Source organism: Bartonella sp. A1379B (assembly GCF_002022485.1).
Classification (GTDB): Bacteria; Pseudomonadota; Alphaproteobacteria; order Rhizobiales; family Rhizobiaceae; genus Bartonella; species Bartonella rochalimae.
The window spans coordinates 1,405,071-1,520,413 of record NZ_CP019780.1 but is presented as its reverse complement, the minus strand read 5'-3'; the positions used below and the strand labels follow the sequence as shown (position 1 = coordinate 1,520,413).

Here is a 115,343-nt window from a genome sequence, read left to right as displayed (position 1 = left end):
GTCTTAATACCGCCGGTACTACAACCATTATTGAGCAAACTCTTACACAAGATCATACAGAAAAAATGCTACAAGCATTTGGTGCTGAAATTGATATAAAAATAGATAAAACAGGCACACGTTTCACTTCTCTTAAGGGTCAGCCGCATCTTATTGGACAAATCATTAATGTTCCAGGTGACCTATCCCTAGCAGCTTTTCCAATTATTGCAGCTCTTCTTGTAGAAAATTCTGATATCACACTTAAAAATGTTCTCGTCAACGACGAGAAAATGGAATTCATCCAAACATTATGGGAAATGGGTGCTAAAATTGAACTCTTGAACCAACGCAAAACAGGTATAGAAAATATTGTCGATATACGCGTTAAATCATCAGAGTTAAAAGGTGTAACTGTACCAAAAGAACGAGCCTCATTAATAATTGATGAATATCCTGCTTTAGCAATAGCAGCAGCCTTTGCGAAAGGGAAAACAATTATCTCAGGAATTGAAGGGTTATTTTGTAAAATATCAGATCGACTTTCTACCCTTGCTGAAGGATTAAAAATCAATCATATTCATTGTGAAAATGGTAAAGATTTTCTTATTATCCATGGGAAAAATTCTACCAAAGATTTAGGAGGTGGGCGCGTTACTACACATTTTGATCATCAAATTGCAATGTGTTTTCTTATTTTTGGACTCGTCTCAGAAAAACCTGTTATGATTGATGATAAACAGATGATTATTACCAATTGTCCAGAATTTATTCCTTTAATGCATCAACTTGGAGGTCGAATCTATTGAAACCTTTTATTATTGCAATTGATGGCCTTTCAGCATCTGGAAAAGGAACTTTAGCAAAACAAATTGCTGCCTATTATCATCTTCACCATTTGGATACTGGTCTCACTTACCGCAGTGTTGGCTATTCGCTTTTAAAACGAAATTTACCCCTAGATGATCACATAAATGCTGTTGCATATGCTAAAGAGCTTGATTTTAACACTTTAGATCCAATTCTTCTCGGTTCTCTTGATATTAGCGAAGCCGCATCACAAGTAGCAACTATACCAGCTGTGCGTGAAATTCTTGTTTCCAAACAACGTGATTTTGCCCAAAAATTACCGGGAAGCGTACTTGATGGCCGTGATATCGGTACTGTTGTCTGTCCTCACGCAGATATAAAATTTTATATCCTAGCGAATGCTCAAATACGTGCAAAACGTCGATACCAAGAAATTCTAAAAAAAGGAGGAAAAGCAAACTATCATGAAATTTTGGCCAATCTTGAACGACGTGACAAACGTGATATGACTCGAAAATATCATCCTCTAAAACCAGCTAAGAATGCCTACTTGCTTGACACATCAGAATTGAGTATAAAAGAAGTATTGAAAACTGCTTGCGCCTTTATTGATCCTCTTATAAAAAAGCATGCCGTTAAATAAAATCATCAAGGTGATTTCCAGCCTAGCGCTTATCTTTCTTTTACGAAAAGGGAGAAGGTGTGGAGTTACCTCATATTAACACTAACCTAGCGCTTATACCTTTTGCAACATAAGGTATGTATCAGGAGTTCTCATGTCACAATACAATCCCACAACAGCAGATTTTGAAACCCTTTTAATGGAATCATTTCAAACGAATGACCTTAATGAAGGATCTGTTGTTAAAGGCCGCATCATTGCAATCGAAAAAGATATGGCCATTATTGATGCTGGTCTTAAAGTAGAAGGACGTATTCCACTTAAGGAATTTGGTAGCAAAAGTAAAGATGGTTCTTTACAAATCGGTGATGAAGTTGAAGTTTACATTGAACGTATTGAAAATGCGCTAGGTGAAATTGTCTTATCGCGTGAAAAAGCACGTCGTGAAGAAAGCTGGATTCGTCTTGAAGAAAAATTCAATGCTGGGACACGCGTAGAAGGCATTATCTTTAGTCAAGTTAAAGGCGGTTTTACGGTCGATCTCGACGGTGCTGTTGCTTTCTTGCCTCGTAGTCAAGTCGATATTCGACCTATTCGTGATGTTGCACCTTTAATGCATAATGCACAACTTTTTGAAATTTTAAAAATGGATCGTCGTCGTGGTAATATTGTTGTCTCACGTCGCGCTGTCTTAGAAGAAAGTCGTGCTGAACAGCGCTCAGAAATTGTTCAAAATCTTGAAGAAAACCAAATTGTTGAAGGTATTGTCAAAAATATAACAGATTATGGAGCCTTTGTTGATCTCGGTGGTATTGATGGACTTTTGCATGTTACAGATATAGCATGGCGGCGTATCAACCATCCATCTGAAGTTTTAACAATTGGCCAAACTATTAAAGTTCAGATCATTCGTATCAATCAAGACACGCATCGTATTTCGCTTGGAATGAAACAACTTGAAAACGATCCATGGGATAATATTAACACTAAATATCCAGTCGGTAAAAAAATTACTGGTGCTGTTACAAACATCACTGATTATGGTGGTTTTGTTGAAATCGAACCAGGAATCGAAGGATTAATCCATGTCTCTGAAATGAGTTGGACAAAAAAGAATATACATCCTGGAAAACTCCTTTCTATATCACAAGAAGTAGAAGTTGTTATTCTTGAAATTGATTCTTCTAAACGCCGTATTTCGCTTGGTTTAAAGCAAACATCTGAAAATCCTTGGGTAGCTTTTGCGAATAAATACCCAGTGAATTCACAAATTACAGGCGAAATTAAAAACAAAACAGAATTTGGTCTTTTCATTGGTCTTGAAGGTGATGTCGATGGTATGGTTCATCTTTCTGATCTTGATTGGAATCGTCCTGGTGAACAAGTTATTGATATTTACAATAAAGGTGATACTGTTCAAGCTGTTGTTCTTGATGTTGATGTTGAAAAAGAACGTATTTCTTTAGGAATTAAACAACTATCCAGTGACAAAATGAGAGAAGCAGCAGCGTCTGGAGAATTACGGAAAGGTGCCACTGTTACATGTGAAGTAATAGACATTAATGAAAATGGTGTTGATGTGAAGCTTATTGAACACGATCTTGAAGTCACCATCCGCCGTACTGATTTGGCACGAGATCGTGATGAGCAACGTCCTGAGCGTTTTGCTATTGGACAAAAAGTTGACGCTCAAATCACTGCATTTGACAAAAAAAACCGTAAGCTTTCAGTCTCAATCAAAGCCTTAGAAATCGCAGAAGAAAAAGAAGCTGTAGCTCAGTATGGCTCTACAGATTCAGGAGCTTCTCTTGGTGAGATTCTCGGCGCAGCTTTAAAAAAGCAAGAACAAGATTAATCATGAAATAAAAGGCCACTAATTATATAGTGGCCTTTTATTCTTCATTAGAGAATCTCTTTTAATCCCTTAATTTTTGACAAGAAAATTCAAAGCTTAAAAAATGAAGTGTTCACTTATTGAGAGAAAATACCAATAGTCTATTGAATAAATAACACATCATCGAATAGTAATAGAATATTATGGTCCCCAAATTACATCGCATGAAGTGGTTTTCTTCCCAAAAGACAAAAATTCACTCTCTCGATGAAATTAGTTTGCCTATCCGTTCAACTAACAAATCAGAAGAAGAGCTTTATAAGTTAGGCTACACTATAGCCTCTGACCAAAAAATCTTTCTTCCTGAATATAAAGAAGAAGAAAGTAATTTTCGCAAACGATTAATTGAAAATTCTAAACTTATTCTCCATGTCTTTCACATCAATGACGTTGCTGCACGAAATAACGAAACAATTGCACCATCCGCCCAGTGGCTTATTGATAATCATTACACCATTGACAAAACTATACAGGAATTACGCTGCAATTTTTCTAAATCGTTCATCAAGCAACTCCCCTTTTATGAACAAAAAAAAGAAATTCCACGTATTTTTGTTTTAGCTTGGCTTTATGTTGCCCATACAGATAGCAGATTTTCACAAGAAACACTAACAGCAATGGTTAATGGTTTTCAAAAAATTTGTACTCTAAAAATTAGTGAATTATGGGCTCTTCCTTTTGTTGTTCGTATAATCTTAATTGAAAATGTCCGCCGTCTTTCATTGCGTATTGAACAAGCACGCTATATGCGCTTTCTTGCTAATCAAGCAGCCGATAAAATCGCCCTTACAAAAAATGAAACTCAATTAAATATTCTCACCCTTTATGAAACACTAACCTCTCATTCGATTTTTTCAGCTCATTTATTTTACCGTCTGCGAGGTGCATCTTTTGATGCAACAATAGCGTTAACCTGGCTTGAAAAACAGTTGCATCTTCATGGCAGTAGTCCAGAAATGATAACAGCTGATGAATATACTCGTCAAACAACAGATGGTATCACCATGGGCAATATTATTCGTACTCTCAAAACTATGGATGATATTGATTGGACGGCATGGTTTGAAACAGTAAGTTGTGTAGACTTTATCCTGCGTAAAAATAGTGATTTTTCTGAAATTGATTCTCATTCACGTAATGCGTATCGACAAGTCATCGAAAAAATCGCCCATCGCTCCCCTCTTAGTGAGTTAGAAATTGCATGTAAAGCTGTAGAAATGGCAAAAACTTGTTCTCAAGATGTTGCCTGTAAGAATAATTTCTCTGTTGGGTGGTACCTGGTTGATGACGGACGCCCTATTTTTGAAGAAGCCTGTCAATATAATCCATCATTTCTAACAAAATGGATTCAAACTTATCATCGTTTAAAAATAGGAATTATTGCCATCCCTGTTTCTCTTTTAATGCTGGTTCTTTTGTCCACGATCTATATTTCATTACGAACATCTGGTCTCACACCATTAATGACACTCCTTTTCACTGCACTAGCACTTTTTCCTACTATGGATGCTACTTTTGCTTTTTTTAACACTGTTGTTTCATGGTTTGTTTCACCAAAACGGCTCATTGGTTATGAATATAAAGAAGGTATTCCTGAAGATGCGCGCACTATGGTTGTTGTCCCCACTTTAATCACATCACGTCATGATATTGATGAACAAATAAATAATCTTGAAGTACACTACCTTTCTAATCCCCAGGGAGCCATTCATTTTGCTCTCATCACAGACTGGGCAGATTCTCCATTTGAAGAAACACAAAACGACCTTGATCTATTGCACTATGCAAAAAAGGGTATTGCTCAACTAAACCAGCGCTATCAGCGTAATAACATTCCTTTATTTTTTCTTCTCCACCGTCGACGTCTTTATAACGCTCATGAAAAATGCTGGATGGGATGGGAGCGTAAACGGGGAAAACTTCATGAGCTTAATCTCTTACTCCAAGGAAATAAAAATACGAGTTTTTATGCTCCAGATCCACATCTTCCCATGGATTGTCGTTTTGTTATGACCTTAGACTCAGATACACGTCTAACTCCTGAAAGTGTCACTAAACTCGTTGGTAAGCTCAACCATCCACTTAATTGTCCCGTTTTTTCTGAAAAAAATGGAAGGGTTGTAAAAGGCTACAGCATTTTACAACCCCGTATTACATCTCCTCTCACAGCAGAAGAAGAAACATCAATTTTGCAACAGATTTTCTCTACCAATCGTGGAATTGATCCTTATGTCTTTAGTGTATCTGACATTTATCAAGATCTTTTGGGAGAAGGAACTTTTACCGGAAAAGGTCTTTATAATATCGATGCCTTTGAACAAGCACTGAAGAACAAAATCAAAGAAAACACTGTTCTTAGTCATGATCTTTTAGAAGGAAGTTATGCACGTGCTGCACTTGTCAGTGATGTAGAAATCATTGAAGATTATCCAACAGCCTATAACGTGGATGTCGCTCGTCATCACCGTTGGATCCGTGGTGACTGGCAGTTATTGCCTTATCTTTTAAACCACCATAGCGTGAGTCTCACTACGCGCTGGAAAATGCAGGATAATTTGCGCCGTTCTCTTACACCACTCATGTGGCTTGTTGCAGCAACAGCAGGATGGTCTTTTTTACCGTCAAAGATAGCAATTGTTTGGCAAATATTTCTGCTTTTTAGCCCCTTTATTGCATCAATTTTAGGTTTGCTTCGTACATTCATTTCCTCCAATAGCGATTATTCTTTACGCGGACAGTTACAATTAATTTTAAATAATATTTCCTCCATGGTCTTAGAAATATTGCTTAAAATCACATTTATAGCCCACTCAGCTTATTTTATGACTGATGCAATCATTCGTGCACTCTATCGCATGATGATTTCCAAACAATATCTTCTTGAATGGAAAACTTCAGCCACAATGAAAGCCATTCCCAATAGTTTAAGCTTCTATATCATCACTATGTGGCCAGCAGTATTTATTGGTATTATAGCTATAGGATTACCTCTCTTCTTTCATAATTCAACAATATTGATTGCTTTACCTTTTGGGCTTTTATGGTTTTTCTCACCGCTGATTGCATGGATTGTTAGTAAACCAATAACATTTCAAGATGTTCTTGATATATCTTCTGCAGATAAAAAAATACTGCGGAGCATTGCACGACGGACATGGCTTTATTATGCAACCTTTGTTGATGCAGAAAATAATTATTTGCCACCTGATAATTTTCAAGAAGATCCTGAACCTCTTGTTGCACGACGCACATCACCTACCAATATTGGCGTTTACCTACTTTCTATTATTGCCGCACGTGATTTCGGTTGGATTAGCTTTGAAGATACCATTACGCGAATTAAGTGCACATTAAATACTCTCGAAAAAATGGAAAAATTTCGAGGTCATCTTTATAATTGGTATGAAACAGATACACTTAAACCTCTTCTACCAACTTATGTTTCAACAGTTGATTCAGGTAATCTTGCTGGCCATTTAATAACGCTATCTTCCGCTTTAAACGAATGGGCTGAAGTACCTGATGCTTTTTTACAAAGCGATCTAGATGGCTTATTCGATATTAGTAATATTCTTGAAGAAATCTTAAAAGAAATTCCTGATAACCTTAAGTTTCTTCATCCATTCCCTCAACAGATCAAAGAGCATATTGCTCATTTTCACCACTCTGTTAGTGAACTCAAAGCAAAATCAGCAACTGTTATGAATATCTCTCATCTTTCGATTACTGCTCGTAACATTGTACATTTAATCAATGAACTGGATAAAATAATCCAAACAAAAGAATCTGCTCATATGTTATCCTGGGCTAAATGCCTGGTAGAAAACTGTGAAGCTTATAACCATGATATTACCAATAACTATGATATTAAAGAATTATGCAAAGAATTAAATACTTTATCTGAAAAAGCCCGACAAATAGCTTTAGATATGAAATTTGATTTTTTAGAACAGACTGAACGTCAACTTTTATCTATTGGTTATCGCGTACAGGAAAATAAACTTGATGAAAGCTGCTATGATCTTTTAGCTTCAGAAGCGCGTCTCTCAAGCCTCTTTGCTATCGCTAAGGGCGACATTAAATTTAAACATTGGTTTCGTCTTGGCCGATTACTTATCCCAATTGGTTGGAAAAGTGCTCTATTATCATGGTCAGGATCCATGTTTGAATATCTTATGCCTTCTCTCATTATGCATGAACCCTTAGGGTCCATACTCGATCAAACAAATCGCCTCATTATTCGCCATCAAATACAATATGCGCGCAAACGAGGATTGCCATGGGGTATTTCAGAAGCTGCATTTAATAGCCGTGACCATTTAATGAATTACCAATATTCCAATTTTGGTGTTCCAAGACTAGGGCTTCAACGTGGCTTATCACGCAACGCTGTTATTGCTCCTTATGCTAGTCTTTTAGCCGCACAATATATGCCAACTCAATCTATCGCTAATCTAAAATACCTGCGTAATCTTGGTGCTTTAGGAACATACGGTTATTACGATGCTATTGATTTTACTCCTTCGCGTGTACAAAAAGGAAAAAAATACGCTATCGTACGTAACTATTATGCACATCATCATGGCATGTCAATTCTTGCCATTGATAATGTTGTTTTTGAAGGACGTATGCGCAATCGCTTTCATCGTGATCCAATTATAAAAGCTGTACAACTCTTATTACAGGAAAGAGCCCCACGACAAATTCCTGTTATTCATACTAAAATCAACAATTCTATACATAAAAACTCTAAAGGTTTTGATGATATCCCTGCACGCATTATTACAAGTCCTCTTCTTCAACCTCGAGCAACTTTGCTTCTATCTAATGGTTGTTATTCCATAATGACAACAGCAAATGGTTCTGGTTATAGCCGTTGGCATAACTATGCTATCACGCGTTTTATTCCTGATGCATCCGAAGATCAACAAGGAACTCTGTTCTTTGTCCAAGATACGCATAATAAACGCTGGTGGTCTGTCACTAGTGAACCAACACGTATAGCTGAAGAAGAAGTGGTCAGTATTTTTACAGATGAAAAAGCTGAATATATAAAAACAGTTGATGGACTGAAATCAACACTTGAATGTCTTGTTACTTCTGAAGGTGACGGTGAAGGTCGACGTATACAGTTAATGAATACAACAAACAAAGACCGAATAATTGAAATAACTTCTTATGGTGAATTAGCACTCGCAACAATGAAAGATTACTTTACTCATCCTGTTTTTTCGCGAATGTTCATAGAAACAGAAATTCTTGATTCAGGTGGAACAATTTTAGCTAAAAGACGCAAACGCTCTCCTCATGATCCTAATATTCACGTTGCTCACTTTGTTACTGATCCATCAGGAATTATCCCAGAAGCAGAAGCAGAAACCGATCGTCGCATTTTTATTGGCCGTGGTCGATCTATTCATCACCCAATTATCTTTGACCAAAAGACTCGTTTCAAAGGTAATCAAGGGTGTGTTCTTGATCCGATTATCTCAATCCGTTGTCGTATAAAAGTTCCAGCACATGAAAAAGCAGAACTTATTTTTTGGACTTTTGCTGCCGATTCAAAAGAAACATTACAAAACTATATTGAATCCTATCGACAACCTGATATGTTCCAGCAAGCTTTATCAAAAGCATGGATGCATTCACAAGTTTCACTGTATCAAAAAAATATCAATCCTAGAGAAGCTATTACTTACCAAAAATATATAACGCCACTTATTTACCCTGATCGAACGTGGCGTCTTCCTCCGGAAATATTAGCAAAAACTCTTGGAAAACAATCTGATTTATGGCCAATGTCTATTTCAGGAAACTATCCTATTTGCCTTCTCAGACTTGATAATGAAACAGATATCACTGTACTTCGTGAACTGCTTAAAGCATATGAATATTGGCGTATGCGAGGTCTCATTGTTGATCTAGTCATTTTAAATGAACAGACATTTTCTTATCTACAAAATACACAACGCGCCATTGAATGGGCATGTGAGTCTTACCGTCACCGTACAAAAGAAATGGACGGACAACATCATATTTTTACCCTCCAGCGCGATAAAATGAATGAACAAAATTTTCAAACACTTCTCGCGTCAGCTCGCATTATCCTGCATGCTCAGAATGGATCTTTATCTGAACAATTGAAACGTATAGAAAATATTGATTCCGATTTAATTATTAGCAGTCATAGTCAAGAATCTAATAATAAATTAAACTACAAAAAATCTAATAAAAAAATACAAAAAGCCCCACAAATCAAACAGACCCTATTTTCTTCCATTGCTCTCATTGATCAACAAAACACTTCTTCTTTCCCCGTACCGAGTGAAGATTTGCGCTACTGGAATGGTTATGGTGGTTTTAATCACCATAACCATTACGTAGTCCGTCTGAATGGATGTCAAACAACGCCACATCCATGGATTAACATAATTGCAAACAATAGTTTTGGCTTTCATGTATCCGCCGAAGGATCACTCTTCACATGGGCTCATAATAGCCGTGACTATCAATTAACGCCCTGGAGTAATGATCCCGTTACCAATCGTCCAGGGGAAGCGCTTTATCTTGTCGATCGCCTATCTTTAAAATGCTTTTCTCCAGTTTCTGCCGTCGAATGTGATAATAAAGTCATTTATGAAGCTTGCCATGGTTTTGGGTTTTCAACTTTTAAATCTAAACATTCAGACATTGCATTAGAACTGACCCATACACTTAATGGAGAAAAGCCAATTCGTTTTTCTCGTCTTATCATTAAAAATGAAGGAGAAACACCACGTAGCTTACGCCTTTATAATTATGCCGAATGGGTTTTAGGAAATATCCGTACACAATACGCGCCCTTTATTATTCCCCATTATGATTCTAAACGTGGTGCACATTTTATTCAGAATCCTTATCACATTGAAAAATCTCAACAGGTTACTTTTTTATCAGCATCCGAAATGCCAACCAGTTTTACGACTAATCGTACTGAATTTATCGGTACAACAGGAACAATTCAGCACCCACAAGCTATTCGTAAAGCTGAACCACTTTCAAATATAGTAGAACCCGGTTGTGATCCTTGTTCAGCCCTCGCCTATGATATCGATTTACAACCAGGACAAACAAAAGAAATCATCTTCTATCTTGGCAATACTGAAAGCATACAACAAGCTAAAAAACTGCTTGATCAAGCTCGTAAAGATGATTTTCAAATTGTCTTTGCACAACAAAAACAACAATGGAATGATTTTGTTTCTCCACTACAAGTAAAAACTCCTGATCCCTCTTTTGATATTATGGTCAATCATTGGCTGCCTTATCAAATTTATGCATGCCGCTTAATGGCGCGCTCAGCTTTTTATCAAGCCAGTGGAGCATTCGGTTTCCGTGACCAACTGCAAGACAGTTTATCTTTATTATTGCTTAAACCACAATTAGCGCGTGAGCACTTACTAAATGCAGCAGCACACCAATTTCCTGAAGGAGATGTGCAACATTGGTGGCTTCCTGATACGAATGCTGGCGTCCGGACACTTATTTCTGATGATATCGTTTGGCTTGCTTACGGAACAGCTCTATATGTTCGCACCACTGGTGAGGATGCATTTCTTGATACCCCTGTTCCTTTCATCGAAGGCCCTCCCCTAGCCACAGGGCAACAAGATGCTTATTTCCAGCCTATACAATCCTCCAACATTACAACACTGTATGAACATTGTGCTTTAGCCTTAGATCTCGCTATTAAGCGCTGTGGCCCCAATAATTTACCCCTTATTCTAGGTGGTGATTGGAATGATGGTATGAACTTAGTGGGTATTGAAGGCAAAGGTGAAAGTATCTGGCTGGGATGGTTTCTAGGTACTGCTTTACAAGCATTCATTCCTCTCGCTAAAAATCGTAATGATCATAGCCGCGTACAAGCTTGGAGTGCATATTTAAAACGTCTCACTAAAGCCTTAGAAGAAAAAGGATGGGATGGTGCTTGGTACCGACGTGGTTATTTCGATGATGCAACTCCTTTGGGATCTAAAATAAATGATGAGTGCCAAATTGATGCTCTTGCTCAATCATGGGCTGTAATTTCCAAAATGGCAGATTCTAGCCGTCAAAAACAAGCAATGGCATCCCTGCTTGATCACCTCTATGATGAAAAAACTGGTCTCATACGTCTTTTCTGGCCACCTTTCAACAAAAGTTCCCTCGAGCCAGGTTATATTAAGGGTTATCCTCCTGGCATTCGAGAAAATGGTGGGCAATATACTCATGGTGCTATTTGGAGCATTTTAGCACTTGCTGAAATAGGAGAAGAAAATAAAGCTTACACACTGTTTTCAAAAATAAATCCTATCAATCATGGTCAAAATCCAGAAATCTATCGCGTTGAGCCTTATGTCATGGCCGCAGATATTTACACAGTTGAACCACATTGTGGACAAGGTGGCTGGACATGGTATACAGGCTCAGCAGGATGGCTTTATCATGCAGCAACACAAACGATTCTTGGACTTCATCTGCAAGCTGGAAAATTATTTTTACGCCCACATTTACCCTCCTTCTGGCCTGCATATGAAGCAAAAATGAAATTTCACAGCGCTGTTTATAAAATTACAATTAGACGAGCAAATAAAAACATGCTCAGTATTGACGGAAAAGAATACAACAAAATCGATCAAGGCATAAAATTAAAAAAAACAGGCAACCATGAAATTGTATATACTCTAGAATCATAAATAAAAAAGCTTTTTATATTGCTCAAAGCTCTAAAATTGTTATAGTTTACTCATTCCTTGTAATGATGCAGGATGCAAAACAGTTTTAAATTTTACTTCACGAAAAAGAACAAAATTCATGAATTGTACAGATATTGCTAGACGTGTCTATAACCATACGTGGAAACTTGATCCAATCATCCGTTCTCTTCTTGATACAGATTTTTATAAACTTCTTATGGTGCAGATGATCTGGGGATTGTATCCAGATGTTAATGCTACTTTTTCTCTCATAAACCGCACAAAAACAATTCGTCTTGCCAATGATATTGATGAAAGTGAATTGCGCGCTCAACTTGATCATGCCCTTAGCTTGCGCTTTACTAAGAAAGAAATGATCTGGCTTGCCGGTAATACATTTTATGGACGTAAACGAATTTTTGAACCAGATTTTCTACAGTGGCTTGAAAAATTTCAGCTTCCAGAATATGAACTAACCCGCAAAGATGGTCAATATATTCTTCGTTTTGATGGACCATGGGCTTACAGTTCTATGTGGGAAATTCCTGCTCTCGCTATCATTAGCGAATTACGTTCACGTGCTGCTATGAAAGATCTTGGTCTTTTTGCACTTGATGTACTTTATGCTCGTGCCAAAACAAAAATGTGGAGCAAAATTGAACGACTTAAAAAACTGCCTGACATTAAAATATCTGACTTTGGTACAAGACGTCGACACTCCTTTTTATGGCAACGCTGGTGTGTTGAAGCTTTAAAAGAAGGAATTGGTAATTCTTTTACAGGCACTTCTAATGTCCTTCTCGCCATGGATACAGATGTAGAAGCTCTTGGTACAAATGCCCATGAATTACCAATGGTTATTTCTGCTCTTACCAACAATGACGATGATTTACGTAAAGCATCTTATAAAGTCTTACAAGATTGGAATCGTTATTATGGTGGTAATCTTTTAATTGTATTGCCTGATGCTTTTGGCACAGAAGCTTTTTTACGAAATGCTCCGGAATGGGTAGCAGACTGGACAGGCTTCAGGCCCGACAGCGCTCCCCCGATCGAAGGAGGTGAGCGAATCATCAAATGGTGGCAAGAAAAAGGAAAAAACCCACGTGAAAAATTATTAATTTTTTCCGATGCTCTAGATATAGATACCATTGAGAAAACTTATCACCACTTTCATGGCAAAGTCCGTATGTATTTTGGATGGGGAACTAATCTCACTAATGATTTTGAAAATTGTGCACCTAAAAATGTTCCAAATCTTGAAGCCATCTCTCTTGTCTGTAAAGTCACCCATGCAAATGGCCGACCAGCTGTAAAACTTTCAGATAATCCTGAAAAAGCTATTGGTGATCCACAAGAAATACAGCGTTACTTAAATTTTTTTGGGAATGAACAACGCACTGCTAAACCTGTAAAAATTTAACCATTAATTAATTTGTATAAAAATAACTTCTGAACAATAAATTTAACCGACAAAATATTCCTTTTTAAATATAAAATAAGATTATAATCCAATCTTGCCTCGTTGCAATCGCGCTTCCTAATACCAAGATACAACAATTCTCTTTAATGCATGCAGCAGTCTTATAATATTTTGAAAAATCTTATAAAGTGAAATACCGTTTCGGTATTTATAAATGCTAAACTTTTATAAAATAAATCAAAGTAAAAATACTTCTTTTAGTAAAATTTTCCATTTCGACCATATTTAAGAAGATGGACGCGTTATAATATAAAGAGCTATCATCAATAAAATAACTGCAACCAATAAAATAAGCCATAAAGCTGGATGGATTATCACCAAAAACGATAAAAAACCCCCTAGCATACTTATCACTGCAAAAATCTTGATAGATGGCGGAATAGCTTTCTTTTCCTCCCATTGTTTAATAGGAGAACCAAAAATTCTGTGATTACACAACCAATGATGAAAACGTGGCGATGAACGAGCAAAACACCATGAAGCGACTAATAAAAAGGGTACTGTAGGCATAATAGGTAAAACGATACCGATAAAACCTAATACAATCATTGCCCATCCTAATATAGAATAGCAAATACGGAGAGGGCTAGATATCTTAAAATCTTTCTTCATTATTTATAGCTGTTTTTTCTTACTCAGATACTATTATGCAAAATATTGTTATTACGAAATTTAATAGATCATCATCTCTCTAAATAATACATTAACCTAATGCACTCTCAGGAATAATTGTTTTCCAAAACAAAGAACAATCTATACAATATGATAATAATTTTAAAGTTTTCAAACAATAAAAATTAACTCTTTTAGAGAATTCCCAAAAAAAGGCTGCATGATAAATCAATGCAGCCTTGTAATTACGAATGCAGCGTTGGGAGGAGTAATACTGCATTCATCCACTAGACATTAGGAGGAAAATGACCTAGCTCTCCTTTATTTAGTGAAAACATATGCTAGAAACAACATACAAAAATGCATAGCTGCTATGCGTAATTTCCATTACATTTAAATTTTTTGAACTGTACTCTGACGAAAGGAAGTGGATATAAAAATAACAATAAAAATAATTGTTAAAATCAATACAATTGTAGCAGCAGAATCAGAACCAATAAATAAGCTGAGATAAATTCCTAGAAAACTGGAACACACTGCAATAAATACAGCAATTAAAAGCATAGAAAAAAAATGCTTAGTAAGGAGATAAGCAATAGCACCTGGTGCAATTAATAAAGAAATAACTAAAATAATTCCAACCGCCTGCAACGCAGAAACAATTGTCAGAGAAATCATTGCTAAAAAAGTATAATGAAGCACCGATATTGATAACCCTATTGCACGTCCTTGAACTGAATCAAAAACGTACAACATAAAATCACGCCATTTTATACCTAAAACCATCGTAACAATAACAGAAATTATTGTTGTTTGCGTAATATCAAGCCAATTAACACCTAAAAGATTACCAAATAAAATATGATTTAAATCTAAATCGCTATATATTGCTGTTGTTAAAACAAGCCCTAAACCAAACATGGATGAAAACACAACGCCCATAACAGTGTCCTGTTTAATCCGACTGTTATTCCCTAAGAAACCTGTTACAATGGCACAAATCATACCTGCTAAAAAAGCACCACAAGCAATCAAAGTCATTGTGACATTAGCAGGACGTACATCATGAAACCAAAGAAACGGCATAGAAGACAAAAATGTCATAGCCCATGGCGTTGCCATATATCCAACAACTACTCCAGGAAAGACTGCGTGAGAAATTGCATCTCCTAAAAGAGCCCATCCCTTTAAAATAAGGAAACAAGAAAGTAGAGCCATTGGAATAGCCAAAATAATGGTAATCATCATCCCTTTAATCATAAAAGAGAACTGAAAAGGAAGTAGCAATTGATCAATCATATGTCACCACACCTTTTTGCTGCTCTCACACGTAAGCGTGCAGCAATGTAACCGTGTTTAGGAGCAAAAATAAAGGCGACTATAAATAAAAACGTTTGAAAAAGTACAACAACACCACCAGTTTGCGCATTCAAAAAATAACTCATATAAACACCCAAGATACTTGTAAAGGTTCCAATCATAACTGCAATGATCAAAAGATTTACAAAACGATCACTTAAAAAATAAGCCGTTGCCCCCGGTGTAATTACAAGACAAATCACTAAAAAAGCTCCTACTGTTTGCATAGCCGCAACAGTACAAGCAGCAAGAAGTGTAAAAAAGAGAATTTTTAATAGCGTAACATTTAGTCCAATAGCGCGCGCATGACTCTCATCAAATAAAAAAACCAACAAGTCTTTCCATTTCATACACAATATAAAAAGAGAAAAGAACCCAATACAAGCTAACTGCATAATATCTGATGAACTAACTGCTAAAACATTTCCAAGAACAATTGTATCAATATTAACAGACATTGGTCTTAATGATTTCAGGAACAATCCAAATGCAAAAAAGGAAGAAAAAATTAAACCAATAATTGTATCTTCTTTTAGCTTTGTTCGATAATTTAAAAATAACATTGCCGCAGCAGCAAGCCCACCAGAAAAAAAAGCTCCAAATGAAAAAGGGAGTCCCAAAAGATAAGCACCAGCAACTCCAGGAACAATCGAATGGGAAAGCGCATCACCAATCAATGACCAACCTTTTAACATTAAAAAAGCAGAAAGAAAGGCACAAACACAGCCAACTAACCCTGAAACCCACATTGCATTAATCATATATTGATAGGCAAAAGGTTCAAGCAACCAAGGAATCATAAAATATGCTCCAGCTTTTGATTGCAATCATGAAATAAAGACTTATCATCTGTGGCAATATCATTTTTTTGTGCATTTTGGGAACCAGCATAATGATGACGCAGAGAACCACCAAAAAAATTTTCAAGATTTTTTTGTGTAAAAACCACTTCTGTTATTCCAGAAGCGACAACCGTTCCCTTGATTAAAATCGTTCGATCACAAAATTCAGTAACGGAATCTAAATTGTGAGTCGAGACTAATATAACAGCACCTTCTTTACGCAAATCTTGTAACAAAGTGATAATTTTATCCTCTGTTTTGATATCAACTCCTGTAAAGGGTTCATCGAGTAAAATCGCTTTTGCTTGTTGCGCAAGAGCACGTGCCAAAAAAACGCGTTTCTTTTGTCCACCAGACAGCTCACCAATCTGACGTTTAGCAAATGGCAACATATCGACACGTTCTAACGCAATACGAACAGCTTCATGATCTTGTTTTCGAGCATAGCGAAAAAAATTCATATGACCATATCGTCCCATCAGAACAACATCTTCAACGAGAACAGGAAAGTCCCAATCAATATCCTCACTTTGGGGAACATATGCAATAAGATTTTGTTTCAAAGCCTTTTTAACTGACAAACCTAAAATGCAAATCTTCCCCTTTGAAGGTTTTACAAATCCCATAATAGCTTTAAATAATGTAGACTTCCCTGATCCATTAACCCCAATCAATGCAGAAATAGAACCCATAGGACTTTCAAAACTCACTTCTCGCAAAGCTGTATGCCCGTTACGATAAGTCACAGATACATCTTGGACAGATATTCCAGACTCAGTCATCGGCTTCTTACCTCATCTGACAAAGCCTTAGTAATACGTGCACTCGTAACACGTAATAAATCAATATAAGTAGGAACCTCACCATCCTTACTACTCAGTGAATCAACATAAAGAACACCCCCATACTTAGCCCCTGTTTCCCTTGCCACCTGTTTGGCAGGCGCAGCAGAAACAGTGCTTTCAGAAAAAACAACCGGAATATTATATTTCCGAACTGTGTCAATGACACGCTTAATTTGCTGCGGTGTCCCTTGCTGATCAGCATTAATAGGCCATAAATAGAGTTCTTTCAAACCAAAATCACGAGCCAAATAACTAAACGCACCTTCACTTGTTACAAGCCAACGCTTATCTTCTGGTATTGTTTGCAACTCAGCTTTAATTGGGTCAATGCTCAAGCGAATTTTTTGTTTATAAACTTCAGCATTCTTATTATAAATAGCAGCATGCTTAGGATCATATTTTATAAAAGCATCACGAATATTATCAACATAAATCAAGGCAGAGATTGGTGACATCCACGCATGAGGATTGGGTTTACCGCTAAAAGGCCCATCTCCAATTTTGATAGTCGCAATACCTTCTGAAACAACTACACTTGGAACATCCTTGATATTTTGAAAAAATCTCTCAAACCAAAGTTCTAATTCTAAACCATTCCATAAGATAAGGTTAGCTCCTTGAGCTCGCATAAGATCGCGTGGCGTAGGTTGATATTCATGAATTTCAGCACCTGGTTTGGTAATTGACTCAACATCAGCAACATCACCTGCAACATTACGAGCCATATCGGCAATAATAGTAAAAGTTGTAACAGCTTTAAATTTACCAGCGCTCAAAACTGTACTGGGGGTTAAAAGAATTACACCCCAAAAACATGCGATAAAAAAAGCTTTCAGTTGCATTGATTTTCTTTCTATTGCTAATGATTTGCATTATCATATACAAATAACAGTTAATTTCTAACTTTGCAATAATTTTAAAAATAATGTCTTTTCTAGCTATTTTAAAAAAGAGAATAAAGAGAATAGTGAATTGTTTCATATCCAAGAAAACAAAACTATGTCTGCACAATATAATAATTAATGACGCAAATATGCGCCTGTTGTTTTCGCGACATTCTCAATTATTTTTAAAGTCAATCTTTCAAGATCTTCATCAGTTAAAGTCCGTTCCATAGGCTGAATAGTCACTTCAATTGCAACAGATTTTTTATCATGACCAAGACTTGGATCTTCAAAAAGATCAAAAACCTGTACTGAATGAATAAGTTTTTTATCCGCTCCACTCACAGCACGAATAATAAGAGAGGCTGCAACTTCTTTATCAACAACAAATGCGAAATCACGTCGTACCCTTTGAAAAGGTGATAAACTTAAAGAAGGACGAATTTTAGTAACCTTTTTTTTGGGCTCTGGAATTCGATCAAGGAAAATTTCAAAACCGCATATAGGACCACTTACACCTAACTTTTCCAGAGTAATAGGATGAAAAATACCAAAAAAACCAAGAATAACCTTTGGTCCAAGTTTGATAACACCCGAACAACCAGGGTGATACCAATGAGGTGCTCCAATTTCAATTTGCACTTTATTGCTATCCATACCACATGCTTCTAAAACAGCAAATGCATCCGCTTTAGCATCAAAAACATCCACTGCCTTTGCATTTCCAGTCCAAAAGCGTCCACCTCCTTCAAACTTTTCCGTACCACAACGAATACCACTAGCAACATTCCGTTGCTTATCGGGTGTATCACCTTCATAAATGTTGGAAACTTCAAACAAAGCAAAATCTGAAAAACCACGATCAATATTTCGTTGTGCAGCAACAAGTAAGCCAGGTAAAAGAGAAGGACGCATTACAGACATATCAAAAGCAATAGGATTCACTAATTTAAGCTGTGCCTGACCGCCCCCAAAAGCTAATGCCTGATTTTCAGAAATAAATGACCATGTTATGGCTTCCATCATACCTCGATACGCTAAAATCCGACGAGCAGTATGTGAACAAATCTGCAAAAATGTAAACGTTTTCTGCTTAACTTCAGCTAAACTTTCCAACGGTATAGGCTGTATCTTATCTAATCCATAAATTCGCATGATTTCTTCTACTAAATCAGCCTTACCAACAATATCAAGACGCCAGGTTGGTACTGTAACCGTAACCACATCCCCTTTTCCTTCAAGGCCAAATCCAAGTTGTGTCAAAAGAGTAAAAGCTTGCTCTGGTTCTATCTCTAAATTGGTTAAACGCTTAATTTCAGAAAATGGAAAAACTATCTTTTTAATTTCTGGCTTTTTATACCCAATGACTTGTGTTGTTGATGCTTCACCACCACAAAAACGCAAAACTAATTCCGCAGCAATCTCAAGACCCGATTCCATAAAAGCCGGGTCAACACCCCGTTCAAATCGGTAACGCGCATCACTAATAAGTCCTAATGAACGACCTGTGCGTGCAATATTCTTTGAATCCCAAAGCGCTGATTCAATAATGACACGACGTGTTTTGTCATCACAACCAGTTCTTTCACCACCCATAATACCGGCAATGGCAATAACACCCTCTTCATCCGCAATAACACAATTTTCAAGACCTAAATTGTAAACTTTACCATTTAATGCTTGAAATTGTTCACCCTCACGACCAAGACGGACGCTCAATTTCCCCTTAAGCTTATCCGCATCAAAAACATGAAGGGGACGACCGAAATCAAAACTGATATAATTTGTTATATCAATCAAGGCATTTATTGATCGCAAACCAATAGCATTCAAACGCTGTTGCATCCATTGCGGCGACCTGCCATTTTGTACATTGCGAATCTCACACCAAGAAAAACCTGAGCATAATGATAAGTCCTGCGGATAATTCAAAGATACTTGAACTGATGTTTCAAAAAACGAAGACAGTTGTGGTAAAGATAATTTTTTTAATCTTCCAATTCCAGTTGCAGCCAAATCACGCGCAATTCCTCTAACACCTGTACAATCAGAGCGATTAGGTGTTAAACCAATATCAATCACTGGGTCATCTAATCCTGCATAAGTTACAAATGACATCCCAATAGGTGCATCTTTCGAAAGTTCAATAATCCCACAATCCTCATCGAATAAACCAAGCTCTGCTTGTGAGCACATCATACCAAAACTTTCAACACCACGAATTTTCCCTACAGATAATGTCACATCAAGTCCAGGAACATAAGTGCCTGGCAACGCAAGAACACCAACAAGTCCAGGACGTGCATTTGACGCACCACATACAACTTGGATAGGCGAATCAGACCCTATATCTACTGATAAAACCTGTAATTTATCCGCATCAGGATGTTTAATAGCAGTTAAAACTTTTGCAATTACAAAACCGGCTAAAGAAGAACGATCTTCAATATGATCAACCTCAAGGCCAATTGCTACCAGTTTATCGCAAATTTCATCCAAAGACGCACTTGTCTCTAAGTGATCTTTTAACCAAGATAATGTAAACTTCATTTTCAAACCTCACACGACAACGGCTATAAGATCACACACTATTTAAACCAGAAAATAAAAGAGAGATGTCAAAACAGCGAAAACCATAATGATTTAACCAACGAACATCAGCATCAAAAAAAGCTCGTAAATCAGGCATACCATATTTTAACATAGCAATACGATCAATACCCATTCCCCATGCAAAGCCTTGATATTCATCCGGATCAAAACCAGCATTCCCCAAAACATGAGGATGCACCATTCCACATCCTAAAATTTCTAACCAATCACGACCTTCGCCAAATTTTACTTCCAAACCAGAACGATCACATTGAATGTCCACTTCCATAGAAGGCTCAGTAAAAGGAAAGAAAGAAGGGCGAAAACGCATCTTTACCGCAGGTACTTCAAAAAAGGATTTACAAAAAGTTTCATGAAGCCACATCATATGTGCAATGTTAGAAACTTTATCAATCACTAATCCTTCTACCTGGTGAAACATTGGTGAATGAGTTGCATCAGAATCCATACGATATGTTTTTCCAGGAATAATAATACGTATCGGTGTCTGTTTTTTTTCCATCACACGAATTTGCACCGGTGATGTATGTGTACGCAACAATTTTCGATTTCCCATTTCATCAACATCAAAAAAGAAGGTATCATGCATCTCACGTGCGGGATGACCTTCAGGAAAATTTAACACAGTAAAATTATAATAATCCGTTTCAATATCTGGCCCTTCTGCAATAGAGAAACCCAGATCCGTATAAATGGTTACAATTTCATCAATCACCTGTGAAATAGGATGAATACGGCCCCGCTCTATAGGTGATGAACGAACAGGTAAAGTGACATCAACGGTTTCATTAGAAAGACGTATAGCCATTGCTTGATTTTTGAGAGCATCACGCTTTTGCATCCATAATTCTAACACGCGTTTTTTTAATCCATTAAGTGCCGGGCCTAGTTTATGCCGCTCATCAGCACTCATATTGCCTAATGTCTTTAATTTTTCAGAAATGCTCCCCTTCTTCCCTAAAGCTCTAATACGCACTGCTTCAAGTGTTTGTTCATCATTCGCTGCTTCTAAAGCACAACAAATTTTTTGTTCCAAATGCTCAATATCGTTATCGTTCATAATTTCTGCCTATTTTTTCAATAAAAAAACCGCACCAGTAATAACCAGCGCGGAATCTCGAATAAATGAATGCCTAAAGAGAACGCAGCTGGCTACTTGACAGCGCTTTCAAAAGCATTGGGCGTTGTGTCTTTTAAATACTCTAAAGCTTTCTTTGCAGAATCTACCAAAGCAATAAATACTGTTGGATCATAAATAGCTATATCAGAGAGAATCTTACGATCTATCTCAATACCAGCCTTTGTTAAACCATCAATAAAACGCCCATAAGTCAAGCCCTCTACACGAACAGCAGCATTGATTCTTTGAATCCACAAAGCACGAAAAGTACGTTTTCTGTTTTTACGATCACGATAAGCATATTGCTTTGAACGGTCAACTGCTGCTTTAGCTGCACGAATTGTGTTTTTACGACGACCATAAAAACCTTTAGCCTGTTTGAGAACCTTCTTGTGCTTAGCGTGAGCTACAACACCTCTTTTCACACGTGCCATAAATAATCTCCTACAAAATCAAAGCAAGGCTTAAAGGCCATTTGGTAAATAACACTGAATAACTTTTTTAGCATCTGGTTCAGCCAATACCATCATTCCACGTGCATCACGAATAAACTTATTAGAACGTTTAATCATACCATGCCGTTTACCTGCAGCAGCTGCTTTAACTTTGCCTGTCGCAGTAACTTTAAATCGCTTTTTAGCAGATGATTTTGTTTTCATTTTGGGCATTTCGTTACTCCATACGTTATACGTTTAAATTCGATCAAGCTGATCAAAGCTCGAGTAAACATTTGAACAGCCACGGCATGCCCTGCCGGGAAGTTCTGATTGCATTTTCATAAGCCAGTATACATAAAATAGCAAGTCCGTGTTAAAAAAAAACTGGAGCTCCATTGCCTTTAACTTCAACTAAAGGTGCTGGAACCGCATTCGTTTTAATCGCCGCTTTGCAGAGATCTGCAATGATGCACTGTACACATTCTACTTTACGCGCCTTGCAAATATAACGTCCATGTAAAATGAGCCAATGATGCGCATACTGTAGATAACAATCTGGAATAATTTTTACTAATTTTTCTTCGACCTCTTCCGGTGTTTTTCCTGATGCTAAACCAAGACGATTTCCAAGACGCAAAATATGCGTATCCACTGCCATAGTAGGCTGTCCAAAAGCAATGTTCAAAACAACATTCGCAGTTTTACGTCCTACACCAGGGAGTGTCATAAGTGCTTCACGATTATCAGGAACTTGTCCACCATATTGATCAATCAAACGACAACAAAGTGCATAAACATTATGCGCTTTTGCACGCCAAAGACCAATCGAACGAATATGCTGTGCAATTCCTTCTTTTCCTAATGTAATCATTTTTTCTGGTCGATCAGCAAAGCAAAACAATTTTTTTGTAACTTTGTTAACACTCGCATCCGTAGTTTGAGCAGACAGAACAACCGCAACCAAAAGAGTGAAAACATTGGTATAATTAAGATCACTCCTAGGTGTAGGACGCTGAACAGAAAAACGACGAAATATTTCTGCAATTTCATCCTCTCCATAAATTGTCTTAGTATTTTTGTATACCTCTAATGATTTGATCACTTTTTCAGTCATTACACTCTATTAGATCTTCTTTTCCAACGTTTTTGTTTCATTTTGCTCAATGGCTGCCTTATAAAATTACCACAACGATATATATCTATCGTATTTACTTTTTTAAATTGTAGATAATCAAAAAACATGACAATATATCTGTAAAGTTAATTGTTTTCGTTAAAATAATTATAAAATTATATACATGTCTTTTATCTGTTATTAAATTTAAGATCAGTGATCTTAATAAAAGCACTCAACTGATTATTTAGTGAAGCACAAAAAAACTAAAAATATCAGTATTTATTTTATAATTTGGTCAATCCAATTTCAATGTATCTTTTCTTACTAGGAATAATACATATTACAAATGCTGAGTTGAAAAATTGTCTTTTATCTATTAATCTTTATAATCATAATTAAAATCAAAACCAGTAGCAATCAAAGTAATAGAAGGTAATGCATAAAGGATCAATACAATGAAAGAGTGTAAACAAATTTTACCGTTACAAAATACGATCTTTCCTGATGCGCGACAAATTGCTTACTTAAAAGAAGTTTGTACAGATGATCTAGCCAAAAATTTTCCAGATCTTCCACCAATGATTCCAGGCATTACGATATGGGCTCTCTTCGGAGAAACGGGTCACCCAATTATTTTATCCGATGAGCGTTCCATAGCTCTTGCAGGTGCTAATGAGCATGAACTACAAATTGTAACGCTTCAATAGACTCGTTTTAAAATTCTGGATTATTCCTCAATAACAAACCAGAATTCGATAAAAATTGCTCTATAATAGAAGTAAACACAGCAAAAGAAATATTATTCTAAAACTTAAAAATAGGGATTAGAGACGATTTATATCCATATTCTCAGCAATCACTACAATAGGTATGATAAAAAAATCTCATAGTGCTTTTAGCGCCGTCCACATGCTTTTAATTGCTGATTATAAAGTCTAGAAAGTGATTCCACATATTTTGCTTTTTTTGCAATATTAGCAGATGAAGGACCCCTGTAACGTGCATAAGCACCATGTCCCATATGATAATTTAAATAGAGATTATAGGCATCATTTGGGCTAATGTTATTACGTCGAACACTTTGACGATGATACCAAGCAATAAAATCTGCTGTATCCGCGAAATTAGTACGCCACGCAAAAACTTTTCCTGTAGAACGAACATAATGATCCCATGTTTCATCAAGCGCTTGAGCATAACCGTAAGCGGTTGAAGGGCGCTTCCATGGAATAAAACCGAGAAGTTTTTTACGTGGAGGACGTGCATTATGCCGAAAATTTGATTCTATACGAATAGTTGCAAGAATAATAGGCATAGGAATTCCATGAAGTAACTCCGCATTTTTAGCGGCTTTTCTCCAATTATTAAAAAAACTATCTTTTTGAGCTAAAATAGCGCAAGCGTTGTTAATCTGTACAGGAGGTTTTATAGAACAACTTCCCAACAGAAACAAACACCCGCCTAATAAAAAAAAGCGCCCTATCAACTGTTTTCCTTAATCCTAAAAACTAAATGAAACATTATTAAAAACTTTAATTAAATTTACAAATAAAAAAAATCAATATGATATTTTGATACCTTTCTTTTATTCCTTATCATCTAAGTGTAGGGTTTGTGACTGAGAATGTACTGCTGTTGATTTTGATATAGAATCATTTTCTTTTAATTCAAAAGCTTCAATGCGATTAGCTCGCTTCATAATTTTAGAGGATGATGTTAAAATTGCTTCAATATCTTCACTCGTTTTATAAAAATGTTTCTGTAAAGAGCGAACACGTATATTCATTCGTTCAAAATCTTCCATTAATCTTACTACTTCTGACTGGATTAAATGCGCTTGTTCACGCATCCTTGCATCTTTCATAATAGTTTGTACAACTTGAACAGATAACATTAATAAAGAAGGCGATACAATAATCACATGTGCTCGATTAGCCTTTTGCACTAATGACTCAAAATCCTCATAGATTGTGGCAAAAATCGATTCTGATGGCACAAAAAGAAAGGCTGTATCATGTGTTTCCCCAGGAATTAAATATTTTTTCGTAATATCGCGAATATGAACATCCATATCATTACGAAATTGGCGTTCAGCTTCCTGACGTTCTTGAGATGATGATGCCTCACGCATTGCATTCCAAGCCTCCAAAGGAAATTTAGCATCAATAACAAGAGCTGGTGCCTTATTAGGCATATAAATAAGACAATCTGGTCGTTTTCCATTTGAAAGAGTAGTTTGAAAAACGTAAGCACTAGATGGTAAAGCATCAGAAATAATTGCCTCCATCCGTCCCTGTCCAAAAGCACCTCGTGTTTGCTTATTATTTAAAATAGCTTGTAATTGAACAACCTGTCCAGTAAGCGATTGAATATTATTCTGTGCTGCATCTATCACTGCCAAACGTTCTTGTAAACGAGTCAAGTTCTCATAAGTAGACTTAGTTTGCACCTGAAGAGTCTGCCCTAAATTAGTTCTCATTCCATTAAGTTGTTCACAAATCGATTGATTCAATTCAAACTGCCTTTGACTAAAAATCTCTGCCATTGTTTGCATACGCCCTTGCATTTCAACTTGTGTTCGCAACAGTGCAGCCATCTGTGTTTGCGCCTCACGAGCACGTTCAGCCACGTCACGTTCCCAAATGGTTCTTTTCCGGTTATTATGTATGATAATTAAAAGCACTCCACAAACTAGAACAAAGAAAACGACCAGTTGACTATAGTGCTTACCAAAGGGCATTATTAAAAAAAGCGAATCAAACATAAGAATAATATAGTGGTTTTATCGCAAAAAAATACATGCGCTTATTCAATTTCAATACTTACTTTTAATAAATTAAACATCGATTTGTAAAACTATTTATTATGTCAATAAAGTCTTTAGTTATTTTACCTGATCCTATTTTACGTGAAGTTTCAAAGCCAGTTGAGCGTATTGATCCAATTATTCAAAAATTAGCTGATGATATGCTAGAAACTATGTATAACGCCCAAGGTATCGGACTTGCAGCTGTTCAAGTTGGTGTACCATTACGGATGTTAGTTGTAGATATCCACTCAAAAGATGCTCCTAAAAATCCGCTTGTTATTATTAATCCAGAAATTTTATGGGTATCAGATGAACGGAGCGTTTATAAAGAAGGTTGCCTTTCTATTCCTGACTATTTTGCAGAAGTTGAACGTCCCAAATGCCTCCGCATGTGCTATAGAGATCGTGAAGGAAAACAAGTAGAAATTGAAGCAAATGATCTTTTAGCTACTTGCTTACAACACGAAATTGATCATTTAAATGGGTGTCTTTTTATTGACCACATTTCAAAAACCAAACGTGATATGGTAATACGAAAATTCAAAAAACGTGCAAAAATGCAAAATACATCGAAAGCAGCTTTATAATGGCATTACGATTAAGCTTTATGGGAACACCGAATTTCTCTGTACCCATTCTCCATGCTTTATTAGAAGCTGGTCATGATATTGTAGCAGTTTATAGTCAACCTCCTCGTCCAGCAGGACGGCGTGGTCTCAAATTATTTCCCTCTCCTGTTCAAATTGCAGCACAGGAGAAATCGATTCCTGTTTTTACGCCTCAAACTCTCAAAACAACTGAAGAACAAATCAAATTTGCAGAACTTTCTGTTGATGTTGCTGTTGTTGTCGCTTATGGATTATTATTGCCCAAACCCATTCTTGAAGCACCACGCTTTGGTTGTTTTAATGCTCACGCTTCCCTATTACCCCGCTGGCGTGGCGCTGCACCTATTCAACGTGCAATTATGGCTAACGACCAGGAAACAGGAATGATGATTATGAAAATGGATGAAGGATTAGATACAGGACCTATTGCTTTATCGCATTCAATTGCTATCACTGATAACATGACAGCTTATGAACTTTCAGAGAAACTATCACATATAGGAGCAAAACTTATCATAGACACTTTATCAGCTCTCGAAAAAAATCAACTGAAACTTACTCCACAATCATCAAAAGGAGTAACCTATGCTGTTAAAATCAAAAAAGAAGAAACTCAAATTGATTGGACGCAGTCTGCCAAATTCATTCATAAACACATCTGCGCTCTTTCTCCCACTCCTGGTTGTTGGTGCAACATGAATATCAATGGAAAACAAGAACGAGTGAAAATTCTCGGAAGTCGCTTAATAGAGAAAAGATCTATCGAAATTGGAAAAATAGAACCAGAGCAATTGATTATTCACTGTGGACAAGGATGTATAGAAATAACTCATCTACAAAGATCCGGTGGAAAACTTCTTGATCGCGCAACATTTTTGCGAGGAGCTAATATTTCTGCAGTTTTCTAATATGGTACGCTTTAAACTCACTCTTGAATATGATGGCTCCAATTATGCTGGCTGGCAACGCCAGAAGAATCTTCGTACTATACAAGGTTCCATTGAAAACGCTATTTTTCACTTTAGCGGACAAAAACTAACTATCACTACAGCTGGAAGAACCGATGCTGGAGTCCACGCTATGGGACAAGTTGCTCACATTGATTTTGAGAAAAATTGGAATACGAATACTGTACGTGATGCTCTCAATGCTCATTTGCAGAAACAAGGCGAAGATATTGCTGTTCTCAATGTTCAGAATGTTCCTGATAACTTTGACGCGCGATTTTGTGCGACTAAACGCCACTATCTTTTTAAAATTCTCAATCGCCGCTCACCACCAGCTCTCAATACTAAACGTGTTTGGTGGTTACCAAAACCACTAGATGCCGATGCTATGCATAAAGCAGCTCAAAAACTTGTAGGGCAGCATGATTTTACCACTTTCCGATCAGCTTATTGCCAAGCAAAAAGTCCTGTCCGTACTCTTGAACGCTTAGACATTCAAAGAGAAGGAGATGAAATTTTCCTTTATGCACAGGCTCGTTCTTTTCTTCATCATCAAATTCGTTCATTTGCAGGAAGCTTGATGGAAGTTGGTATTGGACGTTGGACAGCTGAAGATCTCGAAGCAGCTCTTCACGCGAGAAATCGGGCCCGCTGTGGTGTCGTAGCTCCTCCCTCAGGACTTTATCTGATGAAAGTTGACTATTAACTGCTTTATTAAAATTGTTTTCACGAGCTATTAATAATAGCCAAGAACTTTATAAAAAAATTTAGAGATTGTCATCAATGAAGATCAAGTATCGAATTGAGAAACCACTATATTACAATAGAAAGAAAATTCACACTTTTAAAAACTAACATTTTTCTCCAGTCACATTTTTATTGATCTTTTTAAAAGGTTTTTGAAAGTCTGTAATTGGTCTTTGCGTTTTGTATTATTCTTTGCTAAATCGCCTTGTATGACAATAGATCGCAATTATATTCGTAATTTCTCCATTGTAGCTCATATCGACCACGGAAAGTCGACTTTGGCTGATCGTTTAATTCAAATGACAGGCGGTCTTGAAACAAGGGAAATGAAAGAGCAAGTGCTCGATTCTATGGATATTGAGCGCGAACGCGGAATCACTATTAAAGCTCAAACAGTACGTCTAAACTATAAAGCAAAAAATGGTGAAACTTATATCTTAAATCTTATTGATACACCTGGCCATGTTGATTTTGCTTACGAAGTATCGCGCTCATTGGCAGCTTGTGAAGGATCACTCTTAGTAGTGGATGCAAGTCAAGGAGTAGAAGCACAAACATTAGCGAATGTTTACCAAGCTATTGATAATTCTCATGAATTAGTTGTAGTGCTTAATAAAATAGACCTTCCAGCTGCAGAACCAGAGCGTGTGAAAGAGCAAATTGAAGATGTAATCGGTATTGATACGTCTAGGGCAATAGAAATATCAGCGAAAACGGGTTTAGGTATTTCTGATGTTTTGGAAGAAATTATTACACAATTGCCACCTCCACATACTGGCAATACTACAGATCCTTTAAAGGTGATGCTGGTTGACAGTTGGTACGATGCTTATCTCGGTGTTATCGTTCTGGTCCGAGTGATTGATGGTGTTTTAAAAAAAGGTCAGACCATTCGTATGATGGGGACAGGAGCAAAATATCCTGTTGAACGAGTTGGAGTGTTCACTCCCAAAATGATCTCAGTTGATGAATTAGGCCCAGGGGAGATTGGCTTTATAACAGCCTCTATAAAAGAGGTTGCTGACACACGAGTAGGGGATACTATTACTGAAGATCGCCGCCCTTGTGAAGACGTATTGCCTGGTTTTAAGCCTGCTCAACCCGTTGTTTTTTGTGGTATTTTTCCAGTTGATGCAGCCGATTTTGAAAATTTACGTACAGCTATGGGTAAATTACGTTTAAATGACGCAAGCTTTTCTTTTGAGATGGAAACATCAGCTGCTTTAGGTTTCGGCTTTCGTTGTGGCTTCTTAGGTCTTTTACATCTTGAAATTATTCAAGAACGGCTAGAACGCGAATTTAATTTAGATTTAATTGCAACTGCACCTTCTGTTATTTATCGCATGAATATGAATGACGGTTCTGTTAAGGAATTACATAATCCAGCGGATATGCCTGATATTGTTAAAGTTATTTCTATTGAAGAACCATGGATTCGGGCAACGATTATGACGCCTGATAATTATCTCGGAGCTATTTTAGAACTTTGTCAAGAACGGCGTGGGTTACAAACGGGTTTATCCTATGTTGGTACACGGTCTATGGTGACCTATGATTTACCTTTGAATGAAGTAATTTTTGATTTTTATGATCGTTTAAAGTCCATCTCAAAAGGATATGCTTCTTTTGATTATCAAGTAACTGATTATTCTGAAGGCGATTTGGTTAAAATGTCCATTTTGGTCAATGGAGAATCTATTGACGCATTATCAATGCTTGTGCACCGTAGCATAGCCGAAAAACGTGGCCGTTCTATGTGTGAAAAACTTAAAGATCTTATTCCTCAACACATGTTTCAGATCCCAATTCAAGCAGCAATTGGTGGTAAAATTATTGCTCGTGAGACAATTCGCGCTTTACGAAAAGACGTCACAGCGAAGTGTTATGGTGGTGATATTACCCGTAAACGTAAACTGCTTGAAAAGCAAAAAGCAGGTAAAAAACGGATGCGCCAATTTGGGAAAGTAGAAATTCCCCAATCGGCTTTTATTGAAGCACTTAAGATGAGTAAATAACTCTGTTTTTTTCTTTTTTCAATTTTATTATCAATGAATAATTTTTAGGAAATGCTTTTAATCACGCAATAAATCATTAATTGATGTTTTTTCTCGTGTTTTTTTATCAACGCGCTTAACAATAACAGCACAATAAAGATTTGGACCCATTTCACCATTTGGCAGTGGTTTCCCACAGCACGAACCTGGAACAACAACTGAGTAAGCAGGAACTTCACCGAGAAAAACTTCACCTGTTGTACGATCAATAATTTTAGTGGACTTTCCAATAAAAACTCCCATGCCTAAAACAGCACCTTCACGAATAATACAGCCCTCAACAATTTCAGAGCGTGCACCAATAAAACAATGATCTTCAATAATTGTTGGACCTTCCTGTAGCGGTTCTAAAACACCTCCAATACCTACACCACCAGACAAATGAACATACTGACCAATTTGTGCGCATGAACCAACAGATGCCCATGTATCAACCATCGTCCCTTCTCCAACATAGGCACCAACATTAACAAAAGAAGGCATTAATATCACATGAGGAGCAATATAAGCGGAATGACGTACAATTGCTCCTGGAACTGAACGAAAATTGGCTTTTTTAAAATCAACTTCTCGCCAACCAGAGAATTTTGAAGGTATTTTATCCCACCAATATGATTCATTTGCACCACCAGCAATGATACACATAGAATGAAGTCGAAAGGACAAAAGAACAGCCTTTTTTAACCATTGATGAACGCGCCATTGACCATTATCTTGACGTTGAGCTACACGAATCTCACCTTTATCGAGAAGATTCAATATGTGCTCAACACTCTCACGAATTTCGCCTTTTGTAGCAGAATTGATAGAATCTCTATTATTAAAAGCTCTTTCAATAATTTCTTCAAGTTGTATGAGACTAGTCATTACCAAAAACCCATTAAACAGTCAAAAATACCAAGATTTATTCTTGACGATTTATGTTACATGAAGAAATACATGCAGTCAATAAAAAGAGTACAAGATAGCTCTCTAAGAGAAAAACACTAAATTTTTTATACTCACATTATTTTTCTAGGTCTCAATATTTTGAATTCTGTATTACTTCAATCTGTAACGATGAAAATAAATCACCTTAGTTTCTTGATGTACATATTTTTCAAACTGCAACCAATAATACCAAACATCGAATTTATTACATAAGCCAATGCTTATAATTTAAATGATCTTTTTGCTAAATTTAAATGATCTTTTTGCTAATTGTGTTCCAAATTGATATCAATTATACTTTTGCTCTTTAATATCTGAAAAATGTTTAAAGCAATTTTATCTTTATTGTGATCAATATTTCATAATACAGAACAGATAATGTAGACAATAATAATTAATTTAAATCGCATTTGCTCAATCCTTATTGTTTCTATATCCTATAATTTTTTATGCATCTCTGCTTTTTTCCTAGATCTTAAAGAAAGCATCTCAACAGCATTTGTTGCAAATTAAACACATTTTGCAAAGAAAAACATTATCTTGCACTCTTGATATTGTCGTTTTGATAAAAAAGCATAACTTAAAATTGTCTATATTAAATAATAGAATGAAAAATATCCTATTTCTTAGGTATTTTGAGAGGGAAGAAAATTTAATATCAAAATTTTTTAACAGAATGAAGACCATTCATTAAGAGTTAAGCTGTGAATCTAAGACAGTAGAAATTTCTAAACTTAGAGGCAATATGATGTCAGTTTGTAATCAATATTCTTTCTGAAGAGGAGATTAAATGCCAAACATTATATCTAAGCATATTTATTATATCGCTTTTGCGCTACTTTTATCAATGTTTGCAGTGTTAACCCCTGCGTATGCTAATTCTGCTGCTGCCGGTATGGGAAATCTTGATACGGTTTTGCGGAATATTGTTACAATGATGACAGGGACAACAGCGAAGCTCATTGCAACGATCTGTGTTGCCGCTGTGGGTATTGGTTGGATGTATGGTGTTATTGATTTACGCAAAGCAGCATATTGTGTTCTTGGTATTGGTATTGTTTTTGGTGCTTCGGCTCTTGTTACGTTATTAATGGGGAGTTCATCATAAATGAATGAAGATACTCTTTTTCTTGCTTGCACACGACCAGCGATGTTTGCAGGTGTTACCGTAGAAGCAATGGCCTTAAATGTCATGGCAACATCTACTCTTTTTATCATAACAAGCAGCTTTTCAATGATCGGTCTTGGAGTTGGTTTGCATTTTATTTTACGCGAAATCACAAAACGCGATCATAACCAATTTCGTGTTTTATTCGCGTGGCTCAATACTCGAGGGAAACAAAAAAACCTGACAAGATGGGGTGGAGGATCTACGTCTCCTCTCCGTCTTGTCCGTACATACAAGGAGCTAAAATAAGTGAGACAACTGTCAGTGATGAAACGGGAATCTCTACCTGAGGAATTTATTCCTTATGTTCGTCATGTCAATCAGCATGTGATTGCATTAGACTCCCGTTGCTTGATGACAGTGATTTCTATCGAAGGAATCAATTTTGATACTGCAGATATCAGCCAATTAAATTCTTTACATACCCAATTAAATACGCTTTTGAAAAATATAGCAGATGAACGTGTCGCTTTATATTCTCACATCATTCGCCGACGCGAAAAAATTTACCCAGAGAGTCAATTTTCTTCATCTTTTGCAACAGCTTTAGATCGGCAATACAAACAAAAAATGATTTTGCAAGATCTTTATCGAAATGATCTATTCCTTTCGGTTATCTGGAATCCTGCAGCAGATAAAACTGAACAGTTAGCTTCTTTTTTTCACCGCTTAACGCAAGCAAAGAAGATGCAATCGGAACCAGATTCTGAAGCTATTCGGAAAATTGAAGAGTTAAGTCAAGATCTTATACAAGGTCTGGAGTGTTATGGAGCACGGCTTTTATCTACTTACGAATACAATGACATTGTATTTTCTGAGCAAAGTGAATTTCTTCATCAATTGGTGGGAGGAAGACGTGAGCGCATACCCCTTACATTTGGTACTATTGCCTCAACGATTTATTCAGATCGTGTTATTTTCGGCAAAGAAATTATTGAAATTCGTCATGAAAGCAATGAACGCTTTGTTGGTATGTTTGGATGGAAAGAATATCCTTCTAAAACACGTCCTGGTATGACAGATGGCTTATTGACGGCGCCCTTTGAATTCATCTTAACGCAATCCTTTGTTTTTAAAAGTAAAGCAGTTGCAAGCGCTATTATGAGCCGTAAACAAAATCAAATGATTAATGTAGCTGATCGTGCCAGCTCACAAATTGATGGCCTTGATGAGGCCCTTGATGATTTAGAATCGAATCGTTTTGTTTTGGGAGAACATCATCTCTCTTTAGCTGTTTTTTCTGATCGTCTACAAGAATTGACAGAATATCTGTCGAAAGCCCGTTCATATCTTACTAATGGTGGGGCCGTTATAGCCAGAGAAGATTTAGGGTTAGAAGCAGCATGGTGGGCACAACTTCCTGGGAACTTTAACTATCGAGCACGTTCTGGAGCTATTAGCAGCAGGAATTTTGCAGCATTATCCCCCTTCCATTCCTTTCCTATTGGCAAACTCAAAGGTAATGTTTGGGGTTCTGCCGTCGCCTTATTACAAACACAGGCTGGCTCTCCTTATTATTTTAATTTTCATTTTGGTGATGTTGGTAATACCTTTGTATGTGGTCCATCAGGGTCTGGAAAAACAGTCATTGTTAATTTTCTTCTTGCACAATTGCAAAAACACAACCCAACAATAGTCTTTTTTGATAAAGATCAAGGAGCAGAGATCTTTGTTCGTGCTGGAGGAGGCAAATATAAGCCTCTGAAAAATGGTCAACCTACTGGTATTGCTCCATTAAAAGGGATGGAATACACTGAAAAAAACAAACTCTTTCTTCAGCACTGGGTCTTAAAATTAGTTACCGCGGATGGCCAAACAGTAACAGAACAAGAGCGGCAGGATATTGCTAGAGCGATTAATTCCTTAGAAAGTCTTCCTCTATCACAACGCTCCTTCAGTGCGCTTCAACTGTTTTTTGATAATACTTCCACAGAAGGTATTGCCATACGTTTACAACGTTGGATCAAAGGTAATGCTTTAGGGTGGGTCTTTGATAATGATCACGATGATCTCAATTTAGATGCTCAATTTATAGGTTATGACATGACGGATTTCTTAGATAATGAAGAAATTCGTCGCCCTTTGATGATGTATTTGTTTAACCGCATTCTCGATCTTATTGATGGTCGACGTATCATTATTGTTATCGATGAATTCTGGAAAGCCCTTGAAGATGATTCATTTAAAGCTTTTACTCAAGATCGTCTCAAAACGATTCGTAAACAAAATGGCATGATGCTCTTTGCCACACAAAGCCCTAGAGATGCTTTGAATTCAACAATCGCTCACACAATCATTGAGCAATGTCCTACCCAACTGTTTTTTCCAAATCAAAAAGCCAATTACAATGATTATGTTGAAAACTTTAAACTCACTGAACGTGAATTTGAGCTAATCCAATCAGAATTAAGCAGGGAATCTCGTCGTTTTCTCATTAAACAAGGCCAAAGTTCTATTGTTGCAGAACTTAATTTACGTGGAATGGATAACGAAATTGCTGTCTTAAGCGGAACAAGTAGAAATGTTGAACTCGTCAACCAAATTATAAGTGAATATGGGGAAAATCCGGATATATGGCTACCTATATTTTACAAAAGGAAACAATCCCAATGAAAAAATATCTGATTATGTTTTTATCATTATGCTTTATCTCTCATGCAATATCGCAATCGGGAAACACAGAAGTTGATTCATATTATCAAAGTGTCACACAACAAGGAACATCCCTATCAGAAGGTAGTCGGCCCACATCAGAAATAGCTGAATCTATTTATACTTCAGCAGTTGAAAATCAGAAAAAGATTCAAGAAATCAATAACAAATTTTCATCACAGACTCTTAAACCAGAAGAAAAAGAAGCTCTTCAAAGGGAGTTGGCTATTCTTCAAGCTAATCTTCAAGTAGATACTCTAAAACTTCAGGCTTCTTCTATTATGAAATCGGAAAATGCTCAATCAAAAGAACAAGAACGTGAAAAAGAAGAACAGAAAAATCAGGAAGCTCTTCAAAAAACACTGCAAGACAAATTGGATCAAGCTAAAGCTAAGGTCAAGTATTAAATTGACTCCAGTTAGTCAAAAAGAAGAAAAGGAAGCTCTTCAAATGTAGTTGGCTAATTTTCAAATGAATACTCTCATTCAAGCTCTTTCTATTATTAAATGGAAATCATCAATCACAGAAAGAGCATGGAGAAAATGCAACAAAAGATCATAAATTCATATTTATCAAACATTAAAAATAAAATTGGAATGAGATAAAACTGATGAAATTGATGAATGCGACAACTCAGGAGTCAGATTTTAAATTTACTCCATTCGAAACTGTTTCTTCGTATATTTTGACACCACTCAATGATGTCGTAGATACAACAGTCAGTAGCTTATCTTCTGCTATTGCAGCACCATTAAATCTTGCAGCCATTATTTTTATCTTTTTATATGGTTACAATGTTATGACTGGCCACGTCGCCCTTTCGATGCATAGTCTTCTTAATAATGTTATTAAAATCGTTGTTGTGACAACAATGGCAACTAATGCAGACGTATTTAATATTTATATCAAAGATATATTTTTCGGTAATTTAGCCAATGCTATTGGGAATGCGTTTAATAGCAGTCCGGTTGACTCTGATGTTTTTGATTATCTCTTATTAGTTACAAATATGCGTTATCAAGAGTTTCTAAATAATGCTTCATTTTTCAATAAAATTACGGTTGCACTGATTGGTGGTTTAATGTTTTTGGCAGTTATCTTTTTTTGTACAGTCGGTTTTATTATTCAAATGTTTGCAAAAATTACATTAATCATGGTGATAGGTCTTGGACCTCTTTTTATTAGTTTATATTTGTTCAATGTAACCCGCAGATATTCTGATGCATGGATTACAACATTAGTTAATTTTACAATTTTGCAAGTTCTCGTAATGATGCTTGGAACAATGATGTGCAAAATTATGCTTTATGTTTTCGATAGTTCATATACTTCAATCTATTTCTTGCTCCCCCCTGTTCTTGTCGTCTCAATAGTGGGCGTAGATCTCTTCCAATCACTTCCCACCATTGCTTCTGCACTTTCTAGTGGAGGACCATATCATCATGCTGGAGTATCAACAGGATCACAAATGATCTCAATGGCTTCTAATACTTTGGGTTTTGTTGGAAGAAGCTTTGGTGCCGGTAGAAGTGCAGCAAGTGCAGCAGCAGCAACGAGAGGTTCTACGGCTGCACAACACGCTGCACAAGCTGCGCAAATGATGCAAGGAGGTGGACGTGGCTCATTTTAATCTCAAACGTCTCTTCAATGTAGCTATAGTCAATACCTTCACACACAAGATATTAACTGTATGCACAACCCATGCAAAGCTCTCCCAGCTTTTTCAAAAGATTAGTGTTCATGCTTTCGTAAAATCATGGACTGAAAAACACCAATGTTTTATTTTTCAAAATGTTTGCGAGTCCAAATGATGCAACTAAAAATCACTATCATTTTGATCCTTTTGATAACACTTACTGGTTGTGCTTCTTTAAAAAGTGGAGCCCAAAAACTTCCACGCTGTAATGGACAGAATGCTCGTATGCTCAATCATGGTAAGTGGAACTGGAATCATCATAACATCATTCACAATACGGCGATCAAACCCATCACAACTCCTATTATCCTAAATACACAAGAAAATGAGGCACCAAAAGCTCATATTGGACTCCCCGCATCTTCTGTAGACACAATAAACCATCAAATGCCCTCTTATAAAAATGCGGAGATCACACATGAAAAGTGATGAATTTAAAGAATATATAAGAGAAGCGCGGTCATTTGATATTGACCGTATGCGTAGTACGCGACTACAAATGAAAATTGCTGTAGCCTTGACTGTGCTTTTTGGGTTGATGACAATCGCTTTAGCCTTAGCTGTAGTGGCATTAACACCCTTAAAAACCGTAGAGCCTTTCGTTATTCGTGTGGATAATTCTACAGGTATTGTCGATGTTGTCAGTGTTCTAAAAGAAGAACCCCAAAACTACGATGAAGTAATAACGCGCTACTTCGCCAGCAAATATATTCGTGCACGCGAAGGTTTCCAATTATCAGAGACAGAAAATAACTTTCGTATCGTTTCTCTTTTATCTTCCCTAGAAGAACAAAATCGCTTTGCCAAATGGTATTCTGGAAATAATCCAGACAGTCCGCAAAATATCTATAAAAATATGTCCGTGACAATCACAATAAAATCGATCTCTTTTTTAAGTAAAGATCTCGTTCAAGTACGTTACTATAAAACAATTAGAGACTCCAATGGAAAAGAAGATATTTTCCATTGGGTTTCAGTCTTAAATTTTTCTTACGTTAATGCACGCATTTCAGTAGAAGATCGCTTAATTAACCCGCTTGGCTTTCAAGTATCAGCATATAGATCTGATCCAGAGGTGGTCCAATGACTAGAGTCATAAAAATATTTTTTTTAACTCTCCTCGTTGCAATAAACTGTCATGCGTCTTTCTTATGGGCAGAAATTTCTCCCGTAAGCGCACATAAAGACAACCGAATTAGATTTATTAATTATGATCCACACAATGTGACAAAAATCATTGGATCTATTCGCTCTTCAGTACAGATTGAATTCGCTAATGATGAAAATATTGCCTATATTGGAATTGGCAATTCAGTTGCTTGGCAAGTAGCACCAGCTGGTCACTTTGTCTTTCTCAAACCGCGTGAAGTTCAGCCGATTACCAATCTACAAATCGTCACAACTCGTCAAGATGGAACAAAACGATCTTATCAATTTGAACTTCAAGTGCGTGAAGGTGATGTTTCCGTCGGTAATGACACATATTTCCTTGTAAAGTTTCGTTATCCAGAAGATGAAGCATTGCGTAAACAATTAGCTGAACAAGCCAAAGCACAAAAAAATGAAGAAGAATTTGTCGATAATATCCTCAATATGCATGAACATTTTGGACCACGCAATTGGGCTTATATCGCTCAAGGTTCACCTCTCATTGAACCAAGTTCAGTCTATGATAATGGTAAAACTACAACATTTACCTTTTTAGACAATAATGAAATCCCCGCCATTTATCTTGTCACACTTGATGGACAAGAAACTATCGTTCCAAAATCAATTAAAAGAAACCAGGTCATTGTTCACGCCATAGCCATGCAATTCACTTTGCGACGTGGTAACGAAGTCCTGTGTATCTTTAATAAAGGGTTCATACCAAGAGGAATTAACCCAGAAACCGGTACAACATCACCTTCTGTCCAACGTGAAATAAACGTAGAGAAATAGCCATGAATAATGATGAATTGGACGAAATAAATCTTAATGACCGCGATACAATAAAGGATGGTCAAGAAAAAAAAGAGGGCTTTAATTTAGGAAAAGCCATTGCTCTTCTTATTCTCTTTGGTGTCTGTATTTATTTAATATATGCAATCCTTTCAACTTCAAAAGACACAAAAAAACAGCCCATAGAATTGCCGAAAGAAGAAAGAAGCAGACAAACAGAGCTTTTCCAATCGATAAAACCAACAATAGCTCCTCTAGAGCTAGCTGATAAAAATACCCCCCTGCTGCCTAAGGTTGAAATACCAGCGCCAACAATCAATCAGCCAAAATCTGATCATAAACTATTAGAAGCAGCGCAACGTGCTCCCGTTTTAGCCTATTTTAATCCAAATCAGCAACAGGGTATTCCAGAAAATAATAGCGTGCCTTCTAACCAAAGCAATGATAACTCGAATAAAACAACACAATCCTTTAATCAACTTCTCGAACCAACAAAGTTAGATGGTGTTCGTGCATCAACGCTTGGTAACCGAAATTACATCATTGCAATGGGAGCTTCCATCCCATGTATCTTAGAAACAGCAATCAGTAGTGAACAACAAGGGTTTGTGAGCTGTATCGTTTCTAGAGATATCTTATCAGACAATGGTCGTATCGTCTTGCTCGATAAAGGAACGCAAATCATTGGTGAATATCGTGCGGGTTTAAAAAAAGGCCAATCGCGTCTCTTTATATTATGGAATAGAGCCAAAACACCAGACGGTATTATTATAACATTATCCTCACCCGCAACAGATTTCTTAGGTCGATCAGGTGTTGATGGCGATATTGACAATCATTGGTTTGAACGACTTGGTTCTGCACTTCTTGTCTCAATCGTCAGAGATGGAACAAATTATTTAAATAACCGGCTAGATTCACTAAAAATGCCAACAACACAAGAACAAACAACAGATACCGTGTCTTCAGAAAAATATACCCTTTCTGTAGGAACATATATGGCAAAGATTATCGCGGACAATTACGCTAATATCCCTCCAACCTTGACCAAAAATCAGGGTGAAATGGTTAATGTTTTTGTTGCCCGCGACCTGGATTTCTCAACTGTATATAAATTGAAAATTGTTGAAAATAATAAACAGGTCATTCGTCGTGCCTTTTCAGGAGACTTTCATAAAAATTCTACAGTGACATTAAAATGAAACAAAACTTCCAAAATTTAAGCGATGAAACCACTGCTATCGTTTTAACAAAACTTAAACCAATTGATAACTTTCTCAAAGATGAAAGTCTTTTTGAGATCGTTATTAATCGTCCCTATCAAGTCATGATTGAAGGAATTTCAGGATGGAAAACAATAGAAGTACCAGAATTCTCCTTTAATGAACTCATGGGTATGGCTAAAGTGATCGCGGCCTATTCTAAGCAAAGTATTTCCGATAAAAACCCAATATTATCCGCTACTTTGCCAAATAATGAGCGTATTCAAATTGTTATACCACCAGCTGTAAAAAAACATTGATTAAACATTCTATAGAAAAAATTACACTATAAGGAGAGAATAATGAAAGAGATACTCTCAAATGAAGCAATAGCAACAGAAACAGAATCATCATCCAACCTGCCTTTACCTAGTCATTATACTTATCCCAATAGTCTTACACTAAAGAATAAATATGGTATAATAGATCATAAAGAGTTTACGGATAAATGTGCCCATGATTCAGCAAAAGCAACTATTAATTTGCGTCAAGAAGCACTGCCAAAAGAATTTAATTCTTCCTATTTAAAATATCTTCACAAATGCTTATTTGAGAATACATTCGAGTGGGCTGGGTGTACCCGCGATATCCCTTTTTCATTTAAAGATGGTACAGTCGCGGTTATGCCAGAAATGATGAGATCAAATTGGAAAACAGACCAACCAATTATTTTTGCAACTGGCAATAAAGTTCAAGATGGTTTAAAAAATATAGATAGAATACTTGTCGAAAAAAACAATTTACAAAACTTACCACGTCAAGAATTTATTCATCATCTAGCAGAAATATTTGCTTCTCTCAACTACACGCATCCTTTCAGAGAAGGCAATGGACGTACACAACGGATATTTTGCGAAAAACTTGCTCAAGCTGCAAATTATAATCTTGATTTTTCAATTGTAACAAAAGAGCGTATGTCTGAGGTTAGTATTGCAGCAGCGCAAGATGGCAATCTAGAACCTATGAAAAAGCTTTTTGATGATATCTCTGATCCCAAAAAAACGGCTATTTTAAAAGAATTCATAAGTAATACACAAAATCTTGATCAAGAGGATATTAATAACTGTATTATTGTAACAGCAGATGAAGGTGCAACTTATACAGGAATTTATAAAGGTGAAAGCCCAAATAGCATTGTAATCAAAACGGACAATATCTACACAGTCTGTAGCAAAGATTATTTAGCACCAGAACAACTAAAAACATTAAAGCTTAATGATGAATACACCTTTACAATTCTAATGCAACAAAATCTTAAAAACACTCTCATTCCAAAAGAAAAATTTCCCTCTTTAACAAAGAGTGAAATAACTAAAAGTATTATAAAAGATACCCGTATCCAAGCTAAACTAAGGCAAATTATGCATTTATCAAAAATTGTTTATGGCAACCCCAAAATATTAAATGAACAGATCAAGATGATTACTAATAATCCAAAGGTAAGCAAACAGCTTTCCACACAAATTATGTCTTCTCCTAATTCTATTGCTAATCTTGCTGGTATAGAAATACTTGGTATGAAAAACTTGGCACGTAAAAAAGCTGGAAATCATATTATCAAACTCGCTAATTCAATTGACAGTTACGCGTCTGCTGTAAAAAATGTTGAGACAACAATAATTCAAGAGCACCAATTAGAACAAAAACGCCGTCAAACAACGGTAAAACTACCTAGTGCAGCATTACGAGACATTCTTAACTTATCAGAAGAAAAGCGGAAGGAATTTTTATCAGATAAAAAGTTATCTTCTTTGATTAGCAAAGAACTCAAGGAATTTATGAAAGCACTCAATGCTCGTCTTTCACCAAGCGAGCATAAAAATATCCATGAAAGTAATCATCAACAATTTGCTAAAAGTGTTGGCATCTCAGAAGATAAAGCAGCAGCAATCATAAAAGTTGCTCAAAAATCTAAAGAAATATTCCAACAAATAAAAACACCAGCATTGAATCTTGAAAAATAGTTATTGTACCAAGCTAAAAATATGTTCTTTATGTGAATATATATAAATAGAAATATTTTGAAATTATCTTAATCCATATAGAGCATTGTTAATGCTACATTCAGGTGTGTAAACTCTACAGAATCTTAGTATGATGTTTAAAGAATAATCACGGTAAGATTAAATATTACAAAAAAAACAGACTAATTACTTTTTTCAGTTATTTTATTTTTTTTACGCCATTGTGAAGGTCGTAACTCAGCCACTACAATCCCTATTATAATAAACAAACCACCCAATAAAGCTGAGGGAGATAAATACTCCCCAGCCAAACGCCCAATAATACCAGCCCATACAGGCTCACCAGCATAAATAACTGTTGCCCGAGTGGGTGAAATAGATTTCTGCGCCCAATTCATAGTCAATTGGATAACCGCACTCATTAATGCCAATCCCAAACCTACATTAAACCAAACCCACGAAAATTCAGGAATACTTTCACCCATTAAAGGCATAAAGCAAAATGCAAAGAGGCTACAAAAAAATAACTGTATAATTGTTATACGTCGGCTATCAACCTTATTTGCAAAAAATCCGATCAGTATAATTTCTCCAGCAATTGCCAAAGCTCCCAGCAGAATAAAAATTTCACCTTTTGAAAAATGAATATCTTTGAAATTTTGTCCAGAAATTAGTATGAGTCCAACAAAAGCAAACACAATACCAATCCAACTACATAAATGGGGTAGCTTTCTAAAAAAAATCCATTGTAAAATTGGAACTATCGGAACATACATCGCAGTAATAAAAGCTGCCTGACTACTAATAACAGTCTGAAGCCCTGCCGTTTGAAAAGTATAACCAAGAAATATTCCAAAACCTATAGCCATTCCAGCAAAAATTTCATAAACAGTTATATCTTTTATAGATCGCCAAAAAATCACTGTAGTTATAAGTGTTGCAACAATAAAACGAAATCCTACAAAAAACAGAGGCCCGCTATAACGTACCGCAATATGAATAATGAGAAACGTAATACCCCACAATACTGTCGCAAAAAACAATGCCAATTCTTGCTTACTAAATAGGAGATATCTCGATTGTTTCATTCTAGCTATAAAAGGCTTCATCTTTCAAATTCATCCTATATTACTTAAGAAACAATGAGCGTTCCCGCTCCATGTTCAGTAAAAAGTTCAAGCAAAATAGAATGAGGCGTTTTTCCATTCAAAATCACTACACCCTCTACACCTTCTTGAATAGCTTTAATACAAGTTTCTACTTTTGGAATCATACCTCCTGAAATTGTTCCATCTTTGATAAGTTTTTTAGCTTTAGAAATGGTCAATTCCTTTAAGAGTTTCTTTTCTTTATCCAAAACACCAGAAACATCCGTTAAAAATAAAAGACGTTTTGCTTTTACAGCACCAGCAATTGCTCCAGCAAAAATATCAGCATTAATATTATAAGTTTTACCATCTCGTCCTGGAGCAACAGGAGCAATAACCGGAATCATTTCAGAACATGCTAAAAGATCAAGCAATGTTCGATCAACTTCAACAGGTTCACCAACAAATCCTAAATCTACAATACGTTCAATATGTGAATCAGGATCAATTACAGTCTTATAAGACTTTTCAGCAAAAACCATATTACCATCTTTACCACAAAGTCCAATTGCCCATTCACCCTCAGCATTGATAAGGGCTACAATTTTCTTATTTATTGAGCCTGCTAAAACCATTTCAACGACTTCAACAATTTTTTCATCGGTTACACGTAAACCATCTTCAAATCGTGATTCAACCCCCATTTTAGTTAAGATTTCAGCAATTTGAGGACCTCCACCATGAACAACAATAGGATTAATGCCGGACTGTTTTAACAAAGCAATATCACGAGCAAAAGCTTGTCCTAAAGCAGGATCGCCCATAGCATTCCCACCATACTTCACAACAATTGTTTCATTTTCATACTTTTGCATATAAGGTAAAGCAGATGATAAAAATGCTGCCTGTTTTTCAAAAACTTTTTCATCATTTTTCTTGATATTACTCATCAAAGAGTCTCCGCATCATTTCTACCTTTTATTAAGGGAGTTTCGGAAAAGTAAAAACAAGTTTTAACTATGCAATCCATTGAAAATCAATAATTTTTATCAAAACCACCTTAAATAATAATGAAAAACAAATAAGCATAACTTACTTAAAATGATCAAATATATAATTAATAATTTTGAGTTGTTATTAAAAATTATACATTAGCTTTTTAGGTTTTCTTTACACTAAATTTATTTAATTTTGATTAGCAATATTATCAAAAAACTCCTTCATACGTGCAAAAAAACCATGTGATTGGGGTGAATTTTCATGATTTGAAAGCTTATCAAATTCTTGTAATAATGCGCGTTGTTCTTGAGTCAATTTTTGTGGTGTTTCAATAGTGATGTGAATATAAAGATCACCCTTGGCTTGTTGACGTAACATAGGCATTCCCTTACCTTTTAAGCGGAATTGACGCCCATTTTGTGTACCCTCAGGAACTTTAACCCGCGCTTTAACACCATCAAGGCTGGAAACCTCAAATTCACCCCCCAAAGCAGCTGTAACCATTGAAATAGGCACACGACAATGAAGATCGGCGCCATCTCTCTGAAAAAATTCATGCGCTTTAATAGAAAGAAAAATATAAAGATCACCTGCAGAACCACCACCAATACCTGCATCTCCTTCACCAGAAAGACGAATACGCGTACCATCTTCAATACCTGCTGGAATATTGACATGCAATGAACGATTTTCTTCAACTCTTCTTGTCCCATGACACTTTAAACATGGATCCGTAATAATTTCGCCACGACCATGACAAACTGGACATGTCCGTTCAATAGAAAAAAACCCTTGTGCAGCACGTACGCGCCCAGCTCCATGACAAGTCCCACAAGTTGTTGGTTTAGAACCTTTTTTTGTACCTAATCCTTCACAAGCATCACAAACAATAGAACTTGGAATATTAATCTGCGCAGTTTTTCCCGTAAAAGCCTCTTCCAATGTCACTTCCATATTATAGCTTAAATCAGCTCCACGTTCACGGCCATCACTACGTTTACGATTCCCACCTCCCATAATTTCGCCAAAAAAGTCTTCGAAAATATCAGCGAATCCACCACCAAATGGATGAGATCCTTCGCGGCTATTATTTTCAAAAGCTGCATGACCAAATCGATCATAAGCCGCTCGTTTTTGAGGATCTTTAAGAATTTCATAGGCTTCAACAATTTCTTTAAATTTCTGTTCCGCTTCTTTATCCCCTGCATTACGATCCGGATGATACTGCATCGCTAGCTTACGAAAAGCAGATTTCAGCTTTTTATCATCACACCCACGGGTTACGCCAAGAATTTCATAATAATCAACCTTCATCATGTATTCCCGATAAATTTTTTGTTACCCATTCTAGATAACACTTGTTTTAATTTAGTTTTTTGAAAAACATAGAAAAAACTGCAACTAAACAATAAAGCCCAGCCTTATATCTCACAGGCCGGGTTATTAATTCACCAATGCATTTGCTTTAACTATTTCTTCTTATCATTAATTTCTTCAAAATCAGCATCAACAACATCATCATTTTTCGTATCTGTTTCAGCATTAGTCTTAGCTGACGAATCTTCATACATAGCCTGCCCAAGTTTCATACTAACTTCTGCTAATTTTTGCATTTTTGTGGTGACTTCTTCAGCATCATTACTCTCAAGAGCTGTTTTCAGATCAGCTATCGCGGTTTCAATCTGACCTTTATCTTCAGCTGACAACTTATCACCATACTCATTCAATGACTTCTCAGTTGAATGGACAAGAGACTCTGCTTGATTTCTAGTTTCAACATTTTCACGACGTTTTTTATCTTCAGCAGCGTGTGCTTCTGCATCCTGAACCATCTTTTCTATATCAGCATCACTTAAACCACCCGATGCTTGAATACGAATCTGATGTTCCTTACCAGTTCCTTTATCCTTAGCAGAAACATTCACAATACCATTCGCATCAATATCAAAAGTAACTTCAATCTGAGGAACGCCACGTGGTGCTGGCGGAATACCAACGAGATCAAATTGAGCTAATAACTTATTATCATTAGCCATTTCACGTTCACCCTGAAACACACGAATAGTCACAGCATTCTGATTATCATCAGCCGTTGAAAAAGTTTGCGACTTTTTAGTAGGAATAGTGGTATTACGTTCAATTAAACGCGTAAATACTCCACCCAATGTTTCAATACCTAAAGACAAAGGTGTTACGTCTAGAAGCAATACATCTTTTACATCACCTTGCAACACCCCCCCTTGAATAGCCGCACCCATAGCAACAACTTCATCAGGATTAACACCTTTATGTGGATCTTTACCAAAGAAATTTTGTACAACTTCCTGTATCTTAGGCATACGGGTCATACCACCCACTAAAACAACTTCATCAATCTCACTTGCACTCAATCCTGCATCTTTTAATGCTGCTTTACAGGGCTCAATAGTTCGCTGGACTAAATCTTCAACTAAAGATTCAAACTTCGCTCGTGTCAATTTCATCGTTAAATGCTTAGGACCAGACTGATCAGCTGTAATAAACGGTAAATTAACTTCAGTTTGTTGTGAAGAAGAAAGCTCTATCTTCGCTTTTTCTGCAGCTTCCTTCAAACGCTGCAACGCTAGTTTATCATTTTTCAGATCAATCCCTTGCTCTTTCTTGAATTCCTCTGCAAAATAACTAACTAGGCGCATATCAAAGTCTTCACCACCTAAGAATGTATCTCCGTTGGTTGATTTAACTTCAAAAACACCATCTCCAATTTCAAGAACAGAAATATCAAATGTACCACCACCAAGATCATAAACAGCTATTGTTTTTCCATCTTTCTTATCTAAACCATAAGCTAAAGCCGCTGCTGTAGGCTCATTGATAATCCGTAAAACCTCAAGCCCAGCAATTTTACCAGCATCTTTAGTAGCTTGGCGCTGTGCATCATTAAAGTAAGCAGGGACAGTAATGACAGCTTGCTCAACCTTTTCACCCAAATAAGACTCGGCAGTTTCTTTCATCTTTTGCAAAATCATTGCTGAAATTTGTGATGGAGAATATTTTTTACCTGCTTCCTCAACCCATGCATCGCCATTGTCACCTTTAACAATTTTGTAAGGTACAAGCGCTTTATCTTTTTCAACCATAGGATCATCAAAACGACGCCCAATCAAACGTTTAACTGCAAAAACTGTCCCTTCAGGATTTGTAACCGCTTGCCGTTTAGCAGGTTGTCCAACAAGCCGTTCTCCACTATCAGTGAAAGCAACAACTGAAGGTGTTGTCCGCGCTCCTTCTGAGTTTTCAATAACCTTTGAATTCGTGCCATCCATAACAGAAACACAGGAGTTAGTTGTTCCCAAATCAATACCAATTACTTTTGCCATATTTTAATCTCCACTCAGCAAGCTGTCTAAATCTTTATCAAGCAATCTTTATCAAGCATTTTTCTTTGACAGCTCCTTATCACATTTTATATCTTACATTAATTTTAAATTAAACAAATAATAAATTGAGAATCATAACAAGCTTGTTTCTTGGTATATAAGAATATCTCTTGATCCCTACAAGAGAATAACGAAAGAAACATCACTAAAATAAAAATTTACCCTTAATACCTTCATTTCAAAACCATTTTTACAGCATAAAATTAAATAGAATACTGTATTCCTCTTACAACTCTTATAAAAACATGAATTTATAATAAAATTATCAAGGATAGAATTAGTTTTTAGCTTTTTCTTTTTCTTCTCATAGCTATAAAAAATATCAAGTAAATATTCGTTACAAAAAATAGTTCATCGCAAATTATTATATATAATCATATTTAATTATAATGTGATCTATATTGAGACAAAGCGTTTTTTATTTTAATTATATTGTTAAAGACATTTTTTAAAATTTGCAGAAACATAAAATTAAATCGTTTGTCTTTATAATCTCTTATAATTATTTTTAGTTGTTTAACCAATATGTACATACTTTTCACTCTCTCATAAATCAATATAATGCAAACAACACTCTCCTTTATTTTGAATAAAGTTCTTGCTCTAAATAAAAAAGCATTTATATAAAAGAAAGATAAAAAAGAGGACCAAATAATCATGACTCTTATTACCAAAAGAATAAAAGATTTCTTTATATATAACACCACTGTAAAATACTTAAACAAAAATAATATTCTGAATCTCTTGTGTGTTTTTATTTTTATAGCTTGTCCCTCAGCTACAAACGCCCACCAATATAAACTCGGTAATTTGGAAATCATTGACCCTTGGACACGTACAACAGCTAAAAATGCAAAAGTGGGTAATGGTTATCTTTACATTATTAATCATAGCGATACTCCTGACCGGTTGATTGCCATTTCGACAAATAGAGCAAAAGAAACAGAAATTCATTCTATGTCAGTAACTAATAATATTATGCAAATGAAAAAGATACCAAATGGCATTGAAATTCCAGGAAAGGGTGAAATCATCCTTAAACCTGGCGGTAATCATATTATGTTTATAGGGCTTTCAAAACCATTTCAACACAATGAAAAAATTAATGCAAAATTAATTTTTGAAAAAGCAGGAATAATCGAAGTTGACTTTTTGGCCAAAACAACAGGAGCAACATTTCCTTCTAAATAAGTTTTTTCGTAATTATTTAATTTGATTATGTTAAAATTTCCAATATTTCACTTTCTTATAAGATGTATAGTTTTGTAAAAAGTCCTATTATCTTTCATTTATCACTGTAAACAAAACAACACTTTGCAAATAATCATTCATTATCTCTCTTTTAATCTTAATATTCCTTTTTCTATCTCAAGTTGAAATTTATCAAATGTACCTTCAAAATTGTTTCCTTTTTCGCAAAAAGTGCACTTTTTTGATATTATTATAAACTATTATTTTAAATAACAGATAGATAAATTGAATAAACTTACTCTGTTTTTTTAGGCAGAAACAGAGTAAAATTTGATAAAAAACATCTTAATAAAAATTTTATATCGAAAAAAGGGATCTTAATACGCACACAAGCATTACAAAATTGTAAAGAAAAATAACCTTTGCTACAAAACAAAAGGTTCTTGTCTTTGCTACAATTTGTTCCATATTTGTTTTGCAAATAAAATGTGAACTCCCATATATATAATATGAAAGGTTCGCTTCTATAGTGAGAAAGGTTTAAGAAACCATGAAAGATACTCCAACCGTCACCCAAACGATTGTACTGGTTGACGATGATTGTAATATTTTAACATCTTTATCTTTTGCCCTTGAAACAGAAGGTTATCGGGTTGAAAGTTATACAGATGGATCAGCTGCACTTAAAAACTTAACACTTCACCCTCCACATTTAGCTATTTTTGATATTAAAATGCCGCGAATGGATGGTATGGAGCTTTTGCGCCGTTTGCGTCAAAAATCTGATCTTCCAGTTATTTTTCTAACCTCTAAAGACGATGAAATTGATGAACTTTTTGGTCTCAAGATGGGAGCTGATGATTTCATTACAAAACCTTTTTCTCAACGTCTTCTTATTGAGCGAGTAAAAGCTGTTTTGCGTCGTTCTAATGCTCGCAACCAACCACTTCCGATAGGCACAACACCAGCTTCTTCTCTCAAACGTGGTGATCTTGTTATGGACCAAGAACGCCATATATGTACATGGAAAAACAAACCTGTTATATTAACAGTTACAGAGTTTTTAATTCTGCAAACTTTAGCGCAACGGCCAGGAGTTGTTAAAAGTCGTGATGCTTTAATGGATGCTGTCTATAACGATCAAATTTATGTAGATGATCGTACCATTGACAGCCACATTAAGCGTTTGCGTAAAAAATTTAAACAAGTAGATAATGATTTTGCAATGATTGAAACGCTTTATGGTGTAGGTTACCGTTTTCATGAAGTATGAAACCATTTTGCCACAATAGGTTAAACGCCGAAGAACTCGATGAGAAAAAATACTTTACTAAATAAATCATCAAATAATACTTCTCCGATACAGCTTTCTATGTTTTTTCATTTGTATTTTCAGATACAGCGACTTTTGAGACAATTGTTCTTTTCCAGTCTCACACGCCGTATTGTGATTTTAAATCTTGCTGCCCTTGGTATTCTAGTTATAAGTATTTTGTATCTTAACCAATTTCGTAATGGTTTGATTGAAGCAAAAATTGAAAGTTTACGCACCCAAGGAAAAATTATTGCTGGAGCTATTGCTGCTTCTGCAACAATAGACACAAACTCTATTTTAATTGACCCTCAAAAACTGTTGGAATTACAAGCTGGAGAAAGTGTTACACCAATGCTTCAATCCACTGATACTTGGGATTTTCCCATTAATTCCGAACAAGTTGCTCCACTTTTACGACGTCTTATTACACCAAAAACAACAAGAGCACGGATATATGACCGTGACGCAACTTTGCTTCTTGATTCACGTGTTCTTTATTCGAGTGGTGAGGTTTTTACTTATGATTTACCTCCTATCCAAACAAAACAAAATTTATGGGAGCACTTAAAATCATTTTTTTTTAATACACTCTATGGCAACGGTATTGCTGTTGATAGAAGACAAGCAAAAGATAATGAAGCTCTTCATCCTGAAGTTTATCTAGCATTAAATGGCTCTTCTGCCACTGCTAAACGACGTAACAGGCAAGGTCAATTAATTGTTTCAGTTGCTGTACCTGTTCAACGTTATCGTGCAGTCGTTGGTGCTCTTTTGCTTTCAACTATTGGTACAGACATTGATGATATTGTGGAAAGTGAAAGATTAGGAATTTTTAAAATCTTTGCCGTTGTTGGAAGTGTTTTCTTGGTTCTTTCTCTATTTTTAGCTCATACTATTGCGCATCCACTAAGTAAATTATCTTCCTCCGCTAATCGCGTGCGTCATGGTCGCAGTAAGAGAATAACAATTCCTGATTTTTCAAAACGTGAAGATGAAATTGGTCGTCTTTCTACCTCTATTCGTGATATGACCAACGCTCTTTATACACGCATTGAAGCCATTGAACGTTTTGCAGCCGATGTAAGTCATGAATTAAAGAATCCTCTTACCTCGCTGCGCAGTGCCGTTGAAACATTACCACTGGCTAAAAATAAAGCACAACAGACACAATTACTTGAAATCATCCAACATGACGTGCATCGTCTTGATCGTTTAATTACCGATATTTCTGACGCATCGCGATTAGATGCAGAACTTGTTCGCGAAACTGCTAAAATAGTTGATATGGGTTCATTGTTAAAAAGCCTTATTCAAGCTATTCGTGAAATCCATTGTAATAAACAAAATATTGATATTAATTTGAATATTATTCCACGAATTAATGGCAAACCTTACCTAATTGTAGGGCATGAATTACGTTTAGGGCAGGTGATTTCCAATCTCATTGAAAATGCACGTTCTTTTGTACCTCGTAAAAATGGTAAAATTTGTATTACAATGAAAAATAATGCTTCAAATCTCATTTTAACTGTCGAAGACAATGGACCAGGTATTTGTTCAGAAAATATTGAACGTATTTTTGAACGTTTCTATACTGATCGGTCAGGCAAAGATGCTTTTGGGAAACATTCAGGTCTTGGCCTTGCAATTAGTCAGCAAATCATTGAAGCTCATAATGGAACTCTCATGGCTGAAAATATTATTGATCCCAAATCTAAAAAAGAAAAAATTGGTGCTCGATTTATTATCACCCTTCCACTTACCAAATAATTTCCCTTTCAAATGAAAAAGAAAATAATAATTTTCTATACTCATTTAGGTACAAAACAAGAATAATTAATTATAAATCCTCATAAAATCAAATAATATGCAAAGATATTTTTAAATTGAAAATTAAGAAATAAGTGAAAGAGTTTAAATTCTTTATAATACAACTAATAGCTGCAGATCTCAATTAATTGAAAACCTAAGAACTTTCTCAAATAATCTCATCGTTTTTATATCTTGAATCTCAAGTATAATTTTTTGCATAAAAGGCTCTACAAAATAATTGAATTGTTTTATATCTTCAAAATCGGAATAGTTTTAAACCATTCAATGCAATACTTTGTACGAATGTAGATTTTAAAATTGGCATTTCACGATAAAATTTTTTTCCAATATATTTACACCGTTTCAGATTCAACAGAAACTTCTTTTACTGCCCCCTTAGTTACGCCAACTATTGCCGGGCGTAAGACACGTTCACCAATAATATAACCTGCTTGAACAACTTGTTGAACAGTATTTTCTGGCACATCAGCATTGGGAATTTCAAACATTGCTTGATGAAAATGAGGATCAAATTTTTGTCCTTCTGGATCAATTTTTTTGACCCCATGACGCTCTAAAGCTGTCATCATTGCACGCTCGGTCATTTCAACACCTTCCACTAATGTTTTCAAACCGGAATTATTCTCACCTGCATCTTTTGGAATTGCTGCCAATGCGCGATGCAAATCGTCAGAAACAGACAACATATCACGAGCAAAATTAGCAATTGAATATGCTTTAGCATCAGCTACATCACGAGCTGTTCGACGTCGAAGATTTTCCATATCTGCTGCAAGACGTAAAATTTGATCTTTTAGCTGCTTATTTTCATCCTGCAAAATAACCAAAGGGTCAGCAGACTGAATTTCCTCTACCTCAGCATTTGGGTCACTTTCTCCCTCATGTATCTTTAAAAACTCATCAGAATCTTGTTTAAGTACATCACAATCAATTGGATTCTTCAAATCGCAATTTTCAAATGAAGCATCAGCAAATTTATTCTTTTCATCAAACATAAAAATTCTATTCCTTCATATAATTTATACTCCTGATATCGAAATTTTTCAAACAAAAATCAAGAGCTTTTTATTTATCGGTTAGCACAATGATCGCTCCTAAGACAACATTCAACTATGCTAACGTAATAATTGTGATACAAGTTGAGCTGTATAATCAACCATAGGGACAATCCTTGCATAATTAAGACGTGTTGGTCCAATAACACCTACAGCACCAATGACTCTTTTCTGTGTATCACAATAAGGGGCTACCACTAAAGAAGAACCAGAAAGTGAAAATAATTTATTTTCTGAACCAATAAAAATACGCACTCCTGATCCTTCATCTGCTAAATCAAGTAACTGCGCCATGCTTTCACGTGTTTCAAGGTCATCAAACAAATATCTCAGCCGCCCTAAATCTTCTCCTGCCTTCACATCTTCAAGTAAGTTGCCCCGCCCCCGAACAATAAGATGTATTTTATTATCTGAATCTTCTCCTCCCCAGAGAGCTAAACCAGTTTCAACAAGATGTTGAGACAATTGATGAAGAGCAGCTCGTGTCTCTGAGCATAAACGTGCAACTTCTGCTTTTGCTTCATTAAGTGTACATCCCTGTATATGAGCATTGAGAAAATTTGTTGCTTCTGTCAATTGTGCATGAGTCACACCTTCTGGTAACTGAATAATACGATTCTCAACATCGCCTTTTTGTGTCACTAAAATTGCAAGAGCGTGTTCTCTATCAAGACGTACAAACTCGATATGTTTCAGTGTACCTTCCTGTTTCGTTGCGAGAACCAATCCTGCTCCTCGTGAAAGATCCGAAAGAATTTGACTTGCTTGAATTAAAAAATGTTCAACTGATTGTGCATTACCAACTTCTTTAACTTTATTTTCAATGTTTTCACGTTCCTCGGTTGGTAAATCACCTACTTCCATAAATGCATCAACAAAAAATCGCAAACCTGATTGTGTTGGCATTCTCCCTGCAGACACATGCGGCGCATAAATTAAACCAAGATGCTCAAGATCACTCATTACATTGCGAATTGTTGCAGGTGATAACGTTTGTTGTAAAAGGCGCGAAAGATTACGTGAGCCCACCGGTTCACCATCATTAAGATAAGCCTCAACAATATGACAAAAAATATCACGTGAACGCTTATCAAGATTTTTTAAGGAGTCATCAAGGGATATTTTCTTCATCACAACTGTTTCACTATTTTAAAAATCCTTCTTTATTATATAAGATTATATAAGTTTTTCAAAGATATGGTCAAATAATCTAAATACAGTGCAAAAAATATATCGAATATCTATTACAATAATACCATTATTAAATATGAATAATCACCTAAAAATAAATATAAAAATATGCAGAATTATGTCTCATGAAAATAAAAAATAATTCTTTTTATAATTATCGAACTGATGACAAATACAGCTCATTGTACTCTGCAATAAATTTTTAAAAATCATTTGAAATTTATTCTTTACGATATATAAAATATTAATCCATGCTATAAAAACTCACAAATTAAAATTGATATCAATTTTATTATTTAATGAATCAATACATTGATATAAAAAATTTAAGCAACTACTAAAAAATTTTAATGATGTTGCATTGTTTCGTTGTATGCGAATTGTCAAAATCACTGTTACCAATTTTTATTCTATAAATAAACGCTGAGTTAAACCGAGATTATTGCCTTATTTCAGGAAATATACACATGAGAAATATCACAATCAAAAAACTTATTATTGCTACGCATAACACTGGTAAACTCCATGAAATTACCACATTGATTGCTCCTTTTGGTATAACAACACAATCGGTAAAAGAACTTGGCTTGCCCGAACCAAAAGAAACAGGAACAACATTCGAAGAAAATGCTTATATCAAAGCTTTTGCAGCCGCAAAAGCCACAAATTTTCCTGCTTTATCTGATGATTCTGGCATGGAAATAGACGCCTTAAATGGTGCACCCGGTGTTTATACAGCTGATTGGGCTCTCCAACCCGATGGTACACGTGATTTTGTAAAGGCTATGCAAAAAGTAGAAAATGAATTACAAAAAGTTGACCCTCTGAAAAAAAATCAACGTAAAGGTCGATTTATATCGGTTATTTGCCTTGCATATCCCGATGGACATGCGGATTATTTTCGCGGTAGTGTTGAAGGTACATTCATTTGGCCACCACGAGGAAATAAAGGTTTTGGCTTTGATCCTATTTTTTTACCTGATGGATACGAAAATACCTTTGGTGAAATGTCAACAGAACAAAAACACAGTTGGAAACTTCATGGTCAAACTCCTCTTTCGCATCGCGCACGGGCCTTTAAACTCTTTGCGGAAAATCTTTTAGTTCTCTCATGACGAAACCCTTTGGCATTTACATTCATTGGCCATTTTGTACGAGCAAATGTCCTTATTGTGATTTTAATTCATATGTCCGTATAAATGGAGTAGATCAACCCCGTTTTGCAAACGCTTTTGAACGTGAAATAACAACACAAGCTAAGGAAATAGGCCCTCGCCACATTACAAGCATTTTTATTGGAGGAGGAACACCTTCCCTTATGGCACCTCAAACTGTTGATCGTTTATTACAAGCTGTCGCAAAAAACTGGACAATCGATGACAAAGCTGAAATCACACTTGAAGCTAATCCTTCTAGTGTAGAAGCAAATCGCTTCCGTGGTTATCAGTTAGCAGGTGTTAACCGTTTATCTTTAGGTGTACAAGCACTCAATGATAAAGCATTACAACAACTTGGTCGTCTTCATAACGTTAAGCAAGCTCTTCATGCTATTAATTTAGCACGTGAAATTTTCCCACGTTTATCTTTTGACTTAATTTACGCACGCCCCAAACAAACACTTAAACAATGGGAAACTGAACTTTTGCAAGCCATTAATTTGGCCGCAGACCATCTCTCTTTATACCAACTCACCATAGAAGATGGAACAACCTTTAAAAAGCTTCATGCAGCAGGAAAACTGATCCTACCAGCCTCAGAGCAAGCAGCAAATCTTTATACTCTTACCCAAGAAATAACCACTATGTATGGTCTTCCAGCCTATGAAATATCAAATCATGCGATTCCTGGTGCTGAATCGTGCCATAATCTCCTTTATTGGCGTTATCATGAATATGCAGGTTTTGGTCCAGGTGCCCATGGACGTTTTATTAAGCAGTCACTAAAAAATTCCTCTTTTTTTTCAGAAACATTTCCATCCAAAATTGAAAATCATAGCCGGTATATCACAATAAACGAAAAACATCCCGAAAATTGGCTTGAGTTAGTAGAAACCAAAGGTCACGGTTGTATTGACACAGAACACTTGTCTCAAGAACAACAAGCCAATGAAATGCTACTCATGGGTATGCGTCTTTCAGAAGGACTTGATCTAGCACGCTATGAAACTTTAAGTTGCCAAAGTTTATCGCGAAAAAAACTGATCCGTTTACAACAACAAGGATTAATTGAAATAACGGACAAACAACATTTAAAAGCCACAACAACCGGACGCATTCTTCTTGATCATATTATTGGTCAATTAGCAAACTAAAATCTTTAAAGTCTCATCTTATCATGTCACTAAAATAATCACCACTCCATTTACGCAAAAAAATCGGTGATAAAACGTTCATAAATAGAAGTTAGATTTTCTATAGCATCAAGAGTCACACATTCATCGACCATATGCATAGTTTGCCCTGGCAAACCAAATTCAACAACCGGACAATAGTCTTTAATAAAGCGCGCATCCGATGTGCCACCAGAAGTCGAACACTCTGGAATATTTCCTGTTACACTTTTAATAGCATTCGACAAAATTCCAATTAATTTATCATTTTTGGTCAAGAAAACACCCCCTAAACTATATATCCATTCAAGCTGATAATATGGTACTTGATCATTTTCAGAGTGTACAGAAGCAAGGCGCTTCTCAATTTCAGCAACGAGTGTTTCTTTTGTCCAAAGATCATTATAACGTATATTAAAGCGAATAACTGTTTGTGCTGGTATAATATTTACAGACAAATTTCCTGTATCAATACTTGTCAATTCTAAATGACTTGCTTGAAAATCCTTTGTTCCTTGATCCAAAGCAGTTTGTGTCAACGCTTGAATAAGCTTACTTGCTAAAGGCAATGGATTTGCTGCTCGCTCGGGAAAAGCAACATGACCTTGGCAACCTTTAATCGTAATAATACCAGAAATCGATCCTCGCCGTCCAATTTTGATCATATCACCAACAATATTGACGCTTGTTGGCTCACCCACAATAGCCGCATTCCATTTTTCACCTTTTTGTACTGCCCATTCTAAAAGCTTGACTGTACCGTTTATCGCGGGACCTTCTTCATCACCGGTTATTAAAAAACTTACCATTCCCTTGAGTGTTTTTTTCTTCAGAAACCGAGCCATCGCCGCTATAAAACAAGCAATCCCACCCTTCATATCAACAGCACCTCGCCCATATAATTTTCCCTGGCTTATTACTCCCTCAAAAGGAGGATAAGTCCAGTTTTCTAATTCACCGGGTGGTACTACATCACTATGGCCAGCAAACATAAGATGTGGACCTTCACTGCCTATCTTTGCATAAAGATTTTCAACATCTTCTGTATTTTTATCAACAAAAATAGGACGCTCAACACAAAATCCCATTTTTCTCAAAAAGTGCTCCAAAGTCGATAAAGCACCCGCTTCATGCGGTGTAACAGAAGGGCAACGAATAAGTGTCTGTAAAATCTGAACAGGATCTGTAAGAACAAGCATAAAAGCTATTCCAATCTAAAAAGAACAATTTTAAAAAAGCTAAACTTAATTATACAAAAGATAAAGTGAAAACCTTGAATCTATAAAAATAAAACTTCGTTATTTCATCCCCCTATAGTTCAGAATATATAACAGAACACTATCCAGTAGACAAAAACAATACAAATATAGATAAATATAGATAAAGAAGCGCATTTTTACATTAGTGAAAATTAATCCCTTGAAGTGTATGGCCATTTTTCTTTAACCAAGCTTGATAGGTTTTCCTTTCAGGACAAAGTTTTTCACAAAGAGACCAAAATCGTTTTCCATGATTCATCTCAACAAGGTGAGCTACTTCATGGGCAACAACATACTCAACAACTTCTTTTGGCGCCATAATAAGACGCCATGAAAAAGAAAGACGACCATCTGTTGAACATGATCCCCAACGACTTCTAGTGTCCTTATAACTAATTGATTTAACCTTGCGCCCTACCTTGCGTGCATAATGAACCACTAACGGTGCTATAATAATTTTAGCTTGTTTCTTCAAAACATCAGCAACGTGTCTTGGAAGATGCTCTAATCGACTATAAATAACGATTTGTGATTCTTGTTCAGCATTCCCTGTAATAATTTCAGCTACTCCACGTTCCTCTTTACGCAATATAATATGTAAAACCCCCAATATAGGAATTCGTGAACCTTCTTTGAGATGAAAGCCTTCATTGATCATTCCTCCATGATGAGCAAAACGTTTTTCAATCCAAGATCGATGACTTTCAATAAACCATTCAATCATTCTTCGCTCTACTGCAAGCGGAGTGGTCAAATAAATTCCTTGCCTGGCTATATCAACACGCAAGGTAAAGCGACGTGCATTCTTGCGTTCTTTTACCCACAAAGGTATACGACGATTAGAGAGAATAAAGTCTTGTTCATACATAGCCATATATCATGTCTCTTATAATCAATGAACATAACCTTTATTCAGCATTGATTCGATCAATCAAACATACCAACACCTTTTCAAGACACTTCAAATCTTGGGGACGTGAAAATTGGTGATCCGCATCACGCACAAGTGTTAATGCTACATCATGCAAAGGCAAATAATCAAGTAAAGTTAACGTATGTTGATAAGGTATCTTAACATCTTCCATCCCCTGCAGAATATGAATTGGACACCCAACATCTATGCATTCTTTCATAATACTGTTGTTTCGCCCATCTTCAATGAATGCCTTTGTAAAAAGTAATGGTTCAAAACCATCGGCCAAAGGTCGCTCACAATAACCTTTTTCCTCAAGCATTTTCCATTCTTCTGCGCTTAAAGAAGGTTCCACCAAAGTCTGTGTAAAATCAGGAGCAGGTGCAATTAAGATCATCCCAACAGGCGCTTTGTTTTTTTGAGCAAGTATCATAGCAAGCCTTATAGCAATCCATCCTCCCATAGAAGACCCAATCAAAATTTGTGGACTTTCACAATAAGCTTCAATAATAGCTAAACTCTCTTTAACCCATTGCGAAATCGTTCCTTGAAAAAAATCTCCTTCCGACTCTCCATGACCAGAATAATCAAAACGTAAACAAGAAAAATCATTTTTTTTAGCAAAACTATCAACTACCGTCGCCTTACTCCCTAACATATTAGATCGGTAACCAGGCAACCAAATCAAACCAGGAGAGCGCTTGCCTTTGTGATGACGCACAGCAAGAATCGTATTTTCAAATGAAAAAAATTGACAAGGAATATTTTGATCCATTATCATCCTTTCTCCAGAAAGTTTTCTTTTTACAAAAGAAAATCACTGTATTTTAAAATAATATAACAAATAATCCTTACAATGATAATGAAAAAAGCACGAATTTTTATTGTTTTTCTCTCTATATATTGTATACTGTCATGTTAAGAATTAATTGATATTAAGGAGCATAGACCATTCGTCGACCATTTAAAATAACCCCTACCCCAAAAGATGGGTTGCGTTCAAATCATGATATTCGCGTGCCTCGTGTCCAATTAATTAATGATGAAGGACAACATCAAGGGATTGTTACAACACAAGAAGCACTCTCTATGGCAGCAGAGGCGGGGCTTGATTTAGTTGAGATTGTGCCAAATGCAGAGCCACCTGTCTGTAAAATTATTGATTTAGGTAAACTAAAATATCAAAATCAAAAAAAGGCTGCAGAAACGCGTAAAAAGCAAAAAATTATCGAAATTAAAGAAATTAAAATGAGACCTAATGTCGATATTCATGATTATGAGGTCAAATTAAAAGCAATCCGTCGTTTTATTGATAATGGAGACAAAGTGAAAATTACTTTGCGTTTTCGTGGTCGCGAAATGGCGCACCAAGATCTTGGGATAAAACTTCTTCAGCGGGTTAAAGAAAATACAAGCGAAATTGCCAAAATCGAATCTGAACCAAAGTTTGAAGGTCGTCAAATTATGATGGTAATAGCGCCTAAATAATTTTTAATAACAATTTCGATCCTATAAAGCTTATTTAAAGTGTGTAAATGCAATTTTTTATGTTGCTGAGATATTGTATTATACTTTTTAATAAGAAATTAATGATTTCTGTAGACAAAAGATTATTTATCAGAAGCTCTCCAACTCATCCTATAAAGGATGATTTGATCTTGCATAAAAAAATGATAGAAATGCTGCATGGCCAAAACACAAATATCCTCTTCTGATAAACATCTCATCATTCGGCTTTTAAAAGAAAATTTTCATAAACATGTGTGCTGGTATAGTGTCGCCATTGTTTCAATGATCATTATTTCCTTTACCACTGTCATCAGTGCATGGATTATGCGCGATGTTGTCAATCATATTATTGATGGACAAAATTTTAATATGATTGTTTTTATTTCCAGTATTATTGCTTTTATTTTCATTCTTAAGGGGATCGCAATTTTTACTCAAACTTATTTTTTAAGCAAAGCAGGCAATAGTATTGTTGCTGAACAACAACGTAAAATTTATACACGCCTCATAAAACAAGGTGTCTCTTTTTATCACAATAATACTTCATCGGATCTTCTTGTCCGCGTAACCCACAGTGCAACAGCAGCACGCAATATTATTGATATTATTATCACAACATTTGTGCGTGATTTACTTTCTGTTATTGGCCTTTTGTTTGTTATGCTTATTCAAAATTTTACATTAATTGCCATTACCTTAATAGTGGGTCCATTAGCATTTTTAGGAATTCGAATAGCCTTAAAACATGTTCGCACTCTTATGGAAAAAGAGCTTCTTTCACTTGGAGAAATTATAAAAATCGTACAAGAAACAACGATTGGTATTCATGTAATAAAAGCTTTTTCACTCGAAAAATTGATGCAAAAACGCATGAATAAAGCCATTTATGATGTTGAACAACAAGCAAATAGTATCGCAATGCTTGAAGCTGCTACAAATCCAATTATGGAAACACTCGCTGGCATTGCGATTGCAGGTGTTATCTGCTTTTCCGGCTACCTTGCAAGTCAACGGACAGGCGTTCAAGGTGAATTAATGTCCTTTATTGTTGCTTTACTTTTAGCCTATGAACCAGCCAAAAGATTAGCAAATGTACGTGTTAAAATTGAATCTGGTCTGGTTAGTATCCGTACAATGTTTGAAATACTCGATCATCCTCTCACAGTTATGGAGCATAAAGAAGCTAAGGATCTTAATAAAAAACAAAATTCAATACGTTTTGAACATGTTTCTTTTGCTTATACTGATGATCAGATGGTGTTAAACGACATTAATCTAGAAATTGAAGCAGGTAAAATGACAGCATTAGTAGGACCATCCGGTTCAGGAAAATCGACTTTTATTAGCCTTCTTATGCGCCTTTATGATCCTACTCAAGGACGTATATTGATCAATGATCAAGATATTCGCTACATCACATTTCGTTCCCTTAGAAATCTTATGGCCTATGTAGGACAAGATACTTTTCTATTCCAAGGAAGCGTTAAATATAATATCGGACTTGGAAAAGAAGGAGCAAGTGATAACGATATTATTAAAGCAGCAAAAGCAGCCAATGCTCATGACTTTATTATGGATTTACCTAACGGTTATGACACCCAAGTTGGGGATAATGGCAATAATCTGTCAGGTGGACAAAAACAACGTATCGCCATTGCCCGTGCCATGCTTCATGACAGTGAAATCTTGCTTCTTGATGAAGCAACAAGTGCGTTAGATTCACACACTGAAGCACAAATCAATGAAGCTCTTGATCACCTTACACAAGGACGTACCACTATTGTTATTGCTCATCGTCTTTCAACGATTGCCCGTGCTCATAAAATTATTGTGATCCAAAATGGGCGTCTTATTGAACAAGGAACCCAACAAGAGTTACTAGCAAAAAAAGAAGGTGTTTATAAAAAACTTCACCATATCCAATTTGAAGAACAGAACCTTTAAATAATAGATTTTATCACTAATTTTTAAGTTAATAATCTTTTTCATAGAACAAACCAAAACTCGTATTTTCTTCACTTCCTATAGCCCCTTTAGCTTTAAGATGACGTGAAATATCCAAATTAATTGTTCCTTTCGTTGTTCCATTCGATCCCGCCTCAAAACCCAAGTAAATATTAGAATGTATATAGCGTCCAACACGTAAACCTGTGTTGCCTTTTTTATCAACAACAACATCAAGATCATCGAGACCAATATGGGATCGTAAAGTATTCAATAAAGATGTGTTAGAAGCACCAGCAAGCTCAGCAGCTGCTGCTGTAAGCTGAACAATTTGAAATGGCGATAATTCGTTAAGAGAGCGATTGAAAATCAAACGCGCCAATACCTCATCCTGTGGTAAAACAGGTTGTGAAGAAAACTGAATATCAAGATTATCAATTGTTCCTTTTACTATTACATTAACACGAATATCACCATTATTATTGTTGGTAATAAAATAAACAGTAGGATTAAGATTACCGTTAAAACTTACCTGTCCTTTATCGAAATTGAGACGTTGTGAAAGAATATCAAACCTTCCGCGAATCATTTGTAATTCACCAACTGGACGCATACCCTGCAAAGGGCCTTTTAAATTAATGCTTCCTCCTAATTCAGCATCAACCCCTCGACCACGCACAAAAAATTTGTTGTGTGCATTAATTTTTACATCTAACCGGATAACAGAAGAAGACTCTTCAGAAACATCTTGATTATGACCATAAGTTTTAACATTAGCTCGTTCAAGTGTTTTTTGAATCGGTGCGATTAAGTTCTTATGTTTAAGATTTAAAAATGCTGCATTTTTAAAATTATCAGGAATAAGAAGCTCTGCTTTTTCAATTGTGACATCACCACCAACAACAAGATCACGCAAAAAATAACCAGTTACTGTCATTTCGCCTGTTAATGTCGCAAAAATCATAGACCCGTCATTATAATGGGCATGATCGAGATGAATCACTAGATCAGTCTGCAAATCATTAGAAATGCGACCTGAAGCAGAAAGAGACCCTCCATAAGAAGAAGCATAAGCATTCTCTAAAATCACATGATCGCCATTTAGTTTGCCTTCAAACCTTATATTATCCAATTCTAAATTTGTTTGTGTATCTAAAAAGTGACCATTAGATACAGAAAAATGTCCTTTTAATTGTGGCTGAGGCAATGCACCACTGATAGTGCTCTCTATTTTTACTATTCCCGCTACATGCGCACCACGCTCAGCTACAAATTGATTCATAAAACTAAGAGGCATCATGCCTCTAACATGCAATTCAACTTTTGAATTATTCAAAGAAATTTGTCCATTAACAGAAAGATCCAAATCCTTGGCGCCCGATGCTACCATATGCTCAATATGAAATATTGATTTTTTATAAAAACCACGGATATTCATATTCATCGACTCTGGTCCTTTATGAGTCATGACTGTCAAATTTTGACTAGTGAGGTCAAAATGGGTAGACAAACTCTTCCAATCTCCGCCAACATCAACCTTACCAACCACTTCTCCCCCAAAAGGCTCTCCCTTGATAAAACCATTGACCAAATGTGCAGGAAAATTTTTTAGACTAACATGTAAATCAAAATTGCTCTTATCTAGAGGGACTTTTCCTTGTGCTTGCACTTGCAATCCATCTCCGCTTAGCTCAGCAGATAAAAGAAGAGCTTGATTGACTGCTTTACCCTTAGCAGAAAAAGTAAAAGGCTTTATTTTCTTTTCTTGCAAAGGAGCAATCATTAACTCTTGGCCCCTTACATCATAGATTATCTCAGGCTTTGTAAAACTTCCATGGACCATAATATCTCCTGTTAAAGTCCCGGCAGCATCAAGATCTGACTTCCAAAGATTCGCTAATGTAGCAGGCACAGCACTCATTTTAAGATGCAAATTAAGAGTATCTTGAATATTGCCTGAAAGCACGATTTCACCTTCATTGACAGAAATTCCTAACTTATTCATCGTTATTCCATTTTTATCAAAGAGGATGGTCACTGGTTTAAGTAATGCTGCATGCAGACCAACTTGTTTCACATCTATAGTTTCAAGCTCCACTTTTTGTTTCACATCTTCAAATAATCCCTCTGTTATAACGCGTCCAGAAAGCTTTGCATCTGTATCATTATGTAGCACTGCTTGAACATTAAAAACAGTTTGTCCATCGTTATTCAAAGCTTGAGCATTCAAATGATTGACCATCATAAAGGGTGTCCGAATATGTTCTGCATTAACAGAACCTTTAAATTGTATCGCGCCAAAAGGGTTGAATATATCAGCTTGTATAGCCAATTTTTTTATTTCATTTTTTGCAAGTATAAAATTATTAACATTAGCTTTTAAATTTGCTATCTGTTGGTTATTTCTTTCATCAAAAATAAAGTCGCCCTTTACCTTCCCACTTCCTTTTTGCAAAAATAATGCAGAAAGAGTTGAAATATCGTCCGCATCAATATGCAAATTTCCTTTCAAAAAACGTTCAAAAGTTTGAGTAATATCACCGGTTATACGTGCATTACCTCCTTTAATATTGATACCCTGAAGCTTCCAGATATGATCGGTATTGTTAAAAACAGCAGATAGCTGTAATGGTTTCTCAGAAAAAGTCCCTTCTCCTTCTATAAAACCCGTTAAATAGGGGGAAACTGGTGATGTATTATCCATAAGCACATTCATATTGAATATTGTATTTTGAAGTTTTTTACCAACCAAAAAGGCTTCAACAATTTGAGCCTTTGTACTGATTGTTATAAGACTATTATGTCCTCTAGCAGCGCCTTTAATTGTAGCAGATCCATCCATTCTTGGATCTAACAGAGAAAGATTAGATATTTGAGCAGAAAAATCCATTTCAGCGCTTTCTCTGCCAAAATAGCCATCAGCTTTTAGATTGGCAAACTGATTTTTTAAATGGAAATCATTAACGATTAAACCTATTCTATTCCGCGCAATATCACCTGAAAGAAAAAGTTCTCCCTTTAATAAATGATCAACTGCTGCCCTTCCTATTTTAGCATTGTCAGTTGTGCCTAAAAATTTAAGATCAAAAGTCCCTTTAATTAAATTAAAATTTCCTTTTGCTTTAATATCCGCACCACCAGAAAATGACTGTCCATTCAACAAACCCAAAGGTGCTAATGTTTGTGCTTTTACACCAAGATCTCCTTTAAAAATAAAACGATCCATTTGTCCTTTTAACCAAATAGAAAAATCCTGAGCTTTAACACTAAAATCATGGATTGACATTGGTTTTCCAGAAAGAATATCCGTATCAAGATGTATATAAACTGGTTGATTTAAATCTTCTGCAAAACCATCCTTAATCCTTGTAATTCCCTGAAGCATACCATTAATCTGAATACCTACATGACGAGAAACTAAATTATCAAGATTTTCACTCACACCCCCCATATCAAAAACAGCATCACGAATATGAATATTGTCATTGCTCAAATGATGTACAGCAAGCCGCCCTTTCCAAGTTTGTTGTCCTTTACGGCCATAATCAACTGTTAAAGCAAGATTATCTATGTGTGTTTGTGTCTTTAGCCGTGGTAAACGAGTTGATGCTTTTTCTTTATCAAAAGCTATTTTGCCATCAACAAAAAGACGTCGTAAAAATCCATCATTCGCTATTTCAGCATTAGCTACAACATCAATTGTATCGCCTTGAAGAGTCATATGATTAAGATGCATTGCACCTTCGTTCGTCATCGTTACTTTTGCTTTTAAAGCAAAATTAGATTCAAAGAAACTACGATATTGAGATTGAACAGGCATTAAACGACCAATTGTTCCATCTAAATTTGTTATGAGACTATGACCTTCTGCAGCCTCTACGAGAGTAAAATTTCCCCCCAAAATAGGTTGCTGATTAGCTTTTAAATTAAGCATAATAACCAAATCATCAAAAGTTCCATTACCTTTAATGGAGAGGTTTAATGCAGGACGCTTTTCAAGCTCAAGAATATTAGCTATAATACCATTTTGTGGTTCATCAGCAATAATATCAATTTTAGCTGTACGATCGTTTTTGGATATTTTTGTTAAGATAGAAAAATAACCTAATTCATCTAAACGTTGAAATTCTATATTAGTATCCAGCTCATCATTACTTAAGGTTAAATGCCCTTTTAATGATACATCAGAAACAAAGCCAAAAATGTCTTTTTCAAAGGTCAGATACTCAACCATCAATGTATTCACAAAAATTGCCATAGACAATTTAGGTATGGAAAACTGATCAGCTTCAAAAAAGGAAATTGAGGAGGAATTTTGTGGTTTACGTAAAAATATAATTTTTTCTGCTGAAAGCTGATTAATTTTAACATGTCCTCGCAGTAAAGCTAAACGATTCCAATCGATCTTAGCATTGTTAATTTTAAGCCAAATACCTTTGTTATCACTTATAGTAATTGTATCAATAGACGCCTGTGAAGATAATGCCCCCTGGACATTATGCAAACGAATTTGTCGATTAGGTGTGGAAAGTTTACGTTCAATAAAAGAAACAAGCCATGAACGATCATTTTCTATTTCCTCTCCGGCGAATGAATTTCCTCTTTGAACAAAGACAAAAGAGAGCATCATCAAAAGAGAAAATCCAAATAAAAAAAACCTCAAATACCACATTTTTTTCATTAGAATGCTTGTCCTATACCGACATAAAAACCAACACGAGGATCACTTTTCTCTCGCTTAAAAGGAAAAGCTACATCAAACCGAAAAGGGCCAAAACTAGTCATATAACGGCCTCCAATGCCCGCGCCCCATTTCATTTGTTGTGAAAAATTAAAATGCGTTTTTTCCCCTACAAAGCCGCCATCAATAAAACTCACAAATCCTATTTTATTATTAAAGGAAAGGCGTAATTCAGCTGATCCTTCAATAAGAGAACGCCCACCAATAATAGTATCATTTTTTGTTTTGATACCAATATTACGATAAGCATATCCTCTAACAGATCCACCGCCACCAGCAAAAAAAAGTGTATCTGAAGGCAATTCAGCTATATTACCTCCAATAATTGTACCAAGCTTTACGCGTGTTGAAAAAATAAAATGCTCTTTTACATCAAACGCCCAATAAGACCGACCTTCTATTGTCATTTTTATCACAAAATTATCAAAACGCATTTCATAAAGCGGTTCAAGAACTGCTTCACCATACAAACCCTTTGTCGCATTAACTGGATTATTACGACCATCATAAATCAAACCACTCAATAATCCAATTGTGGTGAAATGACGGCTTCCAAAATAATCATCACGAGAATAACCATTAAAAGTAGCTACAGCAACTCGCCCTGATAACTGATCATTAAAAATATGCCTAATCCCCAACTGTCCTTTGAAAGCTTTTGTAGTATAATTATCTAAAACATCTTGTTCTCCTTTCAGTTCTGCTGCAAAATCAGTATCAGGAGTAATGATGCCAGGCTTAATAAATGTCGCTCCCAAAAGATAATTAAAATTTTTCGGATGATAAGACTCTTCTTTTCTACTACCGATATCGCTTATTTTAGTTTCAATTTTAAGGTGCTCTGCATGGCCAAAAATGTTATTGTGCATCCAATAAGCTTCAAGTCCTACGCCATCTAATGTTGAATAGCTACCACCAATACCAAAACGTCGTGGCTTACGTTCTTCTAAAACAAGTGTAAGTGGTAAATGACCATCAGAGCTAATTGTTTCAGCCTCACGCACAATCACTGCACGAAAAACGTCAAGTCGTGCAAGCCGTTTATTTGCCTTAATCAACGCATCAGGATTATATTGTTGATTTGGTTTTAATCCCGTCATCCATGCAATATAAGCTGAATCTATACGTGGTTTTTGGCTCACATTACGCACATTTAAAGAGCCGTAATAAGCCTTTTTCCCAGGATTAACTGTAATCTGCGCGTCAATAAAGCGTGCTGCATGATCAGCAACAACATCACGATTCACAATATTGGCTTTAGCATAACCTTGTTGACGCCATCTTTCTATTAACCACCGTTCTGCTTTAAGAATAGTCTCAGATTTTGCAACAGCACCAACTTTATAACCTAAATTTTCCACTGAAAGAATTTCACCTGTTTTATACCTTTCAAGAAAAAAAGCTTTATTGAAATTCGCAACATTAAAAACATATTGTGGTCCAGCATCAATTGTAATGATAATATTCGAATGAGTTGGTAACTGAGACAAAGGGCTTAAATCAGAAACCTCCAAACCATTAATTTTAATACTGATGATACCACCATAACGGCCATCAGCATAAAGGGCTGCAAGTATTGTCCGATAATTTGAACGGGCTTTAGCTAACAAACCAGATGAATTTGCTACTGTTTTACCTTGATCAGAAACAAGAGAAGATGCAGCTTTAGCTATTTTAATCCCTTCTTGTGGAGCCCCTGGTGGAGCAACCACTTCGACGGTATAAGATTTTTCTGTACTATTTACTCCAGATGGAAAAGAAGCTGAGGTTTTTTTTCCAAATAAATGAAAACCAAAGAGCTCAAATGCGAAAACTGACCGTGTAAAAACAAAAATTAGGCATAAGGCTATCACTACGCTGTATGCGGTTATTGATTTCAAAGAAATTCTTGTCGGACACATTCCCAAATCAGATACTCTTAATAAATATTTTGATGTTTTTTTCTTATAAATAAAATCAACTAAAGAACGATAAACATTGTTTTCTATTATTAAGTTCTTCACCCTCTTTAATTACATTAAATCATACATTTTTTTTTAAATATGCGATTTCATATTTCTTTTCCGTTTTTTTTCCATATTCACAGATTGTGAAGAACTGTGAGACAAAACTAAAATATTATATTTTTATGTTTTTAACACATTCATTTAATCTCTTTTAAATACTTTATTGAGGCATATATTATTATAGTTAAATTTATACGAATGCCCCTCCATCACAGTGCTCTCAAATCCTGAATATATATCTTCATCAAAAAGCGTGTAGAGGCACTTCTTGATTTTTATACATAGATATGATTGTGTCTTTCAAATAAAAGAAGGGGGGAAATAAAATAATGGTCGCACATATTACAACGGTTGCTTTTCGTGGTCTAGAAGCAATTCCTGTTGATGTACAGGTTATGATTTCCTCCGGCAAAATAGGAATGGCTATTGTTGGATTAGCCGATAAAGCAGTCGCAGAAAGTCGTGAACGAATACAAGCAGCTCTTCATGCCTGCGGGCTTTCTATGCCAAACAAACGAGTTACCGTTAATCTTGCACCAGCTGATTTGCCCAAAGAAGGTTCACATTATGACCTTCCCATTGCCTTAGGCTTAATGCTCGCTATGAATCTTCTTCCTTCCGATATAGCTCAAAAATATATCATTTTAGGTGAATTATCACTTGATGGATCTATTAACTCTGTTAATGGTGTTTTACCAACTGCAATGACAGCATTATCGCTTGATAAAGGATTAATTTGCCCTCACAAATGCGGCCCAGAAGCAGCATGGGCAAACGCAGAAATGGATATTCTTGCCCCTGAAAATCTTCTTATGATAATCAACCATTTTAAAGGAACACAAATTCAAAAAAGACCACAACCACGTCAATATACCACATCAACCGAATTACCAGATCTCTGTGAGATTAAAGGACAAAAATCTGCAAAACGAGCATTAGAAGTTTGTGCAGCAGGACGACATAATCTTCTATTTGTGGGTCCTCCTGGTGCAGGAAAATCTATGCTAGCCCAATGCTTACCTTCTATTTTACCACCTCTTGATAGCCGCGAGCTTTTAGATGTTGCTCTTATTTCTTCTATTACAGGAGAAACAACACATAATACTATATCACGCCATTGTCCCTTTCGTTCTCCACATCATTCTGCCTCTATGGCTGCAATGATTGGTGGTGGCCTCAAAGGACGGCCAGGAGAAGTATCACTTGCTCATAATGGTGTTTTATTTCTAGATGAATTTCCTGAATTTTCTCCTCAAGTTCTTGATTCTCTTCGTCAACCTTTAGAGAGCGGAGAATGCATTATTGCCCGTGCAAATCACCATATAAGCTATCCCGCTCGTATTCAACTCATCGCTGCAATGAACCCCTGTCGATGCGGTATGGCTGGTGAAAAAGGTCATGTTTGTTCCAAAGGTATACGGTGCCAAATTGATTATCAATCCCGTATTTCTGGTCCTTTACTTGATCGCATTGATTTACGTATCGAAGTCCCTGCTTTAACAGCAATGGATCTCATGCAACAAAAACAGTCAGAAAAAAGCTCTAATGTCGCAAAACGCGTTGCACAAGCGCGTTCTATTCAAGCTAAGCGTTTTGCAGCACTGGATCTTCCCCACATCCGAACCAATAGCGACTGTCCTGCAAAAATCATTGAACAAATTGCTATTCCCGATCAAAATGCCGCTACATTACTCCGTGATGTTAGCGAAAAGATGCACCTTTCCGCACGTGCTTATCATCGTATTCTCAAAGTCGCACGCACTATTGCTGATCTTGATCAAGCACAGCATCTTGCACGCCATCACCTTGCAGAAGCTATTTCCTATCGGTTAAACAACGAAAGACTTGTAACTATCACTTAATGAGTTTTAAATTAATAAAAACTAATTGGAAAATAACGTAAATAAAGCTCTGTCAGCTTACCATCACGCTCTAAAGATTTTAGAGCATAATTTAGAATATCAACTAAATGTGCATTCTTTTTTGCAACAGCGATTCGCATTCCTGCTCCTAAAAATTGTGGAGCTATATAAGCTCCTCCAACAAAATGACAACAATCCATTGATTGCGGATCATTTACCCATAAGGACAAAGCCAATCCGTCATCAAAAATAAGATCAATTTCATGATCCTGTAATGCTTTATAGAGCATTTTTCTATTATCAAACCCATGCCATTCAGCTTGAGGAAAATAACTATGAAACAGTTTTTCATATGCACTATTAATTAAAAATCCACTCTTTAAATACTCAAGTTTATTGCTTATCAGTTCATTAAGATTCAAAGATTTATCCGATACAAAACGCGCAGGAAAACGCAAATAAGTTCCGGTAAAAGCAAGATATTGATGCATTTCCGTTGTTTCTTCTAAACCAGCAATCATTGCTTCTGCTTCATCGCTATTGAGATGATTTACCAATTCTTCCCGAGGCACAACTTCTACTTCACATAATTTTTCAAGTGTTAGTTTTACGCAAATGGCACGTAATAAATCAGCATTATAGCCTGCAAGATGACCTGTTTTATCAAGAAAGTTAAAAGGAGGAAAATCAAACGTTGTAACAAAACGTAAACGCTTTATATTCGCTATATCAGGCTGTATCAAATGTTCGTGCGCATTAAAAAAAGAAGGAAGCCTGCCTCCCATCCCAACCTTTACAAAAGATGAAAAAAAAAGGACCGACGCTATAAATAAAATTCCAATAAAAGAATTTAATATATTGATGAATATATTCATTTTTAAAATCTCCCCCCAATAAATTATTTATAGCTAAACTACTCTTTTTTCTTTGTCACAGTGTTAAAAGCTCAACTAAAAAGAGTTGATATTTTAAATAGGTTAAAGTCTTTAATATTCCTCACAATTGTTAAAAAATTTAAGAGTTTCTATATATTTTTAGATCTATAATATGGATTTTATAGTGTGCTTTTGTAGATAAAAATATAAAAAACAATAATTTTCTTAGTTTAGAATAAATTTCTATAGGAATATTGGCTTTATTCCTGTTTTCCTTGTAATGATTGTGACTTTCTTCTATTCTGCAGATATGCAAGAATGATATCTTAATTTTGTAAATACTATTCTAGACACAATCAATTCAAAACAATGAAGCAATAACTTTCCTTCCAAGGAACATAAATCTTATTTTAAAGCTATAAAATATAACCAAAATCATCCTTCATTTTTAAAATAGGAACCTCTTTATCATCCTTTTATTATAAAGGAATAATCGTGCAACACGTATCGACAAAACATCATCATTTGAATATGAAAAACCTCTATATCTATTCTAGACAGGACACATGTTGAATATAGATCTGATATACGGTAAACATCTAATGTTGTTATTCTATAAATAACGGGCTAAAACATTAAGCCCACAAAAAAATGACGAAATATTGAAATTAAATACAGAAATGGATTGACCTATGAGTGATGAAACAACTTCGCCAGCGTGTGGTGACTATGGTGCATCTTCCATTAAAGTCCTTAAAGGTCTTGATGCTGTGCGCAAACGTCCTGGCATGTATATTGGTGATACCGATGATGGTTCAGGTCTGCACCATATGGTTTATGAAGTTGTAGATAACGCTATTGATGAAGCTTTAGCTGGTTACGCTACTCTTGTAAATGTCACACTTCATGCTGATGGATCCTGCTCTGTTCGTGATAATGGACGTGGAATTCCAACAGATATTCATCCAACCGAGGGTATTTCGGCCGCTGAAGTTATCATGACACAACTCCATGCTGGTGGAAAATTTGATCAAAATTCTTACAAAGTTTCCGGAGGATTGCATGGTGTTGGAGTTTCTGTTGTTAATGCACTTTCTGTTTGGCTACGGTTACGTATTAAGCGTAATGGAAAAATTCATGAAATGTCGTTTACACATGGAGTCGCTGATTCCCCATTAAAAATTGTTGATGATTGTGATTCAGAAAGCGGAACAGAAATAACTTTTTTACCAAGTTCTGAAACCTTTACGATGGTTGAATTTGATTTCGAAACTTTAGAGCGTCGTCTACGAGAATTAGCTTTTTTAAATTCGGGTATACACATCATCCTTACAGATCAACGTCATGCTGATGTTCAATCAGTAGAATTGCATTATGAAGGTGGATTAATTGAATTTGTCAAACATATCGATCAATCAAAAAAAGCTCTCATTGATAATCCTATTTATATCACAAACGAAAAAGATGGCATGAGCGTAGATGTTGCTTTATGGTGGAATGATTCCTACCATGAAAAAGTATTGTGTTTTACTAATAATATTCCGCAACGAGATGGCGGAACTCATTTAGCAGGTTTTCGTAGCGCTTTAACACGTCAAATTAATGGTTATGCAGAATCCTCAGGGATTGCCAAAAAAGAAAAAGTTAATTTAACTGGTGATGATTGTCGTGAAGGCTTAACAGCTATTCTTTCTGTCAAAGTGCCTGACCCAAAATTTTCCTCTCAAACAAAAGATAAATTGGTTTCTTCAGAGGTGCGTCCTATTGTTGAAAATTTGGTCAATGAAGGTCTTTCATCATGGCTAGAAGAACACCCTAATGAAGCAAAAATCCTTATCAGTAAAGTAGTAGAAGCTGCAGCTGCCCGTGAAGCAGCTCGTAAAGCACGGGAACTCACACGACGTAAAGGAGCCCTTGATATCACTTCTTTACCAGGAAAACTTGCTGATTGTCAGGAACGTGATCCTACAAAATCAGAAATCTTTATTGTCGAGGGAGATTCAGCTGGTGGATCCGCTAAAAGTGGACGTTCACGTCAAAATCAAGCAATTTTGCCCTTGCGTGGTAAAATTCTTAACGTCGAACGAGCACGCTTTGACCGAATGCTTTCATCTGAAATGATCGGAACACTCATCACTGCTCTTGGTACCTCCATCGGGAAAGACGAATTTTCGCCAGATAAGGTACGTTATCATAAAATTATTATTATGACAGATGCGGACGTTGACGGAGCACATATCCGCACCCTACTTCTCACCTTCTTTTTTAGACAAATGCCTGAATTGATTGAACGTGGACATCTGTATATTGCTCAACCACCTCTTTATAAAGTATCCCGTGGTAAATCTTTTCAATATATAAAAAATGAAGCAGCATTCGAAGAATTTTTAATTGATGCGGGATTGGAAGAAACGACATTAGAACTTGCAACAGGTGAGGTTCTTGCCGGTGCTGATTTGCGTAAGCTTGCTGAAGATGCCCGTATGTTACGCCAACTTCTCAATGGTCTTCACACACGCTATGATCGTAATATCGTTGAGCAAGCCGCAATTGCTGGTATTTTTGGCTCTAAAGCTTTTACAACACCAGAAAAAGCTCAACAAACAGCAGACAATGTGGCAAATCGATTGGATTTAATTGCTGATGATATGGAACGCGGTTGGACGGGTATCTGTGCACCAGAAGGAGGGTTGTATTTTGAGCGTATTTTGCGTGGCGTTAAAGAAGTTATTACACTTGATGCAGGGCTTATAAATTCAGCGGATGCGCGCCAAATTGATCGTATTGCTCAAAATCTCATAGAAGTCTATAGTCCCCCTCCTCTCTTGCATCGCAAGGATAAATCAGAGCGTATCTTTGGACCTATTAGTTTATTAGAAAGTATTTTTAAAAATGGCAAAAAAGGTTTGACTTTACAGCGTTATAAAGGTCTTGGAGAAATGAACGCCGACCAATTGTGGGAAACAACCCTTAATCCTGACGCACGTACTCTTTTACAGGTTAAAATTAATGACGCAACGGATGCAGACTCACTCTTTTCTCGCTTAATGGGTGATGAAGTTGAACCACGGCGATCTTTTATTCAAGATAATGCCTTAAGTGTTGCTAATCTGGATATCTAAAAGCGCTTTTTTATCTTAAGCTGTATATAAACATTATGATTTTATCCGTTGTTTTTTCGTATTTGAGCATTTTTTTCACATGTCGTTTACGATAAAAGAAAAATAAGAAAGGTCATGTATTATGGCGGCGGAAACAGAACGCGTAGGAATTGAAGGAGGTATGGAACATTTTTTTGGTTTCAAAAAAGTTGATGAAATGCAAAAACAATCTATGGTTGATAATGTATTTCATTCTGTTGCTGAAAACTACGACAAAATGAATGATATCTTATCTCTTGGACTTCATCGTATATGGAAAAATTCTATGGTGGCGTGGCTATCTCCCCCTGCTATTTCTAACTGGAAAGCTCTTGATGTAGCCGGTGGTACTGGCGACATTGCTTTTCGTATTCTCAACGCCTCACGCAAAAAAGCTCATGTTACAGTCCTTGATATTAATGACTCAATGCTAAACGTTGGTAAAAAACGTGCACAAAAAAATAATCTTGCCTCTCTTATTGACTTTATTGAAGCCAATGCAGAACTTTTGCCTTTTGAAGATCAAAGTTTTGATGCTTATACTATTGCCTTTGGAATTCGTAATGTACCACATATTGATAAAGCTCTTAAAGAAGCTTTTCGTGTTTTAAAACCAGGTGGACGTTTTTTGTGCTTAGAATTTTCAAATGTTGAAATGCCTCTACTTGATAAAATTTATGACCTTTGGTCTTTCCATGCTATTCCCAAACTGGGTCAATTCATTGCAGGTGATCATGATGCATATCATTATTTGATTGAATCGATTCGTAAATTTCCTAAACAAAATGACTTTGCCCATATCATCAAAAGTGCAGGCTTTTCCTCGGTATCATATCGCACTCTTACAGGTGCTATTGCAACATTATATTCAGGTTGGAAAATTTAAAAAATGGTACAAATTTCTACCTATTTTCAACTTTTACGTGCATTATTTGTTTTTACGCGAGAAGGTGTTATTAGCGCTCTCCCTTGTGATGGCCTTCAAGGATTTCCAGCAGTATATCACCGTATAGCGAGCGTATTAGCACGACGTAAAACGAAAAAAAAACATCGATCTGAAAATATATCACATGCTATCAATAAACTTGGCCCATCTTACGTCAAACTTGGTCAATTTCTTGCTACTCGGCCAGATATTGTTGGGCGCGATATTGCAGCAGACTTAGCTCAACTCCAAGATCGTGTTCAAACTTTTCCTTGTGCCGATGCAATTATTCAAATTGAAAACTCTCTCGGCCAATCTATTAATGATTTATTCACAGATTTTCACCCGCCTATTGCAGCAGCTTCTATTGCCCAAGTTCACCCAGCTGAATACTATGATAAAACAGGCAACAAAAAAAAATGCGCCGTTAAAGTTATCCGTCCTAATATTAGAAATCGTTTTGCAAAAGACCTTAAAGGTTTTTATCTCATTGCCCATTTACAAGAACGTTATATACCTGCCTCTCGACGTTTACGTCCCGTTCGTGTTGTTGATACTTTGGCACAAACAACGCAAATTGAAATGGATTTGCGCTTAGAAGCAGCTGCTATATCAGAAATGGCTGAAAATACTCAACATGATGCAGGTTTTCGGGTACCCAAAATTGATTGGGAACGAACGGGGCGGAATGTTTTAACAATGGAATGGATTGATGGCATAAAAATGTCTGATATTCCAGAACTTAAAAAAGCTGGTTTTGATTTAAAAGCTTTAGCCATTACACTCATTCAATCTTTTCTCCGTCATACTTTACGTGATGGCTTTTTTCATGCTGATATGCATCCTGGTAATTTATTTGTTGATCCACAAGGATGTATTGTTGCGGTTGATTTAGGAATCACAGGACGGCTTGGAAAAAAAGAAAAGCATTTTCTTGCTGAAATTCTTTACGGTTTTATTACTCGCGATTATCATCGTGTAGCATACGCTCATTTTGAAGCAGGTTATGTCCCATCACATCATAATATTGAGAGTTTTGCTCAAGCCAACCGAGCTATTGGTGAACCTATTCATGGACAATCCGCACAAAGTATTTCTATGGCCAAATTGCTTACACTCTTATTTGAAGTTACTGAACTATTTGATATGAAAACGCGGCCTGAACTCTTATTACTGCAAAAAACCATGGTGGTTGTTGAAGGAGTAGCACGCTCATTAGATCAAGATTTTAACATGTGGAAAGCCTCTGAACCAATTGTCAAAGAATGGATTAGCAAAAACTTAGGACCGATCGGACTTGTAAAAGATATGAGTGAAGGAACACAAGCATTGCTTTCACTTGTACGTCAAACTCCACAATTGATACAAAATTTCCAACAGATAGAAGAAGGGTTAAGTAAAATGACAAAGACAGGACTTTATCTTTCTCCTGCTACGCTTAAACAACTTGCTTTTGAACAAAGCCGCAATAACCGTTATGGTCGCTATAGCTTATTCATTATTGCTTTTTGTTTGCTTTTTATAACTTTTTTTCTTTTTCCTTCTTTCTAACTTACGCAATATATTAAAATATTAAAGGAGACACAATTAATGAAACTATTTCTATCATTTTAATATTTCGGAGATATATTATGGCGAATATTACCCTTCGAAATGTATCACTTGAGATTCAAGAATTTCTGCGTGTACGCGCTGCGCAAAATGGTATTTCTATAGAAGAAGAAACTCTTCACATATTAAATAATCTCGCAAAAACATCCATTATATCACAACAAAAAGTAAGCACTGTTGAACAACAATCATTAAAATCAAAATCAATTCTTCTTATTATTGGTGGCAGTATTGCAGCCTATAAAGCACTTGATTTAATTCGCCGTTTGCGAGAACGTGGAGCCCATTTAAACATTATTATGACAAAAGCAGCTCAAAAATTTATTACCTCTCTAGCTGCTGAAGTTCTTAATGGTGGTCATGTATATAACGATTTATTTTCACGTGAAGAAGAACAAGATGTTGCTCATATCCGATTAGCGCGTCAGGCTGATTTAATTATTGTAGCTCCAGCCACTGCAAATCGTATTGCAAAAATAGCCACTGGAATAGCGGATGATTTAGCTAATTGCGCCATCTTAGCAGCACATTGTCCACTTTTAATTGCTCCTGCAATGAATCCAGCTATGTGGACACACCCAGCGACTATTCGTAACATTGCAAAATTGTGTGCAGATGGAGTCCACATGGTAGGACCAGAAGTAGGCGAAATGGCTGAACAAAACGAAAGAGGTTGTGGACGTATGAGTGAGCCTCTAACCATTGTAGCTTCAACAGAAGCACTTTTGGGTGCACAAAAAAAATCACTTTGTGGTCGTCACTTTATTGTAACTTCTGGACCTACTCATGAACCAATTGACCCAGTGCGTTATCTAGCTAATAGCTCATCAGGTAAACAAGGACATGCCATTGCAATAGCCTTAGCTAACTTAGGTGCAACTGTGACACTTATTTGTGGTCCTGTTGATCTTATGGATCCAGGAGGAGTAAAAACTATTCATGTGAAAACAGCTTGCCAAATGTTACAAGCCGTACAAGAATCACTCCCCGCTGATGGTGCTATTTTTGTTGCTGCTGTTTGTGATTGGCGCAGTCAAACACAATCTTTGCAGAAAATAAAAAAGGAATCCAATCAAACACCATTTTCTTTGCACATGGTTGAAAATCCTGACATTTTAGCTACAATCGGTCATGCTCCAAATCGTCCTCCACTTGTGATTGGCTTTGCTGCTGAAACGTGCAATATCATTGCTAATGCACAAAAAAAATGTATTCAAAAAGGAGCAGACTTCATTCTTGCTAATAATGTTTCTTTTAACGCAGATGGTAAAAACGTCATGGGTTCTGATACAAATGAAATTTTTTTCGTAAGCAAAAACAATATCGAACATTGGCCACGTATGAGTAAACAAAAAGTAGCTGAAAAATTGGTAAATATTATTGTATCATTTTTTTCTTCTCTTGCTACCACTCATGAATAACGAATAGAATCCTATTCTCAATGAAAACAATTAATCCTAAAAATATAATTTACACGATAAATATTATAATATAAAATACTCTTTATTCTATCTCTCGTTTTTTATTCTTCATTTCTCACTTATTGCTCATGATTTTTACTGCTGCTTATTACGCTCTACAACGCCTTTTTAGTCAGAAATATCGCTCAATGATATGGAAAGTGTTAGGACTTACTTTTATCGTCTTTGTTATTATATGGTCATGTACACGTCAGTTTTTTATGTCCTACTTTTGGCTTTGGATTGCTCATTTTGTTCCTAGATTAACCAATTGGGCAGAATGGATAGAGTTAAGCATACTGATTATTTTTAATCTTGGTTTGTCTTTATTAATCGCCTTTTTTATTGCTCCAATCACAGCAATGATTGGCAGTTTTTTTATTGATAACGCTGCTGAAATTATTGAAAAAGAAGATTATCCAAATGAGCCTACTGGACAAGCTATGTCATTTGGATATTCTGTTATTTTTGCTTTGAAATTTATTATCTTAAGTCTTTTCGGAAATGTAATTGCTTTTTTCTTGTTTTTTATACCGAATATTAATTTACTTGCCTTTTATATAATTAATGGCTATCTTTTTGGCCGTCAATATTTCGCCTTTGCTGCTTATCGTTTTCGATCTAAACAAGAAGCTCATGCTTTTTTACGGACTCATCATACCACTGTTTTTTGTGCAGGTTTATTGATAGCGTTTTTTGTTTCTATTCCTATCCTTAATTTGGTCACGCCGCTTTTTGCAGCTGCCTTTATGACACATTTACACAAAATGCTTTCACGCCAAAAATCTACATCCATTACACTGAAACAATAACACTTGATTCATTAAAATAAGGAAAAGAAATATATTTTTATAAAACCAACACGACTTCAAACAATTTTATAAGCTGAGAAAAAATAGGCTTAAATTTAGAATATGCCATCTTAAAATTATTGAAATAATAAATTTCAGAATAAAAGATTGACCTATTATATTTTCTCAAAAATTCCTTATAATAAAGTCATTATTGCCAATTTCTCGCATAATCGTACCGCAATGCAATTTGACATTAAAATAAAAAACTAACAAAATAAATTATCTTAATTATAGAAAAATTTTTATTTGAGCTATTATCATCGCATTAAATGAAGTAATTTATTGTTTATTTGGAGCAAAGATAAGCTTCACTATTCGGTCCTACATTCCCTCAACCCACACATAAGGTGTATAACATTTCATAGAGAGGCGACAAAGATGAACTGGATTACAAATTATGTTCGTCCTAAAATCAATTCCATATTAGGACATCGTGAAATTCCGGATAATCTATGGGTCAAAGATCCCACCAATGGTCAAATGGTTTTCCATAAAGATCTGGAAGCTAATCAATATGTGATTCCTAATTCTGGCTATCATATGCGTATTAGTGCTAAAAATCGCCTCATGCATTTCTTTGATGATGGCATTTATACACTGATTGAAAATCCAAAAGTTGTCATAGATCCATTAAAATTTCGCGATGAAAAACGTTATATTGACCGGTTAAAAGATTATCGTTCTAAGCTTGGTGTTGATGATAATATTCTAAATGCACGAGGAACTATTGAAGGTTTACCAATTATTGCTACTGTTCAAGATTTCGCGTTTATGGGTGGATCACTTGGCATGGCTGCAGGAGAAGCTATTATAAAAGCTTTTCATACTGCCATTCAAGAGAAGTGCCCTTTAGTTCTTTTCGCAGCTTCAGGTGGAGCAAGAATGCAAGAAGGAACATTATCATTGATGCAAATGCCACGCACAACAGTAGCAATTGAAATGATAAAAGAAGAAAAACTACCTTATATTGTGGTTCTTACCAATCCTACCACTGGTGGTGTTACTGCTTCTTATGCTATGCTAGGTGATATCCATATTGCTGAACCTGGTGCTATGATTGGCTTTGCAGGACCACGTGTTATTCAACAAACAATTCGTGAAACATTGCCTGAAGGTTTCCAAAGTAGTGAATATCTCTTTGAACATGGTATGATTGATATGGTTGTTTCTCGTTTGGAAATGAAAACTACTATTGCGCGGCTTTTACGTTTAATGACAAAAAGTCCTGCAATTTCTAAATCTTCTAATCCATCATCCATTCAATCTGCAAAAACTGATTTCTGAAGCCAAATCTATTAAATTATGAAAAAAAGCTGCATGCAAAAAGTGATAGATGATTTACTAAAAATCTATCCGCGAAAGTGTGATCTTTCTTTAGAGCGTATTTCACGTCTTTTAAAATGTCTTGATAACCCACATTTAAATCTTGCTCCTATTATTCATATTGCTGGAACAAATGGTAAAGGATCTGCTTCAGCTATTTGTCGTGCTCTTTTAGAGAGTGCAGGCTATCGTGTTCATGTATACAGCTCTCCTCACTTAGTTAATTGGAATGAGCGTTTTCGACTCAATCACAAAGGAGGCAGCCAATTTGTCACAGATAGCCTATTAAGCAAAACAATTCATCAAATTATAGAAGTAAATTGCAACGAACCTATCACTATTTTTGAAGTTTTTACGGCTGCTGCTTTTATGTTGTTTAGCACGCACCCAGCTGATGTCATTATTTTAGAAGTTGGATTAGGAGGACGTTTTGATGCCACAAATATCATTAACAAGCCAGCTGTATCGCTTATCATGCCTATTGATTATGATCATGAATCTTTTCTTGGTAACACAATTGAACAAATTGCTTTTCAAAAAGGAGGAATTATTAAACCAGAAGTTCCTGTAGTCATTGGTAAACAAGATCATGAAATAACTTATTCTTTTCTTAGTGATCTTGCTGTCAAAAATAAAGCACCCTACTACCTTTTTAACCAAGATTATCAAAGCTATGAAGAATACGGACGTATGGTATTTCAAAATAATCAAGGCCTAATGGATCTCCCGCTCCCTAAGCTTATTGGTGCTCATCAAATTGACAACGCCGGTGCTGCTATTGAGGCAATTTACCAAGCAGGTTTTCAACTCTCAGAACAAGTCATAAGCAACGCTTTACAAAATCTTTATTGGCCAGCACGGATGCAACATCTGACTCACGGGAAATTGGTCGATCAACTTCCTCCCGATTTTGATTTATGGCTAGATGGTGGTCATAACTCTGCCGCTGGAAAAGCCATCGCAAAAATATTAACCCAGTGGAAAGAAAAATCAAATTGCCCCATTGTAATGATTGCTGGCATGCTTAATACTAAAGACAGCGTTGGTTATTTTCGCCCTTTGGTCAATCTTGTCAAGAAAGTGTATACAGTTCCTTTAATTTCCAGTAATGCAGGTATTTGTCCCAAAATTTTAGCAGAATTAGCTCAAAAAGCAGGGCTTATCGCTAATCCACAGGCTAATCTACAAGCTGCATTTCACAAAATTAGCTCAGAATATAAAAAAGCAATTGTCCTCATTGGTGGTTCTTTGTACCTTGCTGGTGATATTTTGCGTGACAATCAAACGCCCCCATGTTAGTAACAACCAGGTGTTTTTAGCGCCTTAATGACAGGATTTTTGATCATGAAACTTGATTACGCCCTTTATCAAAAACCTAAACTTATCACTGTTTTTGGCGGATCCGGTTTTGTAGGACGGCATGTTGTAGAAGCCTTAACAAAGCGAGGTTATCGAGTACGTATTGCTGTACGTTGTCCACAAAAAGCTTATTATATGTTACAAATAGGCGAAGTAGGACAAACACAGATGCTTAAAACTGACGTCAGAAATTATACTTCAGTTGAGCATGCATTATTGGGAACAGATGGTGCAGTTTTTCTTCCTGGAAGCTTAGCCCAAACAAACAAGCCGAATTTTCAAAATATACAAGTTGATGGTGCGAAACATGTTTCTGAATTAACAGCTAAAGCTGGTATTCCTCTTATCTATATGTCAACACTTATTTCCGATGAAAATGCCTCATTTTCTTATGCACGCGCTAAAGCTATAAGCGAACAGATTGTTCGTAATACGCATTCTCAAGCAGTTATTATGCGTTCATCTGTTATTTTCGGACCAGAAGATTGTTTTTTTAATTTTTTAGCAAATTTCTCTCGTTTTATGCCAATTATGCCACTTTTTGGTGGGGGGCAAAGTAAATTGCAACCTGTTTATGTTGGTGATATTGCTAAATTTGTTGTATATGCTTTAGAAAAGCGTGTTGTTTTAGGCAAAAATTATGACCTTGGTGGGCCCAAAGTTCTTACATTCCAAAATACTCTTGAAGAGATATTAAAAGTTATTCACCGCAAAAAAAGAACACTTCCTCTACCTCTGGCTATGGGACTTTTTATCGGAGGTTTCTTCGGAACTCTTGGCAAAGTACCCCTCTTTCCAAAACTCGTAACAGCTAATCAAATACGCTTTTTACAAAAGGATCATATTGTTTCTCAAGAGGCTAAAGATAATGGATATACTTTAGAGGGAGTAGGAATTACGCCTAAATCAATGGCAGCTATTTTACCAAGTTATCTGTGGCGATTCCGTCCGCAAGGACAGTTTTCTCATAATTTATCAATTTAATACACTTCGATTTTGTGAGCTCATTTATTTTCCTATAAAAAAGAAAAAAATTTAAAGATCTTGAAATATCTGTAAGTTTTACATTTTTCTCAAAATAAAATTTTATAATGATTTTTTCTTGCATCTAAAGAACTTTAAAATTTTCTGGTTCGCTTCTCACATCACCATTTAAAATGTTAATACACATTTGTTCCGTAAACTGATGAACATTTAAAATTTTTTTTCATTTAGACAAATATTTGTATTTGCTTGCATTTCTTTTTAATTTCTCCTACCGTTCTGGAAAAATAATTTTGAAAGAACAAAAATGACAGCTCAAGATTATGTTATCAAAGATATCGCACTAGCTGCTTATGGTCGTAAAGAACTTGATATTGCAGAAACGGAAATGCCTGGTTTAATGGCTTGCCGTAAAGAATTTTCTTCCAGTCAACCTTTACGTGGAGCACGTATTTCTGGTTCATTACACATGACCATTCAAACAGGCGTCTTGATTGAAACATTAAAAGCAATTGGTGCTGATATACGATGGAGCTCTAGTAATATTTTTTCTACACAAGATCATGCAGCAGCAGCTATTGCAGCTACGGGAATCCCAGTCTTCGCAATCAAGGGAGAAACACTTGAAGAATATTGGACCTATATTGATGCAATTTTTCAATGGCCTGATGGTAAACTTTCTAATCTTATATTAGATGATGGAGGCGATGCTACTAACTATATTTTAATAGGTAGCTGTGCAGAGGAAAACAAAAACATCCTATCGAATCCTAAAACAGAAGAGGAAGAATTATTTTTCAAACAAATTCAAAAACGTATAGCTCTCACACCGGGATTTTTTACGCGTCAGCGCGCAGCAATCAAAGGTGTAAGCGAAGAGACTACAACGGGAATACACCGCCTTTATCAATTACAGAAAAAAGGACTTTTGTTTTTTCCTGCTATTAATGTCAATGATAGCGTTACAAAATCAAAATTTGATAATAGATACGGATGTAAGGAATCATTAGTCGATGGTATCAGGCGTGGAACGGATGTGATGATAGCAGGTAAAATAGCTATTATCTGTGGTTATGGTGACGTTGGTAAAGGTTCAGCAGCTTCTCTTTCAGGCGCTGGAGCACGTGTAAAAATAACAGAAATTGATCCAATTTGCGCTCTTCAAGCCGCTATGGATGGCTATGAAGTTGTTACTTTGGAAGATGCAGCTTCTAGCGCTGATATTATTATAACAACTACTGGAAATAAAGATGTTGTCCGCTTAGAACATATGCGACAAGTTAAAGATATGTGTATTCTAGGAAATATTGGTCATTTTGACAATGAAATACAAGTATCAGCTCTCAGAAATCTACCATGGACAAATATTAAACCACAAGTTGATATGATTACTTTTCCTGATGGCAAACGCATAATTTTATTATCTGAAGGACGTTTGTTAAATCTTGGTAATGCCACAGGCCATCCTTCTTTTATCATGTCCGCTTCATTTACTAATCAAGTATTAGCGCAGATTGAGCTGTTTATTAATGCAAAAAATTATAAAAATGAAGTAACGTGTTTACCTAAACATCTTGATGAAAAAGTTGCGCGTCTTCATCTTGATCGGCTAAAAATAAAATTAAGCGTTTTATCGGAAGAACAAGCCGCTTATATTGGGGTTCCCTTACAGGGACCTTATAAGCCAGAACATTATCGTTATTAGGATATTGTCTTAGTACAAAGAAAAAAGACGCATTATGCATAGCTTTGGTGACTATACATTCAAAGAAAAAATAAAAAAAATTACTCAAATTTGTGTTGGTGTTTTTTTTCTCTTATTTCTTTTATTTCTAGTATATGCTGTCACTCAAACCTCAGTATTTCATTTGTTTACTTTTTTCGCTTGGCCAAATGAACCATGGCTTATTATACTGATCTTTGGCAGTATTGCTTGCGCGTCATTTCTGATCTGTATCATAGTTATTATAAATACAAAAAGAGCTTTACGGAAATCTTGGATAATGATCCAGGCTCATTTTTCTGAAAAACTCAAACATTATGAATGGCTTCTTGAAGAAACAGGTCAGTGCCTCTTTATTTGGGACAATCCAACAGCCTTACCCCGTATAATTGGTAATATTCCCACATTGCAAAAAGCAGGTATTCATAAAAAAGATTTTCAGCATTTTGAAAAATGGCTTGAAAAAAGCTCTTTGCAGCAACTTGATCAAGCACTCACCCAGCTACGTTGTAACGGTTGCTCTTTTGAATTTTCCGTCACGACTATAACTAAAATATTCTTGCAAGTTACAGGAATTATCGCTGGAACAGCCGCTATTGTGCGGTTTCAAGATATTTCAGCACAACAGAGTGAAAATATCCGATTACAGAAAGAAGCAACCCAAATCCTCACGGAATTGAAAATGCAACGTAATCTTCTTGATCATATTCAAGAACCGGTGTGGATTCGAGATTGTGAAGGGAAAATTTGCTTTACCAACCGCGCTTTTCGGGAAATGACGAATTTTCAAGAAAAGAATAATATTGTTGATCCTTTCAATGAAACAACGCAATGCAAAACAGATGAAACAGAAGCAATTTTTCAAAAGCATATTTATACAGTAGTTAAAGGAGAACGACACCATTTTCATCTCACACGTATCACAACAAAAGAAGGAATGGCAGCCTTTGCGCGTGATGATAGCGCGTATGAAAATCTTGCCAAAGAAATGAAGAGAATTCTTCAAAATCATTGTGAAACACTCGATCAAATTTCAACGGCTGTAGCAATTTTTGATGCCAACCAAAAATTAAAATTTTGCAATCATGCTTTTAAAATTTTATGGCCATTGGAAATCTCTTTTCTAGAAAGTGAACCAAGTCATTCATTGCTTCTAGAACGTTTGCGTGAGAAAGGTTTTATCGGTGAACATCCTGATTGGCATGCGTGGAAAGAAGAGCTTTTTAAAGCTTATCAACAAACAGAATCGAATCAACAAATTTGGAATCTTCCTGATGGACGTACAGTACGTGTCATTTCTAGTCCTCATCCTCAAGGAGGTATTACCTGGCTTTATGAAAATCTTACAGAAAAAATTGATCTTGAACGACGTTATAATACACTCATTAAAATACAAGGTGAAACACTTGACAAACTATCTGAAGGAGTTGTTGTTTTCGGTACTGATGGACGTTTGCGTTTATCAAACCCAGCTTTATCGAAATTGTGGTCGCTCCCTCATAATTTGCCTGTAGAAGGAACGCATATTACCGAATTACAAAACCACTGTTCTGCTTTAACAATAGGAGAAGAATGGAAACAATTTGCACAATTTATTACTGGTTTTGCTGAAAAACGTGATACCTATTCAGGCCGCATAGATTTAAAAAGTGGAATAATAATTGATTATACACTTGCACCTTTACCTAATGGACAAACAATGCTTACATTTGTTAATGTCACTGACACTGTCCATATCGCACGAGCCCTACAAGAAAAGAATGAGGCCTTAGAAAAAGCTGATCGTCTGCGCAATGAATTTGTCCAGCATGTTTCTTATGAATTACGCACACCTCTTACTAATATTATCGGATTTTCTGATATTTTACGTGATCAAATTTTTGGCCCTACCAATGAGCGTCAACAAGAATATCTTGGTTATATTCATTCAGAATCAGGTGTTCTTTTGAATATTGTTAATGATATCCTTGATTTGGCAACTCTTGATGCAGGTATTATGATATTGGATATAAAACCAGTTCACATTGCTGAGGCAATGGCACAAGCAGTCGCACGAGTAGAGGAACGTCTCCATGGACGTCACATCACACTTTCACAAAACATTTTTCCTTCCTTGAAATTTATGTCTGCAGATGCAACACGGTTACATCAGATTTTTGTGAATGTTCTGAATAATGCTATTAATTTTGCAACGGAAAAAAGCATCATTGAATTTTGTGCGAATACACAAGACGATTATATAATCTTCAGTGTTCATAATGAGGGATCTGATATACCAACCGATATTCTTGATCGGATTTTCAAACGTTTTACTTCTCATTCCCATCATGGTGGACGTGCAGGAGCAGGTCTTGGTCTTTCTCTTGTTAAAAGCTTTGTTGAACTCCATGATGGACGCGTTGAAATTTTGACTGGTATGGGTCAAGGGACAACAGTTAAGTGTTTTTTCCCTCATCAAAAAGATACAGGAGTTGTATAACTGTGTTTTTTTGTGTCTTTGTAAAATTTTTCCCATTACTTTTATGGACATTCGAATGAATTTTAGTTTTTTTCTTGAAAACGAAGAAGCAACTATACTTTTTGCACAAGATTTAGCTCTTGCTCTAAAATCCGGTGATCTTGTCACCTTTCAAGGTGACCTTGGAGCAGGCAAATCAACTCTTATACGGGCACTCATCCGTACACTTGCCAATAATTGTACTATGGACATTCCAAGTCCTACTTTCACTCTTGTCCAAAGCTATCAACTTCCACAATTTGAAGTGCTTCACGCTGATCTTTACCGAATTTCGAGCATTGAAGAAATGGATGAGTTAGGACTTCATGAATCACGTAAAGACAATATTTTACTCATTGAATGGCCAGAAAAAGGAGCAGAAGTTTTAGGACCGGTTACTTTCGCTATCACTTTACAATACAAAGGATGTGGACGTCATATCACTCTTGACTCTGCAGAACATGCTACTGAACGCCTGCAACGATCTTTTGCAATTCGTACCTTTTTAATCACACATGGACGTCGTCACATTCAACGTCGCTTTTTAGCTGGTGATGCCTCAGCACGTTCTTATGAACTGTTAGATGATGGAAATCATCAAGAAGTTCTCATGAATGCACCAACTATGCAAATGGCGCAAAATGTAGACTCTTCCTATGTAGAAACAACACATCTTGCAAAAGATATCAGCCAATTTGTAGGAATTAGTCAAATTATTTTAGAGAATGGCTTCTCAGCTCCTCGTATTTTTGCCAAAGATCTTGAAAATGGTATTTTGATTTTAGAAGATTTTGGATGTGAAGGACTTTTAGACCAATCAGGTAATCCTATAGAAGAGCGTTATATTGCTTGTAGTGAATTGCTTGCTACTTTTCATCAAAAGTCATGGCCTTTAAAAAAGAAATTTGCAACATTCCAGCTTCAGATACCCTTCTATGATTGCCAAGCTATGCGAGCAGAACTTTCCTTATTATTGGACTGGTATCTTCCTTTTCAACAGAAAAAAACTTTAAACATAAAACAGCGTGAAACTTTTTTTACCTGCTGGCAACCTTATCTTGATCTTTTAACTCAAGGAGAAAATACCTTTGTTATGCGCGATTATCACTCACCTAATATTCTTTGGCGTGAACATAAAAAGGGTATTGATCGCATTGGTCTCATTGATTTTCAAGATGGTGTAAGTGGACCAACAGTTTATGATCTTGTTTCTTTAGCACAAGATGCCCGTCTTTTTATTCCACCAGAACTTGAAAATAAAATTTTTAATACCTATTGCAGTGTACGTCACCAAGCACCTCGCCCTTTTGATGAAGATGAATTCCGCAAACTTTACGTGCTTGCAGGAACTCAGCGGGTCTCTAAAATTTTAGGAATTTTTGTACGCCTTCACCAACGAGATGGAAAATCATTTTATCTCAAATATCTCCCTTATCTTCAAAATTATCTCATCCGTAATCTTTCACATCCAATTCTTTCTCCCTTACAAAGCCTTTATCAAGAAATGGGACTTTTATCAGAAAGTGAAGCTCTTAACAGAGATATTTTAAACGCTTAATTATTTTATTCCTGAAAAACATCCTCTCTGCAACAATCATTCATGACAATGCGAAGTCATTATGCATTCTTCACATTCACTTTCGCTCAACTTTTTATGAAAATAAACAGAGCTTTTTGGTTTCCCCTTGAATAAAAATTAATATACAGTGAAAAAGAATTAATATAATAATATGGATCACAATGAAGTCAAATGACCCGTACCCCCCGTATATTTTCTATTTCCCCCGGAACTCCTTTTCTGCCTCATTTTGTTGATGCACTTCTCTCTGGAACTCTTATTGATAACTTTGCATCAAATGGGGATATCCAAACCGCTCTTGCTGATACTCTTATTTATGTACCAACGCGCCGCGCTGCTCGTGCATTACGAACAGCTTTTTTCGAAAAAAGCCATACAAAATCTAGCTTTTTGCCTACCATATGTCCCTTGGGAGATATAAATGAAAAAAGTTTTCTTTTTGTTGAAAATAATGAAAATACTTTGCTCAATACTCCCCCTATTGGAGAAAGTGAACGTCTCCTTCTTTTAGCCCGCCTTATTCGCCTTTGGCGTGAAAATTTACCAACTCATCTACGGTCTATGTTTGGCACAGAAGATGTTTTTATTCCTGCCACGACTGCTGATGCAATTTGGCTTGCCCAAGATTTAGCACACTTGATGGATGAAATAGAAACAGAATCCGTAGATTGGTCAAGACTTAAAGAAATTGTACCCGATATGGTTGCCGAATGGTGGCAAATAACCTTAGATTTTCTCACTATTGTAACACAAAGCTGGCCACAAATTTTAAAAGAAAGACAACAATGCAATCCTGCTGAATGGCGTAATCAAGCATTCAAAATGCATGCAGATATTTTATACCGTACACAACCTCATAAAACTATTATCGCTGCTGGTGTAGCAAGCTCTATTCCTACAATTGCAAATCTTTTAAAAGTAATTGCCTGTTTACCAAAAGGAGCTGTGATTCTTCCAGGCCTTGACCTTCAAATGGATGAAATACAATGGAATACCTTAGGTGCATTCAATAAAGAAAAAACAACTTTTAACCCTTCTGACCATATTGCTGCTTTTAGTCATCCTCAATATCATTTAAAAAAACTTTTATCTCTCATGAAATGTCAACGCATTCATGTCCGCGAAATCGGTCAGCAAAGCGCTATAAAAATCCAACGTGCTGCTCTTTTATCGGAAGCATTACGACCAGCTTCCACGACAGATTTATGGGCTCAAATCACACGTGATGATTATGAAAATATTTGTGCAGATTGGTCATTGATTGAAGCTCCCAATGAGCGTGAAGAAGCTTTAGCTATTTCTCTTGCCTTACGCAATGCTATTGAAGATCCTAAAAAAACTGCAGCACTTGTTACAAATGACCGCAATTTAGCACGTCGTGTAGCAGCTGAATTACAAAGATTTGGAATTGAAGCCAATGACTCAGGTGAAATGCCACTTGCACAAACATTACCTGCGACCCTATTACGGCTTCTTTTAGAAAACATTTTTAAACCTGGTGATCCCGTTGCTTTTCTTTCTCTTCTCAAACATCCACTCACAACATTAGAATATAATCATAATTATTTGCGTGAGATGGCTGAGAATTTTGAATTACTTGTCCTTCGAGGAAATGCTTGCCGGATTAATCTTTGTGAATGTGACCAATTTTTTAAAACATGGATGCAAACACATTTTCATAAGGTTTCTAAGAATTATATGCCTGATTTACAAAAGATTGAAGAAGCAAAGTTTCTTTGTCATCTTTTAGTCAAAGCAGTTGACCCTTTAGTGACATTAATAAAACAAGAGAGAGAATGCAGCATCAATGAAGCTGCTATAGCAACTGTTGAAGTTTTTGAAAATTTTGGTCGTGATGCTGATAATTCTCTTGCACATCTTTATCAAAATGAAGCAGGCAAAGCCTTAGCAACTTTTTTGCGTGAATTGGTTAGTGATCAATCAGGATTAAAATTTCATCTTTATGAATGGCCTGCTCTGTTTTCAGCTCTGATGGCCACCCGTTCTGTGAGTCCTTCCCCTGGAGGACATCCACGTTTGTTCATCTGGGGAACTTTGGAATCGCGTTTGCAAACCGTTAATACAGTGGTCATAGGTAGTTTAAATGAGGGATCATGGCCGATAAAAACCCACAATGACGCTTTTTTATCACGGCCAATGAAAATGACTTTAACTCTTGAACCACCAGAACAACGTATTGGCTTTTCGGCTCATGATTTCCAGTGGGCGATGGGAATGGATCAAGTGATTATGAGTCGAGCTACACGCGTCAATCATACTCCTTCTGTTCCATCACGCTGGCTACAACGTTTAGAAACCGTTATAGGCAAACAAGTTTGGAAGCAAATCTGCACACGAGGAGAACTCTTCCTTCATTGGGCAAAAATGCTGGATAATACAAAGAGCATCATCCCTGCGGAACGGCCTTGCCCTGTACCACCACTTGATATGCGTCCACGCCATTTTTCAGTCACAGAAATAGAAACATTACGGCATGATCCTTATGCCATTTATGCAAAAAAAATCTTACGACTCAAACCACTTAAACCACTCATCCATGATCCTTGTTCAGCTGAGCGTGGAACACTTTATCATGCTATTCTTGCTGCCTTTTGCACACAAATAAAAAATCAAAATGCTACTAATATGCTCGAGATATTACTCACCATTGGACGTAAAGAATTTGATAAATTAAATTTACCTCCTGATACTGAAATAATTTGGTGGCTAAATTTTGAAAATCTTGCTCCCTTTCTGATTCAATGGGAACAAAGCCTTGGATCACGAGAACGATATGCTGAAGTTATTGCTCAAAACACCCTCATAGGAGAAACAGGAGTAACTCTTTCAGGACGTGCAGATCGTCTTGATATTTTGCCAGATAAAACAGTTGAAATCATTGATTTTAAAACCAGCACTCCCCCTTCATCGACACAGGTTATTAACTTATTTTCTCCACAATTAGCATTAGAAACAGCTTTATTAATGCAAGGAGCCTTTGTAGATTTTAAGGGTCTTACTCCCTCTAATTTACTTTACATTTCCTTAAAAGGAAAAGGGACAATTAAACCTATAGCCATTATAAATAAAAAAACAAAAGATCAAGAAAACGCAATCTCTCTTGGTAAAAAAGCATGGAAGTATCTTATTTCATTGATCAATTATTATCAGAATCCACAACAAGGTTATCTTTCACATGCAGTTCCCTTAAAAAAATCTTATGAAGGTGACTATGACCATCTAGCTCGATTATTGGAATGGTCTATTGGTTTCGATAAAGCGGATCAATCATGACTCTTTTTTCTATTCCTCAAACAGCTCTTGATACACAAGCAAAAGCCACAGATCCGACAACAAGTGTATGGGTTTCTGCGAATGCAGGATCTGGAAAAACCCATGTTTTAACTGAACGTGTCATCCGCTTACTTTTAAATGGAACACCTCCAGCACGTATTTTATGTCTTACCTATACCAACGCAGCCGCTTCTGTTATGCAATCGCGTATTTTTCGTACACTATCCAATTGGAGTGGGCTTGATGACAAACAGCTTCAAACAATTTTATCAAAGCTTGAAAATAAACCCGTTAATACACAAAAACTTGCCAATGCCCGTCAATTATTTGCCCGCGCTCTTGAAACACCAGGCGGCCTAAAAATTCAAACTTTTCATGCATTTTGTGAATCTTTATTACATCAATTTCCACTAGAAGCGAATATTGCTGGCCATTTTGAACTGTTAGATGATATAAATCGGAAAAAATTATTACAGCAAGCCCGTCGCAAACTTTTAATCCATCGTGATGCACAATTAGCGTTAAAAGAATTATTTAAAATTATCAGTGAAAATACACTCAATCAATTGCTCTATGAAGCAACTCAAAAACAACATGAATTATCTGAGTTCTTACCTTTCATCTTCTCTGAAAATGGAACAGAACAATTCCGTGCATTTTTTAATTTAGCACCGGATGACACAAACCAACGACTGCTCGATAAAATTCAACAAATTGCGGCACTTCCTTCTTACGCAATAAAATATTATCAAACCCATAGCACCCCAAAAAACAAAGATATAATCGAGAAATTTTTACAGTTAGCAACATCATCTGATGAAACAAATATCATCAACCTTGTTTCAAATATTTATTTTGAAAAATCAGGAAAACCACGTGATTTTTCGCGCTTATTTTCTAAAAAATCAGACGAAGTCTGGCCTTTTATCGAAAAAGAAATCGAAGACAAACAAAATCAGCTTCCTCTTCTTTTAGACAAATATCAATGTGTCAAACTTGTTACACTTAACATAGCAGCTTTTCAGCTTTGTGATATTTATCTCAAAATCTATACGGATTTAAAAAAAGCCAATAACCTCTTAGATTTTGACGACCTCATTGAACGTACTCTCTATTTATTGCAGCATAAAGGTGCAAGCCAGTGGGTACAATATAAACTCGACCGTGGAATTGATCATATTTTACTAGATGAAGCACAAGATACCAATCCTAAGCAATGGCAAATTATTCAACTTTTAGCGCAAGAGTTTTTTACAGGTCACAGTCAACGTACAAATACACGTACTGTTTTTGCTGTTGGTGATGAAAAACAATCTATTTATTCTTTTCAAGGAGCTGTACTAGAAAATTTTGCTGAAAATGGCCGAATAATTCAAAAAAAAGTTAAACAAGTTGAACAAAAATTTGAAAAAATACAACTCAATTATTCTTTTCGCTCTACAGCCGATGTCCTTAAAAGCGTTGATCTTGTCTTTGAATCACCCGAAAATTACAAAGGACTTTCAGCAGAACACGTAAAGACAGTCCATGAACCTATCCGTGTTCATAGTCCAGGCGATGTTATTATATGGGATGCCATCTCCAAAAAAACAAACGAATTTCCTGATGATTGGCTCTCAACTGTTGATCATCTCGATACACCCCAAATATGTTTAGCAGAAAAAATTGCCGAAACCATTTCTAATTGGTTGAAAAATGGTGAAATGCTCCCAGCAAAAAAACGTTTACTGCGTGCTGGTGATATTATGGTTTTGGTTCGTAAACGTGATCAATTTGTTCCTGCCCTTTCTCGTGCACTCAAACTCCGTCATGTCCCTGTCGCTGGTGCTGATCGTTTACAATTAACAACCCATATTAGTGTGCGTGATTTAATGGCGCTTGCCCGTTTTGTTTTGCAACCGCAAGATGATCTTTCCCTGGCTTGTGTTTTAAAAAGTCCACTTTTTTCGCTTAGTGAAAACGAACTTTATCAACTTGCCGTTCAACGTACAGGCTCTCTTTGGGAAAGCCTTTCAACTCATTCTTCATCGCATGCCGTTTTTAAAATTATTTTTGAGCGTCTTAACACATATCGAACTTTAGTTGATAAAATGCCCGTTTTTGAATTTTATAGTTATATTCTCAACAACGATAAAGGACGACAGAAAATCATTGCTCGTTTAGGAACTGAAGCAAATGAAGTCCTCGATGCTTTTATAGATCACACACTCACTATTCAAAAAACTGGATTACCAGGATTACAAGCCTTTTTGGAAATATTGAGTATCAATGAACCAGAAATCAAGCGTGAACTTGATCAAAATTGTGAAGAAGTAAGAATTATGACGGTTCACGCTGCAAAAGGGCTTGAAGGAGCAGTTGTCTTTTTGGTCGATCCAGGGAGTGCAATATGGCATCCGCAATATGCACCACACTTTCTTAAATGCTCCTTAGGAGATAAGCAAGTTTTCATCTGGCGCCCAAATGCACAACATCATACAAAACATTTTGACAAAGTGCTTTCACGTTTAAAAGAACGTGCCGAAGAAGAATATAAACGTCTTCTTTATGTGGGTATGACACGCGCCGAAGATCGACTTATTATTTGTGGTTATACGAATCAAAAAGAAACCCCGAATACATGGCTGCAATTAGTAAAGAAAGCTCTTAAACCTCATGCTGTTCCTATAAAAGGTCCTGCAGAAGATATCACAGCTTGGCGTTATTGCATCACCTCTTCCTGTCCAGCACCAGTGTATCAAGAAATATCTTGTGAAACTCACCAAATTTTTCCACCTTTACCTGCGTTTTTTCATAATAAAGTGCCTACAGAATCAACCTTATCAAAACCTCTAAGGCCCTCTGTTGTGGGAATCAATGATACCAAAACTGAATTTTTCCCTCAGAAGGAACGCTTTAGCATCTCACCTGTCTTAGGAGAAAAAAATACCAAGAAAACTTTTTCTATTGAATATGGTAATTTTATTCACCAATTACTGCAACATTTGCCCAATTACCCCCCTACAAAACGCCAAGATTACGCGCAATTCTATTTAAATACAAAAGCTTCTCATTGGCATAAAACCCAAAGAGAAAAAGCCCTTCATCATATTTGGACAATCTTAGATAATCCAGACCTTAAGCCATTTTTTTCTAACCTTTCACATGCTGAAGTTGCGCTCATGGGTATCGTAAAAATTAATGGTAAAGAACAAATGGTTTCTGGTCAAATTGACCGTTTATGTATCACCCATAATAGTGTTTTTTTTGCCGATTTCAAAACTGGTCTTTCACCAGAAAATGATACCGATATTAAGCAACATCATTTATTACAAATGGCACTTTATCAGAAATTGTTGCAAACTATCTATCCTGATAAAAATATGCATGCTCTTCTCATTTATATAAAAAAAGCCAAGATCTTTAAATTGCTTCCTGAAAAACTTGACGCACTTCTTGATGAAATCATCGTATAAAAATAAAAAAGGAAATGTTTTCTAAAAAATCTATTATAATTTATTTTTACAATAACTTAACATAAATAATTCATACTCATTTATAAAAGCAGTAAAGGATAAATCAATGACATGTATAAAAATTGATAGTAGCAATTTTGAAAATGAAGTTCTCACTTCTCCTCTTCCTGTTGTTGTTGATTTTTGGGCAGAGTGGTGTGGTCCTTGCAAAAGCATTGCACCAATCCTTGATGAAATTGCAACAGAAATGCAAAGCCAGATTAAAGTCGCTAAAATTAACATTGATGAAAATCCAGACTTAGCTACGCAATATGGAATAAGATCGATTCCTACTTTATTAATGTTTACAAATGGAAAAGTATCATCCAATAAAGTTGGTGCTACGTCTAAAGGACATCTTGTTGAATGGATTAAAAATAGTCTTGGTTGAATTTCCTCGTGACTCTTTTTCTAAAAGAAAGGAGCTCAAAGTGCTCCTTTTCATTTAAAATTCTCTACGATTGTAAGCTTAAACTACTAAAATTCTTCACAATAAGTCTGTTAATTGTTTTATTTATCCAACTGTTTCCTGTATTATTGATCATAATTTATAATAAATAGTAGATAAGATTATGAGCTTATATTTTCTGAAAAATACGAATTTTGAAAATACACTTTTGTTTTAGTTTACTCTATATCGGCTGTATAAAAACAATTTAAGAAAAAAATCATTTAAAAGATATTGAGTTGTTTATTAAACTTTAAAAATGATAAATACATTGGATAATAGTTGTTATTTTTGATATAACTACAATAGTTAATGTTTCTTTGTTTTTTCAATTTTTACTTAAATTAACTTTTAAGCTGCTCACATCGTAATTGTTTTTTATCTATTATAAATTAAAAAATAAATATATACGTAAATGTCAAAAATCTTTAAAATTACTCTTGATTAAGTAAGTATGTAGATATTTAAAAAATTTACAAATTTCAGCTAAAAAGCTACTATGCCAATAAACTTGATGAACAGCTATTTATTAAGATTATTTTACACTATGAGAAATTGGAATCAACAAATATAGGAAATGATACTGCGATTCTTCAGGAAAAATGGCTAAATATATTTGAGAAAAAATAAGTCCAGCTAAGAATTTTATAGAAAAAACTCAATATTTTTTTTGTTTTAATCTGAAGTCATATTAAAAAAATATCAAACTTTTATATAAAATTTTATCAGATTAATTGAGAATATTTTAAAAAATCTAGCTGTTGAATAAAAAATTCATGCTTTAGTAATGACTAAAAGATCACAATTGAAAGAAAGACTTATTTTGACTAAAATAATATTTCTTTTGTAAACAATTAAAAAAATTACCTTATATATTACTTCGGCCTTTATTAAACTTTGCTAATGTAAAGAAATTTTTTAAAAAATAAAAAAGTAAGCGAGATTAAGATGTTGAAAAAAATTTTTACTGTTGTATGCACTATGATTATGACTGTTGTTGGTTCGGCTTGGGCACAAACACCAAATCGTTTACAACAATTTGAAGCCTGGGGAGCTTATTCTTATAAAGCACCAGATAATATGATTTGTTATATATTATCAGTTCCTTTAAAGGCAGATCCAACAACTGTTAAACACGGTGATAATTTCTTTTTGGTAACCAAACGTTCTAATTCTCCTGTTTCGTTTGAACCACAATTTATGGCTGGTTATCCACTTAAAGAGGGATCAAAAGTTACTGTCACTATTAAAGATAAAAATTTTGACTTTTTTACAAAAGATTCATCTGCTTGGTTAACATCATCAGGAATGGAAAAACAGCTTGTTGCTGCTATGCGTTCAGGAGCGGACATGACAGTGAGAGCTACCTCAAAACGAGGAACTCACACTACCTATACTTACTCTTTAAAGGGAGTGAAAGCTGCGTTAAATATGGCACAAAAATGTCACTAAATATTTATAATTCTAAAATAGCTGATAAAATGGAAAACCATGGCCATTTCACATGACCTTAAATCTATTGAAACATATCAAATATTAAAAGCAAAGAATACTATAGTAACGAAACAATCTAAATTACCTTTAATTGGCTTATCACACGATGAAATAGCACAGGCTTTACAGGCAATTGGTGTTCCAGAACATCAAACGCAAATGCGTGTACGTCAAATTTGGCATTGGCTTTATGTGCGTGGAGTTTCTCATTTTGATGAAATGTTAAATATTTCTAAGCCAATGCGGGAGATGCTCAAAGAGCATTTTTCTATTGCGCGTCCAGAAATTGTTGCAGAACAAATATCACAAGATGGTACTCGTAAATGGCTTTTACGATTTCCAGCTTCTGGAGCTGGGAAACCTGTTGAAATTGAAACGGTTTATATCCCTGAAGAAGCGCGTGGTACTTTGTGTATTTCATCTCAGGTAGGATGCACATTAACGTGTTCTTTTTGTCATACGGGAACACAAAAACTTGTTCGTAATCTAACAGTTGAAGAAATTTTAGTGCAATTATTGGTTGCCCGTGATTGTTTAGGTGATTTTCCTGATAAGAAGACACCTGATGGCGCAATTATCCCAATTGAAGGACGTAAAATTACTAATGTTGTTATGATGGGTATGGGTGAACCGCTTTATAATTTTGAAGCAGTTAAAAAAGCTTTATTAATTGCTTCCGATGGAAATGGGCTTTCTTTATCGAAACGTCGTATTACTCTTTCAACGAGTGGAGTAATTCCTGGAATTATACGAACAGGAAAAGAAATTGGCGTTATGTTAGCAATTTCGCTCCACGCAGTACATGATACATTGCGAGATATTCTTGTTCCAATTAATAAAAAATACCCCCTTGCTTTGTTAATGGAAGCTTGCCGTAATTATCCTGGCCTTTCAAATGCTAAGAGAATTACATTTGAATATGTTATGCTGAAAAATGTAAATGATAGTTTAGACGATGCGAGAAAATTAATTCAATTGCTTAAAGGTATTCCTGCTAAAATCAATTTGATTCCTTTTAATCCATGGCCTGGAAGTAATTATCAATGTTCTGATTGGGAACAAATCGAACGTTTCGCTGATATCATTAATAAAGCAGGTTATGCCTCACCTATTCGCATGCCACGTGGACGTGATATTTTGGCCGCATGTGGGCAGCTTAAATCAGCTTCAAAGCGTTTAGCTAAATCTGAACGGATAAGACTTGAAAATATAATTGGTAATGAATAAACTAGGTCTTTCAAGATAAGTTGAGAGTAGAGCAAAACTAATAAAATTTCTGCAATGAATCAATCAAGAAAACGATCGCAAAAAGAGTGATCAGAAAATTTTTAAATATTTGCTTATCATAAAACTATAGAAATTATAATGAACAAAGAAATATTTAAAAATCCTTAAAACTGGTCATTTATGTAGTCATACGATCATGAGCATTAATCAATCATTGTAAGAACATTATGTTAAAAAGAGTACTTTAGGATTACTGGTTAAATAGTTGCATTTAAGACTATGGCGTTCTGAAAATATTAAGTGTTGACGCAAAGCCTGAAAAGCAAATCATAAAAGTGCGTGATAATATAAAATAAATGCCGATAGATCAATGGCTATAGCCATAGCTTAGAGAATAAAACCTGTTGCACAGACGAAAGCGCACATAATTGCAGCTTATTTACTTTATGTAATGGTACATTCTAATGAGAGTATAATATTAAATCGTAAAGTGAAAGAAAAAATAACGTTGCTAGAATGCGTTAAAAACAATAGACCATTTGGATAAAAATGACATACTAATTTCTTTTATGCTTAGAAATAAGGAGCGTAACTTATATCTTTTATCGATTTTCTCTTTATAGTTTTTTATTTTTTTGCATCTTTTTTATGTTGTTTTTAAAAATTTATTTTCATTCCTTGCATGGCTTTGATTTCTGAGTAAAAGATAAAGGGAGAAAATAATAATAAGAGCTTAAAAATGAAAAAATGGAAAGAGATTAAAAAAGTTGTTTTAGCTTATTCAGGGGGACTGGACACATCAATCATTCTCAAATGGTTGCAAAGTGAACTAGGAGCTGAAGTTGTAACCTTTACAGCAGATTTAGGTCAAGGAGAAGAACTGGAGCTTGCACGTCGTAAAGCTGAAATGCTTGGCGTTAAAGAAATTTATATTGAAGATTTACGGGAAGAATTTGTGCGTGATTTTGTATTCCCGATGTTTCGAGCAAATGCGGTTTATGAAGGAGCTTATCTTTTAGGAACATCGATTGCTCGCCCACTTATTTCAAAACGTCTCGTTGAAATTGCCCAAAAAACCAATGCAGATGCTATCGCTCATGGAGCAACGGGAAAAGGCAATGATCAAGTACGCTTCGAACTTTCTGCTTATGCTCTTAATCCTGATATTAAAATTATTGCTCCTTGGCGTGATTGGAATTTTAAAAGTCGAACAGATTTGATTGAATTTGCGCATGCGCATCAAATTCCTGTAGAGAAAGATAAACAAGGTGAAGCACCTTTTTCAGTAGATGCAAATTTATTGCATTCTTCATCAGAAGGAAAGATTTTAGAAGATCCAGCAGTTTCTGCTCCTGAATATGTGCATATGCGTACTCTTTCTCCAGAAGCTGCTCCAGATCAAGCAACTATAATTACAATTGGTTTTAAAAAAGGAGATGCTATTTCAATTAATGGAAAAGTTTTATCTCCCGCAGATTTGTTAACTCAATTAAATAGCTATGGGTGTAAAAATGGTATTGGCCGATTAGATTTGGTAGAAAATCGCTTTGTGGGTATGAAATCGCGTGGTATTTATGAAACACCAGGAGGAACTATTCTTTTAACTGCTCACCGAGCAATGGAATCCTTAACACTGGATCGTGGTGCAGCTCACCTGAAAGATGAATTAATGCCACGTTATGCAGAACTTATTTATTACGGTTTTTGGTTTTCACCTGAGCGTAAAATGTTACAAGCAGCGATTGATTTATCTCAAGAAAATGTTGAAGGGGAAGTAACACTAAAACTTTATAAAGGAAATGTAATTGTTGAAGGACGTCAAAGTGAAAAATCACTTTATTCTGATAAGTTGGTGACTTTTGAGAATGACCAAGGTGCTTATGATCAAAAAGATGCAGCAGGTTTTATTAAATTGAATGCATTGCGTTTACGAACATTAGCAGCCCGTTCCTCGAAATTATAAAACTCCATAAACCCATCTTGATAAAATTCATAAAAAAGGTTTTTATATAAAAACCTTTAATTCCGTATTTTCTTTATCTTATTTTTTAGTAAATGTGTCATTATCCAATTTTTAGTTTGATGCCAAAGGATTCATGATCTTTAATATAATAGAAAACTAAGATAATGGTAACTAAAACATCAATAATTCAAATGAATAAATCATGTTTATAATACTTTAAGTTACATAAGATAAGAAAGCTATAACTGAAAATAAGGTATGTATTGATCATGATAAAGGAAAAATGAGAAGATTTTTTCTGCTTTTAGATGACTATTATTGACGAAAAAGTTTAACAATCATACATCTTGTCATTAAGTAATTTATTTTTGGGATAAGGATGATGCACAATCCGTATGGTACCTATAACTTTTCACCTGAACTAAGAGATTCAGCTGCTCAATCAAAAGCTTGGCCGTTTGAAGAAGCCCGTAAAATTATCAAACGCTATGAAAAAATTGGCTACCCAGAGCATATCTTATTTGAAACAGGTTATGGACCGTCTGGCTTGCCACATATTGGAACTTTTGGGGAAGTTGCACGTACAACTATGGTACGTCATGCATTTCATATTCTTACCGAAAACAAAATTAAAACAAAACTTCTTTGTTTTTCTGATGATATGGATGGTTTGCGCAAAGTTCCTGATAATGTGCCTAATCGAAAAAAAATGGAAGACTATCTTGGTCAACCGCTTAGCCGTATCCCCGATCCTTTTGGAGATGATTATCCTTCTTTTGGAGCTGCTAATAATGCACGTTTGCGTACTTTCCTTGACCGTTTTGGTTTCAACTATGAATTTGCTAGTGCTACCGATTATTATCATTCTGGTCGTTTTGATGAAACACTTCTAAGAATACTGTCCTGTTATGATAAGGTTATGGAGCTCATTCTACCAACATTGGGTAAAGAACGACAAGAAACTTATTCACTTTTTCTGCCTATTTCTCCACTTTCTGGAAAAGTATTACAGGTCCCAATGATTGCTCGAAATGTTGAGAAAGGAACTGTAACCTATATCGAACCTGAAACAGGTGAGCCCATTGAAACAGAAATTACAGGTGGAAAAGTTAAGTGTCAGTGGAAAGTGGATTGGGCAATGCGCTGGACTGCACTCGGAATTGATTACGAAATGGCGGGAAAAGATCTTATCGATTCAACAAATCTTTCTTCTAAAATTTGCAAAATTCTTGGTGGCCAGCCTCCTGAGGGATTTAATTATGAGCTTTTTTTGGATGATAAGGGACAAAAAATTTCCAAATCTAAAGGAAATGGTTTGACTATTGATGAGTGGTTAACTTATGCACCAACAGAAAGTTTAGGACTCTATATGTTCTTAAAACCAAGAACAGCAAAACGGCTTTATTTTGATGTTATTCCAAAAACTGTTGATGAGTATTACGCACATCTTTCAGCATATGAGCATCAGCAATGGAAAGAGCGTCTTAATAATCCCGTATGGCATATTCATCATGGATGTCCTCCTCAGGTCAATTTGCCTGTTTCTTTTGCTATGCTGTTGAATTTGGTCAGTGCTTCTAATGCTGAAAATAAAGACGTTCTTTGGGGATTTATTTCTCGTTATGCTAAAGGAGCTAATGCGCAAATATATCCGATGCTTGACCAGTTAGTACAGTTTGCTCTTAAATATTTTGAGACATTCGTAAAACCAAATAAAAAATTTCGTACAGCTGATGAAAATGAACGCTCAGTATTGATTCAAATTGATACAAAATTAGCGAGTTTGCCGAAAACTGTTGATGGAAATACTCTTCAAAATGCACTTCTTGATGTTGCACGCTTAACCGAATGCTATCAAGACCATAGCAAAAAAAATCCAGAAGGGGGGCCTGGTGTTTCAAGTGTTTTTTTTCAAATGCTTTATGAAGTACTCTTAGGACAAGAACGAGGACCACGGTTTGGATCATTTATAGCACTGTATGGAATTGATGAGACACGTGCACTCATTGCTACAGCACTTGCCCGATCGGTAGAAAAATAATGGAACGTAGAGCACAAGAAGTAAAACGACGGCGTACATTTGCAATCATCGCGCATCCTGATGCCGGAAAGACAACCTTAACAGAAAAGTTGTTATTATTTGGTGGTGCTATTCAGTTGGCTGGTGAGGTGAAAGCAAAAAAAGACCGTATTCAAACCCGTTCTGATTGGATGAATATTGAACGCGACCGTGGTATTTCTGTTGTTACATCCGTAATGACATTTGAATATGAAAATCATATTTTTAATTTGTTAGATACCCCAGGTCATGAGGATTTTTCGGATGACACATATCGTACTTTAACAGCCGTTGATAGTGCAATTATGGTACTCGATGGAGCACGCGGAATTGAGCCAAGAACACTCAAACTGTTTGAAGTATGCCGAATGCGTGATATCCCTATTGTCACTTTTGTTAACAAAATGGACCGTGAAGCCCGTGATCCCTTAGAAATTTTAGACGAAATTGAAGAAAAACTTGCGCTTGATACTGCTCCAATCACTTGGCCTATTGGTATAGGAAAGAATTTTACTGGCACTTTTGATCTTCATAATAATTGTTTTCGCCAGCAAGACCATGAAGTTATTTCACAAACGATTTCTGATCTTCGCGAAATTGCAAATTTGCTTCCTGAAAATCAACAAACACTCTTTATTGAAGGAGTAGAGCTTGCTCGCAGTGCTTGCAAGAAATTTAATCTTAAAGCTTTCTATGAAGGGTATATGACACCTGTTTATTTCGGTTCAGCTTTACGAAATTTTGGTGTCCGTGATTTGATTAATGCCCTGATTGATTTTGGTCCAAGCCCTCGTGATCAGGTAGCCGATCAACGAAATGTAGTGGCTACTGAACCCAAAATGACCGGTTTTGTCTTTAAAATTCAAGCTAATATGGATCCTAATCATCGTGATCGTATTGCATTTTTGCGGGTGTGTTCAGGAACACTTGAACGCGGTATGAAAACGAAGTTAGTACGAACAGGAAAATCAATGACACTCTCAGCACCGCAGTTTTTCTTTGCGCGTTCACGTCAAATTGCTGATCAAGTGTATGCTGGTGATATAGTAGGTATTCCGAACCACGGAACTTTGCGTATTGGAGATACCTTGACTGAAGGAGAAGATATTCTCTTTAAAGGCCTACCAAATTTTGCACCAGAAATTTTACGTCGCGTTCACTTAGGTGACCCGATGAAAGCAAAAAAACTAAAAGAGGCTTTGCATCAAATGGCTGAAGAGGGAGTCGTACAGTTATTTATCCCTTATGATGGTTCCCCAGCTCTTATTGGTGTTATTGGTGCTTTGCAAATTGATGTTTTAACAGAACGACTTAAAGTAGAATATTCTCTACCTGTGAGTTTTGAATCATCGCGTTTTAACGTATGTCGTTGGATTTCTGCAGAAAGTAAAGAAGAACTTCAAAATTTTCTTACTCATCATCGATCCGCTATTGCGCATGATTTAGACAGTGATCCAGTTTTTTTAGCAGAAAATCATTTTTCGTTAAATTATGAAGCAGAAAGAGCTCCGAAAATAAAATTTGTCGCTTTTAAAGATTATCAGATACGCTCTAAATAAAAAAGGATCTTTAATTTTAAAAAAGAAATTATTATAAATAAAAACATTAAAATGAACTATGATTCTTTTGTAAGTTTAAAAATTTTATAGTGAATTAGACTATTCTTTTTCTAATCGTCACGAAATACTTATATATATCATATGACAATAATTTTTAAACTTGAATATTCTATAGAAATGGAAAAACTAAAGAGAAAACTGCTCTCCCAAATAAATTTCACGAACATCAGCATTATTGATAATGTCGTTCGGACAACCATGAACTAGCACTTTTCCTGCGTGAATAATATAAGCACGATCAACAAGCTCCAATGTTTCACGCACATTATGATCCGTTACTAAAACGCCAATACCACGTTGAGTTAAATGACGAACAAGCTGTTTAATATCAGAAATAGCGATGGGATCAATTCCTGCAAAAGGTTCATCAAGCAACATAAAGTTGGGGCGAGAAGCTAAAGCGCGTGCAATTTCAAGACGCCTACGTTCACCTCCCGATAAAGAAAGAGCGGGCATTTTTCGTAAATGATCAATTTTGAATTCGTGCAAAAGGGCATCCAACTCTTCATGGCGTTTAAAGCGATCTTTTTGAATTACTTCCAAAACAGCCTTAATATTATCTTCTACTGAGAGACCACGAAAAATTGAAGCTTCTTGCGGTAAATATCCAATCCCTAAACGAGCACGCCGATACATTGGCAAATGGGTAATATCAAACCCATCAATCTCTATTGAACCACCATCGGATTTTACTAAACCTGTAACCATATAAAAGCAGGTCGTTTTGCCAGCACCATTAGGACCCAAAATACCGACAGTTTCTCCAGCATGAATATTAAAAGAAACACGATCAACAACCTGTCTTCCTCGATAAACTTTAACTAAATTATGAGCAACTAAAGTCCTATTTGAGGTTTTTTTTAAAACCCTACTCGTAAGGTTGTGTTCAATCGTCTTTTTTTCTCTTTTGATTCCAAACATGAAATCTTAACGACCATTCTTTGAGCTTGATTTTAAAATAATCGAAACACGATTCTTTTTTCCAGGAGTCTTACATCCTTCAAGAGAAGCTTTTCCAGTTTTCATATTCGCTGTTAATATGCATCCTTGAGCGACATTATCGCCATCAGTCAACACAACATTATTACCTGTTAAGATTATCATATTCGATTGTCCATCAAAAATAGCTTTATCACCCGTAGCAGTTTGTTTTGCCGTTTTTATATAAACCTCACCTAAGGCTTCTACTTTTTGAATATCTGTCGAACCAATCTTTTCAGGAAAAATCAATTGTTTCCTCAACTGATTTATACCACCTGTTATATGTGCTTTATTATAATAAATAACTAATTTTGACGTTCGTAAAAGTCGTTCGCCCTGCATCACTGAAACATCGCCATTAAAAACAGCAATGCCTTCCTTATCACGTATTTCTAAAGAATCTGCGTGAAGTTCCATTGGCTCTTGCCCATTTAACCCATCGATTCCAAAATGAGTGACTGCAGCATATCCATTAATTGATCCCAATATCGCTAGACTTAAAGTTAAGAGACTTACCTGTTCTTTACACGATTTTTTTGTCTTCATTCTTAATTTTTTTTCTCGTATAAATGTACATACGCCTTCTATAAACACTACTCCAAGTTCCTTCTATTATTTTTCCTTCTTATCAAGAACAATACGTACCCCCTTTTGGAAATACATAACTTGCTCTTTCTCACAAACTTGCAGAGCATTTGCTATAAGATGAAAATTGGCGCTTTGAATATTCACAGGCTGATCTGTATTAAATTGGCTTTTAGATAAATCAATATTTGCAGCTATAAATTTTGCAATTATTCCATCTTTCGTTGTAACCGTAAAAGGTTCATTGAATTGTAAATGACTTTTAATATTATCATAAACTCCTCCTTGTGCATCAATAAAAATTTGCCCCTGTCCCTTTGTAGGGACTTCAGCTGTAATATTCTTTAACCCAATAATTCCAGAAGACTTACGATCTTGAAACGCCTTTTCTGCTTTAATCCAGTAAGGCTTATGAAAATTTGTATAACCTTCTAATCTTGGATTAAGCATTGTTAATTGTGCTATTTCCTCTTCTTCATGACTCGAAAGCACCTTATCAAAGGAAAAAGAAATAGAAAAAAATGTGAACCAACAAAAAATTAATGCTATAATCAATGCAAGAAATGGTAAACAAATTTTTAACAAGCGAACTTTACGGGAATGAAAATAGGTTTTTTTTAAAATATTGGTAAAAGATGATTCTATAGAAAAAAATTCATGTTGGTTACGCACAGTCATATTGTTAATTTCCCAGATATTTCGCTTTTTTTATTTATAGAGTTTTTATAAGGCATGTTTTAAATCTTATTTATTGCAATCTTTCTTTTACTGGCTTTATTTTACTTTTAATGATTTATATATTGGAATATGCATATCTTATATATGTAACGTGCATATATGAAACACACAATTATAACAAAAATCTTTTTTCGTATGAAAGAGAGGCTATTTTGGTTAAATCAGAACTTGTACAAATTATTGCTCGTCATAATCCGCATCTTATGCAGCGCGATGCAGAAAATGTTGTGAGTGCTATTTTTGAAAAAATTTCAGCTGCTCTTGCTAATGGTCAACGTGTTGAACTCCGTGGTTTCGGTGCTTTTTCTATAAAAACACGTTCAGCTCGTAATGGTCGCAATCCACGAACAGGTGAAACTGTTATGGTCGAAGAAAAATGGGTTCCCTTTTTCAAAACAGGTAAAGATCTACGTGACCGGCTTAATAAATGAGTAAATCCATGATCATTAAACGCTTTCTCTTAGCGGTTATTTTGGCGCCTATTACAGCTTTTTTGATTGGCTTTATCGTTGCTAATCGCCAAGTTGTTATATTAACGCTTAATCCTTTTCAAAACAATTCTGAACATTTTACTTATCAAGCTCCTCTTTTTGTTTGGCTTTTTACTTTTTTTTGTTTTGGTCTTTTGTTAAGCAGTATAATCAATTGGTTTGCACAATACAAAAACCGTAAAGCCTTAAAAGAAAGCAAAGCTCAAATAGAGAAATTAAAAATATCAATTGCTAATAAATCTAATACGGTAGCACTCTAACAAAATCTTTTCTATAGTGCTCAAAAGATAACAAATCTAAAGATGTTTTCTCTTGTTTCCTGTACATAGTTTAATTACCTTACGGCTCTTAACATCATAAGGACTTCAACGAATATTTAAAATAATCCCTTTTTAGGACAATATATTACGACACTCAATATGCCTGTACAATGTTTCCAACCACACTCTCATAAAGTATACCCACAAGAGAAATTGCCTTTCATTTTAGAAACAGGTGCAAGCACAGATTATGCTTTAATTGATTCTGGGAATGGAAAAAAATTGGAGCGTTATGGTTCCTACCGTATTATTCGGCCAGAAAGTCAAGCGCTATGGCAACCAGCTTTATCACAGAAAAATTGGGCTAATGTTGATGCAATTTTTACAGGTAACCGAGATGAAGAAGGAGTTGGTCGTTGGTATTTTCCTAAAAAGCCTCTTGGTGAAACATGGCCACTTTCTTGGAATGGCTTATCTTTTCTGGGACGTTTTACTTCCTTTCGCCATGTGGGTGTTTTTCCCGAACAAGATGCTCATTGGCGTTCACTAGAAGAACAAATTATTAAAACCAATCGTCCTGTTAAATTATTAAATCTTTTTGGCTATACAGGCATTGCTTCTCTCATTGGTGCACGTTCAGGTGCGATTGTTACCCATGTTGATGCTTCTAAAAAAGCTATCAGTTGGGCAAAAGCTAATCAAGAAAAAGCAGGATTATTAGATCGTCCCATTCGCTGGATATGCGACGATGCAATAAAATTTGTTGAACGTGAATTACGCCGTCAAAAAAGCTACGATTTGATTCTTCTTGATCCTCCTGCTTATGGACGCGGACCTCATAATGAAATTTGGCAATTGTTTGATCACTTACCAGCCATGATTAAAAACTGCCGCAAACTCTTATCGAATAAACCACTTGCTGTTGTTCTCACAGCTTATTCTATTCGTGCTTCCTTTTATACGTTTCATACTTTAATGCGTGATGCATTTATAAATCTTGGTGGTACGATAGAGTCAGGAGAATTGATTTTGCGTGAAGAATCCGCTGGACGAGCTCTTTCTACTTCACTTTTTAGCCGTTGGATTGCTTGAACATGTGTAAACAAAAAACCGGCAAAGTGAAAGAAATTACATCCCTTAGCAATCCTATTATTAAATATTTTAAAGCACTAGACAAAAAGAAAAATCGTAATCGAGAAAATATCTTCATGGCAGAAGGGTTAAAATTAGTCATTGATGCTTTAAATCTTGGTTGGACAATTCACACACTTATCGTTTCTAAAAATTCACTAAGTAATTCCACCATTGAAAATACCGCTGCAAATACTATAGCTAATGGTGGTTTTGTAATTAAAGCCTCACAAAAGGTTCTGGAATCCATTACCCACCGCGATAATCCACAAACGGTTATTGGTATTTTTAAGCAACAATGGCACTCTATTGAAAAAATAATAAGACAAATCGGTGATGTCTATATCGCCCTTGATCGTGTGCGTGATCCTGGAAATCTTGGAACTATCATCCGTACTGTTGATGCAGCAGGAGCCAAAGGAATTATTTTAATTGGAGAGACAACAGATCCCTTTTCACCAGAAACAGTACGTGCAACAATGGGATCTATATTTTCCGTACCACTTTATCGTTGTAATGAAAGTACTTTTTTAAATTGGTCTACACATTTTAAAGGGATGATCGTTGGTACGCACCTTAAAGGATCTGTAGATTACCGCACAATTGATTTTAAAAATGGTCCGATTATACTTTTAATGGGAAATGAACAACAAGGTTTATCAGATGTTCTCGTAAATCACTGCCATAAGCTGGCGCGCATCCCACAATGTGGGCATGCCGATTCACTTAATTTAGCAGTAGCAACAGCTATTATGCTCTATGAAATTCGTCGTTCTTACTTAACTCTTGAAGTCATGCAGGGATAAAAAATGACAAGGAAATCATTGCTCTTTCTTTTTTTCACTTTAATCTTTACAGTGGGACTTGATCAAGCAATCAAATATTGGATTATGCATAGCTTACAATTAGGAGCAGAAATACCGATTTTTTCTTTTATTTCTCTTTATCATGTCCGCAATACTGGCATTGCATTTTCATTCCTTTCTTCCTATCCTCATTGGGGAATTATTGCTCTTACACTCATTATCATTGTTTTTCTTTTATGGTTGTTGAAAAATACTGCAAAAGACAAATTTTTATCGCATTTTGGTATTACCCTTATTATTGGCGGGGCAATTGGTAATCTCATTGATCGTGTTCGTTTTCATTATGTCATAGATTACCTGTTATTTCATATTCGTGATGTTTTTTCTTTTGCCGTTTTCAACCTTGCTGATACTTTTATCACACTTGGTGCTGTTGCTGTTTTAATTGATGAATTTTGTATATGCGCTAAAAAAAAACGTTATTCTAATAACACATCTCTTGAATAAAGAAATTCTGTGATTTTTTTTGATTTTACATTAACAGTTTCTGACCTCTTTCAAAGGCTCTATAGAGCTACATTAGCATAGAAAAGCTCGCTTTTCTGTGTTAGTATATATTAATATATAAATAAAAAAATACACTTTTTCTTAGATCTGTTAAGGTTCTCATGATTATAGGGTATAGATAAAAATTTTTAAAACCTTCTTACAAACACTAAAGATTAATTCTCACAGAAATCGTTATTATAATTAATTAAAACAATAGAGCTCACTCAAAAGAAAGAGAATATTAGAAGCGTTCTTTCCTTTTGAAGGATCGTATATTCACTTTTTTATTTTACAAGCGACTTAGAAAACATTAATCATATTGAATTTTTTTGCTTATCCATTTTATTTTTCTTTAGCCACTAAAATTAACAAAATTTGTACTATCATCATAATACTGTTTTTACATCAATCACATTACACTTCTCTTAATACTCTAGAGAAAAATAACCCTTTATTACTAATTTTTAAACTTTTCTTTTAATAAAAAACTCTTGTAATTTCCAAATAAATCCCCATAATAGAGGGAAGTGTGCTAGAATTCCATTAAGGCTTTGAGAACCTTTGTATTCGCCTAACAAAAAAGGCTTATATTTTAAGAGCATAAAGGAGTATAAGCTTCTTTTAACTCGAGTACCTTAAGGAAACATATGCTAAAGGACTTATATTATGGCTGATTTTAAAAATTTACGTTCGGCATCTATTTCTCATGCCGATGCATCAATTGATCAAGGGTTGCGCAGTTATATGCTGGGCGTTTATAACACAATGGCCATTGGTTTGCTTATTACAGCTGCTGCCGCTTATGCAATCGCGTCATTGGCTACAACAACAGATATGAGTCAAGCTGTAGCCCAAATCAATGGAAGTGTTTATTTAACATCATTTGGTGTGACATTTTATATGTCACCGTTTTCTTATGTTATTATGTTTGCACCGCTTGTAGCTGTATTATTTCTCAGTTTTAAAATTAATACGCTCAGTACTAGTGTTGCGCGCAGCCTCTTTTTTGGTTACGCTACTCTTGTAGGGCTCTCGCTATCGTCTATTATTCTACGTTATACGCCAGAAAGTATTGTACAAACATTTGTTATTACTTCTGCTGCTTTTGGTTCTTTATCACTATACGGTTATACTACAAAACGAGATCTTACAGCTGTAGGTTCATTTTTGTTTATGGGCTTAATTGGTTTAATGCTTGCTACAATTGTGAACATCTTTCTTGGGTCAAGTGCTTTACAATTTGCAATCTCTGTGATTGGTGTTCTCGTTTTTGCTGGTTTAACAGCTTACAATACACAAAACATAAAGTTGATGTATTATGAAGGAGATGGATATGATACTCGCAGTCGTAAAATTATTATGGGTGCATTGAATCTATATCTTGATTTCATTAATATGTTTGTTTTTTTATTGCAATTTCTTGGTTCTAATCGCGATTAATAAAAATTATTATTTAATTTAAAAGCCTTGTTTTCTTAAAAACAAGGCTTTTTTATCTTTTATATAAGTGCTGTCTTTAAATCTATTGACATGATTAAACACTAAAAATAACAAAAAACTAAAATTTTGTTGGCTTATTACATTGATCCAGAAAAAAATTCATAATTCTTTATTAAGAGCAATCTATAATCACTCTGGTTATCATAAAAATGTAATCAACTATAATGATAACTATGATCTTACTATAGCCTCTTATAATGTCCACAAATGTGTTGGTGTTGATAAAACTTTTAATCCTTCTCGTATTGTACGTGTTATCGCTGAATTACAAACAGACATTCTCGCCCTTCAAGAAGCGGATAAGCGTTTTGGTGAACGCACGGGTTTGATTGATCTTCAACTCTTAAAAGCTGAAACAGGATTAATTCCAGTGCCTTTAAAAACTATGTCACCGAATGGCCATGGCTGGCATGGCAATGCTCTTTTTTTGCGTCAAGGATGTGTACATAATATTTCACAAATTACTTTACCTGGTTTTGAACCCCGTGGCGCTATAATTGTAGAATTAAAAATGAAGTCAGGTTTTATTCGTGTTATAGCAACTCACTTTGGTTTGTTACGTCATTCTCGTAATCAGCAAGTTAAAATGCTTCTTGCGCTTCTTAAAAAATATTCTGTTATGCCTACACTTCTCATTGGTGACTTAAATGAATGGCGCAAAGGTAAAGGCTCATCATTAAATTTTTTTTCCCCTTACTTTGATATCACACTTGGTAGCGTACCAAGTTTTCCTTCTCGTTTTCCTTTTTTAGCTCTTGATAGAATTTTTGCTTTTCCTCATCAATTATTGATAAATGTTGAAAACCATTATTCACCACTCGCACGTATTGCCTCTGATCACTTGCCTATTAAAGCATACCTTAACCTTTCAAAAGCAATGTCTACTCTTAAACATAAAATGAATAAAACAAATTAATGTGCCTCATCCCAATTTTGAGCAGCTATAACTTTCACTTCAAGCGGTACAGATAAAGATAATGCTGGCATTGCAGCATTTTCCATAACTTTTTTAATGAGAATCGCTGTTTTTGTACTTTCAGATTTGGGGACTTCGAAAATAAGTTCATCATGGACTTGCAATAACATTTTAGCCGACAATCGTTCTTTTTCTAAAGCATTTTCCATTTGAATCATAGCACGGCGAATAATGTCTGCTGCTGACCCCTGGATTGGCGCATTGATAGCAGCTCGTTCATTAAAAGCACGAATTTGTGGTTTAGCGGTTTTTATTTCAGGATAGTGAATACGACGTCCAAAAATGGTCTCTACATAACCATGATGACGTGCAAATATTTTTGTTCTTTCCATATAATCCTCTATTCCTGGAAATCTTTCAAAATAGAGTTGAATATAATCGCTAGCTTCCTTACGTGAAATTCCCAATTGGCTCGCTAATCCAAAGGGCGAAATGCCATAAATAATACCAAAATTAATAGCTTTTGCACGTCGACGTATTTCTGATGTCATTCCTTCAACTGCAACTCCAAACATTTGGGATGCAGTCATAGCATGAATATCCTGACCTTTTGTAAATGCTTCTTTTAATGCCGTTATATCAGCAACATGAGCAAGAATACGTAATTCAATCTGACTATAATCAGCTGATAATAATAAATACCCTTTTGAAGCAACAAAAGCTTTTCGGATTTTTCGTCCCTCAGCAGTTCGTACTGGAATATTCTGCAGATTAGGTTCTGATGATGATAATCGTCCCGTTAATGTTGTTGCTAGGGAATAATTTGTATGAACACGACCAGTTGTAGGCAAGATATAAGAAGGTAAAGCATCTGTATAGGTAGACTTTAGTTTTGTAAGTTGGCGCCAATCAATAATTTTTCTTGGTAAAATATGGCCTTCAGCAGCTAACTCTTCTAAAGTTTGTGCAGATGTTGACCATTGGCCACTTTTCGTCTTAGCACCACCAAGTAAGCCCATTTTACCAAAAAGGATATCCCCTAGTTGTTTGGGTGAAGCAATATTAAATTTTTCACCAACAAGCTGATAAATTTCCTCTTCCAAATTTAAAGCAGCCTGTGCCAATTCTCCTGAAAGGCGTGATAAAATCTGTCGATCGACAAGAATTCCACGTTCTTCCATTCTTGCGAGAATTTCTATCAATGGACGATCAAGACGTTCATAAATTTTTGTCATCTTTTGTGCAACAAGCTGTGGCTTTAATACTTGCCATAGACGAAGCGTTATATCAGCGTCTTCTGCCGCATATAGTGTAGCTTGTTTCAAATCTACTTGTGCAAAAGAGACTATTTTTCTTCCACTATGAGTCAAATCTTTGTAACTAATTGGCTTATGCCCAAGCCAACGTTTAGATAAAACATCCATACCATGTGTCGAAATTCCAGCCTCTAAAGCATAAGATAAAAGCATTGTATCGTCAAAAGAGCACATTACAATATTGTATTGTTTCATGACTAACCAGTCATATTTTATATTCTGGCCAATTTTTAATACGGCTTGATTTTCCAATATAGGTTTTAAAAGTGCTAAAGCTTTTTGTGTTTCAATTTGTGGAACAATACGCCCACCTCCCAAAAGATTTTCTTCTTCTGCAACATGTTCAAGTGGAACATAGGCTGCTTTCCCAGGTTGTAACGCCAATGAAAAACCAACAAGCTTTGCTTGCATAGGATCAAGAGAAGTTGTTTTTGTATCAAAGGAAAAATAACCTTGCTCTTGCGCTTCTAACAGCCATTCTTTTAGAATTTCCTCATCAAGAATAGTTTTATAGGCATCTCTTGCAATTTTTTGAATAAGAGCTTGATCCTTGCGTTTTTGTGCTAAAATTTGTGGAGAATTCTCAAAAAAATCATGAAATAAAACTGTATTATTTTCTTTGCTACTCAAATCAGTCTTGTACGTAGTTTCTTTCCATTCAATATCTAGCTCTAACGCATCAATAACCGCAGCATCACATGCCGTCTCTTTTGCGACACGACGTGTTAGTGCTGTAAACTCCATAGCTTTCAAAAAAGCGATCAAACGCGGACCGTCTTGTGGTTTCAAAATGAAATGATCTAAGTTTTTATCTACAGGAACATCTGTTTTAAGTTTAACGAGTTCACGAGAAATTTTTGCTTGTTCACTATAAGTTTGAATATTTTCACGTCGCTTTATTTGCTTAACTTCTGTCACGCGTTGCAGTAAAAGATCAAGAGAACCAAACTGATCTAATAATTGTGCTGCAATTTTGGGGCCAATACCTGGAATACCTGGTATATTATCTGTTGGGTCTCCAGTTAAAGCCTGCAAATCAATCATTTTTTCAGGCATTACACCCCATTTTTCTATGACCTCAGAGATACCTATATGCTTATCTTTCATGCTATCATATAAAGACACATGTTTGTTTACTAATTGCATCAAATCTTTATCAGAAGAAATAATCGTTGTTTTTGCTCCAACCTGTGTCGCTAATTGCGCATAGGTAGCAATTAAATCATCTGCTTCAAATCCTTCTTTTTCGATACAAGGCAAATTAAAAGCTTTTGTTGCTTGTCGTATGAGTGCAAACTGAGGAATAAGATCTTCTGGAGGAGCTGCTCGATTGGCTTTATATTGAGGATAAATCTCCTTGCGAAAAGTATTAGATG

At 35.7% G+C, this 115,343-nt stretch carries 83 protein-coding genes and 1 pseudogene (2 of these 84 cut by a window edge); 55 read left to right on the top strand and 29 right to left on the bottom strand.

From position 1 onward, the window contains the following. The 5 genes from aroA to pncB form a co-directional block, all read left to right on the top strand. Positions 1-788, top strand: partial view of a 3-phosphoshikimate 1-carboxyvinyltransferase gene (gene aroA / locus BA1379B_RS06560; RefSeq protein WP_078673487.1) — the 3' portion only. It extends 541 nt beyond the left edge of the window; the window shows 788 of its 1,329 coding nt (coding positions 542-1,329); its start codon lies off the left edge, out of view; its stop codon occupies positions 786-788. Next, entirely contained in the window at positions 785-1,432 is a 648-nt protein-coding gene (cmk, locus tag BA1379B_RS06555) for a (d)CMP kinase (protein ID WP_078673486.1), read from the top strand. The genes aroA and cmk overlap by 4 nt, the downstream gene beginning before the upstream one ends. A gap of 133 nt (positions 1,433-1,565) precedes the next feature. Then, positions 1,566-3,266 carry a 30S ribosomal protein S1 gene (rpsA, locus tag BA1379B_RS06550; protein ID WP_078692533.1) on the top strand — a complete coding sequence of 567 codons (1,701 nt, stop codon included), beginning with the start codon at positions 1,566-1,568 and terminating at the stop codon, positions 3,264-3,266. Positions 3,267-3,448: 182 nt separating this feature from the next. Further along, positions 3,449-12,022: a GH36-type glycosyl hydrolase domain-containing protein gene (locus tag BA1379B_RS06545; protein WP_078692532.1), complete on the top strand. Its 8,574-nt coding sequence runs from the start codon at positions 3,449-3,451 to the stop codon at positions 12,020-12,022. 118 nt (positions 12,023-12,140) lie between these two features. Further along, complete coding sequence (gene pncB / locus BA1379B_RS06540) at positions 12,141-13,445, top strand: nicotinate phosphoribosyltransferase (protein WP_078692531.1); 1,305 nt, start codon at positions 12,141-12,143, stop codon at positions 13,443-13,445. A gap of 285 nt (positions 13,446-13,730) precedes the next feature. Here pncB and BA1379B_RS06535 read toward each other — a convergent pair whose 3' ends face one another. From BA1379B_RS06535 to nth, 10 genes are all read right to left on the bottom strand, one after another. Then, complete coding sequence (locus BA1379B_RS06535) at positions 13,731-14,117, bottom strand: YbaN family protein (RefSeq protein WP_078692530.1); 387 nt, start codon at positions 14,115-14,117, stop codon at positions 13,731-13,733. A 393-nt stretch (positions 14,118-14,510) separates the two neighbouring features. After that, positions 14,511-15,416 (bottom strand): metal ABC transporter permease, encoded by a 906-nt coding sequence (locus BA1379B_RS06530; RefSeq protein WP_078692529.1) that lies wholly within the window; start codon positions 15,414-15,416, stop codon positions 14,511-14,513. After that, on the bottom strand, positions 15,413-16,276 hold the full coding sequence (locus tag BA1379B_RS06525; RefSeq protein WP_035005488.1) for a metal ABC transporter permease: 864 nt from the start codon (positions 16,274-16,276) through the stop codon (positions 15,413-15,415). The genes BA1379B_RS06530 and BA1379B_RS06525 overlap by 4 nt, the downstream gene beginning before the upstream one ends. After that, complete coding sequence (locus tag BA1379B_RS06520; protein ID WP_078692528.1) at positions 16,273-17,100, bottom strand: manganese/iron ABC transporter ATP-binding protein; 828 nt, start codon at positions 17,098-17,100, stop codon at positions 16,273-16,275. Before BA1379B_RS06520 ends, BA1379B_RS06525 begins: the two co-directional genes overlap by 4 nt. Further along, positions 17,097-18,005 (bottom strand): metal ABC transporter substrate-binding protein, encoded by a 909-nt coding sequence (locus BA1379B_RS06515; protein ID WP_078673481.1) that lies wholly within the window; start codon positions 18,003-18,005, stop codon positions 17,097-17,099. The genes BA1379B_RS06520 and BA1379B_RS06515 overlap by 4 nt, the downstream gene beginning before the upstream one ends. Positions 18,006-18,182: 177 nt before the next feature. Next, the gene (gene pheT, locus BA1379B_RS06510) at positions 18,183-20,597 is read right to left on the bottom strand and encodes a phenylalanine--tRNA ligase subunit beta (RefSeq protein WP_078692527.1); all 2,415 of its coding nucleotides are present in this window, start codon (positions 20,595-20,597) and stop codon (positions 18,183-18,185) included. 31 nt (positions 20,598-20,628) lie between these two features. Continuing rightward, complete coding sequence (gene pheS / locus BA1379B_RS06505) at positions 20,629-21,720, bottom strand: phenylalanine--tRNA ligase subunit alpha (protein ID WP_078692526.1); 1,092 nt, start codon at positions 21,718-21,720, stop codon at positions 20,629-20,631. Positions 21,721-21,812: 92 nt separating this feature from the next. After that, positions 21,813-22,214, bottom strand: coding sequence for a 50S ribosomal protein L20 (rplT, locus tag BA1379B_RS06500; RefSeq protein WP_035005479.1), 402 nt, complete (start codon positions 22,212-22,214; stop codon positions 21,813-21,815). 30 nt (positions 22,215-22,244) lie between these two features. Further along, a complete protein-coding gene (gene rpmI, locus BA1379B_RS06495) occupies positions 22,245-22,448 on the bottom strand; it encodes a 50S ribosomal protein L35 (protein WP_035005477.1) in 204 nt (67 codons plus the stop codon). A 142-nt stretch (positions 22,449-22,590) separates the two neighbouring features. Further along, positions 22,591-23,331, bottom strand: a complete 741-nt coding sequence (nth, locus tag BA1379B_RS06490) for an endonuclease III (protein ID WP_078673478.1) — start codon at positions 23,329-23,331, stop codon at positions 22,591-22,593. A gap of 458 nt (positions 23,332-23,789) precedes the next feature. Between nth and BA1379B_RS06485 the strand changes: the two genes are divergently transcribed. Next, positions 23,790-24,041, top strand: coding sequence for a DUF1150 family protein (locus BA1379B_RS06485; protein WP_078692525.1), 252 nt, complete (start codon positions 23,790-23,792; stop codon positions 24,039-24,041). Positions 24,042-24,229: 188 nt separating this feature from the next. On the opposite strand, the gene BA1379B_RS06480 is transcribed toward BA1379B_RS06485, so the two are convergent. Further along, the gene (locus BA1379B_RS06480; RefSeq protein WP_035006628.1) at positions 24,230-24,817 is read right to left on the bottom strand and encodes a transglycosylase SLT domain-containing protein; all 588 of its coding nucleotides are present in this window, start codon (positions 24,815-24,817) and stop codon (positions 24,230-24,232) included. Between the two features lie 102 nt (positions 24,818-24,919). Further along, positions 24,920-26,098 (bottom strand): DNA recombination protein RmuC, encoded by a 1,179-nt coding sequence (locus tag BA1379B_RS06475; protein WP_035005474.1) that lies wholly within the window; start codon positions 26,096-26,098, stop codon positions 24,920-24,922. Positions 26,099-26,199: 101 nt separating this feature from the next. On the opposite strand from BA1379B_RS06475, the gene def reads away from it, so the two are divergent. The 4 genes from def (at position 26,200) to lepA (ending at position 30,460) form a co-directional block, all read left to right on the top strand. Beyond that, entirely contained in the window at positions 26,200-26,730 is a 531-nt protein-coding gene (def, locus tag BA1379B_RS06470) for a peptide deformylase (RefSeq protein WP_078673476.1), read from the top strand. Continuing rightward, a complete protein-coding gene (fmt, locus tag BA1379B_RS06465) occupies positions 26,730-27,659 on the top strand; it encodes a methionyl-tRNA formyltransferase (RefSeq protein WP_035005472.1) in 930 nt (309 codons plus the stop codon). Before def ends, fmt begins: the two co-directional genes overlap by 1 nt. Position 27,660: 1 nt before the next feature. Next, on the top strand, positions 27,661-28,404 hold the full coding sequence (truA, locus tag BA1379B_RS06460) for a tRNA pseudouridine(38-40) synthase TruA (RefSeq protein ID WP_035005470.1): 744 nt from the start codon (positions 27,661-27,663) through the stop codon (positions 28,402-28,404). A gap of 250 nt (positions 28,405-28,654) precedes the next feature. Further along, the gene (lepA, locus tag BA1379B_RS06455; protein WP_078692524.1) at positions 28,655-30,460 is read left to right on the top strand and encodes a translation elongation factor 4; all 1,806 of its coding nucleotides are present in this window, start codon (positions 28,655-28,657) and stop codon (positions 30,458-30,460) included. A 57-nt stretch (positions 30,461-30,517) separates the two neighbouring features. Here lepA and dapD read toward each other — a convergent pair whose 3' ends face one another. After that, positions 30,518-31,366, bottom strand: a complete 849-nt coding sequence (dapD, locus tag BA1379B_RS06450) for a 2,3,4,5-tetrahydropyridine-2,6-dicarboxylate N-succinyltransferase (protein WP_035005468.1) — start codon at positions 31,364-31,366, stop codon at positions 30,518-30,520. 853 nt (positions 31,367-32,219) lie between these two features. On the opposite strand from dapD, the gene BA1379B_RS06445 reads away from it, so the two are divergent. The 11 genes and pseudogenes from BA1379B_RS06445 (at position 32,220) to BA1379B_RS06390 (ending at position 42,112) form a co-directional block, all read left to right on the top strand. After that, positions 32,220-32,537 carry a TrbC/VirB2 family protein gene (locus tag BA1379B_RS06445; RefSeq protein ID WP_078688185.1) on the top strand — a complete coding sequence of 106 codons (318 nt, stop codon included), beginning with the start codon at positions 32,220-32,222 and terminating at the stop codon, positions 32,535-32,537. Continuing rightward, on the top strand, positions 32,538-32,846 hold the full coding sequence (locus tag BA1379B_RS06440; protein ID WP_035006340.1) for a type IV secretion system protein VirB3: 309 nt from the start codon (positions 32,538-32,540) through the stop codon (positions 32,844-32,846). 9 nt (positions 32,847-32,855) lie between these two features. Continuing rightward, complete coding sequence (locus tag BA1379B_RS06435; protein ID WP_172802090.1) at positions 32,856-35,210, top strand: VirB4 family type IV secretion/conjugal transfer ATPase; 2,355 nt, start codon at positions 32,856-32,858, stop codon at positions 35,208-35,210. Continuing rightward, the gene (locus BA1379B_RS06430; protein ID WP_172802076.1) at positions 35,207-35,656 is read left to right on the top strand and encodes a type IV secretion system protein VirB5; all 450 of its coding nucleotides are present in this window, start codon (positions 35,207-35,209) and stop codon (positions 35,654-35,656) included. Before BA1379B_RS06435 ends, BA1379B_RS06430 begins: the two co-directional genes overlap by 4 nt. 203 nt (positions 35,657-35,859) lie before the next feature. After that, on the top strand, positions 35,860-36,879 hold the full coding sequence (locus tag BA1379B_RS06425) for a type IV secretion system protein (protein ID WP_269466626.1): 1,020 nt from the start codon (positions 35,860-35,862) through the stop codon (positions 36,877-36,879). Between the two features lie 177 nt (positions 36,880-37,056). Continuing rightward, positions 37,057-37,374: a conjugal transfer protein TraJ gene (locus tag BA1379B_RS06415; protein WP_235692210.1), complete on the top strand. Its 318-nt coding sequence runs from the start codon at positions 37,057-37,059 to the stop codon at positions 37,372-37,374. Continuing rightward, positions 37,364-38,032: a virB8 family protein gene (locus tag BA1379B_RS06410; RefSeq protein ID WP_078673470.1), complete on the top strand. Its 669-nt coding sequence runs from the start codon at positions 37,364-37,366 to the stop codon at positions 38,030-38,032. The genes BA1379B_RS06415 and BA1379B_RS06410 overlap by 11 nt, the downstream gene beginning before the upstream one ends. Next, the gene (gene virB9, locus BA1379B_RS06405) at positions 38,029-38,886 is read left to right on the top strand and encodes a P-type conjugative transfer protein VirB9 (RefSeq protein WP_035006348.1); all 858 of its coding nucleotides are present in this window, start codon (positions 38,029-38,031) and stop codon (positions 38,884-38,886) included. Before BA1379B_RS06410 ends, virB9 begins: the two co-directional genes overlap by 4 nt. Positions 38,887-38,888: 2 nt before the next feature. Continuing rightward, positions 38,889-40,088 carry a type IV secretion system protein VirB10 gene (virB10, locus tag BA1379B_RS06400; protein WP_078673469.1) on the top strand — a complete coding sequence of 400 codons (1,200 nt, stop codon included), beginning with the start codon at positions 38,889-38,891 and terminating at the stop codon, positions 40,086-40,088. After that, a pseudogene (locus BA1379B_RS06395) lies at positions 40,085-40,402 on the top strand (P-type DNA transfer ATPase VirB11); the annotation flags it as partial. The gene virB10 and the pseudogene BA1379B_RS06395, both read left to right, overlap by 4 nt. Before the next feature lie 48 nt (positions 40,403-40,450). After that, complete coding sequence (locus tag BA1379B_RS06390) at positions 40,451-42,112, top strand: BID domain-containing T4SS effector (RefSeq protein WP_078692523.1); 1,662 nt, start codon at positions 40,451-40,453, stop codon at positions 42,110-42,112. Between the two features lie 182 nt (positions 42,113-42,294). On the opposite strand, the gene BA1379B_RS06385 is transcribed toward BA1379B_RS06390, so the two are convergent. From BA1379B_RS06385 to dnaK, 4 genes are all read right to left on the bottom strand, one after another. After that, positions 42,295-43,200 carry a DMT family transporter gene (locus BA1379B_RS06385; protein ID WP_078692562.1) on the bottom strand — a complete coding sequence of 302 codons (906 nt, stop codon included), beginning with the start codon at positions 43,198-43,200 and terminating at the stop codon, positions 42,295-42,297. A 44-nt stretch (positions 43,201-43,244) separates the two neighbouring features. Further along, positions 43,245-44,150, bottom strand: coding sequence for an acetylglutamate kinase (argB, locus tag BA1379B_RS06380; protein WP_035006352.1), 906 nt, complete (start codon positions 44,148-44,150; stop codon positions 43,245-43,247). A gap of 235 nt (positions 44,151-44,385) precedes the next feature. Further along, on the bottom strand, positions 44,386-45,513 hold the full coding sequence (gene dnaJ, locus BA1379B_RS06375; protein ID WP_035006747.1) for a molecular chaperone DnaJ: 1,128 nt from the start codon (positions 45,511-45,513) through the stop codon (positions 44,386-44,388). 155 nt (positions 45,514-45,668) lie between these two features. Beyond that, positions 45,669-47,558 (bottom strand): molecular chaperone DnaK, encoded by a 1,890-nt coding sequence (gene dnaK / locus BA1379B_RS06370; RefSeq protein WP_035006353.1) that lies wholly within the window; start codon positions 47,556-47,558, stop codon positions 45,669-45,671. A 714-nt stretch (positions 47,559-48,272) separates the two neighbouring features. Between dnaK and BA1379B_RS06360 the strand changes: the two genes are divergently transcribed. From BA1379B_RS06360 to BA1379B_RS06350, 3 genes are all read left to right on the top strand, one after another. Next, a complete protein-coding gene (locus tag BA1379B_RS06360; protein ID WP_035006355.1) occupies positions 48,273-48,809 on the top strand; it encodes a copper chaperone PCu(A)C in 537 nt (178 codons plus the stop codon). Positions 48,810-49,359: 550 nt separating this feature from the next. After that, on the top strand, positions 49,360-50,082 hold the full coding sequence (locus BA1379B_RS06355) for a response regulator transcription factor (protein ID WP_035006357.1): 723 nt from the start codon (positions 49,360-49,362) through the stop codon (positions 50,080-50,082). 39 nt (positions 50,083-50,121) lie between these two features. Next, a complete protein-coding gene (locus BA1379B_RS06350) occupies positions 50,122-51,894 on the top strand; it encodes a sensor histidine kinase (protein ID WP_078692522.1) in 1,773 nt (590 codons plus the stop codon). Positions 51,895-52,289: 395 nt separating this feature from the next. Here the strand turns inward: BA1379B_RS06350 and grpE are convergent, their stop codons facing one another. Together grpE and hrcA are read right to left on the bottom strand one after the other, a co-directional pair. Next, entirely contained in the window at positions 52,290-52,952 is a 663-nt protein-coding gene (gene grpE, locus BA1379B_RS06345; protein ID WP_035006359.1) for a nucleotide exchange factor GrpE, read from the bottom strand. 120 nt (positions 52,953-53,072) lie between these two features. Next, entirely contained in the window at positions 53,073-54,143 is a 1,071-nt protein-coding gene (hrcA, locus tag BA1379B_RS06340) for a heat-inducible transcriptional repressor HrcA (RefSeq protein WP_035006361.1), read from the bottom strand. A 527-nt stretch (positions 54,144-54,670) separates the two neighbouring features. Here hrcA and rdgB point away from each other — a divergent pair. Together rdgB and hemW are read left to right on the top strand one after the other, a co-directional pair. Beyond that, a complete protein-coding gene (gene rdgB, locus BA1379B_RS06335) occupies positions 54,671-55,318 on the top strand; it encodes an RdgB/HAM1 family non-canonical purine NTP pyrophosphatase (protein WP_035006363.1) in 648 nt (215 codons plus the stop codon). Continuing rightward, positions 55,315-56,514, top strand: coding sequence for a radical SAM family heme chaperone HemW (gene hemW, locus BA1379B_RS06330; protein WP_078692521.1), 1,200 nt, complete (start codon positions 55,315-55,317; stop codon positions 56,512-56,514). Before rdgB ends, hemW begins: the two co-directional genes overlap by 4 nt. Before the next feature lie 50 nt (positions 56,515-56,564). On the opposite strand, the gene dapE is transcribed toward hemW, so the two are convergent. The 3 genes from dapE to BA1379B_RS06315 form a co-directional block, all read right to left on the bottom strand. Beyond that, on the bottom strand, positions 56,565-57,731 hold the full coding sequence (dapE, locus tag BA1379B_RS06325; RefSeq protein WP_078673465.1) for a succinyl-diaminopimelate desuccinylase: 1,167 nt from the start codon (positions 57,729-57,731) through the stop codon (positions 56,565-56,567). A gap of 202 nt (positions 57,732-57,933) precedes the next feature. Next, positions 57,934-58,665 carry a M48 family metallopeptidase gene (locus tag BA1379B_RS06320; RefSeq protein WP_078673464.1) on the bottom strand — a complete coding sequence of 244 codons (732 nt, stop codon included), beginning with the start codon at positions 58,663-58,665 and terminating at the stop codon, positions 57,934-57,936. Between the two features lie 34 nt (positions 58,666-58,699). Beyond that, the gene (locus BA1379B_RS06315) at positions 58,700-59,479 is read right to left on the bottom strand and encodes an alpha/beta hydrolase (protein ID WP_078692520.1); all 780 of its coding nucleotides are present in this window, start codon (positions 59,477-59,479) and stop codon (positions 58,700-58,702) included. A gap of 194 nt (positions 59,480-59,673) precedes the next feature. On the opposite strand from BA1379B_RS06315, the gene infC reads away from it, so the two are divergent. Both infC and BA1379B_RS06305 read left to right on the top strand, forming a co-directional pair. After that, on the top strand, positions 59,674-60,192 hold the full coding sequence (infC, locus tag BA1379B_RS06310) for a translation initiation factor IF-3 (protein WP_035006369.1): 519 nt from the start codon (positions 59,674-59,676) through the stop codon (positions 60,190-60,192). 198 nt (positions 60,193-60,390) lie between these two features. Continuing rightward, entirely contained in the window at positions 60,391-62,157 is a 1,767-nt protein-coding gene (locus tag BA1379B_RS06305) for an ABC transporter ATP-binding protein (RefSeq protein ID WP_078692519.1), read from the top strand. Between the two features lie 28 nt (positions 62,158-62,185). On the opposite strand, the gene BA1379B_RS06300 is transcribed toward BA1379B_RS06305, so the two are convergent. Together BA1379B_RS06300 and BA1379B_RS06295 are read right to left on the bottom strand one after the other, a co-directional pair. Next, the gene (locus tag BA1379B_RS06300) at positions 62,186-66,838 is read right to left on the bottom strand and encodes a translocation/assembly module TamB domain-containing protein (protein WP_078673460.1); all 4,653 of its coding nucleotides are present in this window, start codon (positions 66,836-66,838) and stop codon (positions 62,186-62,188) included. Further along, on the bottom strand, positions 66,838-68,799 hold the full coding sequence (locus BA1379B_RS06295; protein WP_078692561.1) for an autotransporter assembly complex protein TamA: 1,962 nt from the start codon (positions 68,797-68,799) through the stop codon (positions 66,838-66,840). Before BA1379B_RS06295 ends, BA1379B_RS06300 begins: the two co-directional genes overlap by 1 nt. A gap of 434 nt (positions 68,800-69,233) precedes the next feature. Between BA1379B_RS06295 and BA1379B_RS06290 the strand changes: the two genes are divergently transcribed. Further along, positions 69,234-70,766: a YifB family Mg chelatase-like AAA ATPase gene (locus BA1379B_RS06290; protein ID WP_078692518.1), complete on the top strand. Its 1,533-nt coding sequence runs from the start codon at positions 69,234-69,236 to the stop codon at positions 70,764-70,766. An 11-nt stretch (positions 70,767-70,777) separates the two neighbouring features. On the opposite strand, the gene BA1379B_RS06285 is transcribed toward BA1379B_RS06290, so the two are convergent. Next, on the bottom strand, positions 70,778-71,641 hold the full coding sequence (locus tag BA1379B_RS06285) for a transporter substrate-binding domain-containing protein (protein WP_035006373.1): 864 nt from the start codon (positions 71,639-71,641) through the stop codon (positions 70,778-70,780). Between the two features lie 692 nt (positions 71,642-72,333). On the opposite strand from BA1379B_RS06285, the gene gyrB reads away from it, so the two are divergent. The 19 genes from gyrB to BA1379B_RS06190 all read left to right on the top strand — a co-directional run bounded on the left by gyrB (position 72,334) and on the right by BA1379B_RS06190 (position 104,634). Beyond that, positions 72,334-74,763, top strand: coding sequence for a DNA topoisomerase (ATP-hydrolyzing) subunit B (gyrB, locus tag BA1379B_RS06280; protein WP_078692517.1), 2,430 nt, complete (start codon positions 72,334-72,336; stop codon positions 74,761-74,763). Positions 74,764-74,884: 121 nt separating this feature from the next. Next, the gene (ubiE, locus tag BA1379B_RS06275; protein WP_078673456.1) at positions 74,885-75,667 is read left to right on the top strand and encodes a bifunctional demethylmenaquinone methyltransferase/2-methoxy-6-polyprenyl-1,4-benzoquinol methylase UbiE; all 783 of its coding nucleotides are present in this window, start codon (positions 74,885-74,887) and stop codon (positions 75,665-75,667) included. Between the two features lie 3 nt (positions 75,668-75,670). Then, the gene (ubiB, locus tag BA1379B_RS06270) at positions 75,671-77,257 is read left to right on the top strand and encodes a 2-polyprenylphenol 6-hydroxylase (protein WP_035006376.1); all 1,587 of its coding nucleotides are present in this window, start codon (positions 75,671-75,673) and stop codon (positions 77,255-77,257) included. A gap of 80 nt (positions 77,258-77,337) precedes the next feature. Continuing rightward, on the top strand, positions 77,338-78,738 hold the full coding sequence (gene coaBC, locus BA1379B_RS06265; RefSeq protein WP_035006377.1) for a bifunctional phosphopantothenoylcysteine decarboxylase/phosphopantothenate--cysteine ligase CoaBC: 1,401 nt from the start codon (positions 77,338-77,340) through the stop codon (positions 78,736-78,738). Between the two features lie 128 nt (positions 78,739-78,866). Further along, complete coding sequence (locus BA1379B_RS06260; RefSeq protein WP_035006378.1) at positions 78,867-79,589, top strand: sulfate transporter family protein; 723 nt, start codon at positions 78,867-78,869, stop codon at positions 79,587-79,589. Positions 79,590-80,009: 420 nt separating this feature from the next. After that, complete coding sequence (accD, locus tag BA1379B_RS06255) at positions 80,010-80,915, top strand: acetyl-CoA carboxylase, carboxyltransferase subunit beta (protein ID WP_035006380.1); 906 nt, start codon at positions 80,010-80,012, stop codon at positions 80,913-80,915. Positions 80,916-80,933: 18 nt separating this feature from the next. After that, positions 80,934-82,253, top strand: coding sequence for a bifunctional folylpolyglutamate synthase/dihydrofolate synthase (locus tag BA1379B_RS06250; protein ID WP_035006381.1), 1,320 nt, complete (start codon positions 80,934-80,936; stop codon positions 82,251-82,253). A 45-nt stretch (positions 82,254-82,298) separates the two neighbouring features. Then, entirely contained in the window at positions 82,299-83,297 is a 999-nt protein-coding gene (locus BA1379B_RS06245) for a complex I NDUFA9 subunit family protein (protein ID WP_035006749.1), read from the top strand. A gap of 307 nt (positions 83,298-83,604) precedes the next feature. Further along, on the top strand, positions 83,605-85,002 hold the full coding sequence (ahcY, locus tag BA1379B_RS06240; RefSeq protein WP_035006382.1) for an adenosylhomocysteinase: 1,398 nt from the start codon (positions 83,605-83,607) through the stop codon (positions 85,000-85,002). Between the two features lie 34 nt (positions 85,003-85,036). Beyond that, positions 85,037-87,499: a PAS domain-containing sensor histidine kinase gene (locus BA1379B_RS06235; protein ID WP_078692516.1), complete on the top strand. Its 2,463-nt coding sequence runs from the start codon at positions 85,037-85,039 to the stop codon at positions 87,497-87,499. Positions 87,500-87,554: 55 nt separating this feature from the next. Continuing rightward, entirely contained in the window at positions 87,555-89,075 is a 1,521-nt protein-coding gene (gene tsaE / locus BA1379B_RS06230; protein WP_078692515.1) for a tRNA (adenosine(37)-N6)-threonylcarbamoyltransferase complex ATPase subunit type 1 TsaE, read from the top strand. Between the two features lie 192 nt (positions 89,076-89,267). Beyond that, positions 89,268-92,390, top strand: a complete 3,123-nt coding sequence (addB, locus tag BA1379B_RS06225) for a double-strand break repair protein AddB (RefSeq protein ID WP_078692514.1) — start codon at positions 89,268-89,270, stop codon at positions 92,388-92,390. Further along, entirely contained in the window at positions 92,387-95,845 is a 3,459-nt protein-coding gene (addA, locus tag BA1379B_RS06220; protein ID WP_078692513.1) for a double-strand break repair helicase AddA, read from the top strand. Before addB ends, addA begins: the two co-directional genes overlap by 4 nt. A 106-nt stretch (positions 95,846-95,951) precedes the next feature. Continuing rightward, entirely contained in the window at positions 95,952-96,275 is a 324-nt protein-coding gene (trxA, locus tag BA1379B_RS06215) for a thioredoxin (protein ID WP_078673449.1), read from the top strand. A gap of 1,005 nt (positions 96,276-97,280) precedes the next feature. Then, positions 97,281-97,784, top strand: a complete 504-nt coding sequence (locus BA1379B_RS06210; RefSeq protein ID WP_035006391.1) for an invasion associated locus B family protein — start codon at positions 97,281-97,283, stop codon at positions 97,782-97,784. Positions 97,785-97,823: 39 nt separating this feature from the next. Beyond that, positions 97,824-99,053 carry a 23S rRNA (adenine(2503)-C(2))-methyltransferase RlmN gene (gene rlmN, locus BA1379B_RS06205; RefSeq protein WP_035006392.1) on the top strand — a complete coding sequence of 410 codons (1,230 nt, stop codon included), beginning with the start codon at positions 97,824-97,826 and terminating at the stop codon, positions 99,051-99,053. Between the two features lie 739 nt (positions 99,054-99,792). Then, entirely contained in the window at positions 99,793-101,016 is a 1,224-nt protein-coding gene (locus BA1379B_RS06200; RefSeq protein WP_078673446.1) for an argininosuccinate synthase, read from the top strand. 382 nt (positions 101,017-101,398) lie between these two features. Beyond that, positions 101,399-103,057, top strand: coding sequence for a lysine--tRNA ligase (locus tag BA1379B_RS06195; protein ID WP_371441554.1), 1,659 nt, complete (start codon positions 101,399-101,401; stop codon positions 103,055-103,057). Beyond that, complete coding sequence (locus BA1379B_RS06190; RefSeq protein ID WP_078673445.1) at positions 103,057-104,634, top strand: peptide chain release factor 3; 1,578 nt, start codon at positions 103,057-103,059, stop codon at positions 104,632-104,634. Before BA1379B_RS06195 ends, BA1379B_RS06190 begins: the two co-directional genes overlap by 1 nt. 186 nt (positions 104,635-104,820) lie before the next feature. On the opposite strand, the gene lptB is transcribed toward BA1379B_RS06190, so the two are convergent. The 3 genes from lptB to lptC all read right to left on the bottom strand — a co-directional run bounded on the left by lptB (position 104,821) and on the right by lptC (position 106,938). Beyond that, on the bottom strand, positions 104,821-105,615 hold the full coding sequence (lptB, locus tag BA1379B_RS06185; RefSeq protein WP_035006396.1) for an LPS export ABC transporter ATP-binding protein: 795 nt from the start codon (positions 105,613-105,615) through the stop codon (positions 104,821-104,823). 6 nt (positions 105,616-105,621) lie between these two features. After that, entirely contained in the window at positions 105,622-106,221 is a 600-nt protein-coding gene (locus BA1379B_RS06180; RefSeq protein ID WP_078673444.1) for an LptA/OstA family protein, read from the bottom strand. 66 nt (positions 106,222-106,287) lie between these two features. Beyond that, a complete protein-coding gene (lptC, locus tag BA1379B_RS06175) occupies positions 106,288-106,938 on the bottom strand; it encodes an LPS export ABC transporter periplasmic protein LptC (protein ID WP_078673443.1) in 651 nt (216 codons plus the stop codon). Positions 106,939-107,150: 212 nt separating this feature from the next. Between lptC and BA1379B_RS06170 the strand changes: the two genes are divergently transcribed. The 7 genes from BA1379B_RS06170 to BA1379B_RS06140 all read left to right on the top strand — a co-directional run bounded on the left by BA1379B_RS06170 (position 107,151) and on the right by BA1379B_RS06140 (position 112,651). Beyond that, entirely contained in the window at positions 107,151-107,429 is a 279-nt protein-coding gene (locus tag BA1379B_RS06170) for an integration host factor subunit beta (RefSeq protein WP_035006398.1), read from the top strand. Between the two features lie 8 nt (positions 107,430-107,437). Beyond that, on the top strand, positions 107,438-107,749 hold the full coding sequence (locus BA1379B_RS06165) for a LapA family protein (RefSeq protein WP_035006399.1): 312 nt from the start codon (positions 107,438-107,440) through the stop codon (positions 107,747-107,749). Between the two features lie 159 nt (positions 107,750-107,908). Further along, positions 107,909-108,841 carry a class I SAM-dependent methyltransferase gene (locus tag BA1379B_RS06160; RefSeq protein ID WP_078673441.1) on the top strand — a complete coding sequence of 311 codons (933 nt, stop codon included), beginning with the start codon at positions 107,909-107,911 and terminating at the stop codon, positions 108,839-108,841. Between the two features lie 2 nt (positions 108,842-108,843). Then, positions 108,844-109,686: a TrmH family RNA methyltransferase gene (locus BA1379B_RS06155; RefSeq protein WP_078673440.1), complete on the top strand. Its 843-nt coding sequence runs from the start codon at positions 108,844-108,846 to the stop codon at positions 109,684-109,686. 3 nt (positions 109,687-109,689) lie between these two features. Next, positions 109,690-110,193, top strand: coding sequence for a signal peptidase II (lspA, locus tag BA1379B_RS06150; RefSeq protein ID WP_078673439.1), 504 nt, complete (start codon positions 109,690-109,692; stop codon positions 110,191-110,193). Between the two features lie 708 nt (positions 110,194-110,901). Then, positions 110,902-111,675 (top strand): Bax inhibitor-1/YccA family protein, encoded by a 774-nt coding sequence (locus tag BA1379B_RS06145; RefSeq protein ID WP_035006403.1) that lies wholly within the window; start codon positions 110,902-110,904, stop codon positions 111,673-111,675. A 142-nt stretch (positions 111,676-111,817) separates the two neighbouring features. Beyond that, complete coding sequence (locus BA1379B_RS06140; protein ID WP_371441540.1) at positions 111,818-112,651, top strand: endonuclease/exonuclease/phosphatase family protein; 834 nt, start codon at positions 111,818-111,820, stop codon at positions 112,649-112,651. Here BA1379B_RS06140 and polA read toward each other — a convergent pair. Next, on the bottom strand, positions 112,648-115,343 hold the 3' portion of the coding sequence (gene polA / locus BA1379B_RS06135; RefSeq protein WP_078692512.1) for a DNA polymerase I. 211 nt of this gene lie beyond the right edge of the window; only the last 2,696 of its 2,907 coding nucleotides appear in the window; its start codon lies beyond the right edge, outside the window — the gene reads right to left on this strand; its stop codon occupies positions 112,648-112,650. The two genes, BA1379B_RS06140 and polA, sit on opposite strands and share 4 nt — an antisense overlap.

Bases quoted from the DNA above. Each gene is read 5' to 3' on its own strand.
- trxA (WP_078673449.1), top strand. From the start codon at position 95,952: ATGACATGTATAAAAATTGATAGTAGCAATTTTGAAAATGAAGTTCTC.
- gyrB (WP_078692517.1), top strand. From the start codon at position 72,334: ATGAGTGATGAAACAACTTCGCCAGCGTGTGGTGACTATGGTGCATCT.
- BA1379B_RS06535 (WP_078692530.1), bottom strand. From the start codon at position 14,117: ATGAAGAAAGATTTTAAGATATCTAGCCCTCTCCGTATTTGCTATTCT.
- lspA (WP_078673439.1), top strand. From the start codon at position 109,690: ATGACAAGGAAATCATTGCTCTTTCTTTTTTTCACTTTAATCTTTACA.
- rplT (WP_035005479.1), bottom strand. From the start codon at position 22,214: ATGGCACGTGTGAAAAGAGGTGTTGTAGCTCACGCTAAGCACAAGAAG.
- BA1379B_RS06390 (WP_078692523.1), top strand. From the start codon at position 40,451: ATGAAAGAGATACTCTCAAATGAAGCAATAGCAACAGAAACAGAATCA.
- BA1379B_RS06445 (WP_078688185.1), top strand. From the start codon at position 32,220: ATGCCAAACATTATATCTAAGCATATTTATTATATCGCTTTTGCGCTA.
- BA1379B_RS06250 (WP_035006381.1), top strand. From the start codon at position 80,934: ATGAAAAAAAGCTGCATGCAAAAAGTGATAGATGATTTACTAAAAATC.
- def (WP_078673476.1), top strand. From the start codon at position 26,200: ATGTCAATAAAGTCTTTAGTTATTTTACCTGATCCTATTTTACGTGAA.
- BA1379B_RS06515 (WP_078673481.1), bottom strand. From the start codon at position 18,005: ATGCAACTGAAAGCTTTTTTTATCGCATGTTTTTGGGGTGTAATTCTT.
- BA1379B_RS06350 (WP_078692522.1), top strand. From the start codon at position 50,122: ATGAGAAAAAATACTTTACTAAATAAATCATCAAATAATACTTCTCCG.
- BA1379B_RS06475 (WP_035005474.1), bottom strand. From the start codon at position 26,098: ATGTTTGATTCGCTTTTTTTAATAATGCCCTTTGGTAAGCACTATAGT.
- BA1379B_RS06285 (WP_035006373.1), bottom strand. From the start codon at position 71,641: ATGAATATATTCATCAATATATTAAATTCTTTTATTGGAATTTTATTT.
- BA1379B_RS06525 (WP_035005488.1), bottom strand. From the start codon at position 16,276: ATGATTCCTTGGTTGCTTGAACCTTTTGCCTATCAATATATGATTAAT.
- lepA (WP_078692524.1), top strand. From the start codon at position 28,655: ATGACAATAGATCGCAATTATATTCGTAATTTCTCCATTGTAGCTCAT.
- hemW (WP_078692521.1), top strand. From the start codon at position 55,315: ATGACGAAACCCTTTGGCATTTACATTCATTGGCCATTTTGTACGAGC.
- truA (WP_035005470.1), top strand. From the start codon at position 27,661: ATGGTACGCTTTAAACTCACTCTTGAATATGATGGCTCCAATTATGCT.
- rpsA (WP_078692533.1), top strand. From the start codon at position 1,566: ATGTCACAATACAATCCCACAACAGCAGATTTTGAAACCCTTTTAATG.
- pncB (WP_078692531.1), top strand. From the start codon at position 12,141: ATGAATTGTACAGATATTGCTAGACGTGTCTATAACCATACGTGGAAA.
- lptC (WP_078673443.1), bottom strand. From the start codon at position 106,938: ATGACTGTGCGTAACCAACATGAATTTTTTTCTATAGAATCATCTTTT.
- BA1379B_RS06530 (WP_078692529.1), bottom strand. From the start codon at position 15,416: ATGATTGATCAATTGCTACTTCCTTTTCAGTTCTCTTTTATGATTAAA.
- BA1379B_RS06385 (WP_078692562.1), bottom strand. From the start codon at position 43,200: ATGAAACAATCGAGATATCTCCTATTTAGTAAGCAAGAATTGGCATTG.
- BA1379B_RS06315 (WP_078692520.1), bottom strand. From the start codon at position 59,479: ATGGATCAAAATATTCCTTGTCAATTTTTTTCATTTGAAAATACGATT.
- coaBC (WP_035006377.1), top strand. From the start codon at position 77,338: ATGGCGAATATTACCCTTCGAAATGTATCACTTGAGATTCAAGAATTT.
- BA1379B_RS06425 (WP_269466626.1), top strand. From the start codon at position 35,860: ATGAAATTGATGAATGCGACAACTCAGGAGTCAGATTTTAAATTTACT.
- ahcY (WP_035006382.1), top strand. From the start codon at position 83,605: ATGACAGCTCAAGATTATGTTATCAAAGATATCGCACTAGCTGCTTAT.
- ubiE (WP_078673456.1), top strand. From the start codon at position 74,885: ATGGCGGCGGAAACAGAACGCGTAGGAATTGAAGGAGGTATGGAACAT.
- dapD (WP_035005468.1), bottom strand. From the start codon at position 31,366: ATGACTAGTCTCATACAACTTGAAGAAATTATTGAAAGAGCTTTTAAT.
- nth (WP_078673478.1), bottom strand. From the start codon at position 23,331: ATGACTGAAAAAGTGATCAAATCATTAGAGGTATACAAAAATACTAAG.
- BA1379B_RS06320 (WP_078673464.1), bottom strand. From the start codon at position 58,665: ATGGCTATGTATGAACAAGACTTTATTCTCTCTAATCGTCGTATACCT.
- BA1379B_RS06160 (WP_078673441.1), top strand. From the start codon at position 107,909: ATGCCTGTACAATGTTTCCAACCACACTCTCATAAAGTATACCCACAA.
- tsaE (WP_078692515.1), top strand. From the start codon at position 87,555: ATGAATTTTAGTTTTTTTCTTGAAAACGAAGAAGCAACTATACTTTTT.
- BA1379B_RS06520 (WP_078692528.1), bottom strand. From the start codon at position 17,100: ATGACTGAGTCTGGAATATCTGTCCAAGATGTATCTGTGACTTATCGT.
- pheT (WP_078692527.1), bottom strand. From the start codon at position 20,597: ATGAAGTTTACATTATCTTGGTTAAAAGATCACTTAGAGACAAGTGCG.
- BA1379B_RS06440 (WP_035006340.1), top strand. From the start codon at position 32,538: ATGAATGAAGATACTCTTTTTCTTGCTTGCACACGACCAGCGATGTTT.
- addB (WP_078692514.1), top strand. From the start codon at position 89,268: ATGACCCGTACCCCCCGTATATTTTCTATTTCCCCCGGAACTCCTTTT.
- BA1379B_RS06200 (WP_078673446.1), top strand. From the start codon at position 99,793: ATGAAAAAATGGAAAGAGATTAAAAAAGTTGTTTTAGCTTATTCAGGG.
- BA1379B_RS06300 (WP_078673460.1), bottom strand. From the start codon at position 66,838: ATGAAAAAAATGTGGTATTTGAGGTTTTTTTTATTTGGATTTTCTCTT.
- argB (WP_035006352.1), bottom strand. From the start codon at position 44,150: ATGAGTAATATCAAGAAAAATGATGAAAAAGTTTTTGAAAAACAGGCA.
- BA1379B_RS06290 (WP_078692518.1), top strand. From the start codon at position 69,234: ATGGTCGCACATATTACAACGGTTGCTTTTCGTGGTCTAGAAGCAATT.
- BA1379B_RS06195 (WP_371441554.1), top strand. From the start codon at position 101,399: ATGCACAATCCGTATGGTACCTATAACTTTTCACCTGAACTAAGAGAT.
- BA1379B_RS06145 (WP_035006403.1), top strand. From the start codon at position 110,902: ATGGCTGATTTTAAAAATTTACGTTCGGCATCTATTTCTCATGCCGAT.
- addA (WP_078692513.1), top strand. From the start codon at position 92,387: ATGACTCTTTTTTCTATTCCTCAAACAGCTCTTGATACACAAGCAAAA.
- BA1379B_RS06180 (WP_078673444.1), bottom strand. From the start codon at position 106,221: ATGAAGACAAAAAAATCGTGTAAAGAACAGGTAAGTCTCTTAACTTTA.
- BA1379B_RS06355 (WP_035006357.1), top strand. From the start codon at position 49,360: ATGAAAGATACTCCAACCGTCACCCAAACGATTGTACTGGTTGACGAT.
- rdgB (WP_035006363.1), top strand. From the start codon at position 54,671: ATGAGAAATATCACAATCAAAAAACTTATTATTGCTACGCATAACACT.
- BA1379B_RS06295 (WP_078692561.1), bottom strand. From the start codon at position 68,799: ATGTGTCCGACAAGAATTTCTTTGAAATCAATAACCGCATACAGCGTA.
- dnaJ (WP_035006747.1), bottom strand. From the start codon at position 45,513: ATGAAGGTTGATTATTATGAAATTCTTGGCGTAACCCGTGGGTGTGAT.
- BA1379B_RS06410 (WP_078673470.1), top strand. From the start codon at position 37,364: ATGAAAAGTGATGAATTTAAAGAATATATAAGAGAAGCGCGGTCATTT.
- BA1379B_RS06165 (WP_035006399.1), top strand. From the start codon at position 107,438: ATGATCATTAAACGCTTTCTCTTAGCGGTTATTTTGGCGCCTATTACA.
- accD (WP_035006380.1), top strand. From the start codon at position 80,010: ATGAACTGGATTACAAATTATGTTCGTCCTAAAATCAATTCCATATTA.
- ubiB (WP_035006376.1), top strand. From the start codon at position 75,671: ATGGTACAAATTTCTACCTATTTTCAACTTTTACGTGCATTATTTGTT.
- BA1379B_RS06485 (WP_078692525.1), top strand. From the start codon at position 23,790: ATGAAAGAGTGTAAACAAATTTTACCGTTACAAAATACGATCTTTCCT.
- BA1379B_RS06245 (WP_035006749.1), top strand. From the start codon at position 82,299: ATGAAACTTGATTACGCCCTTTATCAAAAACCTAAACTTATCACTGTT.
- rlmN (WP_035006392.1), top strand. From the start codon at position 97,824: ATGGCCATTTCACATGACCTTAAATCTATTGAAACATATCAAATATTA.
- BA1379B_RS06190 (WP_078673445.1), top strand. From the start codon at position 103,057: ATGGAACGTAGAGCACAAGAAGTAAAACGACGGCGTACATTTGCAATC.
- fmt (WP_035005472.1), top strand. From the start codon at position 26,730: ATGGCATTACGATTAAGCTTTATGGGAACACCGAATTTCTCTGTACCC.
- grpE (WP_035006359.1), bottom strand. From the start codon at position 52,952: ATGTTTGATGAAAAGAATAAATTTGCTGATGCTTCATTTGAAAATTGC.
- BA1379B_RS06430 (WP_172802076.1), top strand. From the start codon at position 35,207: ATGAAAAAATATCTGATTATGTTTTTATCATTATGCTTTATCTCTCAT.
- BA1379B_RS06210 (WP_035006391.1), top strand. From the start codon at position 97,281: ATGTTGAAAAAAATTTTTACTGTTGTATGCACTATGATTATGACTGTT.
- BA1379B_RS06260 (WP_035006378.1), top strand. From the start codon at position 78,867: ATGATTTTTACTGCTGCTTATTACGCTCTACAACGCCTTTTTAGTCAG.
- lptB (WP_035006396.1), bottom strand. From the start codon at position 105,615: ATGTTTGGAATCAAAAGAGAAAAAAAGACGATTGAACACAACCTTACG.
- BA1379B_RS06155 (WP_078673440.1), top strand. From the start codon at position 108,844: ATGTGTAAACAAAAAACCGGCAAAGTGAAAGAAATTACATCCCTTAGC.
- BA1379B_RS06545 (WP_078692532.1), top strand. From the start codon at position 3,449: ATGGTCCCCAAATTACATCGCATGAAGTGGTTTTCTTCCCAAAAGACA.
- BA1379B_RS06305 (WP_078692519.1), top strand. From the start codon at position 60,391: ATGGCCAAAACACAAATATCCTCTTCTGATAAACATCTCATCATTCGG.
- BA1379B_RS06235 (WP_078692516.1), top strand. From the start codon at position 85,037: ATGCATAGCTTTGGTGACTATACATTCAAAGAAAAAATAAAAAAAATT.
- dnaK (WP_035006353.1), bottom strand. From the start codon at position 47,558: ATGGCAAAAGTAATTGGTATTGATTTGGGAACAACTAACTCCTGTGTT.
- rpmI (WP_035005477.1), bottom strand. From the start codon at position 22,448: ATGCCCAAAATGAAAACAAAATCATCTGCTAAAAAGCGATTTAAAGTT.
- virB10 (WP_078673469.1), top strand. From the start codon at position 38,889: ATGAATAATGATGAATTGGACGAAATAAATCTTAATGACCGCGATACA.
- BA1379B_RS06415 (WP_235692210.1), top strand. From the start codon at position 37,057: ATGATGCAACTAAAAATCACTATCATTTTGATCCTTTTGATAACACTT.
- virB9 (WP_035006348.1), top strand. From the start codon at position 38,029: ATGACTAGAGTCATAAAAATATTTTTTTTAACTCTCCTCGTTGCAATA.
- hrcA (WP_035006361.1), bottom strand. From the start codon at position 54,143: ATGAAGAAAATATCCCTTGATGACTCCTTAAAAAATCTTGATAAGCGT.
- dapE (WP_078673465.1), bottom strand. From the start codon at position 57,731: ATGCTTGTTCTTACAGATCCTGTTCAGATTTTACAGACACTTATTCGT.
- pheS (WP_078692526.1), bottom strand. From the start codon at position 21,720: ATGAACGATAACGATATTGAGCATTTGGAACAAAAAATTTGTTGTGCT.